At 69.6% G+C, this 88,912-nt stretch carries 77 protein-coding genes and 2 pseudogenes; 40 read left to right on the forward strand and 39 right to left on the reverse strand.

Features of this window, described 5'->3' with window-relative positions; translation table 11 throughout:
• Positions 1 to 160: 160 nt before the first annotated feature.
• Both Pmi06nite_RS13170 and Pmi06nite_RS13175 read right to left on the reverse strand, forming a co-directional pair.
• A complete protein-coding gene (locus Pmi06nite_RS13170; RefSeq protein WP_203953252.1) occupies positions 161 to 964 on the reverse strand; it encodes a DUF4190 domain-containing protein in 804 nt (267 codons plus the stop codon).
• A gap of 61 nt (positions 965 to 1,025) precedes the next feature.
• Positions 1,026 to 3,005: a HelD family protein gene (locus Pmi06nite_RS13175; protein WP_203953253.1), complete on the reverse strand. Its 1,980-nt coding sequence runs from the start codon at positions 3,003 to 3,005 to the stop codon at positions 1,026 to 1,028.
• A 126-nt stretch (positions 3,006 to 3,131) separates the two neighbouring features.
• Between Pmi06nite_RS13175 and Pmi06nite_RS13180 the strand changes: the two genes are divergently transcribed.
• Positions 3,132 to 3,422 carry a hypothetical protein gene (locus tag Pmi06nite_RS13180; RefSeq protein ID WP_203953254.1) on the forward strand — a complete coding sequence of 97 codons (291 nt, stop codon included), beginning with the start codon at positions 3,132 to 3,134 and terminating at the stop codon, positions 3,420 to 3,422.
• A gap of 177 nt (positions 3,423 to 3,599) precedes the next feature.
• On the opposite strand, the gene Pmi06nite_RS13185 is transcribed toward Pmi06nite_RS13180, so the two are convergent.
• Entirely contained in the window at positions 3,600 to 5,255 is a 1,656-nt protein-coding gene (locus Pmi06nite_RS13185; RefSeq protein WP_203953255.1) for a DNA repair helicase XPB, read from the reverse strand.
• Between the two features lie 49 nt (positions 5,256 to 5,304).
• Positions 5,305 to 7,674, reverse strand: a complete 2,370-nt coding sequence (locus tag Pmi06nite_RS13190; RefSeq protein ID WP_308442499.1) for a helicase-associated domain-containing protein — start codon at positions 7,672 to 7,674, stop codon at positions 5,305 to 5,307.
• 72 nt (positions 7,675 to 7,746) lie between these two features.
• Here Pmi06nite_RS13190 and Pmi06nite_RS13195 point away from each other — a divergent pair, with 72 nt between their 5' ends.
• The gene (locus Pmi06nite_RS13195; RefSeq protein WP_203953256.1) at positions 7,747 to 8,646 is read left to right on the forward strand and encodes a hypothetical protein; all 900 of its coding nucleotides are present in this window, start codon (positions 7,747 to 7,749) and stop codon (positions 8,644 to 8,646) included.
• 123 nt (positions 8,647 to 8,769) lie between these two features.
• Positions 8,770 to 9,168: a cold-shock protein gene (locus tag Pmi06nite_RS13200; RefSeq protein WP_203953257.1), complete on the forward strand. Its 399-nt coding sequence runs from the start codon at positions 8,770 to 8,772 to the stop codon at positions 9,166 to 9,168.
• Between the two features lie 17 nt (positions 9,169 to 9,185).
• Here Pmi06nite_RS13200 and Pmi06nite_RS13205 read toward each other — a convergent pair whose 3' ends face one another.
• Positions 9,186 to 10,466, reverse strand: coding sequence for an MFS transporter (locus Pmi06nite_RS13205; RefSeq protein WP_239113870.1), 1,281 nt, complete (start codon positions 10,464 to 10,466; stop codon positions 9,186 to 9,188).
• A 107-nt stretch (positions 10,467 to 10,573) separates the two neighbouring features.
• Between Pmi06nite_RS13205 and Pmi06nite_RS13210 the strand changes: the two genes are divergently transcribed.
• Complete coding sequence (locus tag Pmi06nite_RS13210) at positions 10,574 to 11,374, forward strand: DUF3027 domain-containing protein (RefSeq protein ID WP_203953259.1); 801 nt, start codon at positions 10,574 to 10,576, stop codon at positions 11,372 to 11,374.
• Between the two features lies 1 nt (position 11,375).
• Positions 11,376 to 14,381, forward strand: coding sequence for a sacsin N-terminal ATP-binding-like domain-containing protein (locus Pmi06nite_RS13215; RefSeq protein ID WP_203953260.1), 3,006 nt, complete (start codon positions 11,376 to 11,378; stop codon positions 14,379 to 14,381).
• Positions 14,382 to 14,417: 36 nt separating this feature from the next.
• Here Pmi06nite_RS13215 and Pmi06nite_RS13220 read toward each other — a convergent pair whose 3' ends face one another.
• A complete protein-coding gene (locus Pmi06nite_RS13220; RefSeq protein ID WP_239113871.1) occupies positions 14,418 to 14,630 on the reverse strand; it encodes a DUF2530 domain-containing protein in 213 nt (70 codons plus the stop codon).
• A 176-nt stretch (positions 14,631 to 14,806) separates the two neighbouring features.
• On the opposite strand from Pmi06nite_RS13220, the gene Pmi06nite_RS13225 reads away from it, so the two are divergent.
• Positions 14,807 to 16,204, forward strand: a complete 1,398-nt coding sequence (locus Pmi06nite_RS13225; RefSeq protein ID WP_203953261.1) for an NCS2 family permease — start codon at positions 14,807 to 14,809, stop codon at positions 16,202 to 16,204.
• A 102-nt stretch (positions 16,205 to 16,306) separates the two neighbouring features.
• Here the strand turns inward: Pmi06nite_RS13225 and Pmi06nite_RS13230 are convergent, their stop codons facing one another.
• Positions 16,307 to 16,777: a hypothetical protein gene (locus Pmi06nite_RS13230; RefSeq protein ID WP_203953262.1), complete on the reverse strand. Its 471-nt coding sequence runs from the start codon at positions 16,775 to 16,777 to the stop codon at positions 16,307 to 16,309.
• 29 nt (positions 16,778 to 16,806) lie between these two features.
• Entirely contained in the window at positions 16,807 to 17,379 is a 573-nt protein-coding gene (locus Pmi06nite_RS13235) for a TetR/AcrR family transcriptional regulator (protein WP_203953263.1), read from the reverse strand.
• A 219-nt stretch (positions 17,380 to 17,598) separates the two neighbouring features.
• Between Pmi06nite_RS13235 and Pmi06nite_RS13240 the strand changes: the two genes are divergently transcribed.
• From Pmi06nite_RS13240 to thpR, 3 genes are read left to right on the forward strand one after another with little or no spacing between them, the layout of a single operon-like run.
• Positions 17,599 to 18,042, forward strand: coding sequence for a MarR family winged helix-turn-helix transcriptional regulator (locus Pmi06nite_RS13240; protein WP_203953264.1), 444 nt, complete (start codon positions 17,599 to 17,601; stop codon positions 18,040 to 18,042).
• Between the two features lie 5 nt (positions 18,043 to 18,047).
• A complete protein-coding gene (locus Pmi06nite_RS13245; RefSeq protein WP_203953265.1) occupies positions 18,048 to 19,301 on the forward strand; it encodes an MFS transporter in 1,254 nt (417 codons plus the stop codon).
• Complete coding sequence (gene thpR / locus Pmi06nite_RS13250) at positions 19,264 to 19,821, forward strand: RNA 2',3'-cyclic phosphodiesterase (RefSeq protein WP_203953266.1); 558 nt, start codon at positions 19,264 to 19,266, stop codon at positions 19,819 to 19,821. The genes Pmi06nite_RS13245 and thpR overlap by 38 nt, the downstream gene beginning before the upstream one ends.
• Positions 19,822 to 19,931: 110 nt before the next feature.
• Here thpR and Pmi06nite_RS13255 read toward each other — a convergent pair whose 3' ends face one another.
• A complete protein-coding gene (locus Pmi06nite_RS13255) occupies positions 19,932 to 20,903 on the reverse strand; it encodes an aldo/keto reductase (protein ID WP_203953267.1) in 972 nt (323 codons plus the stop codon).
• Between the two features lie 54 nt (positions 20,904 to 20,957).
• Between Pmi06nite_RS13255 and Pmi06nite_RS13260 the strand changes: the two genes are divergently transcribed.
• Entirely contained in the window at positions 20,958 to 21,995 is a 1,038-nt protein-coding gene (locus Pmi06nite_RS13260; protein WP_203953268.1) for a hypothetical protein, read from the forward strand.
• Between the two features lie 30 nt (positions 21,996 to 22,025).
• Here the strand turns inward: Pmi06nite_RS13260 and Pmi06nite_RS13265 are convergent, their stop codons facing one another.
• Positions 22,026 to 22,394, reverse strand: coding sequence for a hypothetical protein (locus Pmi06nite_RS13265; protein ID WP_203953269.1), 369 nt, complete (start codon positions 22,392 to 22,394; stop codon positions 22,026 to 22,028).
• Positions 22,395 to 22,512: 118 nt separating this feature from the next.
• Here Pmi06nite_RS13265 and lhgD point away from each other — a divergent pair, with 118 nt between their 5' ends.
• The 3 genes from lhgD to Pmi06nite_RS13280 are packed head-to-tail and all read left to right on the forward strand — an operon-like array spanning position 22,513 to position 26,052.
• Complete coding sequence (gene lhgD / locus Pmi06nite_RS13270) at positions 22,513 to 23,703, forward strand: L-2-hydroxyglutarate dehydrogenase (protein WP_203953270.1); 1,191 nt, start codon at positions 22,513 to 22,515, stop codon at positions 23,701 to 23,703.
• 13 nt (positions 23,704 to 23,716) lie between these two features.
• The gene (locus tag Pmi06nite_RS13275; RefSeq protein WP_203953271.1) at positions 23,717 to 24,427 is read left to right on the forward strand and encodes a response regulator transcription factor; all 711 of its coding nucleotides are present in this window, start codon (positions 23,717 to 23,719) and stop codon (positions 24,425 to 24,427) included.
• 5 nt (positions 24,428 to 24,432) lie between these two features.
• Complete coding sequence (locus Pmi06nite_RS13280) at positions 24,433 to 26,052, forward strand: HAMP domain-containing sensor histidine kinase (protein WP_239113872.1); 1,620 nt, start codon at positions 24,433 to 24,435, stop codon at positions 26,050 to 26,052.
• 110 nt (positions 26,053 to 26,162) lie between these two features.
• Here Pmi06nite_RS13280 and Pmi06nite_RS13285 read toward each other — a convergent pair whose 3' ends face one another.
• Positions 26,163 to 28,085 (reverse strand): efflux RND transporter periplasmic adaptor subunit, encoded by a 1,923-nt coding sequence (locus Pmi06nite_RS13285; protein WP_203953272.1) that lies wholly within the window; start codon positions 28,083 to 28,085, stop codon positions 26,163 to 26,165.
• A 150-nt stretch (positions 28,086 to 28,235) separates the two neighbouring features.
• Between Pmi06nite_RS13285 and Pmi06nite_RS13290 the strand changes: the two genes are divergently transcribed.
• From Pmi06nite_RS13290 to Pmi06nite_RS13330, 9 genes are all read left to right on the forward strand, one after another.
• Positions 28,236 to 29,411 carry an efflux RND transporter periplasmic adaptor subunit gene (locus Pmi06nite_RS13290; RefSeq protein WP_203953273.1) on the forward strand — a complete coding sequence of 392 codons (1,176 nt, stop codon included), beginning with the start codon at positions 28,236 to 28,238 and terminating at the stop codon, positions 29,409 to 29,411.
• Positions 29,408 to 30,145, forward strand: a complete 738-nt coding sequence (locus Pmi06nite_RS13295) for an ABC transporter ATP-binding protein (RefSeq protein WP_203953274.1) — start codon at positions 29,408 to 29,410, stop codon at positions 30,143 to 30,145. The genes Pmi06nite_RS13290 and Pmi06nite_RS13295 overlap by 4 nt, the downstream gene beginning before the upstream one ends.
• Positions 30,142 to 31,428, forward strand: coding sequence for an ABC transporter permease (locus Pmi06nite_RS13300; protein ID WP_203953275.1), 1,287 nt, complete (start codon positions 30,142 to 30,144; stop codon positions 31,426 to 31,428). The genes Pmi06nite_RS13295 and Pmi06nite_RS13300 overlap by 4 nt, the downstream gene beginning before the upstream one ends.
• Before the next feature lie 16 nt (positions 31,429 to 31,444).
• On the forward strand, positions 31,445 to 32,035 hold the full coding sequence (locus Pmi06nite_RS13305; protein WP_203953276.1) for a hypothetical protein: 591 nt from the start codon (positions 31,445 to 31,447) through the stop codon (positions 32,033 to 32,035).
• Positions 32,032 to 32,724, forward strand: a complete 693-nt coding sequence (locus tag Pmi06nite_RS13310; protein ID WP_203953277.1) for a response regulator transcription factor — start codon at positions 32,032 to 32,034, stop codon at positions 32,722 to 32,724. Before Pmi06nite_RS13305 ends, Pmi06nite_RS13310 begins: the two co-directional genes overlap by 4 nt.
• The gene (locus Pmi06nite_RS13315) at positions 32,699 to 34,144 is read left to right on the forward strand and encodes a sensor histidine kinase (RefSeq protein ID WP_203953278.1); all 1,446 of its coding nucleotides are present in this window, start codon (positions 32,699 to 32,701) and stop codon (positions 34,142 to 34,144) included. Before Pmi06nite_RS13310 ends, Pmi06nite_RS13315 begins: the two co-directional genes overlap by 26 nt.
• Before the next feature lie 9 nt (positions 34,145 to 34,153).
• Complete coding sequence (locus tag Pmi06nite_RS13320) at positions 34,154 to 34,681, forward strand: hypothetical protein (RefSeq protein ID WP_203953279.1); 528 nt, start codon at positions 34,154 to 34,156, stop codon at positions 34,679 to 34,681.
• A 79-nt stretch (positions 34,682 to 34,760) separates the two neighbouring features.
• Complete coding sequence (locus tag Pmi06nite_RS13325; protein ID WP_203953280.1) at positions 34,761 to 36,476, forward strand: GTPase domain-containing protein; 1,716 nt, start codon at positions 34,761 to 34,763, stop codon at positions 36,474 to 36,476.
• The gene (locus tag Pmi06nite_RS13330) at positions 36,473 to 38,050 is read left to right on the forward strand and encodes a GTPase family protein (protein WP_203953281.1); all 1,578 of its coding nucleotides are present in this window, start codon (positions 36,473 to 36,475) and stop codon (positions 38,048 to 38,050) included. The genes Pmi06nite_RS13325 and Pmi06nite_RS13330 overlap by 4 nt, the downstream gene beginning before the upstream one ends.
• On the opposite strand, the gene Pmi06nite_RS13335 is transcribed toward Pmi06nite_RS13330, so the two are convergent.
• From Pmi06nite_RS13335 to Pmi06nite_RS13360, 6 genes are all read right to left on the reverse strand, one after another.
• Entirely contained in the window at positions 38,011 to 39,120 is a 1,110-nt protein-coding gene (locus Pmi06nite_RS13335) for an SPFH domain-containing protein (RefSeq protein ID WP_203953282.1), read from the reverse strand. The two genes, Pmi06nite_RS13330 and Pmi06nite_RS13335, sit on opposite strands and share 40 nt — an antisense overlap.
• A 2-nt stretch (positions 39,121 to 39,122) precedes the next feature.
• Positions 39,123 to 39,554, reverse strand: coding sequence for an NfeD family protein (locus Pmi06nite_RS13340; protein ID WP_203953283.1), 432 nt, complete (start codon positions 39,552 to 39,554; stop codon positions 39,123 to 39,125).
• 58 nt (positions 39,555 to 39,612) lie between these two features.
• Positions 39,613 to 40,734, reverse strand: coding sequence for a L,D-transpeptidase (locus tag Pmi06nite_RS13345; RefSeq protein ID WP_203953284.1), 1,122 nt, complete (start codon positions 40,732 to 40,734; stop codon positions 39,613 to 39,615).
• A gap of 36 nt (positions 40,735 to 40,770) precedes the next feature.
• The gene (gene fahA / locus Pmi06nite_RS13350; protein ID WP_203953285.1) at positions 40,771 to 41,871 is read right to left on the reverse strand and encodes a fumarylacetoacetase; all 1,101 of its coding nucleotides are present in this window, start codon (positions 41,869 to 41,871) and stop codon (positions 40,771 to 40,773) included.
• Entirely contained in the window at positions 41,868 to 43,040 is a 1,173-nt protein-coding gene (locus Pmi06nite_RS13355) for a homogentisate 1,2-dioxygenase (protein WP_203953286.1), read from the reverse strand. Before Pmi06nite_RS13355 ends, fahA begins: the two co-directional genes overlap by 4 nt.
• 87 nt (positions 43,041 to 43,127) lie before the next feature.
• Entirely contained in the window at positions 43,128 to 43,796 is a 669-nt protein-coding gene (locus Pmi06nite_RS13360; protein ID WP_239113873.1) for a helix-turn-helix domain-containing protein, read from the reverse strand.
• 27 nt (positions 43,797 to 43,823) lie between these two features.
• Here Pmi06nite_RS13360 and Pmi06nite_RS13365 point away from each other — a divergent pair, with 27 nt between their 5' ends.
• Positions 43,824 to 44,951, forward strand: coding sequence for an NAD(P)/FAD-dependent oxidoreductase (locus Pmi06nite_RS13365; protein ID WP_203953287.1), 1,128 nt, complete (start codon positions 43,824 to 43,826; stop codon positions 44,949 to 44,951).
• On the opposite strand, the gene Pmi06nite_RS13370 is transcribed toward Pmi06nite_RS13365, so the two are convergent.
• Entirely contained in the window at positions 44,911 to 45,120 is a 210-nt protein-coding gene (locus Pmi06nite_RS13370; protein WP_203953288.1) for an EF-hand domain-containing protein, read from the reverse strand. The genes Pmi06nite_RS13365 and Pmi06nite_RS13370 overlap by 41 nt on opposite strands.
• A gap of 103 nt (positions 45,121 to 45,223) precedes the next feature.
• Between Pmi06nite_RS13370 and Pmi06nite_RS13375 the strand changes: the two genes are divergently transcribed.
• The gene (locus tag Pmi06nite_RS13375; protein WP_203953326.1) at positions 45,224 to 45,892 is read left to right on the forward strand and encodes a response regulator; all 669 of its coding nucleotides are present in this window, start codon (positions 45,224 to 45,226) and stop codon (positions 45,890 to 45,892) included.
• 4 nt (positions 45,893 to 45,896) lie between these two features.
• On the opposite strand, the gene Pmi06nite_RS13380 is transcribed toward Pmi06nite_RS13375, so the two are convergent.
• From Pmi06nite_RS13380 to Pmi06nite_RS13390, 3 genes are all read right to left on the reverse strand, one after another.
• Positions 45,897 to 46,877 carry a ketopantoate reductase family protein gene (locus tag Pmi06nite_RS13380; RefSeq protein ID WP_203953289.1) on the reverse strand — a complete coding sequence of 327 codons (981 nt, stop codon included), beginning with the start codon at positions 46,875 to 46,877 and terminating at the stop codon, positions 45,897 to 45,899.
• 253 nt (positions 46,878 to 47,130) lie between these two features.
• A complete protein-coding gene (locus Pmi06nite_RS13385; protein ID WP_203953290.1) occupies positions 47,131 to 47,697 on the reverse strand; it encodes a TetR/AcrR family transcriptional regulator in 567 nt (188 codons plus the stop codon).
• On the reverse strand, positions 47,690 to 48,511 hold the full coding sequence (locus Pmi06nite_RS13390) for an alpha/beta fold hydrolase (protein WP_203953291.1): 822 nt from the start codon (positions 48,509 to 48,511) through the stop codon (positions 47,690 to 47,692). The genes Pmi06nite_RS13385 and Pmi06nite_RS13390 overlap by 8 nt, the downstream gene beginning before the upstream one ends.
• Before the next feature lie 120 nt (positions 48,512 to 48,631).
• On the opposite strand from Pmi06nite_RS13390, the gene Pmi06nite_RS13395 reads away from it, so the two are divergent.
• The 5 genes from Pmi06nite_RS13395 (at position 48,632) to Pmi06nite_RS13415 (ending at position 54,463) form a co-directional block, all read left to right on the forward strand.
• Positions 48,632 to 50,527, forward strand: coding sequence for an APC family permease (locus Pmi06nite_RS13395; protein WP_239113874.1), 1,896 nt, complete (start codon positions 48,632 to 48,634; stop codon positions 50,525 to 50,527).
• A gap of 122 nt (positions 50,528 to 50,649) precedes the next feature.
• The gene (locus Pmi06nite_RS13400) at positions 50,650 to 51,933 is read left to right on the forward strand and encodes an extracellular solute-binding protein (RefSeq protein WP_203953292.1); all 1,284 of its coding nucleotides are present in this window, start codon (positions 50,650 to 50,652) and stop codon (positions 51,931 to 51,933) included.
• 6 nt (positions 51,934 to 51,939) lie between these two features.
• Positions 51,940 to 52,935, forward strand: coding sequence for a carbohydrate ABC transporter permease (locus tag Pmi06nite_RS13405; RefSeq protein ID WP_203953293.1), 996 nt, complete (start codon positions 51,940 to 51,942; stop codon positions 52,933 to 52,935).
• Positions 52,932 to 53,780 (forward strand): carbohydrate ABC transporter permease, encoded by an 849-nt coding sequence (locus tag Pmi06nite_RS13410; RefSeq protein ID WP_203953294.1) that lies wholly within the window; start codon positions 52,932 to 52,934, stop codon positions 53,778 to 53,780. The genes Pmi06nite_RS13405 and Pmi06nite_RS13410 overlap by 4 nt, the downstream gene beginning before the upstream one ends.
• 95 nt (positions 53,781 to 53,875) lie before the next feature.
• Complete coding sequence (locus Pmi06nite_RS13415) at positions 53,876 to 54,463, forward strand: superoxide dismutase family protein (protein ID WP_203953295.1); 588 nt, start codon at positions 53,876 to 53,878, stop codon at positions 54,461 to 54,463.
• Between the two features lie 87 nt (positions 54,464 to 54,550).
• On the opposite strand, the gene Pmi06nite_RS13420 is transcribed toward Pmi06nite_RS13415, so the two are convergent.
• Positions 54,551 to 55,168 carry an SH3 domain-containing protein gene (locus Pmi06nite_RS13420; RefSeq protein ID WP_203953296.1) on the reverse strand — a complete coding sequence of 206 codons (618 nt, stop codon included), beginning with the start codon at positions 55,166 to 55,168 and terminating at the stop codon, positions 54,551 to 54,553.
• 275 nt (positions 55,169 to 55,443) lie between these two features.
• Between Pmi06nite_RS13420 and Pmi06nite_RS13425 the strand changes: the two genes are divergently transcribed.
• A complete protein-coding gene (locus Pmi06nite_RS13425; RefSeq protein ID WP_203953297.1) occupies positions 55,444 to 56,580 on the forward strand; it encodes a ZIP family metal transporter in 1,137 nt (378 codons plus the stop codon).
• A 28-nt stretch (positions 56,581 to 56,608) separates the two neighbouring features.
• Here the strand turns inward: Pmi06nite_RS13425 and Pmi06nite_RS13430 are convergent, their stop codons facing one another.
• From Pmi06nite_RS13430 to Pmi06nite_RS13440, 3 genes are all read right to left on the reverse strand, one after another.
• The gene (locus Pmi06nite_RS13430) at positions 56,609 to 58,603 is read right to left on the reverse strand and encodes a multicopper oxidase family protein (RefSeq protein ID WP_203953298.1); all 1,995 of its coding nucleotides are present in this window, start codon (positions 58,601 to 58,603) and stop codon (positions 56,609 to 56,611) included.
• A complete protein-coding gene (locus tag Pmi06nite_RS13435; protein ID WP_203953299.1) occupies positions 58,600 to 59,046 on the reverse strand; it encodes a DUF6220 domain-containing protein in 447 nt (148 codons plus the stop codon). Before Pmi06nite_RS13435 ends, Pmi06nite_RS13430 begins: the two co-directional genes overlap by 4 nt.
• A 681-nt stretch (positions 59,047 to 59,727) precedes the next feature.
• On the reverse strand, positions 59,728 to 60,084 hold the full coding sequence (locus tag Pmi06nite_RS13440; RefSeq protein WP_203953300.1) for an anti-sigma factor antagonist: 357 nt from the start codon (positions 60,082 to 60,084) through the stop codon (positions 59,728 to 59,730).
• 459 nt (positions 60,085 to 60,543) lie between these two features.
• Between Pmi06nite_RS13440 and Pmi06nite_RS13445 the strand changes: the two genes are divergently transcribed.
• Entirely contained in the window at positions 60,544 to 61,908 is a 1,365-nt protein-coding gene (locus tag Pmi06nite_RS13445) for a sensor histidine kinase (RefSeq protein WP_239113875.1), read from the forward strand.
• On the opposite strand, the gene Pmi06nite_RS13450 is transcribed toward Pmi06nite_RS13445, so the two are convergent.
• On the reverse strand, positions 61,905 to 63,701 hold the full coding sequence (locus Pmi06nite_RS13450) for a sensor histidine kinase (protein WP_239113876.1): 1,797 nt from the start codon (positions 63,699 to 63,701) through the stop codon (positions 61,905 to 61,907). The two genes, Pmi06nite_RS13445 and Pmi06nite_RS13450, sit on opposite strands and share 4 nt — an antisense overlap.
• Before the next feature lie 160 nt (positions 63,702 to 63,861).
• Between Pmi06nite_RS13450 and Pmi06nite_RS13455 the strand changes: the two genes are divergently transcribed.
• The gene (locus tag Pmi06nite_RS13455; RefSeq protein ID WP_239113877.1) at positions 63,862 to 64,539 is read left to right on the forward strand and encodes a response regulator transcription factor; all 678 of its coding nucleotides are present in this window, start codon (positions 63,862 to 63,864) and stop codon (positions 64,537 to 64,539) included.
• Here Pmi06nite_RS13455 and Pmi06nite_RS13460 read toward each other — a convergent pair.
• The 8 genes from Pmi06nite_RS13460 to Pmi06nite_RS13495 all read right to left on the reverse strand — a co-directional run bounded on the left by Pmi06nite_RS13460 (position 64,536) and on the right by Pmi06nite_RS13495 (position 71,259).
• Positions 64,536 to 64,994: a response regulator gene (locus tag Pmi06nite_RS13460; RefSeq protein WP_203953303.1), complete on the reverse strand. Its 459-nt coding sequence runs from the start codon at positions 64,992 to 64,994 to the stop codon at positions 64,536 to 64,538. The genes Pmi06nite_RS13455 and Pmi06nite_RS13460 overlap by 4 nt on opposite strands.
• A 252-nt stretch (positions 64,995 to 65,246) precedes the next feature.
• A complete protein-coding gene (locus Pmi06nite_RS13465; protein WP_203953304.1) occupies positions 65,247 to 65,561 on the reverse strand; it encodes a DUF6510 family protein in 315 nt (104 codons plus the stop codon).
• Position 65,562: 1 nt separating this feature from the next.
• Positions 65,563 to 66,294, reverse strand: coding sequence for a ferredoxin reductase (locus Pmi06nite_RS13470; RefSeq protein WP_239113878.1), 732 nt, complete (start codon positions 66,292 to 66,294; stop codon positions 65,563 to 65,565).
• The gene (locus Pmi06nite_RS13475; RefSeq protein ID WP_203953306.1) at positions 66,291 to 66,890 is read right to left on the reverse strand and encodes a molybdopterin-dependent oxidoreductase; all 600 of its coding nucleotides are present in this window, start codon (positions 66,888 to 66,890) and stop codon (positions 66,291 to 66,293) included. The genes Pmi06nite_RS13470 and Pmi06nite_RS13475 overlap by 4 nt, the downstream gene beginning before the upstream one ends.
• Before the next feature lie 88 nt (positions 66,891 to 66,978).
• Positions 66,979 to 68,766, reverse strand: coding sequence for a bifunctional metallophosphatase/5'-nucleotidase (locus Pmi06nite_RS13480; protein WP_203953307.1), 1,788 nt, complete (start codon positions 68,764 to 68,766; stop codon positions 66,979 to 66,981).
• A gap of 70 nt (positions 68,767 to 68,836) precedes the next feature.
• Positions 68,837 to 69,718: a helix-turn-helix transcriptional regulator gene (locus tag Pmi06nite_RS13485; protein WP_203953308.1), complete on the reverse strand. Its 882-nt coding sequence runs from the start codon at positions 69,716 to 69,718 to the stop codon at positions 68,837 to 68,839.
• Positions 69,719 to 69,739: 21 nt separating this feature from the next.
• Positions 69,740 to 70,396 (reverse strand): MmyB family transcriptional regulator, encoded by a 657-nt coding sequence (locus Pmi06nite_RS13490; RefSeq protein ID WP_203953309.1) that lies wholly within the window; start codon positions 70,394 to 70,396, stop codon positions 69,740 to 69,742.
• A complete protein-coding gene (locus Pmi06nite_RS13495; protein WP_203953310.1) occupies positions 70,393 to 71,259 on the reverse strand; it encodes a helix-turn-helix transcriptional regulator in 867 nt (288 codons plus the stop codon). The genes Pmi06nite_RS13490 and Pmi06nite_RS13495 overlap by 4 nt, the downstream gene beginning before the upstream one ends.
• A gap of 168 nt (positions 71,260 to 71,427) precedes the next feature.
• Between Pmi06nite_RS13495 and Pmi06nite_RS42975 the strand changes: the two are divergent.
• Positions 71,428 to 71,682 (forward strand): annotated as a pseudogene (locus tag Pmi06nite_RS42975) (histidine kinase dimerization/phospho-acceptor domain-containing protein); the annotation flags it as partial.
• The gene (locus Pmi06nite_RS13500; RefSeq protein ID WP_373317296.1) at positions 71,659 to 72,453 is read left to right on the forward strand and encodes a sensor histidine kinase; all 795 of its coding nucleotides are present in this window, start codon (positions 71,659 to 71,661) and stop codon (positions 72,451 to 72,453) included. The pseudogene Pmi06nite_RS42975 and the gene Pmi06nite_RS13500, both read left to right, overlap by 24 nt.
• A 64-nt stretch (positions 72,454 to 72,517) precedes the next feature.
• On the opposite strand, the gene Pmi06nite_RS13505 is transcribed toward Pmi06nite_RS13500, so the two are convergent.
• From Pmi06nite_RS13505 to Pmi06nite_RS13520, 4 genes are all read right to left on the reverse strand, one after another.
• Positions 72,518 to 74,848 carry an RICIN domain-containing protein gene (locus Pmi06nite_RS13505; RefSeq protein ID WP_203953312.1) on the reverse strand — a complete coding sequence of 777 codons (2,331 nt, stop codon included), beginning with the start codon at positions 74,846 to 74,848 and terminating at the stop codon, positions 72,518 to 72,520.
• A 357-nt stretch (positions 74,849 to 75,205) separates the two neighbouring features.
• Complete coding sequence (locus Pmi06nite_RS13510) at positions 75,206 to 75,646, reverse strand: acetyl-CoA hydrolase/transferase C-terminal domain-containing protein (protein ID WP_203953313.1); 441 nt, start codon at positions 75,644 to 75,646, stop codon at positions 75,206 to 75,208.
• Between the two features lie 132 nt (positions 75,647 to 75,778).
• On the reverse strand, positions 75,779 to 76,549 hold the full coding sequence (locus Pmi06nite_RS13515) for an HpcH/HpaI aldolase/citrate lyase family protein (protein WP_203953314.1): 771 nt from the start codon (positions 76,547 to 76,549) through the stop codon (positions 75,779 to 75,781).
• Positions 76,546 to 77,091 carry a MaoC family dehydratase gene (locus Pmi06nite_RS13520; RefSeq protein ID WP_203953315.1) on the reverse strand — a complete coding sequence of 182 codons (546 nt, stop codon included), beginning with the start codon at positions 77,089 to 77,091 and terminating at the stop codon, positions 76,546 to 76,548. The genes Pmi06nite_RS13515 and Pmi06nite_RS13520 overlap by 4 nt, the downstream gene beginning before the upstream one ends.
• Before the next feature lie 333 nt (positions 77,092 to 77,424).
• On the opposite strand from Pmi06nite_RS13520, the gene Pmi06nite_RS13525 reads away from it, so the two are divergent.
• The 3 genes from Pmi06nite_RS13525 to Pmi06nite_RS13535 all read left to right on the forward strand — a co-directional run bounded on the left by Pmi06nite_RS13525 (position 77,425) and on the right by Pmi06nite_RS13535 (position 83,775).
• Positions 77,425 to 78,738: an Nramp family divalent metal transporter gene (locus Pmi06nite_RS13525; RefSeq protein ID WP_203953316.1), complete on the forward strand. Its 1,314-nt coding sequence runs from the start codon at positions 77,425 to 77,427 to the stop codon at positions 78,736 to 78,738.
• 138 nt (positions 78,739 to 78,876) lie between these two features.
• Positions 78,877 to 80,025, forward strand: a complete 1,149-nt coding sequence (locus Pmi06nite_RS13530; protein WP_203953317.1) for an oxalate decarboxylase family bicupin — start codon at positions 78,877 to 78,879, stop codon at positions 80,023 to 80,025.
• A 624-nt stretch (positions 80,026 to 80,649) separates the two neighbouring features.
• Entirely contained in the window at positions 80,650 to 83,775 is a 3,126-nt protein-coding gene (locus tag Pmi06nite_RS13535; RefSeq protein WP_203953318.1) for a glycosyl hydrolase family 95 catalytic domain-containing protein, read from the forward strand.
• Positions 83,776 to 84,161: 386 nt separating this feature from the next.
• Here Pmi06nite_RS13535 and Pmi06nite_RS13540 read toward each other — a convergent pair whose 3' ends face one another.
• Positions 84,162 to 84,515, reverse strand: a complete 354-nt coding sequence (locus Pmi06nite_RS13540; protein ID WP_203953319.1) for an STAS domain-containing protein — start codon at positions 84,513 to 84,515, stop codon at positions 84,162 to 84,164.
• An 813-nt stretch (positions 84,516 to 85,328) separates the two neighbouring features.
• Here Pmi06nite_RS13540 and Pmi06nite_RS13545 point away from each other — a divergent pair.
• The 3 genes and pseudogenes from Pmi06nite_RS13545 to Pmi06nite_RS13555 all read left to right on the forward strand — a co-directional run.
• Positions 85,329 to 87,659 (forward strand): DUF222 domain-containing protein, encoded by a 2,331-nt coding sequence (locus Pmi06nite_RS13545; protein WP_203953320.1) that lies wholly within the window; start codon positions 85,329 to 85,331, stop codon positions 87,657 to 87,659.
• 167 nt (positions 87,660 to 87,826) lie between these two features.
• Complete coding sequence (locus Pmi06nite_RS13550) at positions 87,827 to 88,165, forward strand: YciI family protein (protein ID WP_203953321.1); 339 nt, start codon at positions 87,827 to 87,829, stop codon at positions 88,163 to 88,165.
• A gap of 487 nt (positions 88,166 to 88,652) precedes the next feature.
• Positions 88,653 to 88,912, forward strand: a pseudogene (locus Pmi06nite_RS13555) (magnesium chelatase); the annotation flags it as partial.

Here is an 88,912-nt window from a genome sequence, read left to right on the forward strand (position 1 = left end):
CTGTCATCGCCGAGAAGCCCGAGAAGAACCCCGCCGCTCCCGCCATGCCCGGCGGCGGCGACATGGACTTCTAAGTCTTCGCTGCACCTGAGAAGGGGCGGTTCCCGACGGGAACCGCCCCTTTTTCGTGTTTCAGCTCTCTACGCCCGGCTTCCTGAGATCAGGGGCGCGCCGAGCCGGTCAGCTTGCCGGCCTGACCATCGACCACCAGGCAGGTGACCGCACGGCCCTGGTTCCAGCTCAGCTCGCTCGGCGGGTACAGGGCGAAGGCCCTGAGCCGCTCGATCATCGGGCTGTCCGCCAGCACCTGGGAGAGCCGCTCCTCGCACGCGGAGGACGCCTGCTCGCCGGCCGCCTGCACCCCGGGCCAGTCATGCGCCGGGAGGGTGATCTTGACGATGACCTCGGCGTCGTGAGGTTGGGCGCACGGCAGGGCCGTCAGCCTGGTGACCACCTTGCCGTCGACCACGCCGTCCACGCAGTCGCCCTCGTGCAGGCTGGTGCTCGACACCGAGCCGCCGCGGGTCACCGTGCCCGTGTCGTCGCGCTGCGCGGAGCCGAGGGCGGCGACGATGAAGACCAGGGCGATCAGGACGATCCAGAGGCCGGAAAGGATCAGGCCCGCGATCGCGAGGCCCTTGCCCTTGCCGCCTCGCCTCCCGATCTGCACCAGCGCCACGATGCCGAAGATGATCGAGAACAGGATGCCGCCGATGATCCCGAAGACGAGGGCCGTGATCGCGAAACCGTTGGTCCGCGGGGGAGGCGGCGGATATCCGTACGGCGGGGGATAGGGGGACCCGTACGGACCGGGCTGAGGCGGGGGATACGGCGACCCGTACGGGCCGGGCTGAGGGGGGTTCGGCGGTGGCCCCTGGGGGCCGGGTGGCGGGGGGTAGGGGGACCCGTAGGAGCCGGGCGGTGGCGCCGCCGGCTCATTTCCCCCGGAATAAGGTTCACTCACGGCACCTAATAGTGCCGTGTCCTTATTTATTGCGACAAATGGGTAATTTCTATGTGCGTGGTCAGAGCAGCTCGGCCGGAAGTTCGGCGGTGTGGAGCACGCTCAACGAGGTGACGGCTCGGGTCAGCACGACGTAGAGCCGGGCCAGGCCGCGCTTCTCCGCCGCCACGATGTCGGCGGGCTCGACCACGATGACGTGGTCGTACTCGAGGCCCTTGGCGAGGCCGGCGGGCACGACGAGCACACGCTCCTCGCCGGTGGAGTCGGCGCCGAGGACGCCGTGTGAGATGTCCCCCAGAGCCGCGGAGACGGCCGGGACCGAGTCGTCCGCCGTGATGACCCCGATCGAGCCCTCACGCCGGAGTGCCTGCCGTACCGCGTCGGGGACGGCCGCGGCCGCGTCGGGCGACCGCCGCACGGACAGGGAACCGGCGCCCGGGCGGAGCGAGCGGGGGGCGGCGAGGTCGGGCGCGACCGAGGGGAGCAGTCGGGCGGCGTAGTCGAGGATCTCGCGCGGCACACGGAAGCCGAGGGTCAACTCGGTCACCTCGCCGGACGGCTGGCCGAGATGCTCGAGCACGGTCTTCCACGACTGCGCCGACCACGGCGTCGTGCCCTGCGCGATGTCGCCCAGGACCGTCGCCGATCCGGTACGGCAGCGCCGTCCCAGTGCCCGGAGTTGCATGGCGGACAGGTCCTGCGCCTCGTCGACGACGACGTGGCCGTGGGAGGCGGTCCGCTCGATCAGGTCGGCCAGTTCGTCGAGCAGCGCGGCGTCGGCGGCCGACCACTTCGCCGACCTGTGCGACTTGGCCGGCCTGCGCCACAGGACGGCCTCCTGCTCCTGCGGCGACAGGTCGTCCTTGGCGGCCCGGGCCAGGAAGTCCGCGTCCGAGAGCAGCCGGAAGAGCACCTGCTCGGGGGTGAGCTTCGGCCAGACGGTGTCGAGGATCTGCTTGACCGGCTTGGAACGGGCGACGGCGTCCTGCACCCGGTCGTCCGGAGACTCGCCGCGCCGCTCCATCTGGACGAGCACGGCGTGGGCGAGCCGCTGGGCGAGCGTCGCCCGGCCCGGGGCGTACCGGATCGTGCCGCGGAGCGAGGCGACGATCTCACGCACCGCGTGATCGGCGAGGCGGTAGCGGTTGATCCCCTTGGTGTAGAGGACGCCCTCCTCGGGCTTGGTCACGTGCAGCCAGAGGGCGCGTTCGAGGACGACGGCCATCCGGGCGTCCCCCTTGATCGCGGCCGTGACCGGGTCCTCGGGGAAGGAGTGGTCGCCGAGGATCCCCGCGACGGTGGTCTGGTCGACCTTCACCTCGCCGAGCGCCGGGAGGACGGAGGAGATGTACGACAGGAAGGCCCGGTTGGGGCCCACGATCATCACGCCGTTCCTGGCGAGCCGCTCGCGGTGGGTGAAGAGCAGGTAGGCGGCCCGGTGCAGGCCGACGGCCGTCTTCCCGGTGCCCGGCGCGCCCTGGACGCAGACGGTCACGCCGAGATCGGCTCTGACGATCTCGTCCTGGTCGGGCTGGATGGTCGCGACGATGTCGCGCATGGGGCCGTTGCGGGGTCGTTCGATCTCCTCGGCCAGCAGCCTGCTCTGCGCGAGCTCCCTGCCGTCCATGGGCTCGTCCTCGTAGGCCGTCAGCTGGCCGCCCTGGTAGCCGAACCTGCGGCGGAGCGTGACGCCCATCGGGTCGGCAGGGCCGGCCTGGTAGAACGCACGGGACACCGGGGCACGCCAGTCGATCACCAGGGCGCGCCTGTCGTCGTCGTGGACGTGCCGGCGGCCGACGTAGATCGTGCCGGGCAGGTCGCCCCCCGCGGACAGTTCGAGGCGGCCGAAGAAGAGCGGCGTGTCCTTGTGGTCGGCCAGCGCGGCGACCCGCTGGTCGAGCAGTCCCTGGAGGATCTGCTGGGAGACCCAGTCGCCGGCGGCGTCGGCGGACAACGACTGGGCGTGCTCGCGCATCGATGTGAGAGCGGCCCGTGATACCGCGAGATGGGCGCGCTCGGCTTCTAGGACGTTTTCCGGCATGCCGAACTCCTTCAGGACGCGGGAAAGACAAGAGCTTACCGACGGCCTTCCAGCGAACCCAAATGGTTTTCTTGTGCGTGTTGCACCTTCTGTCCGGGTACCTGTATCGAGGTGACGCGGACCTGGATGCCTCCGGCCATTCCCACCATGGCGAGCCTGCTGCTCGCTCTCCTCTGGGTGTTGTCGGTCTTCGGAGGCTGGGGGGTGGAGGCCTTCTGCCCGGCCGCCGACTCGCCCGGGACGTGTGCCGACCGGATCGCCTCCGCCGCCGTGGTCTCCGGCGTGATCGCGCTTTTCGCCGCGGTCTCGACGGCGGCCGCCTGGTTCACCCGGAGGCAGGGTCTGCTCGGTGTCGCGGTGATCGCGTGGGTGGTGGCGGTCGGAGCGCTTTTCGTCGGGGGAGTGATCGCCCAGTAATCACCCCAATACGCTGCGATTTCTACCAAATTGGCATGGCTCAGGTAGGGCGAATTGCGTGATTTGCGACAAAGATGGGGTATGGGCGTTCCTGCTGTTCTGGTGTGGGGGGGTGATGCGGTTGTCTAGGGCCAAGGGGATTTCCTGGACCTGACCTGGCACCCGCACCCGGCGAGATCACCTCGCCGGGTTCTCCTCGCCCACGTCGTCGGCGTCCACGATGCGATAGGCGTATCCCTGCTCGGCGAGGAACCGCTGCCTGTGCGCGGCGAACTCCTGGTCGACCGTGTCGCGGCTCACGATGGAATAGAAACGCGCGCCCCCGCCGTCGGCCTTGGGCCGCAACACGCGGCCGAGCCGCTGCGCCTCCTCCTGCCGTGAGCCGAAGGTGCCCGACACCTGGATCGCGATGGACGCCTCAGGCAGGTCGATCGAGAAGTTCGCGACCTTCGACACCACCAGGACCTGGATCTCCTTGTCCCGGAAGGCCTGGAACAGGCGCTCCCGCTCGCGCACGCGGGTCTCACCCTTGATCACCGGGGCGTTGAGATGCTCGCCCAGCTCGTCGAGTTGGTCGATGTACTGGCCGATCACCAGCACCTGCTCGCCGCCGTGGCGGCGCACCAGGGTCTCCGTCACCCGGGTCTTCGACGGCGTGGTGGAGCAGAACCGGTACCGCTCGTCGGACTCGGCCATCGCGTAGGCCAGCCTCTCCTCGTCGCTGAGGGTCACCCGGACCTCGACGCAGTCGGCGGGCGCGATCCAGCCCTGCGTCTCCATCTCCTTCCACGGCGCGTCGTAGCGCTTGGGCCCGATGAGGGAGAACACGTCGCCCTCGCGGCCGTCCTCGCGGATCAGCGTCGCGGTCAGGCCCATCCGGCGACGGGCCTGCAGGTCGGCCGTCATCCGGAAGATCGGCGCGGGAAGCAGGTGCACCTCGTCGTAGATCACGAGCCCCCAGTCGCGGGCGTCGAACAGCTCCAGGTGCCGGTACACGCCCTGCCGCCTGGTCGTCATGACCTGGTAGGTCGCGATCGTGACCGGGCGGATCTCCTTCTTGGTCCCGGTGTACTCGCCGATCTCGTCCTCCGTGAGGGAGGTGCGCTTGATCAGCTCCTGCTTCCACTGGTGAGCGGAGACGGTGTTGGTCACCATGATCAGCGTCGTCGCCTCGGCGTGCGCCATGGCGGCGGCCCCCACGATGGTCTTGCCCGCACCACAGGGGAGCACGACCACGCCGGATCCGCCATGCCAGAACGCGTCCGCCGCCTCCTTCTGGTACGGCCGCAGCGTCCAGCCGTCCTCGGCCAGCGCGATCGCGTGGTGCTCGCCGTCGACGTATCCGGCGAGGTCCTCGGCGGGCCAGCCGATCTTGAGCAGCAGTTGCTTGATGTTGCCGCGCTCCGACGGATGCACGGCGACGGCGTCGGATCCGATCCGGTCGCCGAGCAGCGGCTGGATCTTCTTGGACCGCAGGACCTCCTCAAGGACGGCCCGGTCGGTGCTGGTGAGGACGAGCCCATGGGTGGGGTGCTTGTCCAGGCGAAGCCTGCCGTAGCGGGACATGGTCTCCGCGACGTCCACGAGCAGCGCGTGCGGCACCGGATAGCGGCTGAATCCGATCAGCGCGTCGACGACCTGCTCGGCGTCGTGGCCGGCGGCCCGCGCGTTCCACAACGCCAGGGGGGTGACCCGATAGGTGTGCACGTGCTCGGGAGCACGCTCGAGTTCGGCGAACGGCGCGATCGCCTTGCGGCATTCGTCGGCTCGTTCGTGATCGACCTCGAGCAGCAGTGTCTTGTCCGACTGAACGATCAGTGGCCCGTCATTCAAAAGTTGCTCCCTTGTCCGGATAACCGCATAACAAACTACCGAGCCGAAATCAGCTCACGTCCGCGATGCCGGTTATCCGGTGCAGGGCGAACCGATGGACGGCCGCCCGGGTCTCGTCGTATGCGGTGAGGTAGCCACCTTCCATCCGGGCGGGTTCGAGAATGCGGCTGGTGGCGTGTCCCTGTGCGTCAAGGTAGCCGATCCAGACCCGCGAACCCTGGCGGATGGCGTCCTGGAGGGCCTGGATCGTCGCCGTCGCGGGTGACCGCGGCACCTGCCCGTCGGGGCCGTGCGACGGGCGGCGGCGGGTGCGGTGGGCCTGGTCACCGGCCCGCATGGCGCGGATGGCGGCCGCCGCGACGTCGGGTTCCGGCCCGGTGGGGCCGGCGCCGCGGGCGACGGGCGGGCCGTCGGTCCGCCGGCTGTCGGCCCTGGAGACCAGCACGTCGCCCTCCAGGGACTCGGCGACCGGGGCGTATCCCATTGCGCGGAGCGAGTCGATCAGCGTGGCCCTGGACGTCTTCGACGCCAGCACGGTGGGCGCGAGCCGTCGCAGCCGCAACAGCCCGGCCCGCTTGTCCGCCAGCACCTCGTCGAGCACGGAGGGGTCGTCGCAGCGGACGTAGGCGGACGCCGTCCCGACACGGATGCGCCCGTGGCGGCGGGCCACGTCGGAGATCAGGTAGCGCAACGGCTGAGGGACGGCGGTGGCGGAGTGGCGCTCCAGCATGCCGACGAGATCGTCGGCCGACTGCCCGGCGTCGAGCGCCCGCCGGATCGAGCGTTCGCTGAAGCGGTAGACGGTCGCGCCCCCCTTCGACTCCACATCGGCGGTCAGGGCGAGCCAGCGTCCGAGATCGCTGGTCAGAGGACCGGGGGCGACCGCGGTCAGGTCCGCCTGCAGCAGCACATGATCCACGGGCTCGGGGAGCAGCGGCGCGAGCAGCCCGGCGGCCGTGCCGTCCCCGCGCACGATCCCGTGGCCCTGCGCCGAGAGGACTCCCAGCCCGGTGACGCCCACCTGCTCGGCCTCTCGCAGGGTGAGCTCGGCGAGCCGGTCGCGCTGGGCGCCTCTGCGCCTGGGCTGCTCCCAGGACAGCCTGGCGAGGACGGATGCGGCGGCCGGCGCGAGGCCGGGACCCGCGGACGCGAGAACGGCCAGCGTCTGGGCGCGCACCTGGGCGGCGGCGGGCCTGCGGAGATCGGGATGGAGCGCGTTCAGCGGCCGGTCGCGGTCGTCACGCTCGCCGATGAGTCCGGGGACCCGATCCATGCCGGCCCAGGCGGAGGCCAGCAGGGCCCACCGGTCCTCGGTGCTCTTGACCCGCCAGCCGTCGTAGGCCGACGTGGGCAGCCACTCGCCGTCGACCGATCCGCCGGACGCGATGAGCCCGGCGGCGTAGGCGATCTCCACGACCAGCCCGGCCGCCCATTCCGGCAGATCGAGCAACTGCGCCGTCCTCTTCAGGTCCCGGATGGCGAGACCGCCCGTCCGCAGGACTCCCGGAGGATCGACGCTCCAGTGCTCGCACAGCTCCTCCACCGTCCGGACCAGGGTGAACGCCTGGCCCGCCGCGGTCCTGTCGGCGAGGACTTGGTCGCGCCGGGCGCCCTCGAGGTCCGGTGGGCGGGGGGACAGGTCGCGATGGACGCGCCCGTCACGGAGGAAGAGCGCCACCTCGCGGGGAAGGGCCACGCTCTCGTCGCCGGTCGCGCCCAGCAGGCCGCGCGCGAGGAGCTGCTCGATCGGCGACTGGGCGGTGGCCGTCCGGATGTCCCTGCGGGCGTTGGGCAGCCGTCCGCTCGCCGGGCCCCAGGACAACTCGTCGAGGGCGGCCCGCGCCTGCGGTGAGACCTCGGCGACCAGGCGGCCCACCGTCGTGGGATCGGCGAGGAGCTCGGCCAGCCTGTCGCGGGGAGACCCGTCACGCCGGGGAGCCCCGATGTCGTCCAGCAGGACGTCGAGCGCCTCCGGCGAATGATGCCGGAACACCTCCGCCGCGGGCGGGCCCAGCCCGGCAGGGGGGTCGAGCGCCTCGACGACACCCGGGGCGGGAAGCAGCGCGTCGTCGGGCCCGAAGGCGAGGCCTCTGGTCCTGAGCCGGTCGAGCGCCTCGTCGAGCGCCGCGTCCAGCTCCTTCTTGCGCGCCGTGCCGGCCGTGGCCTTGTCCAGTAACGACCTGAGCGCCTTGCGGGTGATCGGGCCCGGCTGGAGAGTCAGCGTCTCCACCACGGCGAGGGTGAACCGGTCGAGACGGTCGAGCGCCCGGCCGAGGGCGGACGGGCTGCCGGCACGGGCGGCGAGCCCGTCGACGTGTGCGGGCACAGGCGTGATGAGCTCGGGCCGCGCCGTCACGAGGGCGCGCAGTTGCTCGTCCGTCCGGCCACGCAGCCACTCGGTGAACTCGGTGCTCATCATCCGTTCCATCGTAGGGCCGCATTTTTCGAGCATCACTCGACCAGGCGCGAGCACTGAGGCAGTATGACGAGCATGATCGAGCGTGCGGACCAGCTCGTTCTCGAGTTCGTCAGCAAGGTGGCAGACGCCGCTCACGGCAGGCTGCGCCCCGAACAGCGGCTCGACTACGTCCAGCGGCTCCGCGCCAGCGTCGAGCGGGCGCGCGGAGGCAGCGAGGACGCCAGGCACGTCGCGAAGGTCATCGCCGGGTTCGGAACGCCGGACGACCTGATCGACCGGGAGGTCCGCAGGCTCGCGGCCGCCCAGCAGGCCCTTCAGCAGACCGCGGACCAGGCCGCCCAGCCGATCGGCGAGGACGACACGGCGGTCTTCCCCGTCGTCGTCGACGACGGGGGACCGAGGCGAGGGGTTGCCTCCGACGCGGCCGACGACAGGCGCCCGCCTCCCGGCGTGATCTACGGTCGGCGGGTCGCGAGGGAGCGGATCTCCCGCCAGGCCGATCGGCCGGCCCCGCTGATGCGGTTGCGCCGCGCGGCGATGGCGGGGGGCAACCCGATGGCCACCGGGGGGAGGGACGCCCGGACGATTTTCCTGAACAACCGCCGCGAGACGCTGGCGCTCGTCCTGCTCGTGGTGGCCGGGCTGCTCGTCCCGTTCCGTCTGGCGACCGTGGCGATCTTCCCTGTCCCCGCGATCGTGTGGGCGGCGGCCGCCCTGATCCTGCTCTCCTGCCAAGGCTGGTCGTTCTCCGACCGGCTGATCGGCTTGGCCGCCCCGGTCGTGGCGTACGCGATCGGCGGGGTCCTGCTCGGAGCGGCACGATCGGAGGGCGGGAGCGTCCAGGCGTTCATGGTGTCGTTTCACAACGTGAGCGGTGTGCTGTTCATTCTCGGAACCGCCGCCGCGGTGTCCTGGCTGGCCTTTCGACTGCTCGATCCGCCTCCCAGAGAAAGCGGAAACAATCGCCGATAAACCACTCGCGCGTCGATCTCGTGATGTGCAGGCTTACTTCCCAGAGTGGGGGTCCGCAGGGGCCCTCTCAGGGCATAACCTACTTCCAATCACCTTCACGACAGTCTGAACGAGGTCACCCCTGTGCCGAGTGGCAAGGTCAAGTGGTATGACGCCGACAAGGGTTTCGGCTTTCTCACGCGCGATGACGGCGGTGAGGTATTCGTACATTCTTCGGCGCTTCCCAGGGGCACGGAGGCGCTGAAGCCGGGGCAGCGGGTCGAGTTCGGTGTGGCCGAGGGACGCCGCGGCCAGCAGGCCTTGTCGGTCCGGGTCCTGGAGCAGCCGCCGACGCTTGCGAAGGCCGCCAAACCCAAGGGCAAGCGGAAGAGCCCGGACGAGATGGTGGTCATCGTCGAGGACCTGATCAAGCTCCTCGACGACATCTCGAACTCCTACCAGAGGGGTAAGCACCCCGACGTGGCCCACGCCAAGAAGGTGGCGTCGGTGCTGCGGGCGGTGGCCGACGACATCGACGGGTGACGCGGCAGGCGGCGCGGCTATCCGGCCGGCTCGGGGGTGACGGTCGCCAGCCGCCTGCGCCGTACGGCGAGAAGCCAGACGAAGGAGAACGCGAGCCCTGCGGAGACCACCGCGAGTCCCGCGGGGCCGGGCGCGAACAGCGACATCACGAGGCCGAGCAGGCCGCCGAACACCCAGGCGATCTGCAGCAGCGTCTCCACGACGCCGAAGGTGGACGACCGGACCTCCTCGCCGATCTCCCGCTGGACGATGGCGTCGAGTGCCAGCTTGCCGAGGCTCTGGCCGAAGGCGCCCACCAGGGCGACGACGAGGGCCGTCCACAGCGAGAAGAAGAACGCCGCCGCGACCGTGGTGACGGTCGTGACGGCGAGCGTGACCAGCACCGTCAGGAGCGGGGAGCGGGAGCGGGACCACGAGGCGACCGCCGCGCCGGCCAGGCCGCCTCCTCCGGCCGCGAGCGCCAGCAGGGTCAGGGCGGCCTCGGGGGCGAGCCCGTGGAGATGGTGGTCCTGCACCAGGAAGAGCAGGAAGAACACCAGGAAACCGGCCTGGACGCGGATGGCGGCGTTGGCGGTCATCGCCTCGCCGACCACCTGGCCCACGCTGAGCGTGGTCCGCCATCTCGACGGCCTCACGGGCGCGTCGACGTCGGCCTCCACCTCCACGTCGGGAGAGTCGACGTGCCGCGGGAGCCGTACGGCGACGACGCCGGCGGCGAGGAAGAGCGGCATCGTGGCGCGCAACACCCATTCGGGTCCCGCCAGGGCGGCCACTCCGGTCGACACCGCCGCCCCCACTCCCGCGGAGACCAGGGCGAAAAGGGAGACCCTGGCGTTCGCCGTCACCAGCGGGATGTCGGCGGGCAGCACGCTCGGCATGATCGCCGCCCGGGACACGTTGTAGGCCTTGGACAACACGAGCACCGCCAGGGCGGACGGGAAGAGCGTGAGCGCGTCGGAGGAGTGGACGGCGCCGGCCATGCCCCAGCACAGCAGTCCGCGCGCGAAAAGCGTCCCGGCCATGATGTAGCGGCGCCCGGAACGGAAACGGTCGAGCACGGGCCCGACGAAGGGCGCCACGACGGCGAACGGGACCATTGTGATCAGCAGGTACAGCGCGACCTGGCCGCGCGCCTGTCCGACGGGCAGCCGGAAGAGCAGCGCGCCGGCCAGCGACACCGTGATCAACGCGTCGCCCGCCGAGTGGGCGGCGGTCAGTTCGATCAGTCGTCCGAGGCCGGTCCGGTCGGCGCCATTCGCATGCGTGAGCCGCCGTGTAGCCCGACCTGGCGCTCCCACAGCACGCACAACTTTCGGCCAAAAATTCACCATAGGCACCGACATCCCTTTCAGTGTTACCCCATAGAGCCGGTGCGGTCCGCTCTCGGCGTGGGTGAAAATGGAGTGTGAGTCGTACCCGAATCCGAAGCACTCCAGTCGACCAGGCGTGTGCCGATGCCGTCGACTTGGCCCGAGCAGTTGCCGAGGAGATGGCCCGCCCGGGTGAAGTGGGGGCGCATCTGGGCTTCGAGGGCGATGGCGATCGGCTGGTCACCCACTACTTCGAATGCCTGGAGCGGGCGTACTCGGGCTGGCGGTGGGCGATCACGGTCACCCGGGCCTCCCGCGCACGCAACGTCACCGTGAGCGAGACCGTGCTGCTGCCCGGGCCGGGCGCGCTGCTCGCTCCCGCGTGGCTGCCGTGGAACGAGCGCCTGCTCCCCGGCGATCTCGGTGTCGGCGACCTGCTGCCGGCCGAGGCCGACGACGACCGCCTCACTCCCGGCTACACCGCCACCGGGGACGATCTCGACGAGCAGATGATCTTCGAGTACGGCCTGGGCCGGGCCCGCGTGCTTTCGCCGGTCGGCCGGGACCTGGCCGTGGAGCGCTGGCATTCCGGAGAGGCGGGCCCGCACACCCCGCTCGCGCACGCGGCCCCCGCCCAATGCTCGACCTGCGGGTTCTACTGGCCCCTCTCGGGCACGCTGCGGCTCGGCTTCGGCGTCTGCGCGAACGAGTACGCCCCCGACGACGGCCGCGTGGTCGCCGCCGACCACGGATGCGGCGCCCACTCCGAGGCGACCACGGTCCCCTCGATGGTCGTGGAGGCCCAGCCGCCGATCCTCGACGACCTGGGATATGACGACCTCATGGAATCAGGCTCGGTCGACGCGACCGGCTCCGAGCCGCTCGGCCACTCCTGACATGTTCGACACCCGGAGATTGCGCGAGACGGTCCTCGCCGCCTGGACGGCGTCGCCCGCCCGCTTCCGTGAGGACGCCAACGCGGAGGAGGACTTCGCCCTCGGCGGCTACCGCGACCGGCTGGTCGTCGAGTTGGCCCAGAACGCGGCGGACGCCGCTCTGCGCGCCGGCGTGCCGGGCCGCCTGAGGTTGTCGCTGCGGGACGGCGTGCTCCTGGCCGCCAACACCGGAGCCCCGCTGGACGAGGCGGGGGTCGAGGGCCTTTCCACGCTGCGTGTCTCCGGGAAGAGGGACGAGGCGGGCGCCGCCGGTCGCTTCGGCGTCGGCTTCGCCGCCGTGGTGTCGGTCTGCGACGAGCCCTCGATCGTCTCGCGCGAGACCGGAGGGGTCCGCTGGTCGCGTGCGGAGACGAACGCCCTCGTGGGCGCCCGTCCCGAGCTCGCCGGCGAGTTGGCCGGCCGTGACGGCCACGTGCCGCTGCTGCGCCTGCCGTTCCCCGTGGAGACCTCCGAGACTCCCGAGGCCGCCGAGACCGTGGCGGTCCCCGAGGGCTTCGACACGCTGGTACGGCTTCCGCTCCGCGACGACGCGGCCGAGCAGGCCGTACGGCGGATGCTGGAGGAGGCCGGACCGGCGCTGCCCCTGGCGATGCCCGCGCTCGAGACCGTCGAGATCGAGATCGACGGGCACGCCCGCACGATCTCCACTGACGGCTGGCGGATCGCGACGGAGTCGGGGGCGTTCACGCCTGAACAGGTCGCCGAGCTCTTCGCCGGACGGCCCACCGAGGAGCGGGCCCGGCCGTACTGGGAGGTCCGCTGGGCCGTCAACCCGGAGGTGCGCACCCCGAGAGTGGTGCACGCGCCGACGCCGAGCGACGAGCCCCTCGACCTGCCGGCCCTGCTGATCGCCACGTTCCCGCTGACCACCGACCGGAGGCACGTCGCTCCCGGACCGCTCACCGACTTCCTCGTCGGCCGGGCCGCGGAGGCGTACGTCCGGCTGCTCCAGGACCTGCCCGCCACGCCGGCCCTGCTCGGCCTCGTCCCCGGGATGATGGGCAAGGGAGAGCTCGACGCCGCCATTCGCAGGGAGATCGTCAGGCTGCTGCCGGACACGCCGCTGCTCCCGTCGGTCTCCGGAGTCCTTCCGGGCAACCAGGCGCGGGCGGTCGCGGGGTCGCAGGAGTTCCTCGACAAGATCGCGGACATGGTCCCCGGGCTGCTGCCCGCGGGCTGGGCGTCACGCAATCCCGCTCTCACCACCCTCGGCGTCAGGAGGGTGGAGCTCGCCGACGTCGTGGACATGTTGTCCGGCGACGCCGTACAGGACAAGGACCCGTCGTGGTGGCGGTCGTTCTACGCGGTGCTGCCCGCGGACGACCTCGAGGCCATCGGGGCGGTCCCGGTGCCGCTCGCCGACGGACGGCTGGTCCGTGGGCCCCGCGGCACGCTGGTGCTGTCTGCGGCGCTCTCAGGGGCTCTCGACGGGGCTCAGGACTCCGGATTGGACCCGGGTGCCCGGCCGCCCCTCGACCCGGCCCTGCTCGGCCCCCTGGGCCTGCGGATCGTGCACCCCGACGCCGTCCATCCGCTGCTGCTCAGGCTGGGCGCGGCCGAGGCGACGCCGAGGACGGTCCTGGAGGACCCGCTCACCCATGCCGCCGTGACCGAGTCGCTCGACAGCGCCGATCCCGAGCCGGTGTCCCAGGCCGTGCTGGCTCTGGTCGACGCGGCGGGGCTCACGGCCGGTGAGGCCCCATGGTTGTCGGAGCTGGCGTTGCGAGGCGCCGACGGCGAGCTCTACGCGGCGGGCGACCTGCTCCTCGAGGGCGGTTCGCTGGCCGGGCTGATCGACCAGGACGTGCCCTTCGGCGTCGCCGCGGCCGACCTGGTGGAGAAGTACGGCTCGCACGTGCTGGCGGCGGCGGGGGTGCTCGACGGGTTCGCCGTGGTCAACGACTCCGACGTCCTGCTGGACCTGTCCGAGTGCGATCACGACCTCGATCTCGAGGACGAGTGGATCGAGGCCGTCCTCGATCTGCTGCCCGAGTTCGACGTGCCGCCGGTGGCCAGGGAGTTCACCGCCGTCCGCGACCTGGAGTACGTCGCCGACTGGACCTCCGCGTTGGGCCTGCTCTCCCGTCCGCCGCTGCGTGCCGCGCTGCGCCCGCTCCGCGTGCTCGTGGCCGGCGAGACGGTCGAGGTCCCGTCGTACACGTCCTGGTGGTTGTCGCGCCATCCGGTGCTCGACGGCCGCCTCCCCACGACGCTCAGGCTCGCCTCCGGCGACCCTCTGCTGTTCGGCCTGTACGGCGACGCCCCGGTGGGGATCGACGAGAGCGCGCTGAAGATGATCGGCGTCAGGTCGTCGCTCGAGGAGTTGCTGGCCTCGCACGGCGGTCCTGAGGAACTGCTCGACCAGCTCGCCGACTCCTCGGCCGAGGTCGACCGGGCGCAACTGCGCTCCCTGTGGACGGCGCTGGCGGGGGTGGACCCCTCCCGCGTGAGCCCGCCGGACGCGGTCCGGGCCGTGCTGAAGGGGGCGATCGTGGTGGCGGAGGCCGAGGAGGGCCCCGTCGTCGTGGAGGCGCCCGACCTGCTGCCCCTGGTCGAGGACCGGCCGCTCGTGCTGGCGCCGTTCGACCTCGCGGAGGCGTTGTCGGAGGTGCTCGACCTGCCCCTGGTGGGAGAGGTCGTCACGGGTGCGGTGACGTCGTCAGGGGTGGAGCGGCCGGTGCCGCCGGAGGTGCGCTCGCTGCTGCCCTCGACGCCGCTGAGCTATGTCGAGCACGACGATCTGCTGGTGGACGGCAGGCCGGTGCCCTGGCGCTTCTTCGAGGGCAAGGTTCACGCCTCGGGGGTGGAGGGCCTGGCCAGAGGCCTCGCGTGGGCGTCCGGGCAGTGGGGCGACCGGCTCGCGGTGGCCGCGCTCCTGCGGGACCCCGGCAGGGTTCCGCTGCTGCTGGCCGAGGCCGACCTCGATCCGGTGACCGCGCTCGGCTGAGAGGGCCTGGCTCCGGCGGTGCGCCGCCGCTGTGTGTCAGCGGCGGCGGGAGTCGCGGCGGTGGACGTAGTAGACGCCGAACAGACCCAGGCCGATCCCTGCCACGCAGGTCCAGATCGACCACGTGTGCACGGGCCGGATGATCAGCAGCACCACCAGGGCGACCGCCCACAGGGCTGTTCCCACCACGAGGGTCATGGTGTCGTTCGTCTTGAGCGGTTGGGGATCTGGTCGGCGCGGCTGGTTCACTCCGCAAGCTTAAGAGATCGCGTGAATCGGGATGACCTCGGATGACGAATTAGTCACAAAAGGACAACTGTGTCTTTTCGTCAAAGGCGTCACCCTGTCACTCTGCGCGCGTGAACCAGACCAGCAGTTCCACTGCAGTTGATCGCTATTTTTCGATCTCAGCGCGTGGCTCCACCATGGGCCAGGAGATCCGCGGCGGCGTCGCCACCTTCTTCACGATGGCCTACATCGTCGTCCTCAACCCCCTCATCATCGGAACCGTCGCGGACAAGACCGGGCAGTATCTCGGCGACGGCAGCGCCTCCAACACCCCCCTGGTCGCGGCCGCGACGGCGTTCGTGGCCGGAATCGTCACGATCGCGATGGGCGTGTTCGGCCGGGTGCCGTTCGCCCTGGCCACCGGTCTCGGCCTGAACGCCTTCCTCGCCTTCGGCATCGCCAGCCAGATGTCCTGGGAAGACGCCATGGGCCTGGTGGTGCTGGAGGGCATCGTCATCGCCATCCTGGTGGTGACCGGCTTCAGGGTCGCGGTGTTCAACGCCATCCCCGCCCAGCTCAAGACCGCGATCAGCGTCGGGATCGGACTGTTCGTCGCGCTCATCGGGTTCGTCGACGCGGGATTCGTGCGGCGCATCCCCGACGCGGCGAACACCACCGTGCCCGTCCAGTTCGGCTCGCTCGGCAACGGGTCGCTGACCGGCTGGCCGACCCTGGTCTTCGTCGTCGGCCTGATCGCGACGGCGTTCCTGGTCGCGCGCAAGGTGAAGGGCGCCATCCTCATCGGCATCGTCGGAACGACGATCTTCGCGGTGGTGGTGGAACTGATCGGCAAGCTCGGGTCCCAGCCCGCGAAGCCGAACGGGTGGAGCCTCAACGTGCCCGCGTTGCCGTCCAAGATCATTGAGGTTCCCGACCTCTCCCTGCTCGGCCAGTTCAGCCTGTTCGGCGCGTTCGCCCAGATCGGCGGTCTCGCGGCGGTCCTGCTGGTCTTCACGCTGATGCTGGCCGACTTCTTCGACACCATGGGCACGATCGTCGGCGTCGGCCGCCAGGCCGGGCTCGTCCGGGAGGACGGGACGATGGAGCGGACCCGCGAGATCCTGCTGGTCGACTCCCTCGCCGCGGCGGCCGGCGGCGCGGCCAGTGTCTCGTCGAACACCACCTACATCGAGTCGGCCTCGGGTGTGGGGGAGGGTGCCCGCACGGGACTGGCGAGCGTGGTCACCGGGGTGCTCTTCCTGCTCGCGATGTTCTTCGCGCCGTTGACCGAGATCGTGCCGTTCGAGGCGGCGACGCCCGCGCTCGTGATCGTGGGCTTCCTGATGATGACCCAGATCAAGGAGATCGATTTCAGCGACTTCGAGATCGCGATCCCGGCGTTCCTGACGATCGTGCTGATGCCGTTCACCTACTCGATCACCGTGGGGATCGGCGCGGGCTTCGTCAGCTACATCGTGATCAAGGCCCTGCGCGGCAAGGCGAAGGAGGTGCACCCGCTGCTGTGGCTCGTGGGGATCCTCTTCGTCGTCTACTTCGCGCTGGAGCCGATCAAGAGCCTTCTCGGGATCGGCTGATGTCGCAGGCCGTCATGGTGTCGGAATCGATCACCATGACGGCCAGGTCGTGCCAAACGCCCGGGCCGTCGCGGATGGACGCCGCCGCCGTGGGAGGGGGCGTCACACCGTGCCGGCGGCGGCGAATGTGCAGATCGCGGCCGCGAGGATGAGTGTGTGCAGGATCATGTGCTCGAGGTTCGGGCGCGGCCGGTCCTTCCGGGTGGGGAGCACGATGACGGTCTTCGCGTAGGTCCGCGCGTACAGTCCGGCCCAGCTTTCTCCGGTGCCCGCGGTCGCCCAGGGCACCGTCACTCCGACGAGATACGGCAGCCACCACAGCGCCAGGCCGCCGAGGACGACGAGCAGTTCGAGGCCCCCTCCGGCGTAGGCGAGGACCGGTAGTCCGGTGAGGCCCGCCACCCCGAGGAGCACGGCGGGGACAAGCATGACGGGCCCGTTGACGGACACTTCGGTGATCTGTTCCGACCTCTTCGCCTCCCGCACGTTGTTGAACGGGAAGAGGTCCACGAGCGTGGTGAGGACGAAGTAGGCGTCGGCCAGGATCAGCAGGACGAGTGCGACGGTGAACATGGGGGAGGCCTTTCGTTCGGGGGGTGGGCTCAGCCGGCGTCGGCGCCGTGACGCGCCTGGACTCCGGCGAGGAACGTGGAGACGGCGATGTCGAACCAGGCGTCGTAGTACGCCTGGGGTGCGACAGGCGGCTCAGGGGCCTCGCCGAACTCGGCGAGGGCATGACCGGTCACGAGGATGTAGAGCGACTGCACCAGGAACAGCGCCTCCTCGTCGGTGACGCGCAGACCCGCGTGCATCGAGGTCAGCACCAGGGGGATCGCCTTCTCGAACACCTCGGGCGACGCGTTCCGTACGGCGACGACGGCGGCGGCGCCCGGATGGGTGCGCAGGGCGTCCCGCAGGGCGTGTGCCATTCCGCTCAGCAGTTCACGCCACCCCAGACCGGGGGTCAGCGTCACGATCACCTGCGCGGCGACGCGGTCGGCGACCAGTTGGAGCAGCGCGGCCTTGTTCGGCACGTGGTAGTAGAGCGACGCCGCCTTCACATCGAGGCGCGCGGCCAGCGTGCGCATCGAGAGCGCGGCGAAGCCCTCCTGATCGAGGAGGTCGAACACCTCACGAAGGATCGACTCGATGTCCAGACGTGCCGCCGGGCTCATGACGGCTCCTTTCTAACGCTGTTAGGCAGAAACTAACATCGTTAGAATGGACGCGCAAGCGGCCCGTCCGGGAGGCCGGGACCTTCTTGCGGCGGAGAGGGGGCGACCTGGTCCCCGTGGCTGCGTCACACTGGGGGACCGCCTCGCGCCCGCGAGGCTCTGAGCTCGCGAATTGCGGAATATCGCTGCGCGACATAAAGTTAGCAAAGGTAATGAGACATGCTAACAAAGACAGAGAACCTACGCAGCGACGCCGGCCTCGCGTCCGCGTTGCGCGTTTCGCTCGCGCGGCTGAACCGTCGGCTGCGCAAGCAGGGCGCGCACCACTCGCTGACCCCCACCCAACTCGCGACGCTGGCGGCTGTAGAGAGCCACACCGAGATGACCCCCGGAGAGCTGGCGGAGCACGAGAAGGTGCAGCCGCCCTCGATGACACGGGTGATCGCCAAGCTGGAGGAGCGGGGTCTGCTGGCACGCAAGCCCCACCCGACGGACCGGCGGCAGGTCACCGTCCGCCTGACGGAGGCGGGGACGGCGCTGCTCAAGGAGGAGCGCCGGATGAAGGAAGCCTGGCTGGCGCGGCAGCTCAAGGAGTTGACGCCGGAGGAGAGGGCGGCGCTGCGCGTGGCCGCCCCGATTCTGGCGAGGCTCTCCCAGATGTAGGGGGGATGTTCCGCTCGCTGCGCAACTACAACTACCGGCTGTTCGCGGCCGGTGGTGTGGTGTCCAACGTCGGCACCTGGATGCAGCGGACGGCGCAGGACTGGCTGGTCCTCGACCTCACAGGCGGCAGCGGCTCCGCGCTCGGCGTGACCGTCGCGCTGCAGTTCCTGCCGGTGATGTTGTTCGGCCTGTGGGGCGGGATGCTCGCGGACCGCTACCCCAAGCGGCGCGTGCTGGTCGTCGCCCAGACGCTGATGGGCCTGCTCGCGCTCAGCATGGGCGTGCTCGTCCTGACCGGTTCCGTGCAGGTGTGGCACGTCTACGTGATGGCCTTCACCCTCGGCCTGGTCTCCTGTGTCGAAGTCCCGACGCGGCAGTCGTTCGTCGTGGAGATGGTGGGCCGCAAGGACCTGCCGAACGCGATCGCGCTCAACAGTTCGACGTTCAACCTGGCCAGGGTCGTCGGCCCCGCCGTCGCGGGCGTGCTCATCTACTGGATGGGGACCGGCCCGATCTTCCTGCTGAACGCGGTGTCGTTCGCCGCCGTGATCACCGGGCTGATCCTGATGCGGGGGTCGGAGCTGCGCAGCCCCGAGCCGGTTCCGCGGGCCAGAGGCCAGCTCAGGGAGGGGCTGCGCTACGTCTTGGAGCGGCCGGACCTCCTGCTGCCGCTGCTCATCGTCGGTTTCATGGCGATCTTCGCGCAGAGCTTCACGACCAGCATCGCCCTCATGGCCAGGGAGGTGTACGGCGCGGGCGCGTCGTCGTTCGGCATCGCGTCCAGCGCGTTCGCCGTGGGGGCCCTCGGGGGCGCGTTGCTGGCGGCCCGGCGGGTCAAGCAGAGCCGCCGGTTCCTGCTCGCCGGATCCGCGTGCTTCGGCGTCTTCCAGATCGCCGCCGGGCTCGCTCCCGACTACGCGGCTTTCCTGCTCCTGCTGGTCCCGGCGGGGATGGCCATGATCACGGTCAACACCACCGCGAACACCATGGTGCAACTCGGTTCGTCGCCGGAGATGCGCGGCCGGGTCATGGGGATCTACGTGCTCGTCTTCACGGCGGGAGCGCCCGTCGGGTCGCCGCTCGTGGGATGGCTGGCCGAGTCGGCGGGCCCCCGGGTCGCGGTCGTGATCGCCGGCGCGCTGAGTGTCGTGGGCGTCGGCCTCGCCGCACTGCTGACCAAGGTCGTCGCCGCCCGTGCGGCCGCTGGGGAACAATCGGTCAGTGAGCAGGTTGTTCCTGGCGCTGTTGCCGCCGTCTGACGCGCTGGAGGAGGTCGCCGCGGCGATCGGCCCCGTGCGGGCCGAATGGCCGGGCCTGCGCTGGATCGACCCGGCCCTGTGGCACGTGACCCTCGCCTTCCTCGGCGAGGTCCCCGACCGGGTGCTGCCCGACCTGCACGTACGGCTGGCCAGAGCCGCATCCCGCCACCCGCCGGCGACGTTGTCGTTCGCGGGGTCCGGAGCCTTTCCCTCTCCCGCTCACGGGAGGGTCTTCTGGACCGGCCTCGGCGGCGGCCCGTCGCTGAAGGGGCTGGCGGACTCGCTCGCGGCGGGGGCGCGGCGGGCCGGGGCGATGGAGAAGGACCGCATGCGGTTCCATCCCCACCTCACCCTGGCCCGCTCAAGGGACGGGGCCGACCTGTGGCCCCTGGTCCGCGCCACGAGCACGTTCAGCGGGCGCCCCTGGGAGGCGAGAGCCGTACATCTGATGCGAAGCCACCTTGGGCCGCGCGTTCGTTACGAGCCGGTCGAGGCGTATTCACTCGGTCGTCGCGACTAGGCTCCTTGCCGTGGATCGTCCTCGTCGCTGGTTGCTGCCCACGGTGCTCGCGCTGCTCGTGCTCATCGTGGTGGTCGGGACACTGGTGGGATGACGCGGGCGGTCGACCCCTACCAGGCGTACGCCTCGGGGGCGGCGTGGCCGGGACCGGGGAAGATCTCGTCGAGACGGGCGAGCGCGTCTTCGTCGATCCCCGTGTGCATGACCTGGTTCGCGCCCTCGAGTTGCCCGAGCGTGCGCGGCCCGATGATCGGAGCGACGACGGCCGGCTGGCAGAGCAGCCAGGCGAGCGCCACCACGGTGGGATCCGCGCCGATCTCCGCGCAGAACGCCTCGTACTCCTCGATCTTGCTCCGGTGCTTGTCCACCTCGGCGAGCATGGTGTCGGTGCCGGACCGCCCCTTCTCGATCTTCTTCAGCACGCCGGAGAGCAGGCCGCCCGCGAGAGGGCTCCACGGGATCACGCCGATGCCGTAGTCCTCCGCGGCCGGCAGGAGTTCGAGTTCGGGCAGGCGGTTGAGCAGGTTGTAGTGCGTCTGCTCGCTGACCAGGCCGAGGAAGTTCCGGCGCCGGGCGGCCTCCTGGGCCTTGGCGAGGTGCCATCCGGCGAAGTTCGACGAACCGACGTAAAGGATCTTGCCCTGCTGCCGCAGGACCTCCATGGCCTCCCAGAACTCGTCGAACGGCGTGTTCCTGTCGATGTGGTGGGCCTGGTAGAGGTCGATGTAGTCGGTCTGCAGGCGCTTCAGTGAGGCGTCGGCGGCCCGGCGGATGCTCAGTGCCGACAGTCGGCGCTCGTTCGGCCAGTCGCCCATGATGCTGTAGACCTTGGTCGCGATGACGGTCCGCTCCCGGCGTCCGCCCCCCTTCGCGAACCACCGGCCGATGATCTGCTCGGTGACACCTTCGCCCTTCTTCTGGCCGTAGGTGTTGGCGGTGTCGAAGAAGTTGATCCCGAGTTCGTGGGCGCGATCCATGATCGCGTGTGAGTCGTCCTCGGTGGTCTGCGGGCCGAAGTTCATCGTGCCGAGGCAGAGCCTGCTGACCTGTAGACCGGTTCGTCCAAGTTGTTGATATTCCACCGCGCCAGACTATGCAGCGACGCGGAGGGCTGGCGCATCGGGAATGATTGCCGCATGGGGATCTCGCCGGTGAATCGGGTCAAGAGGGCGTTCTGGCCGGTGGCGTGTCTCCTCGCCGTCTCCTTCGCCGTTCTGTCTCCGCCGGTGAGCGCACACGCCGACGACGACAAGCACCTCTTCACGATCAAGGACAAACGCGTCACCGAGTCCAGCGGGCTGGCGTTCTCGCCGACGCACAAGGGCGTCGTCTACACGCACAACGACAGCGGCGGCTCACCGACCGTCTACGCCGTGGGTCTCGACGGCCGGACGCGGGCGGCCTTCACCCTCGCCGGTGCGGTCGCCAGGGACTGGGAGGCGATGGCGACCTCCGTCGACGCCAAGACAGGCCGGGGCGTGTTGTGGATCGGCGACATCGGCGACAACCTGGATGGCGCCTGGCCGGACATCTCCGTGTACAAGGTCGTCGAGCCTCGCACGCTGGCCGACGCGACGCTCCAGGCGACCCGTTACCGCTTCCGCTACAAGGACGGCGCCCGCAACGCCGAGGGCCTGATGGTCGACCCCCGCTCCGGCCGGCTCTACGTCGTGAGCAAGGAAATCGACGGGTCGATCTACCAGGCGCCCGCGAAGCTGCGGACCGACAGGGTGAACGTGCTCCGCCGGGTCGGGTCCGCCCCCATCATGGCCACCGACGCCGCCTTCGCCCCCGACGGTTCGAGCTTCGTGATCAGGACGTACTTCTCCGCCTCGGTCTTCCGCTCGCCCGACCATCTGATCGCGCACGTGACGATGCCGCCCCTGAACCAGTCCGAGTCCGTCACCTACACGCCGGACGGCACCGCCCTGCTGACGGGTTCCGAGGGTGCGCGGAGCCCGGTCTATGAGGTGCCGCTCCCGTCCGAGGCCCGTGCGCGACCCGCGACGGCCACCCGCTCTCCGACGGCCACCCCGGCTGCGCGGAACTCGACCGCGGCGGCAGAGAAGGCCGGCGACACCGGCGTCCCGGCCTCGATGATCGTCTTATGGGTGGCGGTCGCCGCCGGAGCGATCGGTGTGATCCTCGTGATCGCCTGGCGGACCGCCCGCTGAGGCAGGCGGCGCGGTGAGTGCCCGCGGCTGTCAGTGCCGGAGCTTCTCGGTGAACCTCTCGCCACGAAGGGCCCGTTCGACGAGATCGACGGCCTGCGCGAGCCGTACGAGCCGGGGACCCTCGCTGCGGTAGGCCTCGAGCACCGCCTCGACGGCGTGCGGAGGCAGATGATCCTTCAGGTCGACGGCGGCGCCCCGATAGCCCTCCCTGGCGGCCTGGATCGACGCGCGCACGTGGTGGCCGGCCATCCGCGCCAGCGCGATCGGGTGACGCCGTAGCACTCCATAGGCGCGGTAGTCCGGCGGCACCGCGTCGAGCAGCCACGCCATCGCGGACAGTTCCCAGTCGGGGCTGTCGGGCGGGCGGACCTCATGCGGCCATTCCGGCGGCACGTACATGGCCGCCAGTCTACCGAACGTCAGTTCGATCTCGGGTGAGTGGCAGACGAGTCCGCGAGGGCTGGGGGACAATGGCGGGCGTGGTGCCCTTATTCAGCCTTTTGTCCGCCGGAGCGACATGAAGCTTGGAATCATCGGTGCGGGAATCCTCGGTCTGGCCGTCGCCAGGGAGATGGCGCGATCGGGCGCCGAGGTGACCGTGCTGGACAAGGAAGCCGAGGTCGCGGCCCACCAGACCGGGCACAACAGCGGGGTCGTCCACGCGGGGATCTACTACACCCCGGGTTCCCTGAAGGCGACCCTCTGCCGGGACGGCATGGCGATGCTCAGGGAGTATTGCGCCGAGCACGGGTTGCCGTACGACGAGGTCGGCAAACTCGTCGTCGCGTCCACCCGCTCCGAGATGGCGGGACTGCGCCGGATAGCCGATCGCGCCAGGGAGAACCAGGTGCCGGGCATCGCGGAGGTCGACGCCCTCGGCCTGCGGGAGATCGAGCCGGACGCGGTCGGCGTCGGCGCGGTCCACTCCCCGCACACCGCGATCACCGACTTCCCGGCCATCGCGCGCCGCCTCGCCGCCGACGTGACGGACACGGGCGGCACCGTACGGCTCTCGCATCCGGTCCGGGGCATCAGGGAGACGTCCCGGGGGGTCGAGGTCGTGGCGGGCACGTCGCGGTTCACCTTCGACCGGGTGATCTCCTGCGCGGGGCTCGGCACCGACAGGGTGGCGGCCATGGCCGCGGCGCCGGGTGACGTGCGGATCATCCCCTTCCGCGGTGAGTACTACAAGCTGACGGACACGGCGAAGACCATGGTGCGCGGGCTGATCTATCCCGTGCCCGACCCCCGTTATCCGTTCCTGGGCGTGCACCTGACCCGCAGGATCGACGGCGAGGTGCTGGTCGGGCCCAACGCGGTGCTGGCGCTGGCCCTCGAGGGCTACTCGTGGGGCGACGTCTCCCTCAAGGATCTGCGGCGGATCGTGACCTGGCCGGGCACCCGGCGGATGGCGGCGACGCACTGGCGCACCGGGGTGCGGGAGGTGTACGGCTCGCTCGCGAAGGGGTCGTTCCTGTCAGCCGCGCGGCGTTACGTTCCCGCGCTGACCTCCGGCGACATCGTCAGGACGCGAGGGGGAGTCCGGGCTCAGGCCGTGGCGCGGGACGGGGCGCTGCTCGACGACTTCGCCATCGACGTGCACGGACGGATCGTCCTGGTCAGGAACGCCCCTTCACCTGCCGCGACGTCCAGCCTGGCCATCGCCCGGCATATCGCCTTAACGGCTGCCTTAACTTCGAACTCCTAAAGTGCTGGATGCCATGGTCACTGCATCTCCCGAAGCTCGGCTGCTCGTCGTAGAGGACGAGCCCAACATCCTGGAACTCCTGGCTGCCAGCCTCCGGTTCGCGGGATTCGACGTCAACACCGCCTCCAACGGAGGCGAGGCGGTCGCGGCCGCCCAGCGTCACCGGCCCGACCTGATCGTTCTCGACGTCATGCTGCCCGACATGGACGGTTTCGACATCGTGCGCAGGCTCCGCGGCGGGGGTACGCACACCCCGGTGGTCTTCCTCACCGCGAGAGACGCGACGGAGGACAAGGTCCGCGGTCTCACGCTCGGCGGGGACGACTACGTGACCAAGCCCTTCAGCCTCGAAGAGGTCGTCGCGAGGATCAGAGCCGTGCTCCGCCGGACGAGCGGCGACCCGATGGCGATCGCCCCCCGGCTGACCTTCGCCGACATCGAGCTTGACGAGGAGTCGCACGAGGTGTGGCGCGCGGGGGCCGCCGTCCCGCTGTCGCCGACCGAGTTCAAGCTGTTGCGGTACTTCATGGCCAACGCAGGAAGAGTCCTGTCCAAGGCGCAGATTCTGGACCACGTGTGGGACTACGACTTCCGCGGTGACGCCGGAATCGTCGAGTCCTACGTCTCGGTGTTGCGCCGCAAACTCGACAACGCCCATCCGCGGCTCATCCACACCCTCCGGGGAGTCGGATACGTCATGCGGACACCGCCGTCCGCCGCCTGAGCGTCGTGTCGGGGCGCACGCCGCTGCGGATCCGGCTGAGCGCGGCCATGCTGGCGCTGGTCGCCGTGGCCATGGCCGTCATCGGCGTGGGCAGCGTCTCCGCCCTCCGTCACTACCTCGTGTCCCGCGTGGACATGCAGCTCGAGATGGTCACCGCCGACGTGGCCGTGCGGCTGGAACGCGGGCCCGCACTCCTGGCCAGGCTCAGGGTCCCGCCGGAGGGCCGCGTCGAGGTCCGCGACGCCACGGGAAAGATGATCGCCGCGCAGGCGGGGATGGCCGTCGAGAGCCTCCCCGGCCCGGCCGCCGTCAGCTCGCAGACCCCCCGGACCGTCCCGGCGGTGTCGGGTGACGGGTTGTGGCGCGCGCGGGTGGTTCCCGTCAGCGGCCTCGGCAGCGTGGTCGTCGCCGTCGACTTCGCCTCCGTGCGTCAGATCACGGGCCGGCTCGCGCTCATCGAACTGCTGGTCGGCGGCGTCGTGATGGTCGTGCTCGCCGTCGTCGGCGTCCTGATCGTACGGCGGAGCCTGCGCCCGCTGACGGAGATCGAGCGGACGGCGGAGGACATCGCCCAAGGCGACCTCAGCAGCCGGATCCCGGATCGCGACCCCCGCACCGAGGTCGGCCGGCTGGCCCGCTCGCTGAACGGCATGCTGGCGCAGATCGAGACGGCCTTCGAGGCCCGCGCGGCGTCGGAGGCGTCCGCGCGCGAGTCGGAGGCCAGGATGCGGCGCTTCGTCGCGGACGCCTCCCACGAGTTGCGGACGCCTCTCACGTCCATCAGGGGGTTCGCCGAGTTCCACCGCCAGGTTCCGGACGCCGACACGACCCGGCTGATGGGGCGGATCGAGAGCGAGGCCGCCCGCATGGGCCTGCTCGTCGAGGACCTCCTGCTGCTCGCCCGCCTGGACCAGCAGCGTCCGCTTCAGTCGGAGCCCGTCGACCTGCTCGCGGTCGCCGCGGACGCCGTCCACGACACCAGGATCCTGTGCCCTGACCGGGACGTGTCCCTCGACGTCCAGGGCGACGTGGCGCTCATCGTCATGGGGGACGAGGTGCGGCTGCGGCAGGTCGTCGGAAACCTGATGAGCAACGCGACCATCCACACTCCCGGCGGGACCCCCATCACGATGCGGCTCGGGACGACGGGCGTGCAGGCGTTCGTCGAGGTCGCCGACCAGGGGCCCGGGCTCACGAAGGAGGAGGCCGAGCGGGTCTTCGAGCGCTTCTACCGCGCCGATCCGTCGCGGACCAGGCCGTCCGGGGGCAGCGGGCTCGGGCTGGCCATCGTCGACTCGCTCATCCGGGCGCACGGGGGAGCGGTCAGCGTCCGCACGGCACCGGGCGAGGGCGCGGCCTTCCGCATCGTCGTTCCGCTCGCGCCCGAGGCTCTGGCCGCCGACGACGGCCTGGACGACGACGGCCTGGACGACGACGGTCTGGACGATGACGGCTTAGACGACGGTGGCCTGGACGACGGCGGCTCCGGCGACACCGACCTCGCTGAGGCCTTGTCAGCGGCGGCGGTCCCTGGGGAAGCCGTCACCCCCGCCGTCTCCGGCGAGTTGGAGGCGCTCCGGCTCGAACCGGAAGCGGTGCCCGCCGTCCCCGAAGCGCCCCGTTAGCCCGTCGGCCTTGTTAGATCGCCAGCCTTGTTAGGTCGCCGGCCTCGGACGGCCGGTGACCTCGAGGGCCCGCTCGGCGGACCGAAGCCCTGAGGTCAAGCCTGCCGCCCTCAGCTCGCCCCGGGGAAGCCCTCGTCGGGGAAGCCGCCACCTGCGGACCCGGTCGGAAGGACGACCTGATCCCCGTCGGTGAGCCCGTCGACGATCTCCACGTACTGGTCACCGCGGATGCCGGTCTTCACGGTCCGCTGCACCTGGCCGCCGCCCTGCTGGACCGTCACCGTCGCCGTCCCGTCGGGGAGCGTCCGTACGGCCTGCGCCGGCACGTACAGGGCGTCGTCGGCCGTACCGGTGGTCACCTGTGCCGTCGCGCTCTGCCCGAGCAGCAGGTTGGCCGGCTGGTCCTTGAAGGAGATCGTCACGCCGTAGCGGACGAGCTGGCCGCTTGTGGTCGCCGTGGGGTCGATGTGGGCGACGGTGCCGTCGTACTCCTCACCCGGATGGGTGGCCAGCGTGATCGTGGCTTTCTGGCCCACTTTCAGGGACTGGATGTCCGACTGGGTGAACATCGCCTGCAACTGGAGGTCGCCGAGATCGCCGAGCGTGATGAAGGTGCCGGCCGTGTACTGCGTTCCCACGGTTCCCGCGACCGACAGGATCGTCCCGTCGTCGGGAGCCGTGATCTTCACACCCGCGAGCGCCTGCTTGGCGTCGGCGAGGTCGGAGGTGGCCTTGCTGACCGAGGCCTCCGCCTCCGCCTCGGTCATCGGCGTACCGCCGCCGCCGCGACCCCCCGAGCCGCCGAAACCTCCTCCACCCTGGCCGCCGCCCCGGCCGGAGCCTCCACCCTGACCGCCGCCGGGTCCCCCGCCTTGACCGCCTCCACCCTGTCCGGGCGTTCCGCCTCCCGGAGAGCAACTCGGCGAGGGCGTGGCGGACGGTGGCGCGGGTCGCGTCGGAGTGGGTGACGGCGTCGCGTGCGTGGGAGACGCGCTGGGCGTGGGTGTGGGCGTGGGTGTCGGTGTCGGGGTGGTGGTCGCGGTGGGCGTCGGCGAAGGGCTGGGATGCTTGACCCTGGTCTGCCGGGCTTGGTCGGCCGTGGTTGCGCTCAAGCCGCTCGCGGATGCGCCGGCGTTCTTCGCAGCGCTGTCGGCGGTGGCGCTTCCCGCTGCGCCGCCGGTCTTCGCCGTGCTCCCGCCGGATCCGCTCGTCGCCGTGCGTCCCGTCCCGGCGCCGCTCGTACGGCCGGCGGGGGTCGGTGTGGGCGTCGGAGTCGGTGTGGGGGCGGACAAGACGAGTGGCGGATGCTTCCGGCCGTGACCGCCGGACTCGAACGACACCAGGGACACGTTGAGGGCCAGCCAGCTCTGGCTGGACGCCACGTCCGCGGATGCGGATGAGGGGGTCGAAGCGGAGGCGGAGGCCGGAGTGGCGGTGATGCAGGACGGCGAGGAGCCCCCTGAGCCCCCTGAGCCTCCTGAGCTCCCGGACCCGCCGGAGCCTCCCGAACCCTGGGAACTCCCGGCGCCCTGGGAACCGCCAGAGGGTGAGCCTGAGGAGCCGCGCCCCGACGAGCCCGATGAGGCGCCCTGGCCTGAGGACGTGCGGGCCATGGCCGGGATGACCGTGACACCCCCGGACGCCGACGTCGTGGTCACCGAGGTGCCGGCCTCGACCTTGTCGAGGGTGTCCTGCGCGGCGGCCAGCGCCGCCTTGGCGGCGTCGTAGTTCTCACGGGCGATCGTGTCGTCGATACGGGCCAGCACGCGGCCCTTCTTCACCTTGTCCCCGGCCTTGACGTTGAGCTTCTGCACCGTGCCCGCCGCCCCGAACGCCAGGTCGCTCACGCCGTCGTTGACGGTGTTGCCCGCGGCGGAGACGTACGCCGACACGCTGCCGCGCTTGGCCGCGGCGAGCGAGATCTGCCCGGCCGCCGAGGATTCGCCGCTGTTCACATAGATCACGGCGAAGCTCGCGATGGCGACCCCGGCGAGGGCCAGTCCCCCGACGCGGATCGGAATGCTCGGTGTCATGGCGGCCATCCTTGTGACGCCACGTCATCGCCCGCTTGGCCCCACCTGAGAGTTGTCTGAAAATACGGCTTCCAGGAAAAATGCGGCTTCCAGGAAACTGTCAGCATCGGCCGAGGTTGCCCGAAGCGGGATCCGCCAGGGTTCAGCATCGTGAAGCTGTCGACGAAGCGCAGAGCGCTGATCATCAACGGCGTCCTGGGAGTGTTGCTGCTCGGTGGAGTCGGCGTGGCCTACGGCTCCCTCGGGAGCGACTCATCGAACGAGGCGGCGCCGCTGACCACGCGGGTGACGCGCGCAACGGTGTTGTCCTCGGTGTCGGCCTCCGGCTCCGTCGCAAGCTCCCGGACGAGATCCCTCGATTTCGGTACGAGCGGCACGGTCGAGTCGATCGCGGTCGAGTCAGGCGACAAGGTGAAGAAGGGCCGCGTGCTCGCGCGCCTCGACGACACCGCCGCGCAGGAGAGTCTCGACGCCGCACAGGCCGCCCTGGACGCCGCGGACGCGGGCGACACCTCGACCCCGTCCGGCTACTCGCAGTACATCAGTGCGAGGAATTCCTACCGGGCGGCCAAGCGCGCCGTCGCGGGCACGGAGATCAAGGCGCCGTTCGCCGGGACCATCGTCGCGGTCAACGGCTCGGAGGGCGGGTCGTCGGGCGGCTCGGGGGGCAGCGCCTCCTCCAGCGGATCGTCGGGCGGGTCCGGTTCGGGTGGCGGCTCAGGCGGAGGGTCGTCGAGCGCCGCCGCCACGTCGAGCACGGGCACCGGGTTCATCGAGATCGCCGACCCGGCGCGACTGCAGATCGTCGGGCAGTTCACCGAGGCCGACGTGACCAAGCTCAAGGTGGGCCAGGCGGCCTCCGTCAGCTTCGACGCGCTGACCGGAGTGACCGCGAACGGCAAGGTGACCGTCATCGACCCGCAACCTCAGACCAGCAACAACGTCGTCCAGTACGCGGTGACGATCTCGCTGAGCGGCGTCCCGAAGACCGTACGGCTCGGCCAGACGGCCAGCGTCCAGGTCACCGTCGCCAAGGTCGACGACGCACTGGCCGTGGCCAACGCCGCGGTCACCACCGCCGGCGGCCGGAGCACCGTCAAGGTCCTCGAGAACGGCAAGCAGGTCGTCAAGCCGGTCGAGATCGGCGTCAAGGGCGACACCCTCACCGAGATCAAGTCAGGGCTCAATGAGGGCGACCAGGTCGTCAGGAACCTGTCCACGACGACCGGCACCGGCGGGGGCTTCCAGTTCCCCGGTGGCGGCGGCGGAGCGTTCGGCGGTGGCGGCGGTGGCGGCTTCGGCGGCGGCCGGGGAGGCAGAGGATGACCGGGCAGGCGCCGGTACTGGACATCCGGGCCGTGGCCAAGGTGTACGGCGAGGGCGAGACCGCGGTCCACGCGCTTCGGGGCGTGTCCCTGAGGGTCGAGCAGGGCGATTACGTGGCGATCATGGGTGCCTCCGGGTCGGGCAAGTCGACGCTGATGAACATCATCGGCTGCCTGGACGTCCCGTCGTCGGGGAGCTATCTCCTCGACGGCACGAACGTGGGCGTGCTCGACGAGGTGCGACTGGCGATCGTCCGCAACCGCAAGATCGGCTTCGTGTTCCAGTCGTTCAACCTCATCCCGCGGATGAGCGCGCTGGCCAACGTCGAGTTGCCGTTGGCGTACGGCGGGGTGAAGGCGGCGGAGCGGCGCAGGAGGGCATTGGCGGCGCTGGACCAGGTGGGTCTCGCACAGCGGGTCGGCCACCAGCCCAACGAACTGTCCGGCGGTCAGCAGCAGCGGGTGGCGCTGGCTCGTGCGCTGGTCACGGCGCCGACGTTGCTGCTCGCCGACGAGCCGACCGGAGCCTTGGACAGCAAGTCCAGCGACGACGTGATGCGGATCTTCGATGGGCTCAGCGCGGACGGCCGGACCATCGTGCTGATCACCCATGAGGACGACGTCGCCGCGCATGCCAAGCGGGTGATCCGGCTGATGGACGGCGAGGTGGTCGAGGACGCCCGCAGGTCGCCGGTCGGCGGCCTGCCCCCACGGCTGGCAGAGGTGACCACGTGAACCCGTTCGAGGTCCTGCGTTTCGCGCTCCGCGGCCTGGCGGCCAACAAGCTCCGCAGCACACTCACCACGCTCGGCATCCTGATCGGCGTCGCGGCGGTGATCCTTCTGGTCGCCGTCGGCGAGGGCTCCTCGCAGCAGATCCAGCAGAACATCCAGCGCCTGGGCGCCAACTCGCTGACCATCTCCCCGTCCACATCGGGAGGCGGCGGCGGCGGTGGTGGCGGCGGTGGCGGTTTCGCCCGGCTGCTCGGCGGCGGGGGAGGCGGACGGCAGCAGGGCTCGGGCCCGCGCACCCAGGCCAAGAACCTGACGGTGGAGGACGCCCGCGCACTGGCGGACCCGTCCGGCGCGCCCTCGGTCAAGAGTGTGTCCCCGGTGGTGACGGCGCAGTCGCAGACGGCCACCTACGAGGGCGCCAGCCACGTGATCCCCCAACTCGTCGGCACGTACCCGAGTTACTTCGAGACGTCGAACAAGCCGGTGGTCAAGGGCACGTACTTCTACAACGACGACGTGATGGCCGCCAGGAAGGTCGTGGTCATCGGGAACACCGTCGCCGAGGATCTGTTCGGCGCGGTCGACCCGGTGGGCAAGCAGATCGTGGTGTCCGGAGTGCCGTTCACGGTCGTGGGCGTGCTGAAGGAGGCCGGGTCGTCGGGGTTCCAGGACGCCGACGACGTGGCGATCGCCCCACTGCCCGCGGTGCAGCAGAGCCTGACCGGGTTCGGGCCGCTCGGCCAGATCCTGGTGCAGGCCAAGAGCGCCGAGGCGGTGGACTCGGCCCAGGCCGAGGTGACCGACATCCTCAACCAGCGCCACGGCATCACTGGGACGGCGACCGCCGACTTCCGCATTCTCAACCAGGCGACGCTGCAGGAGACGGTCAGCGCCGCCACCGGCACCTTCACGGTGCTGCTCGGCGCCGTGGCCGCGATCAGCCTGCTGGTGGGCGGCATCGGCATCACGAACATCATGCTGGTCACCGTCACCGAGCGGACCAGGGAGATCGGCATCCGCAAGGCGATCGGCGCGCCCCGGGGGGCCATTCTCGGCCAGTTCCTCGTCGAGGCGACCGTGCTCAGCCTCGTCGGCGGCCTGTTAGGCGTGCTGATCGCGGTGATCGGCGCCCAGTTCACGATCGCGGGGGTCAAGCCCGTCCTCGTGCCGCTTTCGATCGTGCTGGCTCTCGCGGTCTCGGTCGTGATCGGCCTGTTCTTCGGCAGCTATCCCGCCAACCGCGCCGCCAAGCTGCGGCCTATCGAAGCCCTGCGCTTCGAGTGACAGCCAGGAGATGAATGTGAGCAGGCACAAGGCTGCGGACCTGCTGGAGATCTCGCCCTTCGACGACGATCTCCAGGCCGAGCTGGCGGCCCAGCCCGCTCGGCGCGGGCCGTCGAAGTTGACCATGGCGCTCGGCGCGGGCGTGGTGCTCGTGGCCGGGTTCCTCGGGGGGGTCCAGGCGCAGAAGCACGCCGGAGCCCCCTCCGGGGGCGTCCCGTTCGGCTCCCTCCTGTCCGGCCAGGGCAATGCCGGCGGGCAGCGGGGGCAGGGCGGCTTCGGCCGGGCCGCCGGGGGAGGCGGCGGAGGCGGCGCCGGTGGTGCCGGGGTCGGAGGTGGCGGCTTCGGCGGCGCCGCCGCCGGTGCGACCTTCGGGACGGTCAAGCTCGTCGACGGCGACAAGATCTACGTCCAGACCGCGAGCGGGGACGTCGTCACGGTGAAGACCAGCACCTCCACCAAGATCCAGGTATCCAAGGCGGGGAAGGCCAAGGACCTCAAGACGGGGAGTGTGGTGATCGTCGCGGGCGACAAGGACGCGCAGGGGACCGTCGACGCCACGTCGGTCACCCAGAGCTCGGCTCTCGGCGGCAGAGGGGCGGGCTCATGAGCGCCGAGGCGCGGCTGCTCGTCGTCGACGACGAGCCGAACATCCGGGAACTGCTGTCGGTGAGCCTGCGTTACGCGGGGTTCGAGGTGGTGACGGCCTCGGACGGCAAGGAGGCCGTCCAGATCGCGGAGCGCACGAGGCCCGATCTGATCGTGCTCGACGTGATGCTTCCGGACATGGACGGCTTCGCCGTCGCCGGCAGGCTCAGGGCCACCGGGCGGCGCATCCCGGCGGTGTTCCTCACGGCCAGGGACGCGGCCGACGACAAGCTCGCCGGGCTGGCGCTCGGGGACGACTACGTCACCAAGCCGTTCAGCCTCGACGAGGTCCTGGCGAGGATCCGGGCGGTGCTCCGCCGCACCCGCGGCGAGGCCGCCGCTCCGCCGCCGCGCCTGCGGATCGCCGACCTGGAGCTGGACCAGGACGGTCACCAGGTGTGGCGCGGAGGCAGGCCGGTACGGCTCTCGCCGACCGAGTTCAAACTCCTGCACTACTTCATGATCAACCAGGGCCGGGTGTTGTCGAAGGCGCAGATCCTCGACCATGTGTGGCACTACGACTTCGGCGGCGACCGCAACGTCGTGGAGTCGTACGTGTCCTATCTGCGGCGGAAGATCGACACGGCCGATCTCAAGCTCATCCACACGCTTCGCGGCGTGGGCTATGTTCTCCGTGCCCCGCGCCAGTGAGCTGAGACGGCGGGTAGCCCGCACCCCACTCTGGCTGCGCCTCGTCGGGGGGACGCTGCTGCTCGTCACGCTGGCGATCGCGCTGACGGGCGGCTTCGCCGTCCAGTTGCTGCGCGGCTACCTGGTGCAACGGGTCGACACCCAGCTTCTGACGATGGGCAGGCGCCCACCGGACCTCCAGATCGACGCCGTGCCGCGGCAGGGGCTCCCCGGAGTCCCGCTCCGGTTGTTCGGCTCGTTCTACATCGTCCAGCTCGACGGGACCGGCGCTGTCATGCGGACCATCCAGGAGCCGCCCAATGCCGACCTGCCCCTGTTGCCCCTGCCGTCCGACGGCGGGAGCGGCCTGTTCACGGTCGAGTCGCCGTCGGGGTCGAAATGGCGGGCGATCGTGGCGGACGACGGCGAGGGCGGGTTCCGCGCCGTCGCCATGAGCCTGAACGAGATCGACGGCACGGTCTCCCGGCTGGTGGTCATCGTGTCGGGCGTCGGCTTCGCCGTGCTGGTCGCCCTGGGAGTCGCCTGCTACTGGCTCGTACGGCGAAGCCTGCGCCCGCTGGGTGAGATCGAGCGGACCGCAGAGGCGATCGCCTCGGGCGACCTGTCACGGCGAGTGCCGCTCCGGCATCCGCGGACCGAGATGGGCCGGCTCGGCCGATCGATCAACGGCATGTTGTCCCAGATCGAGGCGGCCTTCCGCGACCGGGAGGCCTCGCAGGAGCGCATGCGCCGCTTCATGGCGGACGCCTCGCACGAGCTGCGAACCCCGCTGACCTCGATCCGCGGCTTCGCCGAACTCGCCCGGCAGCAGCGGTCGCAGGACCCCCTCCGCCTGGTGCGCAGGATCGAGGACGAGGCGGCCAGAATGGGCCTGCTGGTGGACGACCTGCTCATGCTCGCCCGCCTCGACCAGGAAAGACCCCTGGAACGGCGGCCCGTCGACCTGCTGAGCCTCGCGGCGGGCGCCGTACTCGACGCCCAGACCCTCGCCCCGGACCGGGAGATCGACCTGGTCCGGCTGGACGGGTCCGACCAGCCGGTGTACGTGCTCGGCGACGAGACGCGGCTGCGGCAGGTCATCGGCAACCTCATGCGCAACGCCCTGAAGCACACTCCTCCCGGTACGGCCTTCCGGGTCGGAGTGGGAGTGACACCCGAGACCGAGCAGGCCGCGGTGCTCGAGGTGACCGACGAAGGGCCCGGCCTGTCACGCGAGGACGCCGAACGCGTCTTCGAACGGTTCTACCGGGCCGACCCCGCGCGCAGCCGGTCCGACTCGGGCGGGACCGGACTGGGCCTGTCCATCGCCGCGGCCCTCGTCCAGGCCCACGACGGCACCATCACCGCGGAGAGCGAGCCGGGCCACGGCACGACCTTCCGCGTTCGCCTTCCCTCCTGTTCGCCCGTCAAGAAAGGCTAGGTAGATCCCATGCGCTACGTACATGTCGCGATGGCCGCGGCGCTGGCCGTCGCGGTCGCCGGCTGCGGCGGAGGCGGAAGCACGTCGGCGGGCCCGACGGCGGCAGCCGCTCCGAGCGGCGACCAGAGAGCCGCCTTCACCGCGTGCCTCCAGAAGAACGGCGTCACCCTGCCGAGCGGACGGCCCAGCGGGCGGCCGACGGCGAGGCCGAGTGGGCGCCCGAGCGGACGGCCGAGCGGCGGATTCGGTGGATTCCGGTCGATGTCGCCGGAGATGCAGAAGGCCTTCCAGGCCTGTGCGTCCCTCATGCCCCAGGGCGGCGGGTTCGGCCGCGGCGGTGGGAACAGAACCGGCGGTGGGAACGGAGCCAACGCGAGCGCGCTGCAGGCCTTCCGCACGTGCATGAAGGACCATGGGGCCGAGCTTCCCCAGGGTGCGGGCTTCCGCAACATCGACAGGAACGACCCGAAGATCGCCAAGGCGCTGAAGACGTGCCAGCCGCTGCTGCCGACGGCCGCGCCTTCGCCGAGCGCCTGAGCCCTCTCCCCGTGTCCCCTTCGCCGAAATTTGTCACTGATCGCGGCTTGGGGGGCGCGGGCACGGGAAAGCCGGGGGTATGCAGGGAAACGAAGGGCTACTCGCGGCCCTCCAGAGCCTGCGCCACCACCTCGACCCGGATCTGTTCCCCCTGGCGATCGGGGACGTCGCGGCCGACCGGCGTGCTCTGAGGGAGTTGCGCGGGCAACTCGACGACTACCTGCTGCCGCGTCTCGCCGCCATCGACGCGCCGCTGCTCGCCGTGGTCGGCGGCTCGACCGGGGCGGGGAAGTCCACGCTGGTCAACTCGCTCGTCGGCGAGAGTGTCACGGAGCCGGGAGTGCTGCGGCCGACCACACTGGCGCCCACCCTGGTCGCCAACCCGGCCGACTCGGCCTGGTTCACCTCGACGAGCATCCTCCCCGGCCTGCCCCGGGTCACCGGGGACGGCCGCGGCGAGCCGGGCACCCTCAGGATCGCGACGGCCGACCTGCTGCCCGCCGGGCTGGCGTTGCTCGACGCCCCCGACATCGACTCGGTGGTCACCGCCAACCGCGAGCTGGCCGCCCAATTGCTCGCCGCGGCCGACCTGTGGTTGTTCGTCACCACGGCCGCCCGGTACGCCGACGAGGTCCCGTGGAGCTTCCTGCGGACGGCGAGGGACCGCAGCACGGCCCTCGCGGTCATCCTCCAGCGGGTGCCGTCGGATGCGCGCGCACCCGTGACCGCCGACCTCACCCGGCTCCTCCGGGAGAACGGCCTGAGCGGCACGCCGCTGTTCGTCGTCCCGGAGCTGGAGCTGCCGTCGGAGCGCGCACGGCTGCCCGCACAGGCCGTGCAGCCGGTCGCGACCTGGCTCGCCCAACTGTCGGCCGACGCGCGGTCCCGGGCGGCCGTGGTGCGGCGGACGCTGACGGGCGCGCTCGACAGCCTGGGCACGCGGGTGCCCGCTCTCGCGGACAGGGTCGACTGTCAGCGGACGGGGATAGCCGAGCTGCGGGCGGTGGCGGAGAAGGCCTACGACTCGGGCATGTCCGCCTTCGACGAGGGCATGCGTGACGGCATGCTGCTCCGCGGCGAGGTGCTGGCCCGCTGGCAGGACTTCGTCGGGACCGGAGACCTCATGCGATCTCTGGAGTCGCGCATCGGGTGGCTGCGCGACCGCATCACCGCGGTGTTCACCGGGCGGCCCGCGCCGGCGAGGGAGCTGAGATCCGCACTGGAGAGCGGGATCGAGTCGCTCATCCGCGCGAGCGCCGACGGATCCGCCGAACGGGCCGTGGAGTCGTGGCTGGCCATGCCCGCGGGCCGTGACCTGCTGGAGCATTCGGGCGTCCGGATCAGCGGCCGGCTCGGGCGCGCCTCCCCGGACCTGCAACCGCGGGCGGGCGCGGCCGTGCGGGCCTGGCAGGGCTACGTCCTCGACCTCGTCAGGTCGGAGGGCGCCGATCGGCGGACGACCGCGCGGGCCGCGTCGTTCGGCGTCAACAGCCTGGGACTGCTGCTCATGCTGGCGGTGTTCACGTCCACCGGCGGGATCACCGGCGTCGAGATCGGCATCGCGGGCGGCACCACCGTCCTGAGCCAGAAGCTGCTCGAGGCCATCTTCGGCGACCAGGCCGTGCGGACCCTGACCCAGAACGCCCGTGAGGACCTCCGGCACCGGGTGCGTGAGGTCTTCGATCTCGAACAGGCCCGGTTCTCCTCGTTGATCGACGGCCTCGGGCCCGCCGACGACACGGCCGCCCACCTCAGGGAGGCGGCGAAAGCCGTACAGGAGAGGGGCGCCCTGTGAAGCTCCTGCGCGGCAAGGCGGAGGCGTCGCTGGACGACCGGCTGGTGGCGCTCGCCGAGGCGGCGGACCTGGCTGATGGACGGCTGGACCAGGCGGTGGTCGGCCGGGCCCGCGACGTGGTCGCCCGGGCGGGCATGCGGCGCAGCCTCTCGGTGGAGCACACCGCGGTCGCCCTGGCGGGGGCGACGGGCAGCGGGAAGTCGTCGATCTTCAACGCCCTGGCCGGCAGGGAGCTGGCCGAGGTGGGCGCCACGCGGCCCACGACCTCCAAGGCCCAGGCCGCCCTGTGGGGCCCCGACGGCTCGGGCCCGCTGCTCGACTGGCTCGGCGTGCCCCTGCGCCACGTGGTGGGGGAGGGCTCCGGGCTGATCCTGCTCGACCTGCCCGACCACGACTCGATCGTGCTCTCCCATCGGCTGGAGGTCGACCGGCTGGTCGGCGTGGTCGACCTGCTCGTGTGGGTGCTCGACCCGCAGAAGTACGCCGACGCGGCCGTGCACGAGCGTTATCTCAAGGCGCTCGGCCGGCATCGGGACAACATGCTCGTGGTGCTCAACCAGATCGACCGGCTGCCCGAGCGGGCGATCAGGCGCTGTCTCGACGACCTGCGCGGGCTGCTGGCCGTCGACGGCCTCGAAGGCGTCCCGGTGCTCGGCGTGTCGGCACGGACCGGTCAGGGCCTGCCCGACCTGCGGACCGCGCTCGACCGCAAGGTGTCGCGCCGCACCGCGTGGGCGGCGAGGCTGACCGCCGACGTCGGCACGGCGGCCGACGCCCTGTCGGAGACGGCGGGCGGCGCGACGGCCTTCACGCCCGTTCCGCAGACCGCGCTGGTCTGCCCGCTGTCGCGGGCCCTGTCCGAGGCGGCGGCGGTGCCGCTGGTGGTGCGGGCGGTCGCCAAGGCGCACCGGCACCGTGCGGTCGCGGCCACGGGCTGGCCGGTGACCCGGTGGGTGCGCGGACTGCGCCCCGATCCGCTCCGCCGCCTGCACCTGTCGCGGAAGGGGCGCACGTCGTTGCCCGCGCCGACGGCCGTGCAGCTCACGATGGTCGACACGGCCGTGCGCGACGTGGGCGCCGCGGTGTCGGAAGGTCTGCCCGAGCCGTGGGCGTCGGCCGTGCGGCACGCGGCGCGGTCACGGTCGGACGAGTTGGGCGACGCCCTCGACCGGGCGGTGGCCACGGCCTCGCTCGGCGCCTCGAAGAAGCCGCGCTGGTGGCGGGTGATCGGAACGCTGCAATGGATGGTGACCGGGACGATGGCGGCCGGGGCCCTGTGGTTGCTCGCCCTGTTCGCCCTCGGCTATCTGCTGCTCCCGAAGCCGCCCACTCCGACGGTGGGGCAGGCGCCCTGGCCCACCGTGCTGCTGGTCGGCGGTGCCGTGGCCGGGGTGGTCATCGCCTTCGTCTCCCGGGTCGTCGCCTGGATCGGCGGACGGCGAAGGGCCCGCAAGGTCGCCAAGACCTTGCGGGCCGCCATCGACCGGGTGGGCGAGGAGCTGGTGATCACCCCCGCCTGTGCGGAACAGGGCCGTTACGTGCGCTTCGTCGACCGGGTGTCGTCGGCCGGCTGAGCCTCGGGAAGCGCGGAATCGGGAAGCGCGGCCTCGGGAAGCGCGCCGATGTCGGCGGAGCCGGGCCCGATCTGGCGGTGACCGATCGTCTCGCTGTCCTCAGCGGCGGCCCTGGCCTCGGCGGCGGCCTGCTCGGCCGCCGCGACGGCCTCGCTGCCGACCCGGCTCGGCTCGCGCTCGCGGGTGGCGGGCGACGCGGGAAGCGCCTCGGTGAACGCCTTGGAGATTCCCTGCAGCGCCCCCGTGACCTCACTCGGGATCACCCAGAACGTGTTGCCCTGGCCCTGGGCGAGCTGGGGGAGCACCTGGAGGTACTGGTAGGCGAGCAGCTTGGGGTCCGGGTCGTTGCGGTGCACGGCCTGGAACACCTCGTCGATCGCCTGGGACTGGCCCTCGGCCTTGAGGATCTGCGAGGTCCGCTCACCCTCGGCGCGCAGGATCGCGCTCTGCTTCTCGCCTTCGGCGGTGAGGATGTTCGACTGGCGCTGGCCCTCGGCCGTGAGGATCGCGGCGCGCTTGTCCCGCTCGGCGCGCATCTGCTTCTCCATGGCCTCCTTGATGGACTTCGGCGGGTCGATCGCCTTGATCTCGACTCGGTTGACCCGGATGCCCCACTTGCCGGTGGCCTCGTCGAGAACGCCGCGCAGTTGGCTGTTGATGGTGTCGCGCGAGGTCAGCGTCTTCTCCAGGTCCATGCCGCCGACGACGTTGCGCAGCGTGGTCACGGTGAGCTGCTCGACGCCCTGGATGAAGTTGGCGATCTCGTACTCGGCCGCCCGGGGATCGGTGACCTGGAAGTACAGGACCGTGTCGATGTCGACGACGAGGTTGTCCTCGGTGATCACGGGCTGCGGCTTGAACGACACGACCTGCTCACGCAGATCGATCATGGGACGGACCCGGTCGACGTAGGGGATGACGAAGTTCAGCCCGGGCGCGAGCGTCCGGTAGTAGCGGCCGAGGCGCTCGACGTTCCCGGCTCTGGCCTGCGGCACGATGCGGACCGCCCGCAGAACCGTGAACACCGCGACAAGGGCGATGACGAGTCCGGCTATCAGGGCTGCGTCCATGCTTACTCCCGTGGATAGACGAGGGCTGTGGCGCCCTCGATCTCGATGACGTCTACCGTGGCCCCCGGGGGGATGACCAGTGTCTCGTCGTAGGCCCGCGCCGACCACTCCTCGCCCCCGATGCGTACCCGGCCGTCCCGGCCGGTGACCTCTCTGGTCACGTACGCGGCCTTGCCGACGAGCGCCGACACCCCGAAGCGCTGCGACGGAGGTTGCCTGATGTGGCGCTGGGCGATCGGCCGGACGCCGATGAGCCCGGCGGTCGAGGCCACGATGAAGACGACGAGTTGGAGGGAGGGCGGCAGCCCGATCAGGCCCACTCCGGCCGTCAGGAGGGCGGCGATCGACAGGATTCCGAGCGCGGCGGTCAGCGTGAAGATCTCAGCGACGCCGAGCGCCGCGGCCAGAATGAGCCAGATGATCCACGAGTCCATTGCCTCGCCTCCATAGCAATGAACGGATTCCGATCTCGCAGGGTTCCTCCCTTTTAGATTAACTCTGTATGGGAAGTTCGCTGCCACTGAGCCAGTCGGCCCAGGTGAATTGCCAAAATCCCCACCCGTTGTCCGGTGCCAGCTTTCTGGTGGTTCCTGTGATTATGACCGGATCGCCGCGCAGGGCGTGCTCGAAGAACCATTCGGCCTGGTCGGGCCGGGCGTTGATGCATCCGTGGCTCACGTTGGCGCGGCCCTGGGCCCATTCGTTGTCCATGGCGTGGACGTATTCGCCGCTGTTGGAAATCCGCACGGCGTAGTCGATCACCTCGTCGTAATATCCCGGTTCGCCCTTCTCGCGCCCGGGCGAGATCATGCGGACCGGGTCGGCCTTGTCCATGGTCAGGTGGACGCCGCTGGTCGTGGTGTACTCCTCGGTGGTGCCCATGCCCGCGCTGACGGCCATCCGCCGGGCCACCTCCCCGTCCTGCTTCACCACCATCTGGTGGGTCCTGGTGTCGACCGTGCTGACCATCGCGCGGCCGACCTCGAAGGAGACGGTCCGGTCGGCCGTGCCGTACGTGCCGGGGCCTGTCCGGACACCCGTGAGGTGGGCGTCGAGGACGACCTTGCGCCTGGCGGGCCACATCGACCGTGTCCGGTAGACGACCTGCCGGTCGCCGAACCAGTGCCAGGCCCCCTCGACGCCGCTCCGCACCTCCAGAGCCCTCTCGACGGCCGCCCGGTCCTCGACGGGGCCCGTGAACGTCACGATGATCGGCATGCCCACACCGACGGTCTCGCCGTCGGCCGGAGTGACGGAGCCGATGGCGAGCGTGTGCTGCGGGCGGAGGGTCCGGAACCTGCCGGCGATCTGGGCGGTGACGCCGTCCCGTCCGGTGGCGACGGCGTTCACCACGTATTCGGTGCCGGGCCGGAGCGTCCAGGACGAGTGCCACGTCGCACGCGAGGCGTCGAAGGACCCGGGGACGAGATCCCGCCCGGCGTAGGCCAGCACGCTGGTCAGCCTTCCGCCGTCCGCCGTGACGGTGAGGCCGCGTTCCGTCGCGGCCGAGGCGGTGTCGGCCGCGGGGGACATCGTGATCCGGGGGGCCGGAGGGACGACCCGCGCGCAGGCCGCCAGTAAGAGCAGGATCATGATCGTTACCGCGAGACGCATCGCCCCAGGGTAGCGATGAGTGACGACAGGAACACGTTAGGTGGCGGGCAGGATGGTTCCCGACACCTCGCCGAGGCTGAGGCCGCCCGGCGTCACGGCGGAGATCGTGACGACGTCGCCGTCCTCGAGGAAGATCCTCTTCTCCCCGCTCCCGAGCTCGATCGGCTCGGCGCCGTTCCAGGTCAGCTCGATGAGGGACCCCGGCCGGCCGACTCCCGACACGGTGCCGCTGGCGAACAGGTCGCCGGTGCGCAGGGAGGCGCCGTTCACGGTCATGTGGGCGAGCATCTGATCCGGCGTCCAGTACATGTCCCGGTACGGCGGGGCCGAGATCTGCTCGCCGTTGAGCTCGACGCGCAGAGTGAGGTCGAGGCCCCACGGGGCGGACCTGCGCAGGTAGGCGACCGGTTCGGGGTCCTGGGCCGGTCCCTCGACCCTGGCGTCCTCCAGCGCCTCCAACGGCGTGATCCACGGCGAGACCGAGGTCGCGAACGACTTGCCGAGGAAGGGTCCGAGCGGGACGTACTCCCAGGCCTGGATGTCCCGCGCGCTCCAGTCGTTGACCAGGGTCACTCCGAAGACGTGGTCCTCGAAGGCGCCGGCCCGCTCGCCGAGGGCGGTGGGCACGCCGACGACGAACCCCAGCTCGGCCTCGATGTCCAGCTTCTCGGTGGGGCCGAACGTCGGGCGCTGCCCGCTCGGCCGCCTGATCGGCGTGCCGGAGACCACCACCGTGCCCGCCCGCCCGTGGTAGCCCACGGGGAGGTGCCGCCAGTTCGGCTTCAGCGGCTCCTCGTTCGGCCGGAACATCCGGCCGAGATTCGAGGCGTGCTCGAGCGAGGCGTAGAAGTCGACGTAGTCGGCCACCTCGATCGGCAGATGGAGGGTCACGTCGCCGAGCGGGATCAGGTGCCGGGGGTCCCCGGAGGCCGCCACCCGCCTGATGCGGGCCCGCGCCCGCGCCCACGCCGTACGGCCCAGCGCCATGAACGCGTTGAGGGACGATGAGGCGAAGACCGGGTCGCCCAGGGCGGGGGCGAGGTCGAGGACCTGGTCCTCGACCCGCACGCCCACACGGGGCGCCTCGCCGGGGCGGGAGAACACGCCGTAGGGCAGGTTCTCCACGCCGAAGCTCACGCTCGCACCGCCCAGGTCCAGGCGTAACCGGGGTCCTCGCAGGCGAGGGCCGCCGGGCCGAGGTCGAGGGGCCGGAAGGTGTCGAGCATGACGGCCATCTCGCTGGTCACCGACAGGCCCTGCCGTACGGCCTCGACGGCGGCCTCGACCGCGCCGGGCTGGGGCCCGTGGGTGAAGCCCGCCGGATGCAGCGAGACCGAGCCGACGTCGATGCCGGAGCCCCTGCGCGCGGTGTAGTCGCCGCCCGCGTAGAACATGAACTCGTCGGAGTCGACGTTGTGGTGGTTGTAGGGGATCGGCACGGCGTCCGGGTGGAAGTCGAGCGGACGCGGGCAGAACGAGCAGATCACGAAGCCCGGGCCCTCGAACGTCTGGTGGACCGGCGGCGGCGCGTGGGTGCGCTTCACGATGGGCTCGAAGTCGCGGATGTTGAAGACGTACGGATACAGGCAGCCGTCCCAGCCCACCACGTCGAAGGGGTGGTGGGCGTAGGTCAGCCTGGTCAGCCCGCCCCGCGTGCGGACCAGCACGGCGACCTCCTCGCCGTCCACGAGGAACGGCTCGGCCGGGGCGCGCAGGTCACGCTCGGAGTAGGGGGCGTGCTCCAGGAACTGGCCGTGCTGGGAGAGGTAGCGCTTCGGCGGGCGGATGTGGCCGGACGCCTCGATGACCAGCGCGGTCACCGGACCGTCCGGCACCCAGCGGTGGATCGCCCCCGTCGGGACGACGACGTAGTCGCCCTCGCCCACCTCCATGGCCCCGTAGGCCGACTCGAAGCGCGCACGTCCGCTCGCGATGTAGACGCACTCGTCTCCCATGGAGTCCCGGTACAGCTCGCTGGGGGCGCTGGTCGCGGCGTACGAGATGCGGACGTCGGAGTTGCCCGCCAGCAACATCCGGCCGGAGACCAGGTCGCCGTCCGGCCGCAGGTCCTGCGTGCGGAAGTGACGCGGGGAGAGCGGCAGGTTCGGGCTCAGCCCGGAGCCGCCCTGATCGACGGCCTCGGCCTTGACGATCGCCGTGGGCGCGTACCGGTGGTACAGGAGTGAGGAGTCGGAGGAGAAGCCCTCCTCGCCCATCAACTCCTCCTGGTACAGCCCTCCATCAGGCCTGCGGAACTGCACATGACGTTTATCCGGTACCTCGCCGACGACGCGGTAGTACGGCATGGCGACCCTCCATGTCCGAATATCGGACGCGCGCGTCCTCTATACGTACGACGATCCGCCAATGCGCACCAGATGTCAAACCATTGCCTATGGGGGAAAATCGTCTCGTTTCGGATGGGCAAGCGCGGCGGCGACCTCCGCGGCCGCGGCGAGCACCAGAGGGCCGACCGCCTCCACATCGAGGTCGCTGAAGGTCACCACGCCCACCGACGCCTCCAGGCCCGTGAGCCCCCGCACGGGGGCGGCGAGGCCCCGAGCACCCTCCTGGAGCTGGTCCCTCGTGAGGTGGAGCGACGGCTCGTCCTGTCCCGACCGGAGTGCGAGCAGGGCCAGCCCGGCGGCGCCGCGCGTCAGCGGGTGCCGCGACCCCTCGCGGTAGGCCACGTGGAAGTCCGTCCAGGACGGCTCCACCACCGCCACGGCCAGGCCGTCCTCGCCCTCCGCCACGGTCAGGTGGGCCGTCGCGCCGGCCCGTTCCGCGAGCGTCCGCAGCACGGGGACGGCGGCGGCCCGCAGCAGCGGCTGCACGGCCTGGGCCAGTGCGAGCACACCGAACCCGAGGTGCACCCGCCCCTCCGCGTCGCGGCGGGCGAAGCCCTCCTCCTGCAGGGTCGTGATCAGCCGGTAGACGGCCGGCCGGCTCAGGCCGAGTTCGTGGGCGAGCTCGGTGGGCGTGTGGCCTCCGTGGCCGTCCGCGAGCAGCCGGAGCAGCCGTAACCCTCGTTCCAGCGTCTGTGCCGACTCGGCCGTCATCATGTTCACGATTATCGCGACAATGAACACGTGAAGTCGGTGATCGTGGTCGGTGCGGGGATCTGGGGACTGTCGCTGTCGTTACGGCTGGCCGAGACCGGCTGGCGGGTCACGCTGGTCGAGCAGTACGCGCCAGGTCACGTCCGCCAGGCCAGCGCGGGACACACGCGGCTGCTGCGCAGCTCGCACGGGTCGGACGAGTGGTACGCGCGGATGGCGCGGCGGGCCGTGGACGGCTGGCGGAGGCTCGGCGAGCGGGCCGGCGAGGAGCTTCTCGTCGAGTCGGGGCTGATGTGGTTCGCCTATCGGGAGGACGGCTGGGAGAGCAGAAGTGCCCAGGTCCTGAAAAATCTGGAAATCCCCCATGAGCTGCTCGACCCCGAGGAAGCCGGACGCAGGTTCCCCGCCTTCCGGGGAGATGACCTGGCGTTCGTGCTCTGGGAGCCGGAGGCGGGCGTCCTCAGGGCCCGCGATGCCACGCTGGCGGTCGCCAGGCTGGCCCGGGCGGCCGGTGTCACGTTCGTCCGCGCCAGGGCCCTGCCGTACGGCGAGCGGACGGGTGTGGTGGCCGACGGCGAGGTGCTGACGGCGGACCGGGTCGTGTGGGCCTGCGGGGCGTGGCTGCCCGGCCTGTTCGACGTGCCGATGAAGGTCACCAGGCAGGACACGTTCCACTTCGCCGTGCCCCGCGAGTGGGCCTCGCCGCCGCTGCCGGCCTTCTGCGACTACGACCTGTCGGCCTACGGGCACGGCGACATCGGCGGGGCCGGCATGAAGATCACCAGCGACGCCGAGGGCGAGCCGTACGATCCGGAGACCGGGAGCCGGCAGGTGCTCGCGGCCAACGAGGAACTCGCCCGGGACTACATCGGCCGGCGGTTCCCCGCGCTCACCGGCGCGCCGGTGCTGTTCAGCCAGGTCTGCCAGTACGCGCTGACCGCCGACGCCGAATGGATCATCGCCGAGGCGGCCCACGGGGTCTGGCTGCTCGGCGGCGACTCCGGGCACGGCTTCAAGCACGCCCCCGTCCTGGCCGAGTACGTCGCCGAGGTGGTGGAAGGCCGGGCCGAACCCGATCAGAGGTTCGGCCTGCACGAGCGGACGTCCGCCCGAGGCCTCAGGACGAGCGGGCTTCCAGCCACACGCCGAACTCCTTGAGGTTGATGAGGCCGTCGTTGTCGGCGTCCACCTTGGCGATCGCTTCCTGGGCGCCGTCGGCGGTGATCGGCTGACCGAGCACGTCCATGAGCCGGACCAGTTCGGCGGCCGAGATCAGGCCGTCGTTGTCGCCGTCGATGAAGGCAAATGTCGTGGTGTAGTCGCTCATGTGGTCCTCCTGGGGGATTGGCGCTCAGCACCCTAGCCGATCAAGTGCCTTCTCCTCAGGTCGTAGCCTGGAACTTGTGGGTGAACCTTCGCCGCGCGGGATCATGCCCCGCATCCTCGTCGTCGACGACGAGCCGCAGATCCTCCGCGCGCTGCGGATCAACCTCGCAGCGCGCCATTACGAGGTCGAGGTGGCGCCCGACGGCGGTGCCGCCCTGAGGTTGGCGGCGGACTGGCATCCCGACCTCGTCGTCCTCGACCTCGGCCTGCCGGACATGGACGGCGTGGACGTCATACACGGCCTGCGCGGCTGGACCAGCGTGCCGATCATCGTGCTGTCCGGGCGGCCGGGGGGCTCGGACAAGGTCGACGCCCTCGACGCCGGTGCCGACGACTACGTCACCAAGCCGTTCGGGGTCGACGAACTGCTGGCCCGGATCCGGGCGGTGACCCGGCGCACCAGCCCCAAGGAGGCATCGGAGGCCAAGGTGCTCCTGGGAGACCTGGAGGTCGACCTGGCCAACAAGACGATCTCCAGTGGCGTACGGCTGACGCCGACCGAGTGGCACCTGCTGGAGATCCTTCTGCGTAACCCCGGCAAGCTCATCAGCCAGCGCCATCTGCTGACCCAGGTGTGGGGGCCCGCGTACCTGAAGGAGACCAACTACCTGCGGCAGTACATGGCGCAGTTGCGCCGCAAGCTGGAGCCCAACCCCGGCCGGCCCGAGCATCTGCTGACCGAGCCGGGGATGGGCTACCGCTTCCAGCCGTAGGGCTTCACTCCATGAGGCGTTCCAGGGCCTCGACGCCCAGGGTGCCGGGCGCCAGACGCTCGCGGGCGAACCGGTCGGACTCCCGCTGGAGCACGAGGTTGACCGGGGTGGGCACGCCATGGAGGCGGCCGAGCAGCACGATCTCCCCGTTGAGGTAGCCGGTCTCGATCGAGCCGGCGCCCCTGGCCAGGCTCTGCCACGACGACCCTCCGCCGCGTGTGACGCCTTCCAGCGGCGCGACCTCGACCGAGTCCCGCCGCGTCGCCCGCTCCTCCTCCCGGGAGGCGTACGGGATGCCGGCGGCGTCGAGCACGGCGCGGCCCTCCTCGTAGGCGCGCTGGACGATCTTCTGCCGGCCGTCCGCGTGGCCGCACAGGGCGTCGACGGCGTTGCCGAGGTTGGTCAGCAGCTTGGCGTACTTCCACCGCATGACGTCGGCCACGGGGAAAGCGGCGAAGTTGCTCGCGGTGAGGTCGGCCGCGATCCGCTCGGCCGTCTCGTCCACACCCTGGGGATAACGGCCGATGGGGAGCATGCCGGACAGCGGCCTGCCGTACGTCGCGACGATCCCGGGCTCGAGGTGCAGAGCGGGCATCCACACGCACATCCCATAGACCCGGGCGAAGCGGCGCAGCGCGACACGCTCGTTCTCCACGGCGTTCTGCGCGCAGACGAGCGGCAGCCGTTCCGCGGCCGTGCCGTCTCCCCCGACCGGCCGGTCCGCCCACGCGTCGAGCGCGCCGGCCGTGTCCTGGGTCTTGGTCGCGAGGACGAGCACGTCGTCGTCGCCGAGCCGTACGGGCCGGTCCGTGACCGGGATCGGCAGGCGGACGTCGCCTTCGGGGGTGATCAGGCGCAGGCCGCCGTCGCGTAAGGCCTCGTAGTGTGCGCCGCGGGCGACGAGGAGGACGTCGTGGCCGCTCTGGAAGAGCCGCCCGCCGATGGTCCCGCCGATGGCGCCGGCGCCGATGATGATGTACCGCACCGCTCGATCCTGGCACGTGCCGCCGGGCCGGGGTTCCGGCAGGTCCCACGACCGAATATGCTGCGTGCGGTTCACATTCGCGCGCGTCATCCGGAGGACGGGTCCATGTACAAGGAGTTCCTCGGCGAGGTCGTCGTCTGGCTGATCCCTGTCGTCGTCCTTGTCGGACTGGCGATCCTGATCACGCGGCCCGCCTGACCGTTTCGAGAATGCCCGGCCACGCCGCGGCGGAGCATGATCCGCTCGACGTGGCCTAGTCGTTCTCCGCCGGCAGAAGACCATCGACGATCGTCTTCTCCAGCAGCCGGTAGGACGTGTCCAGATCCTCCGACAGTCCGAATCCTCCGGCCACTTCCAGTACGGCGAAGCCGTGGACGGCCGCCCGCAGGCAGCGGGCGGTGTGGACCGCGGCTCCGCCTTCCAGCCCGCACCCGCGCAGCACGGCGAGCACGACCTCCAGCAGCCTGCCGCCCGCCTCGGCGAGCGCGGGGTCGATCAGCGGCGCCGGGGGCATGGCCGCGTAGCGGAACGGGTGCTCGACGGCGTAACGGCGCCACACCCGCATCAGCGCGATGACGGCCTCGGGCCCGCCGCGGCCCATCACGGCGGTGCCCACCAGGTCGGTCATCTCCTCCATGACCCGCTGGGCGATCAGCGTCCGCAGTTCGCTGATGTTCCGTACGTGCTTGTAGAGGGACGGCGTGGCCACGCCGGTGCGGACCGCCACCGCGGACAGCGTGAGAGCCTCCGGCCCCTGTTCGTCGATGAGGGCGAGCGCCGCGTCGACGACGCCGGCGGGGGACAGGCCCGCTCTAGGCACTGACGGTCTCCTGGAGGAACTCGCGGATCGCCTCGGCGGTCGGCCCGGGCATGTCCTGGTAAGGGTAGTGTCCCGAGCCCTCGATCATCGAAAGCCGGGCGAGCGGGGCCATCAGGTCGACCGCCAGCCGGGCCTCCTTCTCCGGATCGGGGAAGTCGGGGTCCCTGGTGCCCATGACGACCAGAACCGGGCATCGCACGTCTCCCGTTCGCTCGGTCCAGCGGGTCTCAGTGGGTGCGACGACTCCGCGGGTCGCGGCCATCCTGCCGGGCTGCCGCAGGGTCGTCCTGAGGTGGCGCAGGTGGTCGTCGAGATCAGCAGGCTTCACGGTCGGGAACAGTGACCTGTAGTACATCCCCCACAGCAGCGGGCTGTGCGTGACCAGCCCCTGCGCCGCCCGCAGGACCAGGCTGAGCTTCGGGTCGTCGACGAACGGGCTGATCAGGACGAGCCCGGTGACGTCGACGGGGGAGTCGGCCGCGGCCCACGTCGCGGCCGCCGTGCTGGAAGAACTGCCGACCAGTACGGCCGGCCCGCCGAGGTGGCGCACGAGGGCGAGCAGGTCGCCCGCGACGTGCTCGGGAGCGTAGGACGACCAGCCCGTGCTCGACTCGCCGTGTCCGCGCACGTCGACGACGGCCACGCGGCGCCCCGCATCGGTCAGGAGCGGCGTCAGGTGCCGGTAGGCGGCGCGGGTGTCGCCCATGCCGTGTGCGCACACCACGAGGGGCCCGTCCTGGGGGCCTTCGACGCTGTAGGCGAGCCGCCCGCCGGGCAGGTCGAGGAATCGCGTCTCACTCTTGCTAATGCTCATAGCTGAAAAGCTAATGGCTTTAGCCGTCGTGTGTCAACCGCCAGATCCATACCGGTTTTTGACGTCTTGGGGCTCGGGCCGTATGCACGGCGCTCAGTAGCGTTTCGTGATGTGGCGGCCATGGACAGGTTGCGCTCGTGGCTCCTGGAGGGGCTCCAGCACGCGGACCTGAAGGCCGTGGGGCCGCACGGTCCCGAGGCGCCGCATGCGCGGCACCGGTGGTGGCAGGTGATGTGCCTGACCGGTGTCGACTACTTCTCGACACTCGGCTACCAGCCGGGCATCGCCGCGCTCGCGGCGGGTGCGCTGTCCCCGATCGCCACGCTGTTCCTGGTGCTCCTGACGCTGCTGGGCGCCTTGCCGGTATACCGGCGGGTGGCGGTGGAGAGCCCGTACGGCCAGGGTTCGATCGCGATGCTGGAGCGGCTGGCCCCCAAATGGTGGGGCAAGGTGTTCGTGCTGGTCCTGCTCGGGTTCGCGGCCACGGACTTCGTGATCACGATGACCTTGTCGGCGGCGGACGCCACGGCGCACATCCTGGAGAATCCGTTCGCGCCGCAGGCTCTGCAGGGGCATCGGGTCGCGGTCACTCTTGGCCTGCTGGCACTGCTGGGCGTGGTGTTCCTGATGGGGTTCAGGGAGGCCATCGGCATCGCGGTGGTGCTGGTCGGCGTCTACCTGGCGCTCAACGCGGTGGTCGTCGCGATCTCTCTGCTCCACATCGCCGAGCATCCGCCGGTCGTCGCCGACTGGAGGCGGCTGTTGCTGGCCGAGCACGGCAGCCCGCTCGCGATGATCGGGGTCTCGTTGCTGGTGATGCCGAAGCTCGCCCTGGGGCTGTCCGGCTTCGAAACGGGTGTGGCCGTGATGCCGCTGGTCAAGGGAGATCTGACCCGCCGGATCAGGGGGACGAAGCGGCTTTTGACGACCGCCGCCCTGGTCATGAGCGTCTTCTTGATCCTCAGCAGTTTCGCGACGAGCGTGCTGATCCCGGAGCAGGAGTTCCGCAGGGGCGGGAGCGCCAACGGCCGGGCCCTCGCGTATCTCGCCCACGACTACCTGGGCAACTACTTCGGGACGCTCTATGACGTCAGCACGATCGCGATCCTGTGGTTCGCCGGGGCGTCGGCGATGGCGGGACTGATCAACCTCGTCCCGCGCTACCTGCCCCGGTATGGCATGGCCCCCGACTGGACGCGCGCCGTCCGGCCGCTGGTGCTGGTGTTCACCGCGATCGCCTTCGCCATCACGATCATCTTCCACGCCGACGTCGACTCCCAGAGCGGGGCGTACGCCACGGGCGTGCTCGTGCTGATCCTCTCCGCGGCGGTCGCGGTCACCATCTCGGCCCGCCGACAGGGCAGGCGCAGGCTCGCGGACGCGTTCGTGGTGGTCGACGTGGTGCTCGCCTACACGCTCGTGGCCAACGTGATCGAACGCCCGGACGGCGTGAAGATCGCGTCCTTCTTCATCGTCGCGATCATCGCGACCTCGCTGGTCTCGCGGGTGACGCGGTCGATCGAGCTTCGGGTCACCCATGTGAGGCTCGACCCGGTCGCCGAGGATTTCGTCAACGAGGCGGCCGGCGGGATCCACCTCATCGCCAACGAACCCGGCGCCCGCGACCAGGCCGAGTACAACGACAAGCTGCGTGAGCAGTGGCTGACCCACCGGCTGCGCAGCGAGGAGCCGATCATGTTCGTCGAGGTGACCGTGCCGGACGCCTCGGAGTTCGAGGCCGAGGTTCGGGTCTGCGGCGAGGACCGGTGGGGCCATCGCGTGTTGCGCATGGAGAGCCCGACGGTGCCCAGCGCACTTGCCGCGCTCCTGCTCTACCTGCGCGATCGCACGGGACAGGTGCCGGACATCTACTTCCACTGGGCGGAGGGCAACCCGGTCGTCGCCATGATCCGCTACGTGCTGTTCGGCGGCGGAGACGTGCCCGCGCTGACCCGTGAGGTGCTGCGCAAGACCGAGCCCGACGTCGCCTGCAGGCCACACGTGCATGTCGGTTAGCCACTCCCCGTAACAGCTCGACAACGGCCGTTGATCCCGCCGTAACCCCGCTGTACCGTCGGCGGCATCGGACGGAAACTATCGGATGATGCCCGAAAGTTTCAGAGCCAGAAGGGACCACCGTGAAATCGTTTCGGCGAAGTGCGGCGCTCTGGGCGGCGGCGGTACTGATCCTCGGAGGTTGTGGCGGCACGGGGAGCGATGACGGTGCGGGCAAGAGCTCGGCCGGAGCGAAGGTGACGGTCGAGTTCTGGAACATCGCGACCAACGAACCGCTCAAGACGGTCTTCGCCACGGCCATCAAGGACTTCGAGGCCAAGCACCCCAACATCACCATCAAGAACGTCCCCATCGAGAACGACGCGTTCAAGCCCAAGCTGACGACGACCACCCAGTCGGGCAAGGCGCCGGACGTCTTCCAGACCTGGGGCGGCGGCGTGCTCAAGCAGCAGGCCGACGCGGGGCTGGTCAAGGATCTGACCGCCGACACGGCCTGGATCGGCAACTTCACCGATGCCGCGCTCGCCGCCTACCAACTCGACGGCAAGACGTACGCCATCCCGCACGACATCGGCATGGTGGGCTTCTGGTACAACAAGTCGCTGTTCGCCAAGGCCGGCATCACCGAGCCTCCCGGCACCTGGGCCCAGTTCCTCGACGACGTGACGAAGCTCAAGGGCGCGGGCGTCACCCCGATCTCGCTCGCGGGCAAGGCCAAGTGGCCCGGCCACTACTACTGGGCCTACCTCGCCATGCGGATCGGCGGGCTGGACGCGCTCAAGCAGGCCGGCGACAGCAAGGACTTCACGGCCCCCGCCTTCGTGCAGGCGGGACAGAGCCTCAAGCAACTGGCCGACCTCCAGCCGTTCCAGAAGGGCTTCCTCGGCGCGGCGTACGACACGCCCGACGGTGAGGCGGCGACCATGGGCAACGGCAAGGCCGCCATGGAGCTGATGGGCCAGTGGGCGCCGTCCGTGCAGTCGTCGGCGGGCAAGGGCATCGGCGACGACCTCGGCTTCTTCCCCTTCCCCACGGTGGACGGCGGCAAGGGCGCGGTGACCGAGGCGTTCGGCGGCGGCGGCGGGTTCGCCATCGGCGCGACCGCGCCGGCCGAGGCCGTGGAGTTCCTGAAGTTCCTCACTGACAGCACCGAACACCGCAAGGCGGTCGAGTCGGGCGGCGTCCTCCCCGTCCTCAAGGGCGAGGATGACGCGGTCAAGGACCCGAATCTTTCGGTCGTAGCCAAAAACCTTTCGGGCGCAACCGGATTCCAGCTCTACCTCGATCAGGCGTACCCGCCGGCCGTCGGGCAGCAGGTCAACGACAGCGTGGCCGAGCTCATCGCCGGGACCAAAACCCCTGAACAGATCACCCAGGCCATCACGGAGACGGCGAAGTCGGAGTAGCGCCGCGTGGAGACGACGACAGAGCCGGGCGCGCCGTCCCGCCTCCCCGCCGCTGCGGCGGGGAGGAAGGCGCGCCCGGCCAGCGCCGGCGCGCGAGGCGGTCGATTACGCGGCCTCGTGACGATCGCCCTGTTCCTGCTGCCAGGGCTGGTGCTGTTCTGCCTGCTGGTGGTGGCACCGATCCTGGTGGCGTTCTACACCAGCACGTTCAAATGGAGCGGCCTGGGTGGACCGCCCACGGAATTCGTGGGACTCGACAACTTCACCAGGCTCTTCGCCAATGAGGTGTTCCTCGGCGACCTCTGGCATGGCGCCGTCCTGATCGCCCTGTCGGTGGTGGTGCAACTCCCGCTCGCGCTCGGCATCGCGTTGCTGCTCAACCAGCGGCTGCGCGGCCGGGCCTTCTACCGGCTGGTGTTCTTCGCTCCGTACATCCTGTCGGAGGCGATCACCGCGGTCCTCTTCACGATGATCCTTTCTCCCGACCAGGGGCTGGCGAACCAGATCCTCGGCATCTTCGGCCTGGACGGCCTGGAGTGGTTCGCCGACCAGTCGACGGTGCTGGTCGCCCTGTTCCTGGTGATGACGTGGAAGTACTTCGGCTTCCACATGATCATCTATTTGGCGGGCCGGCAGGGCATCCCGAAGGAGCTGACGGAGGCCGCCCAGATCGACGGGGCCTCCGGCTGGAAGGTGTTCAGGTTCGTCACCCTGCCGCTGCTCGGCCCGACGATCCGGATCAGCATCTTCCTGTCCATCATCGGGGCGATCCAGCTCTTCGACCTGGTGTGGATCATCACCGAGGGCGGTCCCACGCACTCGTCGGAGACCATGGCCGTCACGATGTTCGAGTTCGGCTTCAACCGGTTCCAGGTCGGCTACGCCAGCGCGATCAGCGTGGTGATGTTCCTCATCAGCCTGGTCTTCGCGCTCGCCTACCAGCGATTCGTCCTGCGCCGTGACCTCGAGGGAGCGACCACCGTCATGCGAGACCAGCGATGAACGGCCGGGCGAACCCGGTGATCTCCGGAAGGCTGCGAGGACTCTCCCTGCACCTCGTCGTGCTGGTGATCGCGGCGTTCGTCGTCGTGCCCCTGCTGTACGGCGTGCTCGGCGGGTTCAAGGACACCGGCCAGCTCTCCACGAACCCCTTCGGGCTGCCCTCGCCATGGGTCCCGGAGAACTACACGGACGTCATCATGTCGGCGTCGTTCTGGCGCCAGCTGGGGAACAGCACGTTCATCGCGATCGCGACGACGGTCATCGTGGTCGGCGTGTCCGCGATGGCGGCCTTCGTGTTCGCCCGGTTCGCCTTCCGGGGCAGGGAGTTCCTGTTCACGCTGTTCGCGGCCGGGCTGATGTTCCCGTTCGCGGTGGCGATCCTGCCGCTGTTCGTGTTGTTGCGGACCTTCGGCCTGCTGGACAACCCGTTCGGCGTGATCCTTCCGCAGGCGGCGTTCGGGCTGCCGATGACGATCGTCATCCTGCGCGGATTCTTCCGGGCGATCCCCGGCGAGCTCGAGGAGGCCGCGACGCTGGACGGGTGCGGCGCCTTCGGCTTCTTCTGGCGGATCCTGCTGCCGATGGCCAGGCCCGCGATCGCGACGGTCTCCGTGCTGGCGGTCGTGGCCAGCTGGAACAACTTCATGCTGCCGCTCGTCGTGTTCAACGATCCGAACTGGTGGACCATCCCGCTGGGAGTGCAGCGGTTCCAGGGGCAGCACGCGTCGGAGACGGCGCGCATCCTGGCCTACATCGTGCTCGCCATGATCCCCGCCCTCGGCTTCTACGCCGTGGCCGAGCGGCATCTGATCGGAGGTCTCACGGCGGGGGCCATGAAGGGCTGACCCCAAGACCTTGACGCCGCCTTGGCCCCACGGCGTCCGTCGTCGTGTTTACCCTGGCCATAGAGGCAACGGGATCTTGTCACGGGGAGGCCTCCATGGTCGGCATGACATCTGTGGCCCTGCTCGCCGTACTGGGGACGGGGATCGCCGTGCCCGCCCCGGAGGCGCCGCCGCCGTCGCCGTCGGACTCGAAGGTGAGCGCCGTGATCAAGGATGCGCGCGGGCAGACCGTCGGGACGCTCCAGATCGAGGACAGCGGGAACGGCAAGTCCCTGGTGACCGTGGCGGTCGCGGGCCTGTCTCCGGGATTCCACGGATTACACATCCACAGCAGGGGCGTCTGTGACCCCGACTCGAAGGATCCCGCCACGGGCAGCCCGTTCTTCAACGCGGGCCCTCATCTGGGGGCGGGCGAACATCCGAACCACACAGGTGACCTGCCGAATCTCCTGGTGGGAGAGGACGGGATCGCCGGCGCCAGCTACGTGACGGACCGTTTCGTCGTCAGGCAGTTGATCACCCGGCAGGGCACCTCCGTCGTCATCCACTCGAAGCCGGACAACATGGCCAACATCCCCGACCGGTACAGCCATGACGGGAAGACGGGCCCGGACGCCGAGACGCTGAAGGCGGGCGACTCCGGCAACCGGATCGCCTGCGGCGTCATCGGGAGCCGGAGGTGAGGTTTCCCGCCCCCGGCTGGTGGGAGGCCGGGGGCGGGAAACGCGGGGTGGATGGTTCTTGGTGCGGGCCGGGAAGGGTGTTCCGGCCTATTTCTGGAGGTAGCGCGACGAGGCCCAGCCCGGCCGGCCGTTGGAGGACGTGACCGCGACCCAGCCGCGCCAGGCGCTGCACGCTCCGGCGAAGCGGCCGTCGGCCTGGCCGAGCGTCCCGACCCGCTCGTAGGCGAGGCCCGGCCCCCGCCTCACCTGGAGGTGGCTGCCCTTGCGCAGGTTGGCGACCCGGTAGGTGCAGGAGAGCGCGGGACGCCGTACGACCGATGGGTGGGGTGTGGGGATCCGGTACAGGTAGCCGGCGGAGGCCCACCCGATCCTGCCGGAGGAGGACTTCAGCGCCACCCAGCCGTGGGAGGCGCCGCACGCCCCCGCGAAGCGCCCGTCGGCCACCGTGAGGTCGCCGACGGGCCGGTAGCGGAGGCCCGGCCCCTGCCTGACGTTGAGGAAGCTCGACGGGCGGACCTTGACCACCTGGTAGGTGCACGACAGGGGTGGCCGGTACGGTTCGAGCACGGGCTTGGCGACGGGCGCGACGGCGGCCGGTTCGTCGATGGGCCTGTCGGCGGCCCGGGCGGGCGCGGCGGCGATCATGAGCAACCCCGCGGTGGCGCACAGGGTCAGGGCGGGGATGATCCGCTTGACGATTGCCACGGTGGCTCCCTTCGGACGCGTTATCACTCTGGGTTGTTGACCAGTTACTCTCTGTTTACACGCCGGTCCGTCCGCGCGGGATTTCTTTACCGTTTAATGACGAGCGAGCGGCGAGATGTCCGCGAAAGTCGCCATTCTCGACGGCTCTTTTCTTTGCGGACCACGGTGTTTCCCGGGACGGCTTCCGGGGGGATCCAGACAGCGGCGGCCGCCCAAGGGACGGTCAAGAAGATCTCCCCGGAGTGGCCGCCGCGTCTTCGAGGAGTGGTTGCGACATGCCCTCAGCCGACTGGACCCGCGCCGTGGCGACGATGCTGCCTCCGGTGTCGGGGCGCACCTGGACGGCCGTGCTCCTGGTCTGCGTGTCCACCGTCGCCGGAGCCTGGCTCGCACGGCGCAATTCCCGGCGGCTGACGGCATGGCTGGCGATCACGTCGGCGTTGATGCTGGTCACGGCCCTCGTCGACCTGCTGCCCGACGCATGGAGCGACGCGGTCGCCAGCGGCGTCCCCCTGTGGGCCGTGGGACTGGCGGCGGCCTTCGGCTTCCTCGTGATCACGCACTACAGCCACAAGTCCTGCGCCTGCGACCTGGAGACCGTACGGCAGCGCGTCGCCGAGCACGCGCCCGGGCGGCACCGTCGTATGCGGGACGCGGTCGGCGCCGCCGTCTTCGGCGGAATGGAGACCGCGGCCGCGCTCACCCTGCACCGGGCGATCGAGGGGGCCACTTTGGCGCTGAACGCCTCCCTGGTCGTGGTCGTCGCGCTGATGGTCCACTCAGCCAGTGAGGGGCTGGCCCTGGCGGCACTGCTCGACGTGGGCGGGCAGCGCCTGACTCCGTGGCTGGTCGTCGCCTGCGTGAGCCCGGCCGTGGGTGTCCTCACCGCGACCTTCAGCCCGCTTCCCGGCCAGGTGGTGCCGATCCTGCTGGGCATGGTGACGGGAGTCGCGCTGCGTACGGCCATCGCCGGCATGCAGCACGCCGCCAGCAGGCACGAGCGGGGCTTCCTGTCCAAGCGCCACCTGGACGCGGCGGCCGCGATCGTCGTGACCGGAGGCGTCGTCCTCGTGGCCGCTCACGGCGTGCGCGCCCACCGTGAGCAGGACGGGCATCCGGTGGCGAGCGCCTCGATCACGCCCACGGCCACGCCGGAGAGCACGTCGTCCCCGATGACCCGCGCGGACCTCGGTACCGCCGTGGCCTCCGGCCGGATGAGCCTCGCCGACGTGCTCCGGGACGATTCCGGCGTGGCGGGCCGGGTCGGCGTCCTGTGGATCCTGCGGCATCTGCCCGGCCACGGCTCGGCCGAGGTCGGCGCCCTGCTGGCGGCCATCGGCGTCGACGGCAGGAGCCACGTCGGAGATCTCGACTCCCGCGAGCGCAGTGCGCTGGTGAAGACGTTCCACTAGACGACCGCGCTCTTGGGAGATCCACGACCTAGCCGCCGTGCGCCCCGTGGAACGGCGTGGTGACCCCTTCGTACGCCAGGTGCAGGGCCATGCCCTGGTCGGCGTGGACGAGGTTGTGGCAGTGGTTCATCCACAGGCCGGGGTTGGTGGCGCGGAAGGCGACCTCCCACACCTCGCCGGGCTGCAGGTCGAAGGTGTCCAGCCACAAGGGGCTGCCGGTCGGTGCCCGCCCGTCGCGGGAGAGCACCAGGACACGATGACCGTGCAGGTGCCACGGGTGGATGTCGCGGCTCCGGTTGACCACGGTGAGGCGGACGAGATCGCCGGTCGACACGACCTCGGTCGGGATCGAGGGGAACGCGTGCCCGTTGACCGTGTACGCGTACATCGGCCGCCCACCGGCCAGGGAGAGGCCGCGGTCGAGCACGAGGGTGAACCGGCGGTCGAACGTGTCCGCCGCGGTTATCGGCGTCGTGGCGGGCGTGCCGTACGTGGTGAGATCCAGGTCGGGCCAGCCGGTCGTGTCCTCTTTCGCGTCCTCAGTCGCACTGGCCGTCGCGTTGGCCGCCGTGCCGGCTGTCGCGCTGGCTGTCGTCGACGTCGCGGCGGCCTGCCGCGTGAGCCGTACGGACGGGGTTCGGTCGTCGGTGTTCAGCACGACGTCACGGGCGGCGGGCATGACGAAGGTCAGGTCGTACCGGCCGCCGGCGGGCAGGCGCAGGCCCATCCGGTCGAGTTCGCCCGGGCCGTTCAGGTCGGTGCCGTCGACGGCGACGAGCCGGTACGGCGTTCCGGTGAGGGTGAACCGGTGCGGGGTGTTGTCGGTGTTGATGAGGCGCAGCCGTACCGGTGTTCCAGGAGCGACGCGCTGGTCGAGCGGCTGGTCGTGGTCGCCGAAGACCGTCCGGCCCGCGAACGTGTGGACGGGGAGGGTCAGATCGACGCCCGCCGAGGGTGGGCCGACGACCAGCGTGCCGTACAGGCCCATCCTGACGCCGAGGTCGGAGACCTCATGGGTGTGGTACCAGAAGGTCCCCTGCCGGTCGGCGAGGAACCGGTAGACGAACTCCTGCCCGGGGAGGACCGCTTCCTGGGTGAGCCCCGGCACGCCGTCCTCACCAGCCGGTACGTCGTAGCCGTGCCAGTGCAACGTCACCCCCGACCGGATGTTCGCGTTGCGCAGCCGCACCTCGACGAGATCGCCCACGTTCGCCGTGATCGGCGGGCCGGGGACCTGACCGTTGAAGGTCCACGCGTCGACCTTCCGCCCGGACGACAGGGTGATGGCGGCGGTCTCCGCGGAGAGCGTGTAGCGGCGGACGACGCCGCCCGCCGCGGGTGTGGCCGGCCCTCGTAACGAGGTCACCGGCCGGCCCTGCGGTTTCGCCGGGGAGCCGGCGGCCATCGCGAGATGACCCATGCCACTGTGGCTCAGGGTGTGGTCGAGGCCGTCGTCCATCGCCGGGGAGGGGAAGAAGGCGAGCCCCGTACCCGCCAGGCCAGTCACGAGCGTGATCGCGATGACGATCCGCGGCGATCGGCCGGGACCCGCGACGATCCGCCAGGTGACCAGCATGGCGACGGCGACGACGGCCACGGTGACGAGGGCGGTGCTCAAGGTCGCGGGGTAGCCCATCAGCAACGTGACGGCCAGACCGCCTGCCGCCGCGTATCCCGCGCCCAGCAGCGCCACGACGACGGCGGGCGATCCGGCGGCGCCGGCATCCGCCTGGGAACGGGCCGCCCTGACCAACGGGGGAGCGGCCAGTGCGGTCGCGGCCACCCCGGTGACCAGGAGCAGCGGCAGGGCGACCGTGACCTTCTCCTGGACGAACCACCAGCCGGCGCCGGCGAGCCCGCCCACGACGCCCGCACGGGCGAGCGAGGCGAGCACCGCCGCCGCGAGGAGGGCGAGCGCCGTCCTCGGGCGACGGGACGCGGCCGCCACGCCGGCTCCCAGCCACGTCGCCGCGGCCAGAACCGCGGCGAGCAGGTCGAGCGTCATGAGCAGAGCGGTGGTCATGAGGCGTGCGCCGCCGTGTTCCGCGTGTCGCCCGCAGCCGTGCCCATGGCGAGTCGTCGTGCCTGGCGGAACACCATGGCCGAGACCGCCGCGATCGCCATTCCGTTGATCGCGTGCAGTCCGAGGACCGCGAGTGAGGCAGGGGTGGTGTTGCCCGAGCTGTCGTTCAGGGCGTTCCCGAGCGCGATGATCAAGACCTGCACGATGATCAGCCCGAGCGGGAGGATGGTGAGCCCGATCGTACGGCCGGGCGCCTTGGAGAGTGCCGCGGCCACGGTGGCCAGCAGCGAGAGGATCGGAATGATCATCATGCCGTTCATGCTGTGCAGTGCGAACGAGTCGTCCTCCTGCGGCTTGTCGAACGCGCCGACGGCCGCGAGGTACCACTGCACCATGACGGCGGCCAGCATCAGGCCGGCCAGGCCGAGATAGACCTTGCGCAAGGCGTGCTCCCTTCAACGTGGACCAACAGTGGCGATGGTGTCCCGGCATGGGTCGCCCCGTCGTCCGCCGCCCGGCGACACATCGCCTACTGCCCAAGGAGTACGCCCTCCCCCTCGGCTACTACCCCTCCAGTAGTCCCCCTCCTCTCAGCTGGCCGTGATCATGCACAGGTTCGTGATCACGCCCCCTGACCGGCCACGACCCCGAGCGTGATCATGCACAGGCTCGCCGGCGCGGTGCCTGAGCAGCGGAAACGTATGCCGTGATCATGCGCAGGTTCGGGAATGTGCCGTGTGACCTGCGTAAACATCGTCCGTGATCATGCATTTGGGAAGGCGGCTGCCGGACGCGAACGACATGCGCTCTTCCGGGGCCGCGGTTGAAATCGCGGTCGGGGTCGCAGGTTGTGCATGATCACGGACGATGTTCGTCCAGGTGGTGCCGTAGACAGCCGAACATGCGCATGATCACGAATGGTGTTCGCGCAGGTCGTGCCGTACGTGACCGAACTTGTGCATGATCACGCCGGAGGTCTGGGCAGGTCAGGGCGTGTACGGCCGAACCTGTGCATGATCACGCGGAAGGTTTGGGCTGGCCGGGGGGTGTGATCACGAACTTGTGCATGATCACGCGGGGGGGTGGGGGTTCTGGGTGGGGGGGCTTGAGCTTGAGCTTGATCCTTAGCTTGATCCGGAGGTTGACGCTGAGGCCAGGGCTTCGTCGAGGGTGGGGTAGATGGGGAGGCGGCCGGTGAGGCCGAGTATGTGGAACAGGCGCCGGATGTTGGGCAGCAGGCCGCAGACGGCCACCCGGTCGCCTCGCCCGAGCCGGCCGTACGCGTCGAGGATGACGCGGAGTCCCGCGCTGTCGAGGAAGCGGAGATCGGTGAGATCGAACAGCAGTCGCACCGCTGGCCGGTCGAGGAGTTCGTCCACCTGGGCGCGGAACGCGGGCTCGGTGATGATGTCGATCTCCCCGCTGACGGAGACGACCGTGAACGGCGGGTGCGTCTCAACGGTCACGCGGAAGTCGCTCATATCCATCTCCGCAAACAGGCAGGAAGTCAGGCGGTGCGTCGTACGTAGTAGCGACCACATCCAGATCACAGGCGATCAACGTAAGAGGGGGACGACGGAGTGTCTCGGTCTCCACTCCAAATTGGAACTGTTCTTTTACTTGAATGAATCCAGTTAATTGTTAGAATTGCTGCGTACCCGTTGACTTGTGTCCGGGATTCGAGCAGGTGACGCATCGCCTGGCGTCTGCACCGGGCCGGCGCGAAGGCGGCCTGGAGCCGCGAACACTCGCAGGCGGACCTGGGTCCCGCGTCACGGGTGCGGCGAGGTCATGAACATCGACGGCCGTCGGCATCAGTAAGTCCCTCCCCGTGAAGCCGGATAAAAGAAGATCGCATACAGTATACGGAATACCAAGGAGGAAGTGTGGTGCGCGGAAGGTCCAGATCAATGGCGGGTATACGAGGCCGTCTGGCCCGTATGCGGCCACGGTCCATCCGCGGCCGCATCACCGCCCTGGTCACGCTTCTCGCCGTCCTCCTGCTCATACCGACCGCGCTCGCCGAGGGCGCCGTGGGACGGCAGGCGGTCACGGACGACATCTGGCTGTCGGCCCGGCGCCAGGCCGACCTCACCGCAGCGGCCGTACGCCTCGGGCGGCTGTCCCAGCCTGTGCGGCCGGCGGTCGGGGGCGTCGGCCTCATCCAGGTCGTGAATCCGGGCCATCAGGTCGTCGACGCGTCCCGGCGCGCTCGTGGCCTGCCGGCCCTGAGCCAGGTGTGGCCGACCCCGATCAACCCCGAGCGGGACGTGGAGACCTGTACGTCGGCGGCTCACCTGGGCTGCATCCGGCTCGCCGCTCTCCGCGTCGACCCTGAGGCGGACTCGCCGGTGGTCTACGCGGGCAGGCCGGCGGCGAGCCTGAACTCGACCGAGGTGTTCGGCCGGTTCTTCGGCCTCCAGGACGGCCTGCTGATCATCCTGGCCGCCTGGGCGACCTGGGTGATCACGGGACGCACGCTCAAGCCGGTGAAAGCCATCAGCGCCGACCTCTCCGCCATCAACGGCAACGACTTGAGCACCAGGGTGCCCGAGTGGGCCGGCCAGGACGAGATCGCCCGGCTGGCGCGGACCGTGAACGGCACGCTGGGCCGGATCGAGGACGCCAAACGGGTCACCGACCAGGCGCTCGGCCGGCAGCGCCAGTTCGTCGCCGACGCGTCGCACGAGCTGCGGACCCCCCTTGCGGGTCTTCGCGCCGAGTTGGAGGAGGCCCGACTCCACCCCGCGGAGACCGATCTGCCTGATCTGCTCGACCACACGCTGTACGACGTGGACAGGCTGGAATCGATCACCACCGATCTGCTCCTGCTGGTCCGGGTCGGGGCGGAAGGGGACGCCGAGCGGACCCGGGTGGACCTGTCGGAACTCGTCGAGCGCGAGGTCGTCCGGCGGATCGACCGGCTGCCCGTCCGCCTGCACGTCGAGCCGGGGGTGACCGTGCACGCGGCCCTTCCTCAGATCGTCCGCGTGCTCATGAACCTGGTCGACAACGCCCAGCGGCACGCACGGCATGCCGTTGAGGTCTATCTGCGGCGTGGCGTCGGCTACGTCGAGCTCTCCGTGACCGACGACGGGCCGGGAATCGGGGCGGACGACCGTGAGCGGATTTTCGAGCGGTTCACCCGGCTGGACACCGCGCGGAGCCGGAACCACGGCGGCACCGGCCTCGGGCTGGCGATCGCGCGCGACATCGCCCACGCTCACGGCGGCACGCTGGTGGCGGCCGAGTCGCCGGGGGGCGGCGCCAGGTTCGTCTTCAGGATTCCCGTCTGCGACGACTAGCCCTTGCCGGGGTGGTCCGGCGGAGTCGGAATGGCCACGAGCAGGGACGTCCCGCTGCCGGGCGGGCTCGAGATCTCCATGGTCCCGCCGAGCACCTCGACGCGGTCGCGCAGGCCGATGAGGCCCGAGCCCCGCACGGGGTCGGCACCCCCGATCCCGTCGTCGCGGACGGACAGGCAGAGGCGGGACTTCTCGATCGCGAGATCGACGTGGACGATCGTGGCCCTGGCGTGCTTGGCCACGTTCGTCAGCGCCTCCGACACGATGTAGTAGGTGGTCACCTCGATGTTCTCGGCCAGGCGTCTCGGGGCGCTCACGCTCAGCTCGACCGGTACGGCTGAGCGGCGCGCGAGGGTGCGCAGAGCCGAGGCGAGGCCTCCCCTGGACACGATCACGGGATGCAGACCGCGCGACAGCTCCTGAAGATCCTCGACGACGCCCGCGAGGTCGTCGGAGGCGCAGGACAGCTGCTTCCTGAGATCCGTCATCTCCGGCGAGGTGGCGGCCTCGACCGAACGCAGCCGCAGTCCGAGGGAGATGAGCCGCTGCTGCGTCCCGTCGTGCAGATCACGTTCGATCCTGCGGCGGGTCTCGTCGGCGGCCGCGACCACACGGGCGCGTGACGCGGCGAGTTGCTGGCGCACCTGGGCGTTCGCGATGGCGGTGGCGACGAGCTCGGTGAACTCCAGCATGTGCGCCTCCACACAGGCCGGGGGGTCGGGCTCCGCCGACAGGGCGACCGTCGCGCCCCACAGCCGTCCCTCGACGACGATCGGGATGCCCACCGCCGAATTGACCCCGTGCTTCCTGGACTGCTCGAAGACGGCGCCGGCATTGGTGGCGTAGTCCGTCATCCGGGCCGGTCGCCGGGTCTGACGGACCATGCCGGCCACACTCGGTTCGTCGGCGGACCAGCGTGTCCCTTCAGGGACCACGAAGCCGGGACCGCGAACGCTCCACGAGCCCACCACGATGAACGTTCCGTCGGGGTCGAACCGGGTTATCGCCGTGTGGTCGACCTTGAGGACCCGGCCCATCTCATCGGCGACGGCTCCGAAGAGCTCTTCCGGAGCCACCCGGTGTGCGACCAGCGTCGCGACGCGCCGCAGTGCGGCCTGCTCGTCCGCGACCCGCTGGAGCTCGTCATGGCTCGTCTTCAGGGCCTTCGTGATCGACTCGCGGTCGAGCGCCGCCCGCAGCAAGGTGCTGAGCGAGCAGGGGAGACGGTCGTGAACACGCTGAAGCGCCGGCTCGGGAAGGTCCTTCGGGACGGCCACCCTGCCGAGCGTCCTGCCGCCGTCCCTGAGCTGTACGGCGGTGCGCAGCCGGTCGTCCGTGATCGGTTCCATTTCGATCGTCAGGCCGGGGGCTTCCAGCTCGACGGCGAGCAGGCTGGAGGCGGCGCGGAGGGCCGCGTAGAGATCCTCCGCGTTCAGCAGCAGGCCGCCCAGTTCGGCGGCCAGAGAGGCCTCCCTGCGGCGCTCCTCGGCGTCGACGGCCGCCGAGCGGGCCAGGGCCGCGAAGGACCCGGTCAACACCGCGACGACGAGGAAGACGGCGAGAGCCACCCACTCCGGGCCCGTGGAGATCCTCAGGACGAGGAAGTAGCCGAAGGCGAACGCGCTGGCCAGCGCGGTCAGCGTCCCGAGCCCCCACCCCCATAGGACCGAGACCGCCAGAACGCCGGGCAAGTAAACTATGCTCAGGGAACTCGGTGGCGCGACCTTCGTCAGTGGATTTGCAACAAGGGTCTCCACCGCGACCAACAAAACGCCTATCAGTATCCCCGTCATGAGGGGTGGGCGCGTTGGGCGTAGCAACGACGACAACAGTCGTGCGCGCACAGTCACTGAATATACTCGGGCTCCGCCCGAGGAGATCGGGCGGCCACCTTCTCAGGCGCCGATGCGATCGCCCTCGTGGCACCCGCCCGATGAGGGGTGGCGCAGACCGGTGCGAGACGACGAAATGGCGGTACCTGCCCGGACTCGGATAGCGCTCGCGGACGATGACGTACTGCTCCGTGAGGGGCTGGTGAGCCTGCTGGAACGATCGGGGTTCGAGGTCGTCGGCCAGGCGGGAGACGCCCCCGAACTGATCGACATCGTCAGCAAGCACGAGCCCGATGTGGTCATCGTCGACATCCGGATGCCGCCCGGCCACTCCACCGAGGGGCTCGAGGCGGCCAAGATGATCAGGGAGGACTTCCCGCGGACGGGCATCCTCCTGCTGTCGGCACACGTCGAGGTGGATCAGGCGATGGAGTTGCTCGCCGCCGGCCACCGGATCGGCTACCTCCTCAAGAGCCGGGTGACGGCGATCACGGACTTCATCGAGACGATCAACCGGATCGTCGCGGGCGGCTCGGTCGTCGATCCCCTTCTGGTCCGTGAGCTCTTCGCGGCCCGGCGCCGGAACGACCCGCTGGAACTCCTCACCGAGCGTGAGCGCGAGGTCCTCGCCCTGATGGCCGAAGGGCGGTCGAACGCCGGGATCGCCCACAGGCTGTGGATCACGGAGGGCACCGTCGAGAAGCACGTGCGCAGCATCATGGCGAGGATGCGGCTGCCGGAGACGGCGGACGACCACCGCCGGGTGCTCGCGGTGATCACCTTCCTCGACTCCCGCTAATACGGGCCGGGGTGATGCTTGCCGCGGGCTCTCCAGGAAGAGTGCCCGTTGGGGGAGGCGCCGTCTGGGGAGGTCAGGTCCGGGGGATGCTCGGCGGCCCGGATGATCTCGTTGATCGCCCTGCCCGACAATCTGGCCTTCGGCAGGAAGGCGATGGCGGGACTCGCCGTGATGATGTCCACCAGGTCCCCTTCGGCGTAGGTGGAGATCAGGATGACTCTCGACGTCTCCGCGCTTTCACCCGAGGCGAGGTCCCTGGCGAGATCCAGGCCGGACTCGTCGCCGAGGCTGATGTCGACCAGCAAGACGTCCGGGCGGAGCGTCGCCGCCTGCCTGATGGCGTCGGCCCGGGTGGACGCCACGCCGACGATCTCGATCCCCTCTCGGCCCAGCACGTCGCACGCGACCTCGAGGAAATGGTCGTTGTCGTCGACGATCAGGCAGCGCAGGCCCATGAATCCAGGATCTCGTAGGGGGAGGGCCGGGGCATTGCAGCTAACGGTAATGCCGCAAACTCCGCTGGCCTGCGTCACAAATGGCGGCTGGCACCGAAGACGGCCGGGCTCGCGCCCGGCATCGTGGCCAGGGTAAGCACACTTCGTCCCTGGAGTCGTCATGCGATGGCAGATCAGAGTCCGCAGACCGAGACGGCCGGCAGGCAGGCTCGCGCTGGACCTGCGGACCCCCAAGGGGCGGCTCCTGCCGTACTAGGCCGGGCCCTCCCCGGTCCCGTCCGGCACACCCGGGCCGGGCAGGGGGATGCGCAGGGAAACGGTTCCGCGCAGGTCGAGCCACGCGCTGTCGGGACCGCGGACAAGGCGGAGCACCACCTCGTCGCAGCCGGGGCAGCGTGCCACCATGCCGGGGGCCGGGCCGTACACCCGGAGTGAGGCGACGGGCCCGGCGAGGCCGCAGTGGACGCACTGGCCGGCGGCCGCGGTGACGTCGACGGCGAAGATCTCTCGCAGCGGGCCGGCCAGGGCGTTGCCGTCCTGATAGGAGTCCTGAGCGGGTTCGGTCATGTCACCCTCCGGTGGGGCCGAATCGTTCTGTCTTGATCGCACGTGCGTCGTGGCCCATGGCGAGCAGGATGTCGGAGGCCGTCTCGACGAAGCCGGTCGGCCCGCAGATGTAGCACTCGGGCCCGAAATCCGCAGGCCAGCCGCCGGTGTTCATGTCGGCGATGGTGAGCCGTCCGGCCGGGCGGGCCCACCCGTCGGGGACGGCACGGGTGTAGAGGTAGGTCACGTCCAGGCCGGGGTGCGGCAGGCGCAACTCCTCCGCGTAGTAGCGCTCGCCCGGCTCGCGGAGCGAGTAGATGAGGCGGAACGGCGTGCGGCTGCCGGCCTGCCTGCGGGCGCGGATCATGGCCATCAGCGGCACGATCCCCGAACCGCCCGCGACCAGCAGAACGGGCGCGGTGCCGTTGGGCCGCCACACGAACCAGCCGCCCACCGGACCGCGGATCTCCACCTCGTCGCCGACGGTGAGTTCCTCGGTCAGGTACGGCGAGACCTCGCCGTCGGGCACCCGCTGGACGGTCAGTTCGACCCGTTCTCCGTCGGCGGGAGCGGCGATGGAGTAGCTGCGCTGGGTGCTGTAGCCGTCCTCGGCGGTCAGCCGTACGTCCACGTGCTGGCCGGCCAGGTGGCCGGGCCAGCCGGGGATCTGGAGGACCAGGGTGCGCGCACTCGGGGTCTCGTCACGGATCTCGACCAGCCTGGCGATGCGCCAGACCAGCCTGCGGCTGTTCAATCTCCCTGGTAGCGCTGCTCGCGCCACGGGTCGCCGTAATTGTGGTAGCCGGCCGTCTCCCAGAATCCGGGCCAGTCCTCGTTCATGAGCCGGATGCCCTGGACCCATTTCGCGGATTTCCACAGATAGAGGTGGGGGACCAGGAGCCGGGCCGGCCCGCCGTGCGCGGCCGCGAGTTCCTCTCCGTCGAACTGGTAGGCGATCCACGCCTTGCCGTCGAGCAGGTCCTCGACCGGGAGGTTCGTCGTGTAGCCGCCGTAGGAGTAGACGAGGGCGTACTCGGCGCTCGACTCGACGTCGGCGAACAGGGTGTCGAGGGACACCCCCTTCCAGTCGGTGCCGAGCTTCGACCATTTCGTGACGCAGTGCAGGTCGACGGTCGGGGTCTCGGCGGGCAGGGCCATCAGCTCCTGCCAGGACCAGCGGTGCGTCTGCCCGTCCTCGGTGTCGATGGCGAACTCCCATCGGTCCAGCGGGACCCGCGGAGTCGGCCCGGCCGACAACACCGGGAAATCGTGAACGAGATACTGGCCTGGCGGCAGCTTCACGCCCTCATCTCTGGGCCTGCCGCGAAAGCCGCGTGAAACGAATCCCATTGGTACCTCCCGGCATCACATTAGCGAAATGCCGTAAAAGGCCGGGGACCCGGTGTGGAGATCCACGCCGAGTCCCCGGGGTGTGGTGCTAGAAGACCGGAACGCCTTCGCGCACGAGCTTCCAGTTGGGGTCGGCGAAGGTGGCGGGATCGATGGTGCCGGACGCGGTGGCGTACTCGATCAGCGCCTGACGGATCTCCACCTGGGCGTTGTAGACCACGGGGGCGGTGGTCACACCGGGGAAGCCGCCACCGCCGGACTGGCGGTAGTTGTTGATCGCCACGACGAACTGCTGGTCGGCGGCGACCGGCTGCCCCTGGTAGGACAGGCCGACGATCCGCTGCCCCACCGGCTTGGAGATGTCGATGTCGTACGTCACGCCGGACAACTGGTCGTAGTTGTAGTCCGGGGTGCCGCCGGCGTTGGTGAGGCTCCCGAGGTCGATGGGGGCGCCGGGAGCGACCTGGGCGAAGTACCTGGCGGAGTACTCCAGGTAATCCTTGACCTGGGCGCCGGTCAGCTTCACGCCGAGCAGCGTGTTGTCGTAGACGTACAGGCCGGCCATGTCACGGACGCTCACCGGGCCCGCGGGGAAGACCGCGCTGCGGCTGAACGGCGCGGCGATCGACAACACCGGCAGGGAGGCGTCGGCCGTACCCGCGATGGCCTTGCTCACCAGATCGGTCTGGACCTGCTGGATGTAGTCGAGGATCGGGGTGTCCTTGTACGGAGACTCCGCGGCGGACAACTGCTCCTTCGACTGGGCGATCACCTGGTTGACGTAGGCCACCGTCTTGTCGTGCTGCTCCTTCATGAGCGCGACGATCTTCGGGTCCTCGGGGACCGTGTTGGTGTTCAGCGTGGTGGACGACTTGCCGGAGACGCTCCACCTGCCGCGCTGCTTGGTGAGGGTGAAGTCGACCACCGACAGCCGCTGGCCCCACCTGCCGGGCTCGGTGAGCAGCACCTGCTGCCCGGTGACCTTGTTGGTCACGAACCGCTGCGGCACGTCGTTGTGGGCGTGGCCGAACAGGACGGCGTCGATTCCCGGGACCTGCTCGGCGACGAGGGCCGAGGCGTTCTCCACCGGGAGGTCGGAGCCGTAGGACGACATGCCGTTGTCGCCCGCGTGCGCGGTGACGAGCACCACGTCGGCGCCGAGGCCGCGCAGGACCGGCACCCACTTCTTCGCGGTCGCGACCAGGTCGAGGAACTTCAGCTTGCCCTCGACGTTGGCCTTGTCCCAGATCGCGATGCCCGGGTTGGTGAGCCCCAGCACGCCGACCTTGATCGGCTTTTCGCCCTTGACCTTCATCGTCTTGATGACGAAGGGCTGATACGCCGGAAGGCCGGTCCGCGCGGACACCGCGTTCGCCCCCAGGACCGGGGCCTTCATCTGGTCGATCCACTTGGCCAGGAGAGGGAGGCCGTAGTTGAACTCGTGGTTGCCGAGCGTGACCGCGTCGTACCCGATGGCGTTCATGGCCTTGGCCATGGGATGGATCTTCCCGGTCGTGGTGACCGGCTCCATCTTGGCGTAGTAGTAGTCGAGCGGGGTGCCCTGGATGGTGTCACCCGAGTCGAACAGCAGCGTGTGGTCGGCGCCGCGGTCGGCCCGGATCTGCTTGACGAGGGTCGAGACCTTCGCCAGGCCGACGTCGTTGTGGGCGCTGTCGTCATACTCGGCGTTCTTGAAGTAGTCCCAGTTGACGGCGTTGCCGTGGATGTCGGAGCTGGCCATCACGGTGACCTTCACCGAGTGGCCGGAGGATGAGTGGCCGGAAGATGCGGTAGCGGGAGCGCTGGGGGCCAGGAGCCCGATCGCCGCGACGACGGTGGCGCCGGCGGCCAGGGCCTTGCCGATCTTGATGGACATTTCTGTGACGATAACGATGCGATATCACCGCCGCGTCACAGAGTTCTTAACCGGACATTGAGGTCGAATGTCAAGATTGCGCGGCTATGAGCTCCCGTTGGCCGGAATCGTTGGCCCTGGCCCACTTGGCGAGGAGCCGGAGGGCGGTCCCGGACGGCGAGGCGGGGTCGACGGTGTAGACCAGCAACATCTGGTCCGCGTCCCTGGGGAGGGTGAGCGCCTGGTAGCCGAGGGTGAACTCGCCGGCGGCCGGGTGCCGGTAGCGCTTGACCCCGGAGATGCGTGCGAGCACGTGATGTTCGTCCCAGATCCGCCGGAAGTCCTCGCTGTGCAGGCAGAGCTCCTTGGTCAGCTCGTGGAGCAGGGGGTCCTTCGGATGCCTGCCGATGGAGAAGCGCAGCATGGCGGTGGCGTCGGCGGCCACGATGGCCCAGTCGCGATGGAGTTCGCGGGACCGGGGGTCCAGGAAGACGTATCTGGCCAGGTTGCGTTCGCGGGCCGACATGGTGTCGAATCCGATCATCAGTGCCCGGAACAGCAGGTTGGCGGCCAGGAAGTCCGTGCGAAGACCGATCACGGCGGCCGGCGCGTCGGCACGCTCCAGGGTGTCGAGCAGGACGAGGGTCTCCGGGTCCACGCATTGCTGGGGGACCTTCCCGCAGCGGGCGGGGGTGCAGATGGGGTTGGCCAGGTCGAACAGGTGCTCGCGCTCGGTCTCGTTGAGCCGGAGCGCGCGGGCGATGGCGTCGAGCACCACGGGGGAGGCGTTCTTGCTGCGGCCCTGCTCCAGCCGGGTGTAGTAGTCGACGCTGACGCCGGCGAGTTGTGCGAGTTCCTCGCGCCGCAGCCCGGGGACACGCCTATGTCGCTGGACCTCCATCCCGACGTCCTCGGGATTGAGGCGGGCTCGGCGTGAGCGGAGGAAATCCCCCAGCTTCACAGGGTGGTCCATGTGTCCATTATGTGCTTTACATCACTTTTGGTCGTGATGAGGGTCACTCCGCGTCCTGGCCCATTTCGCGAGCAGGGCCAGAGCGGCGGCGGACGCCGACTCGGGTTCCGCGGTGTGGACGCACATGTACTGGTCGGGCTCCGCCAGCGTCAGGCCCTGGTAGTTGACGGAGAAGTCCCCGGCGATCGGGTGGCGGTAGTACTTGATTCCAGAGGGACGGTCGTGGACGTTGTGAACGGCCCACAGCCGGCGGAAGGGGTCACTGGCTGTCAGGAGTTCCTGGATCAGCTCGCGCAGTGCGGGGTCCTGAGGATGCCGGCCGACGCCGAACCGCAGCATGGCGGTGACGTCGCCCGACACGACGTCCCAGTTCCGGAGCAGCAGACGGCAACGCTCATCCAGGAAGGTGAGCTGCGCCAGGTTCCGATTCCGGGGCGGCCCGTCGTCCCACATCAGCAAGGCCCGATACAACCGGTTGGTGGCCAGGAAGTTCGTGTAGCGGCCGAGCACGCATGCCGGGGTGTCGCCGCGGTCGAGTGCGTCGAGCAACTGGTGGGTCGAGGGATGCACCGCCTGCACAACGGGGGTGTGGGTGTGGTCGAGAACGGGTCCGGCCGGGTCGAACAGGTGCTCGCGCTCGGCCTCGTTGAGCCGGAGCGCGCGGGCGATTTGCTTCACTTTTGGCCGTGGCGAGGGTCGCTCCGCGTCTTGGCCCACTTCGCGATCAGCGTCAGAGCGTCGGCGGACGGAGACTTCTGCGCGGCGGTGGACATGCACAGGAACTGCTCGGGTTCTCCGGGGAGCCGCAGAATCTGGTAGTGGAGGGAGAAATCCCCAGCGATCGGATGGTGGTAGAGCTTGTTTCCCGAGGTGCTCTCGTAGACGTGGTGGGCGGCCCACACCCTCCGGAAATCCTCGTCGTGCAGCAACTCCCCGATCAGCTCGTTGAGCCTCGGCTCGCCGGGATTGCGCCCGACGGCGAAATGGAGGACGGCGGTGATGTCGGCCGCCACGTGCTCCCAGTCGCGATACAGATCGTGGGCGCTCGGGTCCAGGAAGCAGAATCTCGCGAGGTTGCCGCCACCGGCCTGCCTGTCGTCCGGCCAGTTCATCAGGGCCCTGAACGTCCGGTTGGCGAGCAGGACGTCCAGGCACTGGCTGAGCACGCACGCCGGGATGTCGGCGTGCTCCAGCGTCTCGATCAGTTCGTAGGTTATGGGCGGTACCCGCTGCCGGGCTCCCGCCTGGCCACGGATGGGGTTGAGGAGGGGGCTGGCCAGCGCGAACAGGTGATCACGTTCGGTCTCGTTGAGCCGGAGCGCGCGGGCGATGGCGTCGAGCACCGCCGGTGAGGCGTTCTTGCTGCGGCCCTGCTCCAGCCGGGTGTAGTAGTCCACGCTGACGCCGGCGAGCCGGGCGAGTTCCTCGCGCCGAAGGCCGGGGACACGTCTGCGCGCGGAGGCCGCCGTCCCCGCATCCACGGGTTGGAGGCGGGCTCGGCGTGAGCGGAGGAAATCCCCCAGCCTCACGAGGCGGTCCATATGTCCAGTATGTGTCGCACCTCACTTTTCCATGCGTGGGGGGCCGAGGGTGGCCCTGGCGGTCCGTGTCTAGAGAGGGCCTGTTCAGGGGGGTAATTGGCCGCTTGGTGATGGTTGTCTGGAGGGTGGCAGACCGTAGGCAGGGCCCGACCGAGGAAGGAGCCACCGATGACCGGCTCGATCCCACCGACAGACCGTGAGTGCGTCATCGGAGCACCTCCGGATCCTGCGGCGGCCGAGCCGCAGTGCCGGTTCGCCGCCGACGCCGCCCACGAACTCTGCACACCGGTGGCCGCGCTCCGCGTCGAGCTGGAGGAGGCCCGGCTTCACCCGGAGGAGACCGACCTGTGTGAGCTCCTCGATCGCGCGCTCGGGAACGTCGACCGGTTGCAGACGATCGTGACCGACCTGCTGACGCTCGCACGGGCCCAGTCCGCCGCACCCATCGACCGGCAGCGGGTCGATCTGGCGGAGCTGGTCCGCCTCGAGGTCTCGCGGCACGTGGATCGGTATGAGACGTCAGTGGTCCCTGTGGCGGACGGTGACGCCGGGGTCGTCGTCGACGTCGACCGCTTCCAGCTCCGCCGCGTGCTGGCGATCCTGCTGGACAACGCGTATCGGCATGCCCGGAGCTCGATCCGCGTTCAGGCGCGGTGGGACGGTGACGCGGCCGAGTTGTCCGTCACCGATGACGGCAGGGGGATCGCCGTCGCGGATCGCGAGCGGATCTTCCAGCCTTTCGCCCGGCTCGACGCCGCCCGCGACCGTCGTAACGGCGGGGCGGGACTCGGCTTGGCGATCGCCATGGAGATCGTCAGAACTCATGGGGGGACCTTGGATGTGGACGACGCGGCCGCGGGTGGTGCCCGCTTCGTCGTCCGGCTCCCCGCCGCCGTCTCGCCGGAGGAGGAGCGGCTTTCCAGGGACCGGGTGGAATCCCGGCTCGAAGCCCGGCTGGAGGAGCGGATCGGCGCCGTTCCCGAGTGTGGTCCCGGCCGCCCCGATCGCACGTTCGAGGGTCTGCTGGGGCGCGGAGCCCGGAGCAGGTGGGGGCACAGGTGCGGGGCCGCGATCCGTCACTCCTATCGTGCCGGACACGAATGCCCCCGGTGCCGGCGTCCCGAGGGTGCGGTCGCCCGCGAAGCCTCTGTCGGAGACATGCGCGGTCCCCCTGGTGCGGTCTTCCGCCGCTGACAGCGGAAGCCCGCGTCGCCGGGACGACGCAGGCTCCACCCGAACCTCTGGGCCCTGTGTGCCTCTACGGGTAGTTGACCAAGGGGGATTCGAGGTGCGAAGAGTTGGCCGCGTCGCCGGTGTTGTTGATGACGCGGCTGATCGTTCCCGTACCGCCGAGCGAGACGGTGATCAAGCTGTGGAATCTCACGTTCGGCGTGTTCGGCACCTCGAAGGAGCGCGCCTCGACCACGCTCGGATTCACGTTGAAGTACGCGTAGCTGCCGAGCCCCCATGCCTCGTGGCTGGTGACCGAATTGCCCACCTTGTAGGCCGCCCAGCCCTGGGTGGAGCCGTTCATCCAGGCTGACTGGTTGGGCGGGTCGTAGGGGAGCTCGTTCTGGAAGAAGTACGTCCGGCCGCCGTTGCCATTCCAGATCACCTGATACTTCTGGTAATGCTCGACGAACAGGCCGTACATCGTGACGTTGTCGCCGTTCACGATCAGCCCGGTGTCGGCGGGGTTGACCGTCCAGCCGACCGTGCCGGGGTGGGAGTTGTCCGAGTGGTCGGCCCGCCACAACCACATGTGGTCGCCGATCACGTCGGAGCTGTTGATCACGAGACTCTGGGTGGCCTTGCCCGCGATGGGTCCGCCGATGCGGAAGAACACGTCGTGCAGCGACGTCGGGTTGGCCGCGTGGCTCTGCGCCGAACCGGAAGGACCGACCTGCATCAGCAGTGGCGAGTTGGTCGTGCCCGCCTCGATGAGGAGGCCGGCCACCTTCACCCCGTCGACGTCCGCCACGGACATGGCCATGACGCCGTTGTCGGCCTGGAGCGTGGCGAGTCCGAGTCCGAGCACCACCGTGTTGGCCCGGGTCACCCTGATCGTGTCGGTGAGGTGGTAGATGCCGGGGGTGAACAGCAGGTTCTTGCCCTGGGCGAGCGCGGCGTTGATGTCGGCGGCGGAGTTGCCCGGCTTGGCGATGAAGAACTGGTCGATCGGGATCGAGGAGCCGGCCGACGTTCCCGCGGTCCAGGTCGCGCCTTGGGCGTTGGTCCGCAGCGCGGGCACGAAGACCTGGTAGGCGCCCGTCTGGTCGACGTACAGGAACGGCTTCTCACGCACCACCGGCGTCGTGCCGAGCGTGGTGTACGACGGGTTGGGGAAGGTGGTGCCGGGAGCGCCGGGTACGCCCGCGAAGACGATGTTCCAGTTTTCGCCGGTCCAGCTGCCGATCTGGGAGTTACGCGTCAGCCACTGCTGCTGGCTGCCGGAATTGACCTGCCCGTCGATCTTCGAGTCGGACATGAAGCCGCCGCTGGACCATCCGCCGTCGTCGAGCCGGAGGTTGCCCCGCACGTGCATCCTGCGGTACGGCGCAGCCTGCGAGACGGCCCACCTGTCGGTGCCAGACGGCGGGTTGACTGAGAGGTTCTCCGCGCCCCGCCAGAAGTTCTGGGTCGCGTTGCCCTGGAACCAGTCGGCCTCGACGTGCACGCCGCCGTTGATGGTGACGTTGTCGGGGGACATGCCGAGACCGAGGACCTGCGTGTAGAAGCCCACGTTGACGTCGACGTTGTAGGAGCCGGGCCGGAACAGCAGCGCGTAGCGGTTGTTGCCGAACTGGTTGCTCTGCTGCTGGCCGAACACGGAGTTCAGCCTGCTCTGGATGGTCGAGGCGGGCATCGACGGGTCGAAGACGGAGACGTTCGGCCCGAGGTCGGGAGTGCCGGGGGGCGGCGGGGGAGTCGAGGGGGTTCCCATGGTGAAAGACTGCGCCGCCGTTCCGTTGCAGGTGTACTGCCCGAGCTGAACGCTGTCGGCGGTGGAGGCGGCGGGCACGTCCAGGCACTTGCCGCTGTTGCGGTTGACGAAGTGGTAGGCGCCGCCCGCCTCCTCCACGGGCTGCCACTGCTGGTTGTTGCCGCCGCTGTAGCTCCACAGCTGGATGGGGGCGTTGTCGGCGGCGGAGACGTTGGTGACGTCCCAGGCCTGGGCGGTGTTCGTGCTCACGTTGACGCGGTAGTAGCCGCCGCTGGTCGCCTGGAACTGCCACAGCTGGGCGCCGGTCCCGTTGCAGGCGTACTGCTGCACGGCCGTGCCGTTGGCGGTGGCGGCGGCCCGTGCGTCCACGCACTTGCCGCTGCCGACGTTGACCACAGTGGTGAAGCCGGTGGGTACGGCGGCCGCCTTCGCGACGGCGGTGGTGCCGGCGGTGATGCGGGCAGTGGTCCCGGCGGTGGTGCCGGTCACGGTGCGGGCGGTGGTGCCGGTCACGGCGCCGGCGCTCGGGGCCACCGCGAGTGTCAGTGCGGAGGCGGCCAGCGTAGCCAGGACCGGGATGAAGAGCCGGTGCCGGCGGCGGGGAGGGGGATGGATGAGGCCGGTGTCGTCGCGTCCCAGAGTCACGAGATCTCCTCTTGCCGCGGTACGCCCCGCAGTCCGGTGCGCACATGGCGGACGTCGTGCTTCGCCCGTCCGCGGGCGGCAGGAGACGCCCACGGACGGGTGCGGTCGGTGAAGCCCTGAGCTGGTGAAGCCTTCTGAGTAGGTGAAGCCCTCTGAAAGGCAGGCGAATCACCGCCCGGGTGCGCCGTCCGGGCGGGCGGGTACGGCGGCGCCCGGCTTGTGGCCAGGCCGCCGCCGGGAAACGTATTACTGTAAAGTTTCTTTGTCAATAGGCCTGTCAAGTCCCTGTGACAGGCGGTTCCTGCGTTCTGGTGAGGACGACGACGGGGATGACCCTGTCGGTCTGCCCGTGCCTGGTCAGCTCAGCAGGCCGGCCTGCCCCGCCTCGTGGCGGAGCCGTTCGCGATGGTCGGGATGGGCGATCTCGATGAGCGCTCTCGCGCGCGCCGACAGGCTTCTGCCGCGCAACTCGGCGACACCGTGCTCGGTCACGACCTTGTCGACGGTGTTCTTCAGCGTGGTCACGACGCTGCCCGGCGTGAGCCGTACGTTGATCCTTCCCAGTCCGGCGCTCGTGGTCGAGTGCAGCACCAGGAACACCTGGCCGCCCTCGGAGTACTGCACGCCCCGGGCGAAGTCGGTCTGGCCGCCCGAGCCGGACCAGTAGCGCCCGGCGATGGTCTCGCTGGCGACCTGGCCCATGAGGTCGACCTCACTGGTGGCGTTGATCGAGACGAAGTTCGGCTCCCTGGCGATGACGCGCGGGTCGTTGACCCACGCGGCCGGCAACATCGACACGGCCTCGTCTCGCCGAGCCCGATGGGCACGATCACGTCCGCGCCGGGCGGGATTTGGTCGAGCACATCGGCGGGCTGGTTCACGACTCGTCCCTGGTTCACGACTCGTCGCTGGTTCACGACTCCTCGCTGTTCACGACTCCTCCTGGGCGAGCAGGCGGTGGGCCAGTTCGAGCCGCGGCTTGTCGATCATCTGGCCGTCGACGCGTACGGCCCCGCCGCCCGTGGCCGCCTCGACGACCCGGCGTGCCCAGTCGAGTTCGGCGTCGGTCACGGAGAACGCCCGGTTGACCGGCTCGACCTGACGCGGGTGCAGGCAGAACTTGCCGGCGAAGCCGAGCCGGCGGGCGCGCCGCGCGTCGGCTGCCGTCCGCGCCGGATCGGACAGGTCGGTCGTCACCCCGTCGATCGGCGCGGCGATCCCGTGGGCCCGGGATACCACCACCAGACGGGACCGCGCATACAGGAGATCCTCGTCCGTGGCGCCGATGTCGAGGCTGAAGTCGACGTTGCCGAAGGCCAGCCGTACCGTCGCCGGATGCGCCGCGATGAGCGCGGCGTTCTCGAGGCCGGCGGCCGTCTCCACGAGTGCGATCACCGGGACGCCGAGCCCCTCGAGGTCCGCCGGCCCCTCCACCTTGGGAAGGAAGACGCCGAGCAGACCGGGACGGCCGGCGATCGCGGCCATGTCGTCGTCATGCCATGCGGTGTCCACGCCGTTGACCCGCACGTATGCCCCGTGCCAGCCCAAAGCGTCCGCGACGGCGGTCCTCGCCGCCGTCTTGCTCTGCGGGGCGACCGCGTCCTCGAGGTCGAGGATGCCGACGTCGGCGCCGCTCGCCGCCGCCTTCGCGAACCGGTCCGGGCGATCGCCGGGTGTGAACAGCCAGGAGCGCGTTCTCATGATCGGCCCACCGCCCGGAGCGCCTGCTCGTCCCAGACCGGCCGTACGGCCGTCACGTCGGGCCCGTGGCCGCGCCGGTAGACCATCATGGTCCGCTCGAAGACGATGACGATCTCACCGCGCTGGTTGAAGCCGACGGTGCGAACGGTCACGATCCCCACACCCGGACGCGACCGCGACTGTCTGAGCGCGAGCACCTCCGACTGCGAGTAGATCGTGTCGCCCTCGAACACCGGATGCGGCAGCCGTACCTTGTCCCAGCCGAGGTTGGCCATGACGTGCTGGGACACGTCCGTCACGCTCTGGCCGGTGACCAGCGCCAGGGTGAATGTCGAGTCCACCAGCCTCTGGCCGAACTCGGTTTGCGAGGCGTAGTGCGCGTCGAAGTGGATCGGCATCGTGTTCTGGGTCAGGAGAGTCGTCCAGACGTTGTCCGTGGCGGTGATCGTCCGTCCGAGCGGGTGCCGGTACACGTCGCCGACCGCGAAATCCTCGAAGTACCTGCCCGACCACGAGACCTTCTCCGTGGATTCGGTGGTCATGTCGTCTGCCCTTCCCCTCGGCGATGTCCCTCCTTCCAGTCTGGCGAGGCTCTGCTGGGGGGTTCGTCCCGGGTGACCCGGTAGCTCTCTTATTCGCGTATTAGGGGAAGAGGGATTATTTGTCCGGCAGGTCGGTCGGGTGTGATTTACGAAAATTCCGATTTAGTGTAGAACTCGCTGTTTCTCATTATCCTGCCGCCTATTTACTTTCTTCTGATGCCTCGCACCGTGTTGCCGCCTCTTCGGCCGGGTATTCGTGACTCAAATCCCTTCTCTATCAATTCAACTGGAAACGCTGATTTATCGGACATCTACCTGAATGGGGAAAGGTACGTGATCGTTCGCAGCAGCACCGCGGTACCTGGATCGTCCACGGGCGACCGCCTCGCGGCACCCGGATCGTCCACGGGCGACCGCCCCGCGGCGCCGAGAACGGCTTCGCGGGTCGCACCGATACTCGGCCCCGCCTTCGTGGCCGCGATCGCCTATGTCGACCCGGGAAACGTGGCCACCAACCTGACGGCGGGAGCGACGTACGGCTATCTGCTCGTCTGGGTGGTCGTGATGGCCAGCCTGGTGGCGATCCTCGTCCAGTTCCAGGCGGCGAAGCTCGGCACGGCCACAGGCAAGAGCCTGCCCCAGTTGTGCCGCGAACGGCTCCCCCGGTGGGGGACCCGGTTGCTCTGGGTCCAGGCCGAAGTGGTCGTGCTGGCCACCGATCTCGCCGAGTTCGTCGGCGCCGCCATCGGGATGCGCCTGCTGTTCGGGATGCCGGTGGCGATGTCGGCGGCCGTGACCGCGGTGGTGTCGCTGCTGCTGCTGGAACTGCGGCGGCAGGGCCGTACCCGCCGATTCGAGCTGATGAGCGCCGCCGCGCTGCTGCTGGTGGGTACGGGCATCGGCTACGACATCCTCGTGGTCGGAAACCAGTCGGCCGCGGGGCTCGCCGGAGGGCTCCTGCCGGGCTTCCACGGCGCGGACTCACTGGTGCTGGCCATGGGCATCGTCGGGGCGACCGTCATGCCGCACGCCGTCTACCTGCACTCCGCCCTGGTCCAGGGGCGGGGCCTGTCGGCGGAGGCGGCCAGGAGAGACCCCGGACTGGTGCGCCGCGCCCTGCGGCTGGACTGCGTGCTCGCCCTCGGGATCGCCACGGTGGTCAACGTGTCGATGATCGCTCTGGGCGCCGGACTGGGAGCGGCGACGGGCGGGTCCTGGACCGGCGACCTGGTCGCCGCGCACGGGGAACTGGCGAGCAGGATCGGCGGCCTCGCCGCGCTGGCGTTCGCCGTGGCGCTGCTGTCCTCGGGGATCTCCTCCTCCGGCGTCGGGACGCTGGCCGGCGACGTGGTGATGCACGGATTCCTCGGGTGGCGGGTGCCCGCGCACGTACGGCGGATCGTGACGATGGCCCCGGCCGTCCTCGCGCTCACTCTCGGCGTTCCGCTGACCGGCCTGCTGGTCGCCAGTCAGGTGGTGATCTCGCTGGGCGTGCCGGTGGCCTTGTTCCTGCTGGTCTGGTTCTGCCGGGACCGCTCGCTGATGGGCCCGCTCGTCAACGCACCGCTGACCACCCGGATCGCGGGAGCGACGGGCGCTGTCGTCGCCGGTCTCGGTGTCTGCCTGCCGTTCACGCTCTTCTTCTGAGGCCTGAGGGCACTGTCCCGCTGCTTTTCCCGCGCACTGTCCTGTTCGTTTTCCCGCGCACTGTCCCGCTCGTTTTGCCGCACGTCGTCCGCGTGTTGTCCCGCATGTTGTCCGCACGCCAGAAAAGGATGAGCTCGCATGTCTGACCGTACTTTCCAGAACATTCCGCAGCCGCAACGCAACGGGCAGGGCGGCATCGACACGGGCCCTCGAAACATCGAGCTGGACCGCCAGAACCCGGATCTGCTCACGCCGCCCGAGACCGACCACGGCACCCTGCCGAACATGAAGTTCTCCTTCTCCATGGCGCACACCCGGATCGAGGAGGGCGGCTGGACCCGGGAGGTGACCGCGCGCGAGTTGCCGATCGCCACCACGCTGGCCGGCGTCGACATGCACCTCAACCCGGGTGCCTACCGGGAGCTGCACTGGCACAAGGAGGCCGAGTGGGCCTACGTCCTGGAGGGCAGCTGCCGGATCGGCGCGGTCGACCAGGAGGGCTGCAACTTCGTCGACGACGTGCAGAGGGGGGACCTGTGGTTCTTCCCCAAGGGCGTCCCGCACTACATCCAGGCGCTGGACGAGGGGGTGGAGTTCCTGCTGGTCTTCGATGACGGCTCGTTCTCCGAGAACTCCACCTTCATGATCAGCGACTTCTTCGCGCACACGCCCAAGAGCGTGCTGGCCAAGAACTTCGGCTGGACGATGCAGCAGATGGCGAACATGCCGGAGAAGGAGAAGTACATCTTCCGGGGCGAGGTGCCGCCTCCCCTGGAGTCCGACCGGGTGGTCAGCCCCACCGGTGACGTACCCCGGACCTTCAAGCACCGGATGCTCTCCCAGGAGCCGATCCGGTTCGACGGCGGCACGGTGCGGATCGTCGACTCGAGGACCTTCACGGCGGCCACCACCATCTCGGCGGCTCTGGTGGAGATCGAGCCGGGCGGTCTGCGCGAGTTGCACTGGCATCCGACCGACGACGAGTGGCAGTACTGGATCTCCGGGTTCGGCCGGATGGGCGTGTTCGCCAGTTCGGGTCTGTCGCGCACGTTCAACTTCCAGCCGGGCGACGTCGGCTACGTCCCGTTCGCCTACGGGCACTACATCGAGAATCTCGGGAAGGAGCCGCTGGTGTTCCTCGAGATGTTCCGCAATCCGCGTTTCGAGGACATTTCAGCCATGCAGTGGATGGCCAACACTCCGCCGCAAGTCAGCGCCGACACGCTCAACGTGCCGCGGTCGATGATCGAGGCGTTGCCGAAGAGCAAGCACAGCATCGTCCGGTGAGACAGGCGGCCAGACGCCGAGAGACCCCGGGGGAGACCCCGCTGAGACGCCGAAAGGCGCCGTCGGACGCGGTGAGATGCGGCTGAGACACGACGAGTCGCGCCGGACCCCGCGGTCGTGCGGGGCGTGTGCCGCCCGGGTGCCGGGGTGGACCGGTGCAAGGCCGGCGCGCTCACAGCTGATCTTGATACATCGGATGTATTTTCTGACCGGCGTCCGTAACTGTTTGCTGCCGCTAGACGAAATCCGCCCAGATAGCTGGCCGTAGCCCAACAAATGCCCGATTTGGGCCCGTGAATTGGGCGTCTCGGCGTCTCTTGACGCCTCCAGACATCCAATGTTAACTACGCGTAACAGTCTGCAGCTGTGATGGGTGCGACTGGCTCGGGTGCCGAATCCGTGCCGGTTCGCACCGGTCTTCGCTGCGCAGGGGGGCGGTGAAACCGCCGTCGCCGGTCGCCGATCACCGGCGGCGGCGGTGGAGCCGTCCCCCTGCCAGGTTTTGCATCCCTCACACCCTTGATGATCTTGTTGGGGGTGAGTCATGCGATCGATCGAGGTACGGCCAGGCGAGGCCGCTGCCAGGTGGCGTCACAGCAGCAGCGAGTAAGGGAGATCATGTAGATGAGGTTGCTGCGTTCCCTTTCCTTATTACTTCTCGCCGGTTCACTGGCGGCGGGTGGCCTGGCCGCACCGGCGCAGGCCTCGACCACTGACTCGGCTTTCGACCAGACGGCGGGAACGCTCAAGGTCGACTACGCCAACTACATGTCCAAGCACGACATCGTCTACAACCGTCCCAACACCAACCCGTTGTACGGGCTGACCGTCGGCAACGGCCGTACGGGCGCCATGGTGTGGAACCAGAACGGGCTGACGATGCAGGTGTCGGGCGTCGACCTGTCCGAACAGTCGGCGTACGCCGCGGGGACGGCGAACCTGTACACGAACCCGGGCATGGACACCGGATACACGAACTACCAGCAGCGGCTTTCGCTCTACGACGGAACCCTGACCACCAAGTACGACACCAACCGCACCGTCACCATCATGGGATCGCCCAACTCCGAGGTCATGGGCATCCACGTGGACGACAGCCGCGGTGGCGTCTCCAGCGTGGCGTTCGACCTGAGCATGTGGGACCCGGCGACCGTCACGAACATGGCCGACGTGCCGGACCTGAACACCTGGAAGACCATCTCCACGTTCTCCGACGCCAACGTCGCCGGCTTCAGCCGCGGCCAGACCGACGCCAACGGCTTCGGCTACTCGATGGCGGCCACCGTGGAGGGCGCGAACTTCACCACCCAGGTCGTGGACGGGCGGAAGGTGCGGCTGAACATCACGCCCACCTCCAGTTACACGATCTGGCTCACCGCGGCGAGCAGGATCAACGCTCCCAACCGCGACTCGGTGACGCAGGCGCGCAACCAACTCGCCTCGGTCAAGGCCACCGGCTACGCCACGACGTTCAACAACTACAAGAACTTCTGGCACTCGTTCTGGAACAAGTCGTTCGTCCAGTACTCCAACGGCTCCAAGGACGCCGACTACATGGAGAACGTCTACTACCTGAGCACGTACATGATCGCGGCGGCGGGGTTCGGCAACTACCCGGCGCACTTCATCAACGGCGTCTTCCGCGCCACCCAGGACCAGAGCAAGTGGAGCAACGCGTACTGGTACTGGAACCAGCGCGACGTCTATCTGTCCTTCCTGTCGTCCAACCACTCCGACCTGATGGACCGCCACAACAACCTCTACAGCCGTAACTACAACGCGCTGAAGGCGTACACGCAGACGCGGTACGGAGTGGACGGCCTGTGGGTGCCGGAGACCATGGGCTGGGACGGCAACGCGCGCGGCACGACCGGCAGCGACTACACCAAGAACATCCTGTCGACGGGCTACGAGGCCGCCTACAGCATGTACATGCGCTACCGGTACACCAACGACGCGAACTACCTGCAGAACGTGGCCTATCCGTTCATGCGCGAGACCGCGAAGTTCTACTCCGCGATGCTGACGCACGACACGAGCAACGACACGTACTACATGGCCAACTCGAACTCGCATGAGACGTACTGGAACGTCAAGAACGCGATCACCGACCTGGCCGCCGTGCGCAGCATCTTCCCGCTGACCATCCAGGTCAGCCAGCAGCTCGGCGTCGACGCGGGGCTGCGGTCGACGTGGCAGAACGTGCTCGACCGCCTCGTGCCGTACGTCGTGTCCAACGGCGCCTACCAGCCGCACCAGCCGCCGATCTCGCAGACGCGCAACGGCGAGAACGTCTCGTCGGAGCTGATCTGGCCGTACGACCTGACCGGTATCGGCTCCTCCGACTACCAGACCGCGCTGAACACCTGGAACCAGCGGCCGTTCCCGTACGGCAACGTGTGGGCCAACGACGCCGTCCAGGCCGCCCGGCTGGGCCTCGGCGACCAGGCGTACAACGGCATGAAGACGATGCTGCAGAAGTACCAGAACTACCCGAACGGCATGACCAACAACACCAACGGCGTCTTCGAGTACCTCGGCGTGCACCTGACGGCGATGAACGAGTCGCTGCTGCAGAGCTACAACGACAAGATCCGCGTGTTCCCCGCCGCGCCCACGGACTCCTCCTTCGTCGGGAAGTTCACCCTGCTGGCCAAGGACGGCTTCCTCGTCAGCTCCGAGCGCGAGGCCGGCGAGATCAAGTACGTCGGGCTCAAGAGCCAGTACGGCAAGCAGGCCACGGTCGTCAACCCCTGGGGCACCCAGCAGGTCCGGGTCCGCAGGACGTCCGACAACGCGATCATCACGACCAGTTCCAGTGGTGAGGTCACCTTCCCGACCGCGGCCAACACGGTCTACGTCGTGGAGCGCACGGCCAAGCCGCTCAGCAATTACACCTCGACCACGCTGACCGGCACCGCCAACCAGGGCGTCAAGACCCTGAGCGGCACCGCATCGGCTCTGGGCACCGCGGGGCAGACCTCGAACTCGCTGATCAACGACACCGAGCTGACCTACGACGCCAACTGGCACCAGACCACGGCCCGCGGCTACGGCGACTACAACGACGACACCCACCACACCAACACCGTCGGCGCCACCGCCACGTACACCTTCACCGGGACCGGGATCGACTACCTGTCCGAGCGCCACAGCGACATGGGCAACGTCGACGTCTACATCGACAACGTCTTCCAGACCAACGTCAACCTCAACGTCGGCGGCGGCCGCCAGGTCCAGCAGGTCGTGTACAGCAAGACCGGGCTGTCCAACGGACAGCACACCCTGAAGATCGTCAACAAGTCGACCTCGGTCGGCATGGTCGACGCCGTGCGGGTCACCACCGGCGGCGGCTCCGGCGCCGGGACGATCAGCCTGCGCTCCCGGGCCAACAACCTGTACGTCACCGCGCCCACCGGCTCGCCGCTGATCGCGAACAAGACGGCCATCGGGACGAGCGAGCAGTTCGAGAAGGTCAACCTGGGCAACGGCAACATCGCCCTGCGGGCCAAGGGCAACAACCAGTTCGTCTCCGCCGAAAACGCCGGGGCCGCGGCGCTGATCGCCAACCGGCCGACGTCGGGCTCGTGGGAGACCTTCCAGCAGATCAACAACCCGGACGGCACGATCAGCCTCAAGGCGACGGTCAACAACCGATATGTCTGCGCGGACGGTGGCGGCGCCCAGCCGTTGATCGCCAACCGTGACGCGATCGGCCCCTGGGAGTCCTTCGATCTCATCACCAACTGAACGATGCTCCGCGGCGTGCCGTTGGACGCCGGCACGGCGCTGAGCGGCGGTTGGGCGATGGACGCCGGCTGAATCTTGGCCGGACGGCGAGAACGGCCGGTGATTCGGGCCTTATGGCCTGATCACCGGCCGTTCTTGTTCGTTCTGCGGGACCTTGCGGATGCCGGGTTCCGAGATTTCCGCGAACTTCCGCGGTTTCCGGAGGCTCAGCCCTTGCCACGGCATGTCCAGCTTGTGAGGCGTCATGCCCAGCTCGTCACGGCATGTCCAGCTCGCTCAGCCACTTCCACACCGCGTAGGCGTGCCGTGTCGCCTGCCCGCGTTCCTTCGAGGACACGGCCGGTGAGGCGGGCGCGGGGGCCGCTGTCTGCCGCGGGCTGGTACGCCTACGAGAGGCCGGCGTCCGGATGTGAAAACGCATCCACGCAGTCGGCATATATGTCGATTTCATCTGAAAGGCCAAGGGCGTCGAAGACCTTCTTGACCCGAGGAGAGAGACCGCAGACGGCCACGCGGTGTCCTCGGCCCAGGCGGACATAGGTGTCAAAGATGATCTGAAGCCCCGTGCTGTCGAGGAACTCCACGTCGCTGAGGTCGAAGAGCAGCCGCGCCGTCGGATGGTCGAGGATCCCTTCGACCCGCCTGCGTAGCTCCGGTTCTGTGGCGATGTCGAGCTCGCCGTACACGTTGATGACGGTGAAAGGCGGGTGAATCTCGGTCGAGACGCGGAAGTCATTCATTCGGCTCACCTCCGTCGCGTCGCGGAGTCGGTGTCCCTCAGGTGGTGTCCCTCTGAAACAGCAGCCTAGGTCTGGCGTTCCTGGGATCCCATGCGAGGTCCCCATAGGGGATTCTCGCTTTGATCGACTTGCGCGGGATGCCCTATGGAATCGGAGCGGAGGGCATGGGCGGCATGAGGCCTCCGCTCGGAGGCCTGGTGCGCGGTCCGGGTCGGCTCGGTGCGAGAAACGGTTGGCCGGGAGCTGGATCCGCAGCTCAGCGACCTTGCATCGATCGTGTGTTCGATATATGGTTGGGCTAGCCGTTACAGGTGAGCTTGATTGGCGGGCCGTTTTTGGCCGTACGCCGTGTGATGAAGTCGTCGATGCCTGCAGAGAACGTCCCGGTCCGGGCGGCCGGGAACCGCAGTCCGTCGTTTTCGTCTCCGGCAAGGAGGGCCCGCCGTGTACGGCTTGTCGCAGGGGTGTGGGCAGCTTTCCGCGCCGTCCTCTGCCACGCCCTCGGCCCTGCCCTTGGCCGCGCCTCATGTTCCGGCTTCGGCTTCATCCCCAGTTCCAGCGTCGGCTGCGGCCCAAGCTCCGGACTCGGCCTCACCCACATTCACCCCAGTTGCACCGCCGTCGGCCACGCCTCATGTATCGCCCTCGGGCTCGCCTTCCGCATCGTCTGCTTCTTTTGAGTCGTTCTCGCGCGAGTTTCCGAGCGCGCTTCCGGGAGATTCCACGGCGTCGCCCTCGGACAGTCCCGATGCTGCTCCCGGTGGGCCCGGCTGGTTGTCGTCGGGGTGCCCTGGGCTGACCGGCGGTGATCGCGTGCTCCCGCTCCCAATTCCGGCCGGCCTGACCGCGATGCCGGCCGGAGCCGAGTTGGGCGGGATGTTGGAGGGATGCGATGTCGCTCAGGTCTCGGGGTTCGACGCCGTTGAGGTCCTGAAGGCGGCGTATCGGCAGTTGTGCCATGAGCGGGCGCGATTCCTCCAGGTGGTGTTGGAGGTGGGCCTGAGGGAGCCGTTCTCGGGTGATTCGGTGCGCCGGTTGGAGGTCCCGGATGAATTCGGCCCCGATGAGGTGCGGGCGGCGTTGGTCTGGTCGCGGCGCCGGTCGGATGCCGCGTTCGAGCGGGCGTGGGATGTGCATCGGCGGTTGCCGATGTTGGGGGAGGAGATGCTGGCGGGACGGCTGGATGAGCCTCGGGCGGTGGCGTTCATCCGCTGGACGGCCGGGCTGACCAGTGACCAGGCCGCCCGAGTGTGTGAGCTCCTGCTGCCGCAGGCGTCGAGGTGGACGGTCGGAGAGCTGGTCGAGCAGATTCAGCGACTGGTGTTGGCGATCGATCCGCAGTGGGCGGAGAAGCGGTATCGGGAGGCGGTGCGGCGCCGCCGGGTGATCGGGGTTCGTCAGGAGGACGGCACTGCGACCGTGTCAGGGCTGGACCTGCCGATGGATCGGGCGGCGGCCGGGTGCGACCGGATCGATGAGTTGGCGCGTGGCTGCAAGCGCGCGGGCGACGGTCGGTCCATTGATCACATCCGTGTGGATCTGTTCCTGGGGTCGTTGGACGGGTCGTTTGAAGGGCTGACGGACGAGCAGGTGGTGGCTCATGTGCTGGCCCATCCGTTCGTCGACTCGGAATCTCCTGCCGATCCTGATTCCGACCCTGTTCCGTGCTCGAATCAGAACTCGGCTGAGAACTCGACTGAGAACTCGGCTCGTGCGAGCGCCACCGGAGACGCCCGTGGGACCAGGAATAACACCCAAAACGGCCGCGCCAAACGCGCGAATGCCACCAGAAACGGCCCCCGCCAGGGTCGCGCCGACGCCGACGCCGAGCGCGGCGAGAACCAGGGCGGGCGCCAGCCCGATAGTCACGGTGATATTCGGCCGGAGAGCCGTGCCGAGCCGGCCCATGAGGGCGCCGTTGTCGGCGGCACCGGGTCCGGCCCCGTTGATGAGGCCCGTCTTGATGAGACCAGTCCCCGATCCGGGGGCGACCACGGTGATGACGAGCCCTGCGGTGACGCCATCGCGCCGAGCCGCCCACCGGGCGATGGGCCGGATTCGACATCGGCTGCCGGGTCGCCGGAACCGGCCGAGCACGACGAACGGCCGAACGCTCACCGGCGAGCAGGTCCATCTCCCGACGTCAGTCGCAGCGCTGACCCAGACAATGACGGCGTGCCCGGCCGAGAGACGGCGGCGAAGGGGTGGGCGGTCGGTGAGGTACGCATTGAGCTGACCACTCTCCTCGGTCTGGATGAACATCCGGCGGAGGTGCCCGGGTGGGGAATGGTCCATGCCGGCCTGGCACGCCGCATGGTGGCCGACATGGCAGCGGGCGAGTGGCGGTTCGCGATCTGTGGCGACGACGGCCGGCTGTTGCACACCGGGATAACCCGCTATCGCCCAGTCGCCTCTCATGCTCGCCCGCTACGTGACGCTCGGCGCGGCGGCATCGTGGAATTGCAGATCACCAAACGGTGCCTGGACCACCTTGCCCGCGAGCCTGGGGAATTCGGTGAGTGGGCCGGCGTCCTCGCAGATCTCGCCAGGCAGGCCGCCGCTTCAGCCGTGAGAGACGGCGACACTCGATCGAGCGGAAATAGGCGGGAGGGCCGGGCATCGGGCAGGGATCGGCGGCAGGCGGATGCGATGTTACGACGACACATCCAGATCCGCGGCCGGGTGTGCTCCCGGCCGGGCTGCCGCGTGCCCGCGACCAAGACCGACCAGGACCACATCGTCGACTGGGTGGATAGGGGGCCCAGCGACGAGGGCAACCTGCATCTGGCCTGCCGACACGATCATCGTGCCAAACACCAAGGTGGCTGGCTTGTCACCATGGCCGAGCCCGGACTCATCATCTGGACCAGCCCTCTCGGTCATGACTACCCCTCCCGGCTACCGCCGATCATGACTCCGATGCCGCGGCCCGAGCCTCGTAACTGGCCGCACGTTCCAAGCGGGCCACTTGCCGATGACGACGCCCCGATCATGACCACCGAACCTCGACCGGAACCCGATCCCGCCTCGGACGCGGATCCGGACGATCTAGAGGTTGGAGGGGGGAGCGCCGGTTGTGGCGAGGGCGGAAACTCGATAGGGGGTGGAACGGCACCCCTATTGCGGGACGTTCCGCCGTTCTGATCGTGCAGCTGGAGCCCTGCCCGCCTTGTTCGCCTTCGTTCGCCTTGTTTGCTCGGTCCACGTGGCTGGCCGCCTGCCAGAGTGCCGACAGGTTCGCGTGTCACCATGAGCGTCAACGCGATGGCCGCCTGGCCCAACCGGGCGTACCGGGATGACGGAGGTTCGGGATGACGGAGATCAGCGACGCGTACATGCGGGAGCACATGACCCGCTCGCGGGAGTACGCCGTGGTACTGCTCAAAGCGGCCGACGGATATGGCAAGGAGGGCAGCAACGCCATCATCTGGGAGCACGCACGGCGCAACTTCGCCCTGCGGGCGGATGGGCTCCTATCGGTTGTGCTGCCGGTCATGGACGACTCTGAGCTATGCGGCGTCGGAATCTTCAATGGCTCGGTCGAGGATGTACGGGCGCTCATGGACGAGGATCCGGGTGTCCGTGCCGGTGTCTTCACGTACGAGGTGCATCCCGCGCGCGGCTTCCCGGGAGACGGGCTCCCGGAGTAGACCTCCCGGGCGAGATGCACCCTGGACGGGGGGTGTCCGGGACGGGGGGTGTCCGGGGATGAGGAGTGCCGGAATGAGACGCCCCCGGACGAGACGTGCCCGGAATGAGACGCCCCGCACGAGACCCGCCCGGAATGAGACGACCCCCGGAACGAGACGCGCTCGGAACGAGGCTTGCAGGGGGCGAGGCGCGGCCTGGGGCGCCAATGTGAGGAGATGCTCACTTGGTTGACGCGATCGGGAGGAAACGGTACGTTCCGGTAGGTTTTGCGGTTGTCCAAGGGAAATCCGGTGAGATGCCGGTGCGGACGCGCCACTGTATCCGGGACGTCGATCCCGGGAGCCAGGTCGCTTGGCTGCCGCGGCCTCATGTCGTGGGACGCGTCATCCCTGAGGAGGATCCGCCGTGAGTCACCGTGCCGTTCTCCCGAGCTGACGAGGTCCGTATCCCCACGGATCGCCATGTCAATCGGAGGGCAACTCCTTGATCGTCACCTACCCGTTCAGCGCGGTCGTCGGCCTCGACGACCTGAAACTGGCGCTGGTGCTCAACGCCGTGTCCCCTCGAGTGGGCGGTGTGCTCGTCCGCGGAGAGAAGGGCACCGCCAAGTCGACCATCGTTCGCGCGCTGGCTGCGCAGTTGCCGCAAGTCGCGGTCGTGCGCGGATGCCGGTTCTCCTGCGACCCCGCCGCGCCGGACCCGGAATGCCCGGACGGGCCACATGACCTGCAGGAACCCCATGAACC

It is taken from the genome of Planotetraspora mira (assembly GCF_016863275.1).
Taxonomy (GTDB): Bacteria; Actinomycetota; Actinomycetes; order Streptosporangiales; family Streptosporangiaceae; genus Planotetraspora; species Planotetraspora mira.

What these genes read in the sequence shown, in the direction of transcription:
- Pmi06nite_RS13175 (WP_203953253.1), bottom strand. Translation starts at nt 3,005, where the DNA reads ATGCCGGAAAACGTCCTAGAAGCCGAGCGCGCCCATCTCGCGGTATCA.
- Pmi06nite_RS13180 (WP_203953254.1), top strand. Translation starts at nt 3,132, where the DNA reads ATGCCTCCGGCCATTCCCACCATGGCGAGCCTGCTGCTCGCTCTCCTC.
- Pmi06nite_RS13190 (WP_308442499.1), bottom strand. Translation starts at nt 7,674, where the DNA reads ATGATGAGCACCGAGTTCACCGAGTGGCTGCGTGGCCGGACGGACGAG.
- Pmi06nite_RS13195 (WP_203953256.1), top strand. Translation starts at nt 7,747, where the DNA reads ATGATCGAGCGTGCGGACCAGCTCGTTCTCGAGTTCGTCAGCAAGGTG.
- Pmi06nite_RS13215 (WP_203953260.1), top strand. Translation starts at nt 11,376, where the DNA reads ATGTTCGACACCCGGAGATTGCGCGAGACGGTCCTCGCCGCCTGGACG.
- Pmi06nite_RS13225 (WP_203953261.1), top strand. Translation starts at nt 14,807, where the DNA reads ATGGGCCAGGAGATCCGCGGCGGCGTCGCCACCTTCTTCACGATGGCC.
- Pmi06nite_RS13230 (WP_203953262.1), bottom strand. Translation starts at nt 16,777, where the DNA reads ATGTTCACCGTCGCACTCGTCCTGCTGATCCTGGCCGACGCCTACTTC.
- Pmi06nite_RS13235 (WP_203953263.1), bottom strand. Translation starts at nt 17,379, where the DNA reads ATGAGCCCGGCGGCACGTCTGGACATCGAGTCGATCCTTCGTGAGGTG.
- Pmi06nite_RS13240 (WP_203953264.1), top strand. Translation starts at nt 17,599, where the DNA reads ATGCTAACAAAGACAGAGAACCTACGCAGCGACGCCGGCCTCGCGTCC.
- Pmi06nite_RS13245 (WP_203953265.1), top strand. Translation starts at nt 18,048, where the DNA reads ATGTTCCGCTCGCTGCGCAACTACAACTACCGGCTGTTCGCGGCCGGT.
- Pmi06nite_RS13260 (WP_203953268.1), top strand. Translation starts at nt 20,958, where the DNA reads ATGGGGATCTCGCCGGTGAATCGGGTCAAGAGGGCGTTCTGGCCGGTG.
- Pmi06nite_RS13265 (WP_203953269.1), bottom strand. Translation starts at nt 22,394, where the DNA reads ATGTACGTGCCGCCGGAATGGCCGCATGAGGTCCGCCCGCCCGACAGC.
- lhgD (WP_203953270.1), top strand. Translation starts at nt 22,513, where the DNA reads ATGAAGCTTGGAATCATCGGTGCGGGAATCCTCGGTCTGGCCGTCGCC.
- Pmi06nite_RS13275 (WP_203953271.1), top strand. Translation starts at nt 23,717, where the DNA reads ATGGTCACTGCATCTCCCGAAGCTCGGCTGCTCGTCGTAGAGGACGAG.
- Pmi06nite_RS13285 (WP_203953272.1), bottom strand. Translation starts at nt 28,085, where the DNA reads ATGACACCGAGCATTCCGATCCGCGTCGGGGGACTGGCCCTCGCCGGG.
- Pmi06nite_RS13295 (WP_203953274.1), top strand. Translation starts at nt 29,408, where the DNA reads ATGACCGGGCAGGCGCCGGTACTGGACATCCGGGCCGTGGCCAAGGTG.
- Pmi06nite_RS13310 (WP_203953277.1), top strand. Translation starts at nt 32,032, where the DNA reads ATGAGCGCCGAGGCGCGGCTGCTCGTCGTCGACGACGAGCCGAACATC.
- Pmi06nite_RS13315 (WP_203953278.1), top strand. Translation starts at nt 32,699, where the DNA reads ATGTTCTCCGTGCCCCGCGCCAGTGAGCTGAGACGGCGGGTAGCCCGC.
- Pmi06nite_RS13320 (WP_203953279.1), top strand. Translation starts at nt 34,154, where the DNA reads ATGCGCTACGTACATGTCGCGATGGCCGCGGCGCTGGCCGTCGCGGTC.
- Pmi06nite_RS13325 (WP_203953280.1), top strand. Translation starts at nt 34,761, where the DNA reads ATGCAGGGAAACGAAGGGCTACTCGCGGCCCTCCAGAGCCTGCGCCAC.
- Pmi06nite_RS13335 (WP_203953282.1), bottom strand. Translation starts at nt 39,120, where the DNA reads ATGGACGCAGCCCTGATAGCCGGACTCGTCATCGCCCTTGTCGCGGTG.
- Pmi06nite_RS13340 (WP_203953283.1), bottom strand. Translation starts at nt 39,554, where the DNA reads ATGGACTCGTGGATCATCTGGCTCATTCTGGCCGCGGCGCTCGGCGTC.
- Pmi06nite_RS13345 (WP_203953284.1), bottom strand. Translation starts at nt 40,734, where the DNA reads ATGCGTCTCGCGGTAACGATCATGATCCTGCTCTTACTGGCGGCCTGC.
- Pmi06nite_RS13355 (WP_203953286.1), bottom strand. Translation starts at nt 43,040, where the DNA reads ATGCCGTACTACCGCGTCGTCGGCGAGGTACCGGATAAACGTCATGTG.
- Pmi06nite_RS13360 (WP_239113873.1), bottom strand. Translation starts at nt 43,796, where the DNA reads ATGATGACGGCCGAGTCGGCACAGACGCTGGAACGAGGGTTACGGCTG.
- Pmi06nite_RS13370 (WP_203953288.1), bottom strand. Translation starts at nt 45,120, where the DNA reads ATGAGCGACTACACCACGACATTTGCCTTCATCGACGGCGACAACGAC.
- Pmi06nite_RS13375 (WP_203953326.1), top strand. Translation starts at nt 45,224, where the DNA reads ATGCCCCGCATCCTCGTCGTCGACGACGAGCCGCAGATCCTCCGCGCG.
- Pmi06nite_RS13390 (WP_203953291.1), bottom strand. Translation starts at nt 48,511, where the DNA reads ATGAGCATTAGCAAGAGTGAGACGCGATTCCTCGACCTGCCCGGCGGG.
- Pmi06nite_RS13395 (WP_239113874.1), top strand. Translation starts at nt 48,632, where the DNA reads ATGGACAGGTTGCGCTCGTGGCTCCTGGAGGGGCTCCAGCACGCGGAC.
- Pmi06nite_RS13410 (WP_203953294.1), top strand. Translation starts at nt 52,932, where the DNA reads ATGAACGGCCGGGCGAACCCGGTGATCTCCGGAAGGCTGCGAGGACTC.
- Pmi06nite_RS13415 (WP_203953295.1), top strand. Translation starts at nt 53,876, where the DNA reads ATGGTCGGCATGACATCTGTGGCCCTGCTCGCCGTACTGGGGACGGGG.
- Pmi06nite_RS13425 (WP_203953297.1), top strand. Translation starts at nt 55,444, where the DNA reads ATGCCCTCAGCCGACTGGACCCGCGCCGTGGCGACGATGCTGCCTCCG.
- Pmi06nite_RS13430 (WP_203953298.1), bottom strand. Translation starts at nt 58,603, where the DNA reads ATGACCACCGCTCTGCTCATGACGCTCGACCTGCTCGCCGCGGTTCTG.
- Pmi06nite_RS13440 (WP_203953300.1), bottom strand. Translation starts at nt 60,084, where the DNA reads ATGAGCGACTTCCGCGTGACCGTTGAGACGCACCCGCCGTTCACGGTC.
- Pmi06nite_RS13445 (WP_239113875.1), top strand. Translation starts at nt 60,544, where the DNA reads ATGCGGCCACGGTCCATCCGCGGCCGCATCACCGCCCTGGTCACGCTT.
- Pmi06nite_RS13450 (WP_239113876.1), bottom strand. Translation starts at nt 63,701, where the DNA reads ATGACGGGGATACTGATAGGCGTTTTGTTGGTCGCGGTGGAGACCCTT.
- Pmi06nite_RS13460 (WP_203953303.1), bottom strand. Translation starts at nt 64,994, where the DNA reads ATGGGCCTGCGCTGCCTGATCGTCGACGACAACGACCATTTCCTCGAG.
- Pmi06nite_RS13465 (WP_203953304.1), bottom strand. Translation starts at nt 65,561, where the DNA reads ATGACCGAACCCGCTCAGGACTCCTATCAGGACGGCAACGCCCTGGCC.
- Pmi06nite_RS13475 (WP_203953306.1), bottom strand. Translation starts at nt 66,890, where the DNA reads ATGGGATTCGTTTCACGCGGCTTTCGCGGCAGGCCCAGAGATGAGGGC.
- Pmi06nite_RS13480 (WP_203953307.1), bottom strand. Translation starts at nt 68,766, where the DNA reads ATGTCCATCAAGATCGGCAAGGCCCTGGCCGCCGGCGCCACCGTCGTC.
- Pmi06nite_RS13485 (WP_203953308.1), bottom strand. Translation starts at nt 69,718, where the DNA reads ATGGACCACCCTGTGAAGCTGGGGGATTTCCTCCGCTCACGCCGAGCC.
- Pmi06nite_RS13495 (WP_203953310.1), bottom strand. Translation starts at nt 71,259, where the DNA reads ATGGACCGCCTCGTGAGGCTGGGGGATTTCCTCCGCTCACGCCGAGCC.
- Pmi06nite_RS13515 (WP_203953314.1), bottom strand. Translation starts at nt 76,549, where the DNA reads ATGAGAACGCGCTCCTGGCTGTTCACACCCGGCGATCGCCCGGACCGG.
- Pmi06nite_RS13520 (WP_203953315.1), bottom strand. Translation starts at nt 77,091, where the DNA reads ATGACCACCGAATCCACGGAGAAGGTCTCGTGGTCGGGCAGGTACTTC.
- Pmi06nite_RS13530 (WP_203953317.1), top strand. Translation starts at nt 78,877, where the DNA reads ATGTCTGACCGTACTTTCCAGAACATTCCGCAGCCGCAACGCAACGGG.
- Pmi06nite_RS13535 (WP_203953318.1), top strand. Translation starts at nt 80,650, where the DNA reads ATGAGGTTGCTGCGTTCCCTTTCCTTATTACTTCTCGCCGGTTCACTG.
- Pmi06nite_RS13540 (WP_203953319.1), bottom strand. Translation starts at nt 84,515, where the DNA reads ATGAATGACTTCCGCGTCTCGACCGAGATTCACCCGCCTTTCACCGTC.
- Pmi06nite_RS13550 (WP_203953321.1), top strand. Translation starts at nt 87,827, where the DNA reads ATGACGGAGATCAGCGACGCGTACATGCGGGAGCACATGACCCGCTCG.